The organism is Micromonospora humi, from assembly GCF_900090105.1.
GTDB classification, from domain to species: domain Bacteria; phylum Actinomycetota; class Actinomycetes; order Mycobacteriales; family Micromonosporaceae; genus Micromonospora; species Micromonospora humi.
The window spans coordinates 1-90,709 of record NZ_FMDM01000022.1 but is presented as its reverse complement, the minus strand read 5'-3'; the positions used below and the strand labels follow the sequence as shown (position 1 = coordinate 90,709).

Annotated in this window: 75 protein-coding genes and 1 pseudogene; 32 read left to right on the top strand and 44 right to left on the bottom strand. The window is 73.0% G+C overall.

The annotated features are described in order from the left end of the window. The first annotated feature begins 886 nt into the window (after window positions 1-886). Window positions 887-1,660 carry an alpha/beta fold hydrolase gene (locus GA0070213_RS29205; protein ID WP_139128747.1) on the top strand — a complete coding sequence of 258 codons (774 nt, stop codon included), beginning with the start codon at window positions 887-889 and terminating at the stop codon, window positions 1,658-1,660. 4 nt (window positions 1,661-1,664) lie between these two features. Here the strand turns inward: GA0070213_RS29205 and GA0070213_RS29200 are convergent, their stop codons facing one another. The 4 genes from GA0070213_RS29200 to GA0070213_RS29185 all read right to left on the bottom strand — a co-directional run bounded on the left by GA0070213_RS29200 (window position 1,665) and on the right by GA0070213_RS29185 (window position 6,704). Next, window positions 1,665-3,341 (bottom strand): CDP-glycerol glycerophosphotransferase family protein, encoded by a 1,677-nt coding sequence (locus GA0070213_RS29200; RefSeq protein WP_091071731.1) that lies wholly within the window; start codon window positions 3,339-3,341, stop codon window positions 1,665-1,667. Window positions 3,342-3,358: 17 nt separating this feature from the next. Next, complete coding sequence (locus GA0070213_RS29195) at window positions 3,359-4,867, bottom strand: bifunctional cytidylyltransferase/SDR family oxidoreductase (protein ID WP_091071728.1); 1,509 nt, start codon at window positions 4,865-4,867, stop codon at window positions 3,359-3,361. Between the two features lie 141 nt (window positions 4,868-5,008). Then, entirely contained in the window at window positions 5,009-5,809 is an 801-nt protein-coding gene (locus GA0070213_RS29190; protein ID WP_091071726.1) for an ABC transporter ATP-binding protein, read from the bottom strand. After that, window positions 5,802-6,704: an ABC transporter permease gene (locus GA0070213_RS29185; RefSeq protein WP_091071723.1), complete on the bottom strand. Its 903-nt coding sequence runs from the start codon at window positions 6,702-6,704 to the stop codon at window positions 5,802-5,804. Before GA0070213_RS29185 ends, GA0070213_RS29190 begins: the two co-directional genes overlap by 8 nt. 154 nt (window positions 6,705-6,858) lie before the next feature. Here GA0070213_RS29185 and GA0070213_RS29180 point away from each other — a divergent pair, with 154 nt between their 5' ends. From GA0070213_RS29180 to galE, 4 genes are all read left to right on the top strand, one after another. Further along, complete coding sequence (locus GA0070213_RS29180) at window positions 6,859-7,491, top strand: TetR/AcrR family transcriptional regulator (protein ID WP_091071721.1); 633 nt, start codon at window positions 6,859-6,861, stop codon at window positions 7,489-7,491. A 151-nt stretch (window positions 7,492-7,642) separates the two neighbouring features. Next, the gene (locus tag GA0070213_RS29175) at window positions 7,643-8,752 is read left to right on the top strand and encodes a DegT/DnrJ/EryC1/StrS family aminotransferase (protein WP_091071718.1); all 1,110 of its coding nucleotides are present in this window, start codon (window positions 7,643-7,645) and stop codon (window positions 8,750-8,752) included. Further along, the gene (locus GA0070213_RS29170) at window positions 8,749-9,759 is read left to right on the top strand and encodes a Gfo/Idh/MocA family protein (RefSeq protein WP_091071715.1); all 1,011 of its coding nucleotides are present in this window, start codon (window positions 8,749-8,751) and stop codon (window positions 9,757-9,759) included. The genes GA0070213_RS29175 and GA0070213_RS29170 overlap by 4 nt, the downstream gene beginning before the upstream one ends. A 2-nt stretch (window positions 9,760-9,761) precedes the next feature. After that, window positions 9,762-10,790, top strand: a complete 1,029-nt coding sequence (gene galE / locus GA0070213_RS29165; protein WP_091071713.1) for a UDP-glucose 4-epimerase GalE — start codon at window positions 9,762-9,764, stop codon at window positions 10,788-10,790. Between the two features lie 62 nt (window positions 10,791-10,852). On the opposite strand, the gene GA0070213_RS29160 is transcribed toward galE, so the two are convergent. Genes GA0070213_RS29160 through wecB form a run of 3 tightly spaced genes read right to left on the bottom strand, consistent with a single transcriptional unit; the run spans window position 10,853 to window position 15,572 of the window. Next, window positions 10,853-12,979, bottom strand: a complete 2,127-nt coding sequence (locus GA0070213_RS29160) for a glycosyltransferase (protein ID WP_091071710.1) — start codon at window positions 12,977-12,979, stop codon at window positions 10,853-10,855. Next, window positions 12,976-14,448 carry a glycosyltransferase gene (locus GA0070213_RS29155; protein WP_091071707.1) on the bottom strand — a complete coding sequence of 491 codons (1,473 nt, stop codon included), beginning with the start codon at window positions 14,446-14,448 and terminating at the stop codon, window positions 12,976-12,978. Before GA0070213_RS29155 ends, GA0070213_RS29160 begins: the two co-directional genes overlap by 4 nt. 41 nt (window positions 14,449-14,489) lie before the next feature. Further along, window positions 14,490-15,572 (bottom strand): non-hydrolyzing UDP-N-acetylglucosamine 2-epimerase, encoded by a 1,083-nt coding sequence (wecB, locus tag GA0070213_RS29150; RefSeq protein WP_091071704.1) that lies wholly within the window; start codon window positions 15,570-15,572, stop codon window positions 14,490-14,492. A gap of 218 nt (window positions 15,573-15,790) precedes the next feature. On the opposite strand from wecB, the gene GA0070213_RS29145 reads away from it, so the two are divergent. Continuing rightward, window positions 15,791-17,686 carry a DUF6311 domain-containing protein gene (locus GA0070213_RS29145; protein WP_091071702.1) on the top strand — a complete coding sequence of 632 codons (1,896 nt, stop codon included), beginning with the start codon at window positions 15,791-15,793 and terminating at the stop codon, window positions 17,684-17,686. Window positions 17,687-17,702: 16 nt separating this feature from the next. On the opposite strand, the gene GA0070213_RS29140 is transcribed toward GA0070213_RS29145, so the two are convergent. Continuing rightward, the gene (locus tag GA0070213_RS29140; protein WP_245716605.1) at window positions 17,703-18,905 is read right to left on the bottom strand and encodes a hypothetical protein; all 1,203 of its coding nucleotides are present in this window, start codon (window positions 18,903-18,905) and stop codon (window positions 17,703-17,705) included. Window positions 18,906-19,207: 302 nt separating this feature from the next. On the opposite strand from GA0070213_RS29140, the gene GA0070213_RS29135 reads away from it, so the two are divergent. The 3 genes from GA0070213_RS29135 to GA0070213_RS29125 all read left to right on the top strand — a co-directional run bounded on the left by GA0070213_RS29135 (window position 19,208) and on the right by GA0070213_RS29125 (window position 24,003). Then, on the top strand, window positions 19,208-20,776 hold the full coding sequence (locus GA0070213_RS29135; protein WP_091071753.1) for a glycosyltransferase family 2 protein: 1,569 nt from the start codon (window positions 19,208-19,210) through the stop codon (window positions 20,774-20,776). 3 nt (window positions 20,777-20,779) lie between these two features. Then, on the top strand, window positions 20,780-22,063 hold the full coding sequence (locus tag GA0070213_RS29130; protein WP_091071699.1) for a nucleotide sugar dehydrogenase: 1,284 nt from the start codon (window positions 20,780-20,782) through the stop codon (window positions 22,061-22,063). A 191-nt stretch (window positions 22,064-22,254) separates the two neighbouring features. Beyond that, complete coding sequence (locus GA0070213_RS29125) at window positions 22,255-24,003, top strand: CDP-glycerol glycerophosphotransferase family protein (RefSeq protein ID WP_091071752.1); 1,749 nt, start codon at window positions 22,255-22,257, stop codon at window positions 24,001-24,003. 58 nt (window positions 24,004-24,061) lie between these two features. On the opposite strand, the gene GA0070213_RS29120 is transcribed toward GA0070213_RS29125, so the two are convergent. Together GA0070213_RS29120 and GA0070213_RS29115 are read right to left on the bottom strand one after the other, a co-directional pair. Continuing rightward, window positions 24,062-24,604, bottom strand: coding sequence for an acyltransferase (locus tag GA0070213_RS29120; RefSeq protein WP_091071697.1), 543 nt, complete (start codon window positions 24,602-24,604; stop codon window positions 24,062-24,064). 67 nt (window positions 24,605-24,671) lie between these two features. Next, window positions 24,672-25,010, bottom strand: coding sequence for a DUF952 domain-containing protein (locus GA0070213_RS29115; RefSeq protein WP_091071750.1), 339 nt, complete (start codon window positions 25,008-25,010; stop codon window positions 24,672-24,674). Window positions 25,011-25,094: 84 nt separating this feature from the next. Here GA0070213_RS29115 and GA0070213_RS29110 point away from each other — a divergent pair, with 84 nt between their 5' ends. Both GA0070213_RS29110 and GA0070213_RS29105 read left to right on the top strand, forming a co-directional pair. Next, entirely contained in the window at window positions 25,095-25,751 is a 657-nt protein-coding gene (locus GA0070213_RS29110; RefSeq protein WP_091071695.1) for a response regulator transcription factor, read from the top strand. Between the two features lie 10 nt (window positions 25,752-25,761). Next, window positions 25,762-27,198, top strand: a complete 1,437-nt coding sequence (locus tag GA0070213_RS29105) for a sensor histidine kinase (RefSeq protein ID WP_091071692.1) — start codon at window positions 25,762-25,764, stop codon at window positions 27,196-27,198. A gap of 6 nt (window positions 27,199-27,204) precedes the next feature. On the opposite strand, the gene GA0070213_RS29100 is transcribed toward GA0070213_RS29105, so the two are convergent. The 4 genes from GA0070213_RS29100 to GA0070213_RS29085 form a co-directional block, all read right to left on the bottom strand. Then, a complete protein-coding gene (locus GA0070213_RS29100; RefSeq protein WP_091071690.1) occupies window positions 27,205-28,158 on the bottom strand; it encodes a TAXI family TRAP transporter solute-binding subunit in 954 nt (317 codons plus the stop codon). A gap of 58 nt (window positions 28,159-28,216) precedes the next feature. Further along, window positions 28,217-28,870, bottom strand: a complete 654-nt coding sequence (locus tag GA0070213_RS29095) for a hypothetical protein (RefSeq protein ID WP_091071748.1) — start codon at window positions 28,868-28,870, stop codon at window positions 28,217-28,219. A 97-nt stretch (window positions 28,871-28,967) separates the two neighbouring features. Next, complete coding sequence (gene yaaA, locus GA0070213_RS29090; protein WP_091071687.1) at window positions 28,968-29,771, bottom strand: peroxide stress protein YaaA; 804 nt, start codon at window positions 29,769-29,771, stop codon at window positions 28,968-28,970. A gap of 16 nt (window positions 29,772-29,787) precedes the next feature. After that, window positions 29,788-31,377, bottom strand: coding sequence for a hypothetical protein (locus GA0070213_RS29085; RefSeq protein WP_091071683.1), 1,590 nt, complete (start codon window positions 31,375-31,377; stop codon window positions 29,788-29,790). 85 nt (window positions 31,378-31,462) lie between these two features. Between GA0070213_RS29085 and GA0070213_RS29080 the strand changes: the two genes are divergently transcribed. Beyond that, window positions 31,463-32,536, top strand: a complete 1,074-nt coding sequence (locus GA0070213_RS29080) for an App1 family protein phosphatidate phosphatase (RefSeq protein ID WP_091071680.1) — start codon at window positions 31,463-31,465, stop codon at window positions 32,534-32,536. A gap of 133 nt (window positions 32,537-32,669) precedes the next feature. Here GA0070213_RS29080 and GA0070213_RS31765 read toward each other — a convergent pair whose 3' ends face one another. The 4 genes from GA0070213_RS31765 to GA0070213_RS29060 form a co-directional block, all read right to left on the bottom strand. Beyond that, complete coding sequence (locus GA0070213_RS31765; RefSeq protein WP_091071678.1) at window positions 32,670-34,076, bottom strand: hypothetical protein; 1,407 nt, start codon at window positions 34,074-34,076, stop codon at window positions 32,670-32,672. A gap of 288 nt (window positions 34,077-34,364) precedes the next feature. Next, window positions 34,365-36,467 (bottom strand): 1,4-alpha-glucan branching protein GlgB, encoded by a 2,103-nt coding sequence (gene glgB / locus GA0070213_RS29070; protein ID WP_091071675.1) that lies wholly within the window; start codon window positions 36,465-36,467, stop codon window positions 34,365-34,367. Beyond that, a complete protein-coding gene (locus GA0070213_RS29065; protein ID WP_091071673.1) occupies window positions 36,455-38,551 on the bottom strand; it encodes an alpha-1,4-glucan--maltose-1-phosphate maltosyltransferase in 2,097 nt (698 codons plus the stop codon). Before GA0070213_RS29065 ends, glgB begins: the two co-directional genes overlap by 13 nt. A gap of 54 nt (window positions 38,552-38,605) precedes the next feature. Continuing rightward, window positions 38,606-38,983 carry a winged helix-turn-helix transcriptional regulator gene (locus tag GA0070213_RS29060; protein ID WP_091071670.1) on the bottom strand — a complete coding sequence of 126 codons (378 nt, stop codon included), beginning with the start codon at window positions 38,981-38,983 and terminating at the stop codon, window positions 38,606-38,608. 108 nt (window positions 38,984-39,091) lie between these two features. Here GA0070213_RS29060 and GA0070213_RS29055 point away from each other — a divergent pair, with 108 nt between their 5' ends. Then, the gene (locus tag GA0070213_RS29055) at window positions 39,092-39,481 is read left to right on the top strand and encodes a VOC family protein (protein ID WP_091071667.1); all 390 of its coding nucleotides are present in this window, start codon (window positions 39,092-39,094) and stop codon (window positions 39,479-39,481) included. A gap of 33 nt (window positions 39,482-39,514) precedes the next feature. Here GA0070213_RS29055 and GA0070213_RS29050 read toward each other — a convergent pair whose 3' ends face one another. Next, window positions 39,515-40,261, bottom strand: a complete 747-nt coding sequence (locus GA0070213_RS29050; protein ID WP_091071664.1) for a class I SAM-dependent methyltransferase — start codon at window positions 40,259-40,261, stop codon at window positions 39,515-39,517. Window positions 40,262-40,331: 70 nt separating this feature from the next. Continuing rightward, window positions 40,332-41,537: a glycogen synthase gene (gene glgA / locus GA0070213_RS29045; protein ID WP_091071662.1), complete on the bottom strand. Its 1,206-nt coding sequence runs from the start codon at window positions 41,535-41,537 to the stop codon at window positions 40,332-40,334. 93 nt (window positions 41,538-41,630) lie between these two features. On the opposite strand from glgA, the gene glgC reads away from it, so the two are divergent. Together glgC and pgm are read left to right on the top strand one after the other, a co-directional pair. After that, on the top strand, window positions 41,631-42,863 hold the full coding sequence (gene glgC, locus GA0070213_RS29040; RefSeq protein ID WP_091071659.1) for a glucose-1-phosphate adenylyltransferase: 1,233 nt from the start codon (window positions 41,631-41,633) through the stop codon (window positions 42,861-42,863). A gap of 35 nt (window positions 42,864-42,898) precedes the next feature. After that, window positions 42,899-44,539: a phosphoglucomutase (alpha-D-glucose-1,6-bisphosphate-dependent) gene (pgm, locus tag GA0070213_RS29035; protein WP_091071656.1), complete on the top strand. Its 1,641-nt coding sequence runs from the start codon at window positions 42,899-42,901 to the stop codon at window positions 44,537-44,539. 3 nt (window positions 44,540-44,542) lie between these two features. Here pgm and GA0070213_RS29030 read toward each other — a convergent pair whose 3' ends face one another. Together GA0070213_RS29030 and GA0070213_RS29025 are read right to left on the bottom strand one after the other, a co-directional pair. Continuing rightward, window positions 44,543-45,472 carry an NAD(+)/NADH kinase gene (locus tag GA0070213_RS29030; RefSeq protein ID WP_091071654.1) on the bottom strand — a complete coding sequence of 310 codons (930 nt, stop codon included), beginning with the start codon at window positions 45,470-45,472 and terminating at the stop codon, window positions 44,543-44,545. Window positions 45,473-45,536: 64 nt separating this feature from the next. Beyond that, window positions 45,537-46,262: a class I SAM-dependent methyltransferase gene (locus GA0070213_RS29025; protein ID WP_091071652.1), complete on the bottom strand. Its 726-nt coding sequence runs from the start codon at window positions 46,260-46,262 to the stop codon at window positions 45,537-45,539. A gap of 239 nt (window positions 46,263-46,501) precedes the next feature. Between GA0070213_RS29025 and GA0070213_RS29020 the strand changes: the two genes are divergently transcribed. From GA0070213_RS29020 to GA0070213_RS29005, 4 genes are read left to right on the top strand one after another with little or no spacing between them, the layout of a single operon-like run. After that, window positions 46,502-47,458 (top strand): NAD-dependent epimerase/dehydratase family protein, encoded by a 957-nt coding sequence (locus GA0070213_RS29020; protein ID WP_091071649.1) that lies wholly within the window; start codon window positions 46,502-46,504, stop codon window positions 47,456-47,458. Between the two features lie 40 nt (window positions 47,459-47,498). After that, window positions 47,499-48,227, top strand: a complete 729-nt coding sequence (locus GA0070213_RS29015) for a sugar phosphate nucleotidyltransferase (RefSeq protein WP_091071647.1) — start codon at window positions 47,499-47,501, stop codon at window positions 48,225-48,227. Then, on the top strand, window positions 48,227-49,135 hold the full coding sequence (locus tag GA0070213_RS29010) for an NAD-dependent epimerase/dehydratase family protein (protein WP_091071645.1): 909 nt from the start codon (window positions 48,227-48,229) through the stop codon (window positions 49,133-49,135). The genes GA0070213_RS29015 and GA0070213_RS29010 overlap by 1 nt, the downstream gene beginning before the upstream one ends. A gap of 36 nt (window positions 49,136-49,171) precedes the next feature. Further along, window positions 49,172-50,179 carry an SDR family NAD(P)-dependent oxidoreductase gene (locus GA0070213_RS29005; RefSeq protein WP_091071643.1) on the top strand — a complete coding sequence of 336 codons (1,008 nt, stop codon included), beginning with the start codon at window positions 49,172-49,174 and terminating at the stop codon, window positions 50,177-50,179. Between the two features lie 118 nt (window positions 50,180-50,297). Here GA0070213_RS29005 and GA0070213_RS29000 read toward each other — a convergent pair whose 3' ends face one another. From GA0070213_RS29000 to GA0070213_RS28970, 7 genes are all read right to left on the bottom strand, one after another. Next, a complete protein-coding gene (locus tag GA0070213_RS29000; RefSeq protein ID WP_091071641.1) occupies window positions 50,298-51,797 on the bottom strand; it encodes a hypothetical protein in 1,500 nt (499 codons plus the stop codon). A 50-nt stretch (window positions 51,798-51,847) separates the two neighbouring features. Then, entirely contained in the window at window positions 51,848-53,239 is a 1,392-nt protein-coding gene (locus GA0070213_RS28995; RefSeq protein WP_091071638.1) for an oligosaccharide flippase family protein, read from the bottom strand. After that, the gene (locus tag GA0070213_RS28990; RefSeq protein ID WP_091071635.1) at window positions 53,140-54,339 is read right to left on the bottom strand and encodes a glycosyltransferase; all 1,200 of its coding nucleotides are present in this window, start codon (window positions 54,337-54,339) and stop codon (window positions 53,140-53,142) included. Before GA0070213_RS28990 ends, GA0070213_RS28995 begins: the two co-directional genes overlap by 100 nt. Before the next feature lie 76 nt (window positions 54,340-54,415). Beyond that, window positions 54,416-55,615, bottom strand: coding sequence for a glycosyltransferase (locus tag GA0070213_RS28985; protein WP_091071633.1), 1,200 nt, complete (start codon window positions 55,613-55,615; stop codon window positions 54,416-54,418). Between the two features lie 40 nt (window positions 55,616-55,655). Then, window positions 55,656-56,324, bottom strand: coding sequence for a sugar transferase (locus tag GA0070213_RS28980; RefSeq protein ID WP_281182338.1), 669 nt, complete (start codon window positions 56,322-56,324; stop codon window positions 55,656-55,658). Beyond that, window positions 56,321-57,451, bottom strand: coding sequence for a DegT/DnrJ/EryC1/StrS family aminotransferase (locus GA0070213_RS28975; protein ID WP_091071630.1), 1,131 nt, complete (start codon window positions 57,449-57,451; stop codon window positions 56,321-56,323). Before GA0070213_RS28975 ends, GA0070213_RS28980 begins: the two co-directional genes overlap by 4 nt. Further along, window positions 57,448-58,671 carry a glycosyltransferase gene (locus tag GA0070213_RS28970; RefSeq protein WP_245716603.1) on the bottom strand — a complete coding sequence of 408 codons (1,224 nt, stop codon included), beginning with the start codon at window positions 58,669-58,671 and terminating at the stop codon, window positions 57,448-57,450. Before GA0070213_RS28970 ends, GA0070213_RS28975 begins: the two co-directional genes overlap by 4 nt. A gap of 237 nt (window positions 58,672-58,908) precedes the next feature. Here GA0070213_RS28970 and GA0070213_RS28965 point away from each other — a divergent pair, with 237 nt between their 5' ends. Continuing rightward, window positions 58,909-59,904 (top strand): DUF389 domain-containing protein, encoded by a 996-nt coding sequence (locus GA0070213_RS28965; RefSeq protein WP_245716602.1) that lies wholly within the window; start codon window positions 58,909-58,911, stop codon window positions 59,902-59,904. On the opposite strand, the gene GA0070213_RS28960 is transcribed toward GA0070213_RS28965, so the two are convergent. The 3 genes from GA0070213_RS28960 to GA0070213_RS28950 all read right to left on the bottom strand — a co-directional run bounded on the left by GA0070213_RS28960 (window position 59,867) and on the right by GA0070213_RS28950 (window position 64,378). After that, window positions 59,867-60,301: a hypothetical protein gene (locus GA0070213_RS28960; RefSeq protein WP_091071743.1), complete on the bottom strand. Its 435-nt coding sequence runs from the start codon at window positions 60,299-60,301 to the stop codon at window positions 59,867-59,869. The two genes, GA0070213_RS28965 and GA0070213_RS28960, sit on opposite strands and share 38 nt — an antisense overlap. Before the next feature lie 76 nt (window positions 60,302-60,377). Beyond that, window positions 60,378-61,451 (bottom strand): glycosyltransferase family 4 protein, encoded by a 1,074-nt coding sequence (locus tag GA0070213_RS28955; RefSeq protein WP_091071619.1) that lies wholly within the window; start codon window positions 61,449-61,451, stop codon window positions 60,378-60,380. Between the two features lie 497 nt (window positions 61,452-61,948). Further along, complete coding sequence (locus GA0070213_RS28950) at window positions 61,949-64,378, bottom strand: Tex family protein (RefSeq protein ID WP_175441546.1); 2,430 nt, start codon at window positions 64,376-64,378, stop codon at window positions 61,949-61,951. A gap of 154 nt (window positions 64,379-64,532) precedes the next feature. Between GA0070213_RS28950 and GA0070213_RS28945 the strand changes: the two genes are divergently transcribed. Then, on the top strand, window positions 64,533-65,810 hold the full coding sequence (locus GA0070213_RS28945; RefSeq protein ID WP_425412874.1) for a nucleotide sugar dehydrogenase: 1,278 nt from the start codon (window positions 64,533-64,535) through the stop codon (window positions 65,808-65,810). A gap of 46 nt (window positions 65,811-65,856) precedes the next feature. Next, window positions 65,857-67,368: a deoxyguanosinetriphosphate triphosphohydrolase family protein gene (locus GA0070213_RS28940; protein WP_091071740.1), complete on the top strand. Its 1,512-nt coding sequence runs from the start codon at window positions 65,857-65,859 to the stop codon at window positions 67,366-67,368. A 7-nt stretch (window positions 67,369-67,375) separates the two neighbouring features. Here GA0070213_RS28940 and GA0070213_RS28935 read toward each other — a convergent pair whose 3' ends face one another. The 8 genes from GA0070213_RS28935 to GA0070213_RS28900 all read right to left on the bottom strand — a co-directional run bounded on the left by GA0070213_RS28935 (window position 67,376) and on the right by GA0070213_RS28900 (window position 76,248). Then, entirely contained in the window at window positions 67,376-68,020 is a 645-nt protein-coding gene (locus GA0070213_RS28935; RefSeq protein ID WP_091071611.1) for a NeuD/PglB/VioB family sugar acetyltransferase, read from the bottom strand. Beyond that, window positions 68,017-68,694, bottom strand: coding sequence for a sugar transferase (locus GA0070213_RS28930; protein ID WP_245716601.1), 678 nt, complete (start codon window positions 68,692-68,694; stop codon window positions 68,017-68,019). The genes GA0070213_RS28935 and GA0070213_RS28930 overlap by 4 nt, the downstream gene beginning before the upstream one ends. 109 nt (window positions 68,695-68,803) lie before the next feature. Next, the gene (locus GA0070213_RS28925; protein WP_091071606.1) at window positions 68,804-69,949 is read right to left on the bottom strand and encodes an MBL fold metallo-hydrolase; all 1,146 of its coding nucleotides are present in this window, start codon (window positions 69,947-69,949) and stop codon (window positions 68,804-68,806) included. Between the two features lie 111 nt (window positions 69,950-70,060). Beyond that, window positions 70,061-71,038, bottom strand: coding sequence for an SDR family NAD(P)-dependent oxidoreductase (locus tag GA0070213_RS28920; protein WP_091071604.1), 978 nt, complete (start codon window positions 71,036-71,038; stop codon window positions 70,061-70,063). Then, window positions 71,035-72,219, bottom strand: a complete 1,185-nt coding sequence (locus GA0070213_RS28915; protein WP_091071601.1) for a zinc-dependent alcohol dehydrogenase — start codon at window positions 72,217-72,219, stop codon at window positions 71,035-71,037. Before GA0070213_RS28915 ends, GA0070213_RS28920 begins: the two co-directional genes overlap by 4 nt. A 600-nt stretch (window positions 72,220-72,819) precedes the next feature. Continuing rightward, entirely contained in the window at window positions 72,820-73,581 is a 762-nt protein-coding gene (locus tag GA0070213_RS28910) for a succinate dehydrogenase/fumarate reductase iron-sulfur subunit (protein ID WP_091071598.1), read from the bottom strand. Further along, entirely contained in the window at window positions 73,578-75,515 is a 1,938-nt protein-coding gene (locus GA0070213_RS28905) for a fumarate reductase/succinate dehydrogenase flavoprotein subunit (protein ID WP_091071595.1), read from the bottom strand. The genes GA0070213_RS28910 and GA0070213_RS28905 overlap by 4 nt, the downstream gene beginning before the upstream one ends. Before the next feature lies 1 nt (window position 75,516). Next, window positions 75,517-76,248: a succinate dehydrogenase cytochrome b subunit gene (locus tag GA0070213_RS28900; protein WP_091071593.1), complete on the bottom strand. Its 732-nt coding sequence runs from the start codon at window positions 76,246-76,248 to the stop codon at window positions 75,517-75,519. Window positions 76,249-76,277: 29 nt separating this feature from the next. On the opposite strand from GA0070213_RS28900, the gene GA0070213_RS28895 reads away from it, so the two are divergent. Further along, on the top strand, window positions 76,278-77,216 hold the full coding sequence (locus tag GA0070213_RS28895) for a LysR family transcriptional regulator (protein ID WP_175441549.1): 939 nt from the start codon (window positions 76,278-76,280) through the stop codon (window positions 77,214-77,216). Here GA0070213_RS28895 and GA0070213_RS28890 read toward each other — a convergent pair. Then, complete coding sequence (locus GA0070213_RS28890) at window positions 77,213-77,791, bottom strand: TetR/AcrR family transcriptional regulator (RefSeq protein ID WP_091071588.1); 579 nt, start codon at window positions 77,789-77,791, stop codon at window positions 77,213-77,215. The genes GA0070213_RS28895 and GA0070213_RS28890 overlap by 4 nt on opposite strands. Before the next feature lie 67 nt (window positions 77,792-77,858). On the opposite strand from GA0070213_RS28890, the gene GA0070213_RS28885 reads away from it, so the two are divergent. Beyond that, window positions 77,859-78,350 (top strand): FBP domain-containing protein, encoded by a 492-nt coding sequence (locus GA0070213_RS28885; protein ID WP_091071585.1) that lies wholly within the window; start codon window positions 77,859-77,861, stop codon window positions 78,348-78,350. Window positions 78,351-78,371: 21 nt separating this feature from the next. Here GA0070213_RS28885 and hrpA read toward each other — a convergent pair whose 3' ends face one another. Further along, window positions 78,372-82,376 (bottom strand): ATP-dependent RNA helicase HrpA, encoded by a 4,005-nt coding sequence (gene hrpA, locus GA0070213_RS28880; protein ID WP_091071583.1) that lies wholly within the window; start codon window positions 82,374-82,376, stop codon window positions 78,372-78,374. 126 nt (window positions 82,377-82,502) lie between these two features. Here hrpA and GA0070213_RS28875 point away from each other — a divergent pair, with 126 nt between their 5' ends. Both GA0070213_RS28875 and GA0070213_RS28870 read left to right on the top strand, forming a co-directional pair. Further along, on the top strand, window positions 82,503-82,976 hold the full coding sequence (locus GA0070213_RS28875; protein ID WP_091071581.1) for a cytidine deaminase family protein: 474 nt from the start codon (window positions 82,503-82,505) through the stop codon (window positions 82,974-82,976). Between the two features lie 62 nt (window positions 82,977-83,038). Then, entirely contained in the window at window positions 83,039-83,872 is an 834-nt protein-coding gene (locus tag GA0070213_RS28870; RefSeq protein WP_091071580.1) for a phytanoyl-CoA dioxygenase family protein, read from the top strand. Between the two features lie 9 nt (window positions 83,873-83,881). Here the strand turns inward: GA0070213_RS28870 and GA0070213_RS28865 are convergent, their stop codons facing one another. Next, complete coding sequence (locus GA0070213_RS28865) at window positions 83,882-84,811, bottom strand: MerR family transcriptional regulator (RefSeq protein ID WP_091071579.1); 930 nt, start codon at window positions 84,809-84,811, stop codon at window positions 83,882-83,884. 118 nt (window positions 84,812-84,929) lie between these two features. On the opposite strand from GA0070213_RS28865, the gene GA0070213_RS28860 reads away from it, so the two are divergent. The 4 genes from GA0070213_RS28860 to GA0070213_RS28845 all read left to right on the top strand — a co-directional run bounded on the left by GA0070213_RS28860 (window position 84,930) and on the right by GA0070213_RS28845 (window position 88,988). Further along, complete coding sequence (locus tag GA0070213_RS28860; protein ID WP_091071576.1) at window positions 84,930-85,976, top strand: FecCD family ABC transporter permease; 1,047 nt, start codon at window positions 84,930-84,932, stop codon at window positions 85,974-85,976. 92 nt (window positions 85,977-86,068) lie between these two features. Continuing rightward, window positions 86,069-87,130 (top strand): FecCD family ABC transporter permease, encoded by a 1,062-nt coding sequence (locus GA0070213_RS28855; protein WP_245716599.1) that lies wholly within the window; start codon window positions 86,069-86,071, stop codon window positions 87,128-87,130. Continuing rightward, the gene (locus GA0070213_RS28850; protein ID WP_091071573.1) at window positions 87,127-87,999 is read left to right on the top strand and encodes an ABC transporter ATP-binding protein; all 873 of its coding nucleotides are present in this window, start codon (window positions 87,127-87,129) and stop codon (window positions 87,997-87,999) included. The genes GA0070213_RS28855 and GA0070213_RS28850 overlap by 4 nt, the downstream gene beginning before the upstream one ends. Before the next feature lie 38 nt (window positions 88,000-88,037). Continuing rightward, window positions 88,038-88,988, top strand: a complete 951-nt coding sequence (locus tag GA0070213_RS28845; protein ID WP_091071570.1) for an ABC transporter substrate-binding protein — start codon at window positions 88,038-88,040, stop codon at window positions 88,986-88,988. Window positions 88,989-89,073: 85 nt separating this feature from the next. On the opposite strand, the gene GA0070213_RS28840 is transcribed toward GA0070213_RS28845, so the two are convergent. After that, entirely contained in the window at window positions 89,074-89,721 is a 648-nt protein-coding gene (locus tag GA0070213_RS28840) for a hypothetical protein (RefSeq protein ID WP_091071735.1), read from the bottom strand. A gap of 210 nt (window positions 89,722-89,931) precedes the next feature. Between GA0070213_RS28840 and GA0070213_RS28835 the strand changes: the two genes are divergently transcribed. Continuing rightward, window positions 89,932-90,174 carry an ABC transporter permease gene (locus GA0070213_RS28835; RefSeq protein ID WP_091071733.1) on the top strand — a complete coding sequence of 81 codons (243 nt, stop codon included), beginning with the start codon at window positions 89,932-89,934 and terminating at the stop codon, window positions 90,172-90,174. A gap of 7 nt (window positions 90,175-90,181) precedes the next feature. Then, window positions 90,182-90,709 (top strand): annotated as a pseudogene (locus GA0070213_RS28830) (VCBS repeat-containing protein); the annotation flags it as partial.

Below are 90,709 nucleotides of genomic sequence, written 5' to 3'. Positions count from 1 at the left end.
TCGGCGTGCGCGGCGATCGGACCGGCGAACACACCACCGGTAAAGGCCAGGCCAGCAACACCGAGGATGCTCTTACGCAGGATCGTGTTCATGGTGGGGGCTCCATTCGGGGGTCGACGCACCCCGTGGGGGGACCGGGGGTGCGGGGGCACCGTCAGGCGCTCGGAAGACTGGGGGATCCGGCATGCTCGCGGGGCAGGACGCTGCCTCGTCGCGGTGCCGGGAGTGTGTGCAACGACCGGGCGGCCACCGTCATTCCCGGGGTGGGGGGGCGGTGGTGCGCTCGCCTTCCTCGGTCGTTCACCCGTCTACAACGCCCCGCACCCCGCGACGATTCCGTCGCCGGGGTGCCGCCCACCACCGCCGAACCGGACACCCACCCCATCCGGAACACCCGGCGGCACGCCACCGGGCACCCGCCAGCCACCCGCACCACCCCACAGGCTCCACCACCCCCAACCGGAACGGGCCCCCGCCACATCCCGCCCCGCACACACCCGTGGTGTTCCACCCGGGCCCCGCCCGCGCGCCCGGCGGGTGGAGCACCATGGGTGCCACAAGGCCCCGCAGACACCCACAGCGTTCCGCCCGCGTCCCGCGGGGCACGTGAGTGAACGCAATGGCGGTCACGCGGCACGTTCCGCTCGACCTGGGACTCGGCCTACGGGGGGTCCGGCCCCTTGCGGGCCGGTGCGGAGGTGACGGATCCGCCTGTGCAGGCTGTGCGGGTCGGCGGACGCCGTCGACCCCGGTCGACGGCCACCGTCCGGGAACCTCGCCACGCCCGTCCGCCGCCGGCCTGGCCGGGCCACCAGCGCAAGGTCGACCGGGGTGGGTGCGGGTTCGGTCTCGCGTGGCGTGTCCGTCCGGTGGCAGACTGCGCCGTATGGGCGATACGGCGGCGACGGCGACCCGTCACCTGGTGCTCCTGCACGGCATGGGCGCTACCGGCGAGGTGTGGTTGCCGTGGGCGCCGCTGCTGGAGCGTCGCTGGCCCGGCCGTTGGCTCGCCCCCGACCTGGCCGGCCACGGTTGGTCCCCGCCGCTGACCGAGTATTCCTTCGCGGCCCTGGCGCAGCGTGCGGCGGACGGCCTCGGGTCGGTCCGGCTCGGCCCGAACGATCGGCTCGTGCTGCTCGGGCACTCGCTCGGAGGGGTGGTGGCCCTGGCGCTGGCCGCCCGGCAGCGCGGGCTGCCGGTCGACGCCGTGGTGGGGCTCGGCATCAAGGTGGCGTGGTCAGCGGCCGAGCTGGCCAAGGCCGAGGAGTTGGCCGCCCGGCCGGTGACCTGGTTCGCGACGCGGGACGAGGCGGCCCGTCGCTATCTGCGGGTCTCCGGGCTGGCCGGGCTGTTCGCCCCCGACCATCCGGTGGTCGACGCGGGGCTGCGTCGGGAGGACGGCCACGCCCAGCGCGGTGACGGCCGCTGGCGGCTGGCCATGGATCCGGCCGCGTTCGCGGTGGGGGAGCCCCGGCTGCCCGCCCTGCTGTCCGCCGTCGACGTGCCGGTGCTGCTGGCCCGGGGCGAGCTGGATCCGATGGTGACCGACGCGCAGCTCAAGGAGTTGGGTGTGCCGGTGGCCACGCTGCCGGGGCTGGGCCACAACGCGCACGTCGAGGACCCGGCGGCGGTGCTCGCGCTGCTCGACGCGTACCTCTGAGGGGTCAGACGGCCGCGCGCGGCGACGGGACGGCGAAGTCCGGTTCCAGCTCGTGGCGGGCGGCGGCGAGGAACGCCTCGGCGTAGCGGTCGGCGGGGAAGTCGCCGAGGTAGCGGCTGCGGGCCGCCCAGCGCTCCGCGACCTTCGGGTCGGTGTCGAGCAGCGCGGCGAGCACCTCGTCCACGTTGGACATGTCGCGGCGCAGCACGTAGCCGCAGGCCGCGAGCGGGAACCGGGCGACGAAGTGCTCGCCGTCCGCGCCGGTGTCGGTGACCGCGTACGGCTTGCCGGAGTAGAGCCAGTCGGAGATGACGCCGGAGACGTCGGAGACCAGCGCGTCGGCGCGGTTGACGCATTCGGTGAGCGTCAGCTCCCGGGCCGCCGCCGCGCCCCACAGGTGCGGGCGGCCGGTCTTCGCCCGGTCGGCGGCGAGCAGCTCGGTGAGCCGGGCGAGTTGCCGGGCCGAGGCCGGGTTCCGGTCGGTGTAGGGGTGGGCGCGCAGGATCACCGCCGCCCCGCGGTCGATCAGCCGGCGGATCAGCGTCTCCGCCACCGGAAGCGAGCAGTAGTTGGCGTCGGCGTGGTGCCCGGTCCAGGTCGGCGTGTAGAGAACCGTCGGGTGCGCCGACGTGGGTGCCGGCTCCCGGCGTACCTCGATGGCCTCGACCTGGGGGCGGCCGACCACGACGAACTTCTCGGCGGGGATCTCCACGCCGGCCCGGGCGTACCTGTCGATCGCCGCCGGTCCGGCCACGAAGATCTTGTCGAAGATCGCCGACACCGGGTTGGCGCTGGGCGCCTTGTCGCTGTCGCCGTGGTGCAGCTGCACGTGGGTGAGCTGGTGGAACCGGATGCAGTGGGCGTTCTTCGCGCCGTGGTTGACGTAGAACGCGACCCGCAGGCTGGGCACCAGGGCGTCGTCCAGGGACTTGGGCGTCGGGCAGAGGACCACCGGGGCGCGGGTCGCGGCGGCCACCGTGGCGAGGAACTCCGGTTCGCGCAGCACCACCAGGAACGGCCGGCCGATCCGCTCCAGGTAGGGCAGCCACATGGTGACCTGGTATTCCGAGCCGGGTGGGGCGGAGAAGTGCAGCACGAACTCGGGCTGGTGCCGGCGCAGTGCCCGGCCGATCGGGCCGCCCCCGGCCGGCGGGCGGAACCGGCGCCGGGCGAGGTCGAGCGCCACCGCGGCGCACCCGGCGCCGACCAGTAGCGTGGCGGCCAGCGGCAACCAGGCCGGCAGGACGAGCGCGGCGGCGAGCGCGACCAGGGCGAGCAGCACCAGCAGGGCGTCGCCGAGCCGGGCGGCGACCGGCGGGGCCCAGGCGCGGACCGGCAGGTTGGCCGCGCGGATCTCCAGCGCGCCGGCCTGGCGCAGCGGGCCGACCAGCAGGACCAGGCCGAGCAGGACGAGCGCGGTGGCGGCCAGCGCCGGGTCGAAGCCGTCGTCGGCCCGGCGGGCGTAGCCGACCAGGATGCCGGCGGCCACCAGCACCGTCTCGACGAGACCGTCGGCGCTGGGCCGGACCCGGCGTTCCCAGGCGGTGGCGGCCAGCGCGGCGACCGCGACGGCGAGACCGGCGCCGGTGGCGCCGGTGAACGCCACGACGAGGAACGCCAGCACCGCCAGCCCGCTGGTCAGCACCCGGGCGGTCAGCTTCCGGACCAGGTCACCACGCATCCGGCTCGTCCCGTCGCTCAGGCGTTCACATCGGTGGGCAGCTGCTCCACGGCGTGCGCGCCGGGCTGGGCGGGCACCGCCGCCACCGGTTCCCCGGGCGCCCGGCGGACGTCGACCACCTGGCCGGTCAGCTCGGAGATGAGCACGTCCAGGGAGGCCTGGGCGACCGCCTCGGAGGCGAGCAGCGTGTGCTCCGGCTCCTCGCCGAACGCCTTGGTGCGCATCGGGGTGGCGGTGCGCTCCGGGTTGACGCAGTTGACCCGTACGCCGAACTCCGCCCACTCGTCGGCGAGCGCCTGGGTCAGGTTGACCAGCGCGGCCTTGGTGGCCGAGTAGAGCGCGTAGCGCGCCCGGCCCCGGGTGTAGGAGCTGGACGTGTAGAGCAGCAGCTGGCCCTTGGTCTGCTGGAGGTAGGGCAGCGACTGCCGGGCGATGGTGACCGGGCCGACGAAGTTGACGTGCAGGAGGCGGTCCATCGTCTCGTCGTCCATCTCGGCGAGCGCGCCCTTCTCCAGGATCCCGGCGGTGACCACGACGTGGTCGATCCGGCCGGTCGCCTCGAACGCGGTCTTCAGCGCGGCGGCCACGTCCTCGGCGCGCTCGACGTGGGTGCCGGTGGTGGAGCGGCTGAACGGGAAGACCTGGGCGCCGTAGCGGCGGGCCAGCTCGGTGAGGTCGTGGCCGATGCCGTAGCTGCCGCCGAACACCACGATGGTCCGGCCGGTCAGTTCCTCGGCGTAGCCGCGGTGGGTCAGCCGGGGCGCCTGGGCGGCGGCGAGCTGGAAGAGCTTGTCGGCCAGGTGCACGTCGACCGGGTGGGTGACCTTGATGTTCTCGTCCGAGCCGTCGATCACCTTGATCGGCGTGCCGGGCAGGTAGCGCAGCACCACGCCGCAGTCGTCGGTGGCGGCGAAGTCGCTGTCGCCCTCGGCCCGCCGGTAGGCCTCCCGGATGGTGCCGGAGCGGAACGCCTGCGGGGTCTGGCCGCGGCGCAGGCGGGACCGGACCGGGATGTCGGTGATGCACTCGTCCGCGTCGACCTGGATGATCGTGTCGGCCGAGGGGATGGCGACGTCGACCGCCGAGTAGCTCCAGAGCGCGTTCACGCACTCGCGCACGATCCGGGCGCTGACCAGCGGACGGACGGCGTCGTGGAAGAGGATGTTGACGTCACCCTCGCCGACCGCGTCGAGCGCGATGCGGGTGGTGTCGTTGCGGGTGTCGCCGCCCTCGATCACCTTGGTGACCTTGCGGAAGCCGGCGCCGGCGACGATCCGCTCGGCGTCCGGCACGTGGCCGGTGGCCATCAGCACGATGATCTCGTCGATCTCCGGCGCGGCCTCGAAGACGGCCAGCGTGTGCTCGATGATCGGCTTGCCGGCGATCTTCAGCAGCTGCTTCGGGATGCCCAGGCCGAGGCGGGTCCCGGTCCCTCCGGCGAGGATCACGGCCACCGTGCGCGTCGGTCGCCAGGGTGCCGGGCTCGCCGGCGCGGCGTCCGGTGCGGTGGTGTGGTCCTGCGTCATTGCCGTTCCTCACTCTGGGTGGAAGGGGATCGGTGCGTCGGTGACCGGTTGGTGAACTTTGACCGACGGACCAGAGAACCTTAACGCGGACGGCGGAGCGCACCGCTTCGGGCGGGAGCCCGGGCGGTGCGCTCCGCCGGGCTACTTCTGGTTCTCGTACGCGTCGCAGACCTCGGCGGTCGGGCCGTCCATCTTCAGCACGCCGCTCTCCAGCCAGATGGTCCGCTCGCAGGTGTCCCGGATCGTGCCGATCCCGTGGCTGACCAGGAAGACCGTGCCGGCGCTGGCGCGCAGTTCGCGGACCCGCTCCTCGCTGCGGGCCCGGAACTTGCGGTCACCGGTGGCCAGCGCCTCGTCGATGAGCAGGACGTCGTGCTTCTTCGCGGCGGCGATGGCGAACCGCAGCCGGGCCCCCATACCGGACGAGTAGGTGCGCATCGGCAGCGAGGCGAAGTCGCCGCGCTCGTTGATGCCGGAGAAGTCGATGATCTCCGGGGCGAGCCGCTTGACCTCCTCCGGGTGCATGCCCATGGCCAGGCAGCCGAGCACCACGTTGCGCTCGCCGGAGAGGTCGTTGAGCAGCGCGGCGTTCACCCCGAGCAGGGACGGCTGGCCCTGGGTGTAGACCGCGCCGCGGGCCGGCGGGAGCAGCCCGGCGATGGCCCGCAGCAGGGTCGACTTGCCCGAGCCGTTGCTGCCGATCAGGCCGATCGCCTCGCCCTGGTAGGCGGTGAAGCTCACGCCCTTGACGGCGTGCACCTCGCGGATGTTCGGCGCCTTGGTCCGGGAGGTGATCCGCTTGAGCGCGGAGACCGGGCTGGTGCCGCCGGTCGCGCCCTTGTGGATCCGGTAGATCACGTGCACGTCGTCCACCACCACGGTGGGGACGCGGCCCGAGTCGATCACCGGGCCGGCGTTCACCGGCAGGGTCTGCTCAGCCACGGCCGTACTCCTTCTCTCCGCGCCAGAAGTAGACGAACCCGCCGATGCCCATCACCACGGCCCAGCCCACCGCGAGCAGCCAGAGCTTGGTGGGGGAGGAGACCAGGTTCTGCTGGTTGGACTCCAGCAACGCGTGCCGGGCCAGCTCGATGAAGACCAGCGGGGGGTTGCACTCCAGCAGGTTCGCCGCCCAGCCGGGCAGGTGCTGGCGGAACAGCGTGACCGGGTAGAGCACGCCGGAGGCGTACAGCCAGGTCCGCATCACGAACGGCATGATCTGTCGCAGGTCGGTGACCTTCGAGCCGATCCGGGCCATCACCATCGACAACCCGATGTTGAAGATCGTCTGGAGCACCAGCATCGGCAGGATGAGGAACCACCGGAAGGTGAGCGGCTCGCCGGTGAGCAGCACGATGGCGGCCAGCACGATCATGGACATGAGCAGCTGCTGGAGCTGGACCAGGGTGACCGTGATCGGCAGTGCCGCGCGGGGGAACTGGAGCGCCCGGATGAGGCCCAGGTTGCTGGTGATCGCGCTGGTGCCGTTCTGCACGGCGGTCTGGGTGAACATGAAGATGAACACGCCGGTACAGAGGTACGCGATGAAGTTCGACACGTTCCGGTGCTGGGACAGGATCACGCCGAAGATCAGGTAGTAGACCGCCGCGTTGGTCAGCGGGGTCAGCACCTGCCAGAGCTGGCCGAGCTGGGTGTTGCTCAGCGAGGAGGCGACCTTCGCCCGCGAGTACGCGGTCATGAAGTGTCGGTAGGCCCACAACCGGCGGGCGTACTCGGCCAGTGGTGGGCGCTCGCCGGCGACCCGAAGCCCGTACCGCTGGGCCAGTTGGGCCCGGGTCAGTCCGGATTCGGGATCGGCCACCGCGGTGTTGGCCATGATCAGGCGCTCCGATCTTTCGTGCTGATGGGGAGCAGTGCGGTGAAGACATCCAGCGTGGCCGGGCGGGGAGGAGCCGCCTCGCTGCTGCATGGAAGGTAGTCCACCGAACGTCGGGACGCAACCGTACCGTCGTTGCGCTACATTGTTCCACGTGACGACCGAGAAGAGGCGCGCCCCGGCCGGTGCGGCGGTGCTGCGCGGCGAGATCACCACCGCCATCCGCGCCGCCGTGATGCAGGAGCTGGCCGAGGTCGGCTACGGACGGCTGTCGATCGAGGCGGTGGCCCGGCGGGCCGGGGTGAGCAAGACCGCCATCTACCGCCGCTGGCGTTCCAAGCTCGACCTGGTCCTGGACATGGTCTCCGCGGTGGCCGGGCGCAACCTGCCCCTGCTGGACACCGGTAGCCTGCTCGGCGACCTGGAGATCCTGCTGCACGTGATGGCGCGTGCGTTGCGTCACCGGCTGGCCGCGCAGATCATCCCGGACCTGCTCGCCGAGGCGGCCCGCAACCCGCAGATCGGGGAGAAGCTCCAGGCCGCGCTGGACGACTACCAGCAGGCCGTCGGCCGGATCCTGATCGGCCGGGCGGTCGAGCGCGGCGAGCTGTCGCCGGACACCGACCGGCGGGCGGCGGTCGACCTGATCGTCGGGCCGATCTACTGGCGGATGGCCATCTCCCGGGCCCCGCTGAAGACCGCGGAGGTGCCCCGGATGGCCGCCGCGATCGTCGCGGCGCTCCGGGTAGCATGCGTGGAGCCCGTCCGCGACGAGGTGGAAGTGTGAGGCACGACGAGGCCACCGGCGCCCGGGCGCCGATCATGAACAGTGCGCGACATCGGGTCGGACACTGAGCGCGAAGTCAGCGCCTGTCTCCCAGACCGTTACCATCCCCCCGAAACATCCCCCCACAGTCACGTCGACAGGAGGACGCCCCATGGTCGGGCCGCATCCAGAGTTCATTCCCCCAGCACGACCGATCATCGGCGAGGCCGAGATCGAGGCGGCTGTCCGGGTGCTGCGGAGCGGCCGGGTCGTGCAGGGCCCCGAGGTCGCGGCGTTCGAGGAGGAGTTCGGTGACCTGGTCGCCGGGCGGCACTGCGTCGCCGTCAACTCCGGCACCTCGGCGCTCCAGCTCACCCTGATGGCGCTCGGGTTCGGCCCGGGCGACGAGGTCATCGTCCCGTCGTTCTCGTTCGCGGCCAGCGGCAACGCGGTCCGGCTGGTCGGCGCCGAGCCGGTCTTCGTGGACATCGAGCCGGGGAGCTTCTGCGTCGACCCGGAGGCGGTCGCCGCCGCGATCACGCCGAAGACCGTGGGCATCATGCCGGTGCACCTCTACGGCCACCCCGCCGCGATGGACCGGATCATGGAGATCGCGCAGCAGCACGGCCTGGCCGTCGTCGAGGACGCCGCGCAGGCCCACGGCGCCGAGCTGAACGGCACCCCGGTGGGCGCCTTCGGCACCGCCGGCTGCTTCAGCTTCTATCCCACCAAGAACATGCACTCCCTCGAGGGCGGCATGATCACCACCGCCGACGCCGAGCTGGCGCGCACCCTGCGGCTGCTGCGCAACCAGGGCATGGAGCAGCGGTACGCCAACGAGATCGTCGGCGCCAACATGCGGATGACCGACGTCGCCGCCGCGATCGGCCGGGTGCAGCTCACCCAGCTCGCCGACTGGACCGAGCAGCGCCGCGCCAACGCCAAGTTCCTCGACTCCGCCATCACCGGCCTGGTCACCCCGCCGGTCGCCGACGGTGCCAAGCACGTCTACCACCAGTACACGGTGCGGGTGCGGGGCGACCGCGACGCCGCCCAGGCCCGCCTCACCGAGCTGGGCATCGGCAACGCGGTCTACTACCCGACCCCGATCCACCGGCTCAAGCCCTACCTGACCCAGGACGGCACGCCCGGCCCGTGGGACCTGCCGGAGACCGAGCGGGCCGCCGCCGAGGTGGTCTCGCTGCCGGTGCACCCGTCGCTGACCCAGCCCGAGCTGGAGCGCATCGCCGAGGGCGCGAACCTGGCCGGGGGTGCCCGATGAGCGAGGGACGCAAGCTCCGGGCCGGCCTGATCGGCCTCGGCGCCATGGGGCGCAACCACGCCCGGGTGCTGTCGAACCTGGACGGTGTCGAGCTGGTCGGCGTGGTCGACCCGGCCGGCGACGTGACCGGCACGCTGCGCGCGCCGGTGGTTCCCGAGGTGAGCGACCTCATCGCCCTGGGCGTCGACTACGCGGTGGTCGCCTGCCCGACCGCGCTGCACGAGAAGGTCGGCCTGGAACTGGCCGCCAACGGCGTCTGCGCGCTGATCGAGAAGCCGCTGGCCCAGTCCGTCGAGGCCGCCACGAAGCTGGTCGAGGCGTTCGAGACCGCCGGCCTGGTGGCCGGGGTGGGGCACATCGAGCGCTACAACCCGGCCCTGCAGAGCCTGCGGACCCGGCTGGAGGCCGGCGAGCTGGGCGAGGTGTTCCAGGTGGTCACCCGCCGCCAGGGCCCGTTCCCGCACCGGATCGCCGACGTCGGCGTGGTGATGGACCTGGCCACCCACGACATCGACCTGACCGCCTGGGTCACCGGCCGGGAATACACGTCCGTGTCCGCGCACACCGTCTCGCGCAGCGGTCGGCTGCACGAGGACATGGTGGCCGTGGTCGGCCAGCTCAGCGACGGCACGATGGTCAACCACCTGGTCAACTGGCTGAGCCCGCTCAAGGAGCGGTCCACTGTGGTCACCGGTGACAAGGGCTGCTTCGTCGCCGACACGCTCACCGCGGACCTCACCTTCTATGCCAACGCCGCGATCGACACCGAGTGGGAGGCGCTGCGCGCGTTCCGGGGTGTCGCCGAGGGCGACATGGTCCGCTTCGCCATCCCCAAGCGGGAGCCGCTGCTGGTGGAGCACGAGCGGTTCCGCGACGCGGTCGAGGGCAAGGACAGCGACATCGTCACCCTCCGCCAGGGCCTGCGGACCGTCGACGTGGCCGGCGCGGTGCTGCGTTCCGCGACCGAGCGCGCCACGGTGGCCATCCCGCCGGCGGCGCGGAGCTGACCGTGAAGGTTCTGATCGCTGGCGGCGCCGGCTTCATCGGCAGCACCATCGCCTCGGCCTGCCTGGATGCCGGCATCACCCCGGTGATCCTGGACAATCTCAGCACCGGGCGGGCGGAGTTCGTCGAGAACCGCATCTTCTACCACGGTGACATCGCCGACTCGGCGCTGGTCGACCGGATCTTCGCCGAGCATCCGGACATCGAGGCGGCGGTGCACTGCGCCGCGCTCATCGTCGTCCCGGACTCGGTCGAGCACCCGTTGCGCTACTACCGGGAGAACGTCGGCAAGACCGTCGAGTTCCTCGACGCGCTGGTGGCCAACGGGTGCGGCCGGTTCCTGTTCAGCTCCTCGGCGGCGATCTACCAGCCGGGGGACGACTTCGCGGTCGACGAGACCTCCCCGGTCGCGGCCACCAGCCCGTACGGGGAGAGTAAGGCGATGGTCGAGCGGGTGCTGGCGGACAGCGTCCGCGCGTACCCCCTGCGGGTGATCTCGCTGCGCTACTTCAACCCGGTCGGCGCCGACCCGAAGATGCGCACCGGCCTGCAGTTGCCGCGCCCGTCGCACGTGCTCGGCAAGATGATCGAGTCGGCCCGCACCGGGGCCACGTTCCAGGTCACCGGCGCCGACTGGCCGACCCGGGACGGCTCCGGCATCCGCGACTACGTGCACGTGTGGGACCTCGCGCAGGCCCACGTCGAGGCGCTGCGCCGGTTCGACACGGTGCTCGCCGGCGACCGCCGGTACGAGGTGTTCAACCTCGGCACCGGTGACGGCACGACGGTGCGCGAGTTGCTGGACGCCTTCAACACCGTGCTCGGCCGGCCCATCCCCACCGTGGTGGCGCCGCGCCGGCCGGGTGACTCGGCCGGCACCTACACCCGCAGCGACCGGGCCCGCCGCCATCTCGGCTGGGCGCCGACGCTCTCCCTGGCCGAGGGCATCCAGCACTCGCTCCAGTGGGCCGAGCTGCGCGACGAGTTGCTCGGTCCGGCGGACGACGCGGCGCGGGTGCCCGCCCAACGCTGAGCCGTACGAGACAGGGGCCCCACCGGTACGTACCGGTGGGGCCCCTGTCGTTCGTCGTCCGGTCAGGACTCCAGCAGCAGCCGGTCGAAGTGGTGCTGCACCACCGACCAGTCCCACTCGCGCAGCGCGTACGCCGATGCGTCGCGACCGGCGGCCCGCCAGGCCTCCTCGGTGGCGGTGGTCGCCAGGATCCGCTCCACCGCCTCCTCCGGACTGCCGATGACCCAGCCGTCCGGGTAGAGCGTGCGGGCGCTGTTCGGCCGCCCGGCGAAGAACGGCCAGTCGCGCACCACCGGGACGGCGCCGCTCGCCGCGCCCTCCATCAGGCCGCAGTGGCAGCCCTCGCGCACCGACGAGCTGATGATGACGCCGATGTCGCTCAGCATCTTCGGCACCTCGTTGGTCGGCCCGAGCCGGCGCACCGCGCCGTCCGCCTCGAACTCCCGCACGTCGCGGTTGAATGCCTCCAGGTATTCCCGGCTGGCCACGCTCACGTTGGGGTTCATGTCGCCGCCCACCAGCAGCAGCCGGTACCGCTCGTCGTGCTTGCGCAGCAGACGCAGCACCTCGATCGCCCAGCGCGGGTCCTTGGCGACCTGGCTGATGCCCACCATGCCGAGCTGGAAGCGGGCCTCCGCCGGCTTGTCGATCTGGAACCCGCGCAGGTCCATCGCGTTGTCCAGCACGTGCATGCGCGGCCCGTCCGGACCCTTGAGGTAGGGCACCAGGGTGGTGGTGAGGTCCCGGATGTGGTCGGCCACGAAGACCAGGTCGTCGATCCGGGAGAAGTCCACCATGTAGGGCCAGCGCGACAAGGCCTCGTAGCTGTGCAGGCGGACGATGATCCGGGTGGTGCCCGGGTCCACCATGGTGAACAGCGCCGCCGGCGCCACACACCAGTCCACGAAGACGGTGTCCGCCCAGTCGAGGTAGGGCCGCAGCCGCTCCTCGGCCTTGTCGCCGTAGGCCGTGGAGTCGGCCGACAGGCGGTGCTCCAGCATCGGCTTCGACGCCCAGGTCACGCTCTTGAGCGCGGCGTTCGCCGCCAGGTCGACGAAGCGGACCTCCACCCCCGGGTGGGCGTCGTAGTAGGACCGGATCAGCTTCAGGAAGTTGTCGTTGGCGCTGGTGGCGATCAGCAGCCGCAGCGGCCGGTCGGTCGGCGGCGGTGCCGCCGGCTGGAGCCGGCCCCGCGGACTCGCCACCGTGGTCGCCGCCAGCGAGCGGCGGAACGGCGCGATGAAGCCCTCCGGGTCCTCGGCCAGGGGCGAGGTGAGCTGGTCGATGTGCAGCACCCGGTCGAAGGCCAGCGTCATGGCCCGGTTCAGCAGGTCCGCGGCGGCGACGTTCTCGTCCGCGCGGTGCCGCTGGTCGGCCACCTTCAGCAGGGCCTCGACCGCGCCGTCCAGGTCACGCGGCGGCACGCCGGCCTTGAGCTCCCGGCTCGCCGCCTCGCCGAGCATCCGGGCCCGCGCGGCCGGCTTGCGGAGCTTGCTCGCCGTGGCGGTGAGGACCATGGCCTCACCGTCGGGCCGGTCCGCCCAGGCCATGCCCTTGGCGACCTGCCGAGCGACCTTGGTGCGCACCGAGTCCGGCATCTTCGGCGCCTTCAGGGCGGTCAGCCAGAGCTGGGTGCCGGCCTTGCTGCGCATGATCGGCCGGGCGGTGACCGCGTTCACCGCGGCCCGTGGCGCGCCGCTGATCAGCCGGTTGACGCTCTGCCGCACCAGCGCGGTGGAGGGGATGCCGTTGGCCAGGCGCTGGAGCGGGCCGGCGCCGTGGCGGGCCTTGCGGTCGGTCAGCGCCTGCACCGCGGCCTGGATGCCGTAGCGGGCGTCGGCGGACCGGTTGCGCTGGGCGAACCGCCACACCGTGTAGACCGCGTGCGCGTCGAGGGCGACCAGGACGTCAGCCGTGCGGGCCTGCTCCCGGGCCCAGGGCTCGCGCCGGATCCGGCTCCACACCCGTTCCCCGGGGACCTGCCGGGCCAGGGCGCGCGTCGGGGAGTCCTTCGCGATGTCCGTCGGCAGCGCGCACACCCCGTCGAGGCGGAGGTCCTCCGCCATCTCGTCCTGGTTGAGCGCGCCGACCAGGTAGACCTGTGCGCCGGTCTCGCGCAGCCGCTGCACCGCCGTGCTGAGAATTCCCGCCTGCGGGGACACCCCCGTCACCAGCAACACGTTGCTCATGCGCGCACCCCACCGGATCGTTCGTCCTGCTCCATCGTCGAGCTTGCCGCCGAGGGCTGCACCACCGCGCCGTTGACCGGCAGGTCGTGCGGTTCCGCCAGGGCGTGCGCCGCCAACTGCGCGACCGCGTTCCGCATCAGGATCTCCCGGGTGAACGGGTCGGCGTGGTGCCGGACCCCGTCGCGCTGCTCCTCGGTGGCCTCCACGACCATCCGGGCGGCCGCCCGGAAGCTCTCCACCAGGCGCAGCTCGTCCAGGCCGCAGGCGCCGGTCCACAGCGGGTGGCCGTCGAGAACGCGGGAGGCGTCGTGGTCGACCTCGTGCACCGAGACGATCGGCAGGCCGGTCGCCATGTACTCGTACACCTTGCCGGAGGTGACGTACCGGCCGCCGATGAGGATCAGCACGAGGGCGTCCCAGCCGCCGTACGTCTCGGCGACCTCCGCCTTGCGCACCGGGCCGCCGAAGGAGACGCCGTCGGCCGCCGCCTCGCGGATCAGCTCGGTCAGCCCGTTCGCCTCCCGGTTCGCGCCGGCGCCGATGTGCCCGCGGATCTCGAACCGGGCGTTGCGCAGCAGCGGCTCCTGCTTGCGCGCCTCGCGCCACGCGTCGAGCACCACGCCGAGCTGGTGGGTGGTGTAGTTGACGGTGCCCAGGTAGCCGAAGGTCAGGCCGGCCTCCGGATCGGGCTGGCGCGGACGGATCGCCGGGACACTGTCCCGGTCGTAGCCGTTGCGGACCACGTGCACCCGGTCCGCCACGTGCGGGTAACGCGCCCGGTAGTGGTCGGCGATCGGGTCGTTGACCACCCAGAGCGACTGGCAGTGGTCGAGGATCCGGCGCTCCCAGAGCCCCGCCTCGGAGTCGGGGGTGAAGGCCTGACCGCCGTTGACCACGTCGATCGACCAGCCGTCGCGGAAGTCCACCGCGTACGGCACGCCGTGCAGCTCCCACAGCTTCCAGGCCGCGGCCAGGTTCACGTAGGGCACGCAGCTGGCCAGCAGCAGGTCGGCCGGGTGCTGGCGGTGCACGTCGAGGACCGCCCGCTCCAACGCGCCGCGCCAGCTGCCGAAGACCGGCTCCGGGAAGATCCGCTTCTCCCGCTTGCGCAGGTTGGTCAGCCACTTGGCCGGGCGCAGCGCGCGCTCCTCGCTGAACTGGCGGATGTCCGTCTCGAGGTCTTCGCGGGCCAGCGGCAGCTCGACCACCTTGATCTCGGGGTCGACCTGGTCCAGGAGGCTGTAGTCGAGGCCGGAGTCCCGCTCCCAGGAGGCGGCCGTGATCGTCACCACGGTGACGTCCCAGCCGATCCGGCGGAACTGGTTGGCCGTCTCGCGCATCCGGTAGGCGCAGCTCTTGGCCGCCGGCGGGAACCCGATGGCCAGGTAGATGAGGTGCGGACGACGACCGCGGCCGGCCGCGGGGCGGCCGTTCGCGGCGGAGTGCGACGTGTCGAGGGATGGCGTCATGGTCGGGCGAACACCCCGGGTCTCTCGGTCGGCGGGCAGGGTCACTTCGCGGCGAGGGTCTCGACGACCCGCTGGGCCGCCCGGCCGTCGCCGTACGGCGTGCCCTGGGCGGCGGTGGGCGCCGGTCGGGTGGCGATGTCGATCCATTCGGCGCGGGAGTGGGCGGACGGGTCCGGCACCAGGCGGTTCCAGTCGTCGGCCAGGGTCTCGACCCACTCGGTCTCCGGCCGCAGCGTGGTGCACGGCCGGGAGAGGAGGTAGGCCTCCTTCTGCAGACCGCCGGAGTCGGTCACCACACCGGCCGAGCCGAGCACCGCGGCGACCATGCCGGCGTAGGGCAGTGGGCGGCCGACGTGCACGGCGCCGCGGCCCAGCTTCAGCCCGTGCTCCTCGGCCTTGGCGACCAGCCGCGGGTGCGCCAGCAGCGCCACCGGCACGGGCAGGTCGGCCAGGCCGTCGAGCAGGGCGGCCAGCCGCGCGCGGGAGTCGGTGTTCTCCGCCCGGTGCAGCGTCGCCAGCAGGTAGGGCTCGTCGGCGCGGATCCCCTCGGGCAGCGCCGGCGCGGGGTGCCGGCCGGCCAGGACGGCGTCCCGGACACCGAGGCACACGTCGACCATCACGTCGCCGACCATCACGGACCGGGCGGCGAGCCCCTCGGCGGACAGGTGTCGCATCGCCTCGTCGGAGGGCGCGAGCAGCAGGTCCGCCGCGTGGTCGGTGAGGATGCGGTTGTGCTCCTCCGGCATCATCCGGTTGAACGAGCGCAGGCCCGCCTCCAGGTGGGCGACCGGCAGGTGCAGCTTGACCGCGGAGACCGCGCCGGCGAGCGTCGAGTTGGTGTCGCCGTAGACCAGCACCCAGTCGGGCTTCTCGGCCTCGAAGACCGGGTCCAGCGCGGCGAGGGCCTTGCCCGTCTGCACGCCGTGCGAGCCGGAGCCGATACCGAGGTGGATGTCCGGGTCGGGGATGCCGAGACCGGAGAAGAACACGTCGGAGAGGTCCGCGTCGTAGTGCTGGCCGGTGTGCACGATCCGGTGCTCGTGCTCGGTGGCGGCGAACGCGGCGGCGATGGGAGCGAGCTTGATCAGCTGAGGGCGTGCCCCGACGACGCTGATGACCTTCACCTGTAGAACTCCTCGTGTGATCTCGTGAAAGGCAGCTGCGCGTCGGCAGGCGCTGTCCCTTGAGTCAGAGACGAATTCTGCCTCAGCCGGACGTGACCGCCAAATTCCCGCACCGTGCGCGAGGCAAGCGTCAACCACATGTCGCCTGGCCGTCACCTTCGCGCCGTCCGCCCGGTGTGGCGCCGTCCGCCGCCGGTCGACCCGTAGGATTCGCCGGTGTGACGACGGCGCATCCCACCGGCAAGCCCACGAGCAGCCCGCCCGCCGACCCGCCGGAGGCCGTGGTCGGGAGCGAGGCCGCATCGAGCGTACCGCCGGCCCCGCAGGTCCCGCCGACCCCGGCGGTCACCGCGGCCCCGCGGACCACCGCCGCCCCGGGCCGTCGGTGGTCCGGGCGCCGCCTGGTCGACCTGGTCGTCGGCGTGGCGTTCCTGGCGGGCGCCCTCTGGGTCACCGGGCGGGGCTGGCTCGACGTCGACGGGCGGCTGGTCGGCAGCCGGCCGGACGACCAGGGGTTCAACGAGTGGATGCTGGCGTACGCCGCGCACGCGGTGACCAACCTGGAGAACCCGTTCCTCACCACGCTGCAGAACGCGCCGGACGGCGTGAACCTCATGTCGAACGTGGGCATGCAGCTGCCGGGCATCCTGTTGACGCCGGTCACCCTGCTCGGCGGCGCGCCGCTGTCCTACCTCCTGCTGATCACGCTGAACCTGGCCGGCACCGCCTTCGCCTGGTACTGGGTGCTCGACCGGCACCTGACCGGCAACCGGGCCGCCGCCGTGGTCGGTGGGCTGTTCTGCGGGTTCGCCCCGGCGATGGTGACCCACTCCAACGGGCATCCGCACATCACCGCGCAGTGGCTGGTGCCGTTCCTGGTGTGGCGGATCGTCCGGATGACCCGGTCGGTCGCGCCGGTGCGGGACGGCCTGATCCTGGGGGCGCTGGTCGCGGCCCAGTTCTTCATCTCCGTCGAGATCCTCTTCCTGGTCGCCCTCGGCGCGCTGATGGCCACGGTGGCGCACCTGGCGCTGCGGCCCCGGGAGACCGTCCGGCTGGCCCCGCGGGCGCTCGGCGCGCTGGCGGTCGCCGGTGGGCTGGTGCTGCTGGTCACCGCCTACCCGCTGTGGATGCAGTTCGCCGGCCCGCAGCACCGGATCGGGCACCCGGGTGACCCGGACGTCTACACGCTGCGGGTGCGCTCGTTCGTGGCCTACGCCACGGAGTCGATCGGCGGGGGCCCGGAGAGCGCGCAGGGACTGGCGCCGAACACCACCGAGCAGGCCAGCTTCTTCGGCTGGCCGGTGGTCGTGCTGGTGGCGGCGGCGGTCCTCGGGCTCCGCCGGGAGCTGGCCGTCCGGGTGCTGGCCCTGGTGGCGCTGGTCTCCGGCGTGTTCTCGCTCGGCTCGACGCTGAGCTGGGGGCCGGAGAAGAGCGGTGTGCCCGCGCCGTTCGCGCTCCTGCACGACCTGCCGATCGTGGACGCCATGGTGATCGCCCGGTTCGCGCTGATCACCACCGTCGCGTTCGGGTTGCTGCTGGCCCTCGCCGTGGCTCGGCTCGACGGCCTGGCGGCGCGGACCCCGCGGGTGGCCGCGCCGCTGCGGTTGCTGACCGCGGCGGCGCTCGTCGGCGCGTTGCTGCCGATGCTGCCGACGCCGTTGCCGGCGAAGGGCCGGGTGCCGGTGCCCGCGTTCGTCACGTCCGGCGAGTGGCGTGGGTACGTCGCCGACGGGCGGACGCTGGTCCCCGTGCCGGTGCACAACATGACCTCGATCAACTGGGGCGCCGCGGCGCTGACCGGCTTCGCCGTGCCGCAGGGCTACTTCCTCGGCCCGACCTCGCCGACCGACGACACCGGTCGCTGGGGCACCCCGCCCCGCCCGACCGCGCTGCTGCTCACCGCGGTCGGCGCGGGCACCCGGCCGCCGACGGTCAGCGCGGCGGAGCGCGACCAGGCGCTGGCGGACGTGCGGTGGTGGCGGGCGGACGCGGTGGTGCTGCCCCGGCACGCGCACGAGGCCGAGCTGAAGGCGTTCCTGGACGCCTGCTTCGGGCCGGGGCGGCGGGTGCGCGACGTGTGGCTGTGGGACGTGCGGCCGGTCACCCGCTGACCGGTGGCGCCGCCGGTCAGGGCGAGGACGGCCAGACCAGCAGCAGGTAGCCACCGAGGTAGGCGGAGGCGGTGGTCATCCCGACCAGGATGATCACCGCGCGCGCGGTGCGGGCGGTGGCGAGCCCCCGGGCCACCGGGAGCAGCAGCGCGAACGCCGGCACCAGGAAACGCGCCTTGGAGTTGAAGTAGCCGGAGGCGCCGATGGTGGTGGCCAGCAACAGCGCGCTGTAGGCCAGCAGCGGCCACGGCTGCCGGTCGACGACGCTCAGCGCCAGCAGGACCAGGCTGGTCGCCAGCACCGCGACGATCAGGTAGAACTGGAGCTTGGCCGGCTGGTCCAGCGTCGTCCCGACGAACGTGAGGGTCCCCGCGCCGCCGTCGAAGGTCGAGTGCCAGCCCTCGGTCTGGATCTGGAACCAGCCGTCCACCCGCCCGGTGCGCCGGCCCACCCAGCCGACGTAGCCGAGCCAGCCCAGCGGCGCCAGCAGCAGGGCGACCGCCGGGCGCCACGTGCCCTGCCGCCGCACCAGCGCGATCAGCCCGGCCAGCATCACCACCGGGATGAGCGCGGTCGCGGTCGGCCGGGTGGCGCCGGCGATCAGGCAGAGCACCCCGGCGGTGAGCCACCGGCCGGTCAGCACGGCGTACAGCGACCAGGCGGCCAGCGCCGTGAAGAGCGCCTCGGTGTACGCCATCGACTCGACGATCGCGTGCGGCAGCAGGCCCCAGACCACCGCGAGCAGCACCCCGGTGCGCCGGTCGTGCAGGTGGTTGCCGACCGCGAACAGCCCCCAGGCGGCAGCCAGCGAGGCCAGCCAGGCCAGCGCGATCGCCGTGCCGCGGAACTGGAACGGCGACAGCGGTTCGGCGAACCGGATCAGCAGCGGATAGAACGGGAAGAACGCCAGGTTGCTCTGGAGGGTCTCGGCCCGGTCGTACCCGTGCTCGGCGATGGCGAGGTACCAGCTGGCATCGGCCCGGTTGCCGATCTGCTTGGGGAACGACGCGTCCCGGGCGTGTCCCCAGATCGCCAGCGTGACCAGCCCGACGGCGCGGACGGCGGCGTAGCCCACGAGGGCCGGCCAGGCGGCGAGCAGCGCGCGCCTGAGCCGTCGCGCCCGGGTGCCGCCGCCCGGCGACCCGGTCGCCCGCGCGTCGTGCCCCTCGGATCCGGCCCCGTCGGTGGCCCCGTCCCTACCGATTGCCGATTCCGTCACCAACGTGCGCCCCTCGCAGGTGTTCCAGCCCCGGGTGACACTAGCAAGCAGGCCGGTCGGGCCCGCGTCCACGCGCCCGCGCCGACCGGCCACGTCCGGCTCGCCGGGGCGCCCGCCGGATGACCCCGGGCGTCCACCGTCGTGCCGTACACTCGCGGAGGTTCCGTCCGGTGCCGCGGCCGTGCGGCGCGGACGGCGCAGGCGAGGTCGCTCTCAGCGCGTCGAGGATCGTCGACGCGTGCGCCCGTTGCCGGCGGCGGATCCCCGCCCCCACAGCGAACACGGCGATGGAGAAGGATCAGATGAGCACGCCGGACGTCAGCGTCATCGTCGCCGTCTACAACACGATGCCCTACCTGACCGCCTGCCTGGACTCGCTGGTCGGTCAGAGCATCGGCCGGGACCGGCTGGAGGTGGTCGCCGTCGACGACGGCTCCACCGACGGCAGCGGCGCGGAGCTGGACCGCTACGCCGAGCGCTACCCGGGCACCGTCCGGGTGCTGCACCAGGCCAACTCCGGCGGCCCCGCCGCGCCGAGCAACGTGGCGCTGGACCACGCCCGCGGCCGCTACGTCTTCTTCGTCGGCTCGGACGACCACCTCGGGCCGGAGGCCCTGGCACGCCTGGTCGACGCGGCCGACCGGTGGGACTCCGACGTGGTGCTCGGCCGGATGGTCGGCACCAACAAGCGGTACGTGCACCAGGCCGCCTACGCCAGCACCCAGGAGCGGCTCGACCTGTTCGACAGCGCGCTGCCGTGGTCGCTGTCGAACACCAAGCTGTTCCGGCGGGACCTGATCGAGCGGCACGGCCTGCGCTTCCGCACCGACATGCCGATGGGCAGCGACCAGCCGTTCACGCTGGAGGCCTGCTTCCGGGCGAAGAAGGTCTCGGTCCTCGGCGACTACGACTACTACTTCGCGGTCAAGCGGGAGAACGCCCAGAACATCACCTACGCCAGCCGCTTCGAGGAGCGGCTGCGCTGCGCCGAGGAGCTCGTCGGGTTCGTCGCCGGCCTGATCGAGCCGGGGCCCCGCCGGGACGCGGTGCTGGTCCGCCACTTCACCTGGGAGGTGGCGAAGCTGCTCCGGGCGGAGTTCCTCGCCCTCGCGCCCGACGTGCAGCAGCACGTCCACGACCGGGTCCGCAAGCTGGCGGAGGCCTACCTCACCGAGGGCGTGCTCACCCGGATGCCGCCCGCGGAGCGGCTGCGGCTGGCGGTGGCGCGCGACGGTGGGCTCGACGCGGTGCGCGAGCTGATCGCGCAGCAGGCGGACAGGACGCTGCCCGAGGTCACGATCGCCGACGGCCGCTGGTACGCCCAGCACGTCGGCTTCCGCGATCCCGCCTTCGGCTACCCGGACGACTGGTACGACGTCACCGAGCGCGCCGCCGCCCTGCTGGCCAAGCTGACCGCGACCGGGCTGGCCTGGGGACGGGACGACGCCGGCGCCCGCGCCCTGGTGATCACCGCGCAGAGCCGCCGGGCCGAGCTGGCCGAGCTGAGCGCCGAGGCGCTGCGGGTCAGCGTGGGCGACCTGACGGGAGTCACGTCGGTGACGCCGGGCGGTGCCGGTACCGTCGTACGAACGGACTTCGCGGTGGACCGGCTGCTGGCGGTCGTGGCGCCGAACGGGGAGCGGCGCACCGTGCGTGCCGAGGTGTCGACCCTGGGCGGGATCGGTTCGGCGCCGTTGCGCACCGACCGTCCCGTCGCCGCGCCCCGGCGGCTGGCCCGGCGCGGCGTCCGGCTGCACCTCGTCACGCCCACCACGAACCACAAGGGCCAGGTGATCGTCGCGATCACGCCGGTGACCCCCGGTCGGTTCCTTGCCCGCCTGCGCCGAATCTGGCCCTCTGGAGGAAAGTAGTTCATGAACATCTGCGTCGTCGCGCTCGGAAAGATCGGCCTGCCGCTCGCCGTGCAGTTCGCCTCGAAGGGGCACCGGGTGCTCGGTGCCGACGTCTCCGAGCGGGTCGTCCAGCTGGTCAACGACGGTGCCGTGCCCTTTCCGGGCGAGGCCGACCTGGACGTCAAGCTGAAGGAGGCGGTGGCTGCCGGTCTGCTGTCGGCCACCACCGACACCGCCGCCGCGGTGGCCGAGTCGGAGGCCGTCGTCGTCGTCGTGCCGCTGTTCGTGGACGCCGAGGGCGTGCCGGACTTCGGCTGGATGGACGACGCCACCCGGGCCATCGCCCGTGGCCTCAAGCCGGGCACCCTGGTCAGCTACGAGACCACGCTGCCGGTCGGCACCACCCGCAGCCGCTGGGCGTCGATGCTGTCCGAGGGCTCCGGTCTCACCGCGGGCACCGACTTCCACCTGGTGTTCAGCCCCGAGCGGGTGCTCACCGGCCGGGTCTTCGCCGACCTGCGCCGCTACCCGAAGCTGGTCGGTGGCATCGACGAGGCGTCCGCCGCGCACGGCGTGCGGTTCTACGAGGCGGTGCTCGACTTCGACGAGCGGCCCGACCTGGACCGGCCCAACGGCGTGTGGGACCTCGGCTCGGCGGAGGCGTCCGAGCTGGCCAAGCTCGCCGAGACGACCTACCGGGACGTCAACATCGGCCTGGCGAACCAGTTCGCCCGCTTCGCCGACACCGTCGGCGTCGACGTCACCAAGGTCATCGAGGCGTGCAACACCCAGCCGTACAGCCACATCCACTCGCCGGGCATCGCGGTCGGCGGGCACTGCATCCCGATCTACCCGCGGATGTACCTGTGGAACGACCCGGCGGCCACCGTGGTCCGCTCGGCCCGCGAGGCCAACGCGGCGATGCCGGACTACGCGGTCGACCTGCTCGCCGCCGCGTACGGCGACCTGACCGGCGTGGGTGTGCTGGTGCTGGGCGCCGCCTACCGGGGCGGGGTCAAGGAGACCGCCTTCTCGGGTGTCTTCCCGACCGTCGAGGCGCTGCGCCGGCGCGGCGCCACGCCGTACGTCTCCGACCCGATGTACTCCAACGAGGAACTGGCCGCGCACGGCCTGCCCGGCTACGACGGCGAGCCGCTCGGCGCCGCGGTGATCCAGGCCGACCACGCGGAATACCGCAACCTGACCCCGGCTGACCTGCCGGGTGTGACGGTGCTGGTCGACGGCCGGCGGGTCACCGACCCGGCCCGCTGGGCGGGTGTCCGCCGGGTGGTCATCGGCGGCTGATTCCGGTACGCCCGGTGGGCCTCGGCCGTCTCGGCCGGGGCCCGCCGCGCGTCGTGCCGGCGGACGAAGGCCGTCGTCTGTTGTTCACCCACCGGACACCCCGGTAATACTTGCGTCACTTGGCCCGTTTAGGGTCGCAGCCGTCCGGATCGGGCCTCTCCGACACCGGCGGGCAGACAGGGAGCGTGTCGTTGTTCAGCAGAGTACGCAGCCAGCAGGGCCTCGCCGCGGTCGCCGCGATGTTCCTCGGGTACGGCGTCATGATCCTTGCCGGGGCCCTCGGCCTGGTGATCCCGTACGCGATCGCCGCGGTGGTCGTCCTCGGCGGTGAGCTGGCACTGGCCACCCGGTACGCCGACACCGCCCAGCTCGTCGCCAAGGCCGGTGTCGGCCTGACGTTCCGGCGGCTGGTCCGGGACCTGTCGGTGGTGCTGCTGGTGATCGCCGCGGTCCGTCCCGGCGTGCTCGGCACGGTCGCGGTGCTGCTGCTGCCCGCCGCGCTCTGGACCGTGGCCGTCGGCACCACCGCGGTCACCAAGTCGATCGAGGGACGGGTCGACCCGCCGGCGTACACCCGCAACATCGACCTCGGCGCGCTGCGCCGGGTCCCGGCCCCGCCGGTGTGGGCGCGGCGGCTGGCCGGTCTGCGGCTGCCGCTGCTCAACGTGCTGCTGGTGCCGGCGGCCGTGGTGGCCGCCGCGGTGGACCGGGTGGCCCCGGTGGTGGTCACCGGCGCGGTGACCCTGGTCGCCGGCCTGGTCACCGCCGCGGTGCTGGCCCTGGCCCTGCTGCGCGGCCGGGGGGCGACCCCCGGGGTGCTGCCCGCCGTGCACGACTGGCTGGCCCGGGAGAAGCCCGAGGTGGCCCTCTACTTCGCCGGCCCGGCCAAGGACGTCTACCAGGCCAACATGTGGCTGGCGCCGATGGAGGCGACCGGCCGCCGCGCGGTGGTGCTGGTGCGGGCCGCGGACGCGTTCCACCAGCTGGCCGACACCCGGCTGCCGGTGATCTGCGTGCCGGCCGGGGTCGACTTCATGAACCTCGATCTCCGCTCGCTCCGGGTCGCCCTCTACGCGGCGAACGTCGGCGCCAACATCCACCTGCTGCGCGAGCCGGGCGTGAAGCACGTCTTCGTCGGGCACGGCGACAGCGACAAGGCCGCCAGCGTCAACCCTTACAGCAAGGTGTACGACGAGGTGTGGGTGGCCGGCCCGGCCGGCCGGGAGCGGTACGCCCGGGCCGGGGTCGGGGTGCTGGACCGGGACATCGTCGAGGTCGGGCGTCCGCAGCTCGCCGGCGTGCACACGTTCGGCTCGGGTGCCGCCGACCACCTGTTCACCGTGCTCTACGCCCCCACCTGGGAGGGCTGGCTGGACGACGACCCGTACCACACCTCGCTGGTGGTGATGGGGGAGCGGATCGTGTCCGGGCTGCTGGCCGCCGGGAACCTGCGGGTGATCTACAAGCCGCACCCGCTGACCGGCACCCGCTCGCCGAAGGCCAGGGCGGCCCACGAGCGCGTCGTGGCCCGGATCCGCGCGGCCGGCGGCGAGACCGACCCCACGTCGCTCGACGGCGCCGCGCACCTGGTGGTGACCGGGCGCACGCCGTCGCTGTTCGACTGCTTCAACGTCACCGACCTGCTGGTCAGCGACGTGTCCAGCGTGGTCTCCGACTTCGTGCAGAGCGAGCGCCCGTACGTGGTGGCCAACCCGGCCGGGCTGCCCGAGGACGAGTTCCGCAGGCAGTTCCCGACCGCGCGGGCGGCGTACCTGCTCTCGGCCGACGGCGGTGAACTGGCCAAGATCCTCGCGGTGACCCGGGCCGGGGACGACCCGATGGCCGAGGCGCGGCGGGAGCTGAAGGAATACCTGCTCGGCCCGGCCGGGTCCAACCCGATGGACCGGTTCCGCGACGAGATCGGCCGGCTCTGCGGCTGACCGGCACGCCGACGCGCGGGGGCGACGACCGGTCCGGTCGTCGCCCCCTGGCGTGTGCTCAGCCCTGGTGCGGCGGGTTGTCGACGTCGCGGGAGACGACCTCGCCCTTCTCGTCGACCCAGCCCTTCGGCCGGGCCGGGTTGCCGGCCACCAGCTGGTAGGGCTTGACGTCCCGGGTCACCACCGAGCCGGCGGCGATCATCGCGTACTCGCCGACCTCGATGCCGCAGACCAGCGTGGCGTTGGCGCCGATCGAGGCGCCCCGGCGGACCAGGGTCGGGGTGATCGTCCAGTCCGGATTCTGCGCGCGCGGCCGGAAGTCGTTGGTGAACACCGCGCACGGGCCGACGAAGACCTCGTCCTCGATGGTCACGCCCTGGTAGACCGAGACGTTGTTCTGGATCTTCACGCGGTCGCCCACGGTGACGCCGGCGTCGACGTAGACGTTGCGGCCGATCACGCAGCCGGCGCCGACCTGCGCGCTCGACCGGATGTGCGCCAGGTGCCAGACCTTGGTGCCGTCGCCGACCTGGGCGCCGGACTCCACGTCGGCCGTCGGGTGGACGAAGACGGAGGCGGACCGGTCGTTGCTGTCAGTCATCTCAACTCGCATCGTGGCGGGGCGCGTCGCGCCGTCGGGCGGGGCTCGACGCAGCATAACGAGCACCTCAGGTGAGCAGTTCGGCCACCGCGTCGGCGGCCGGCCGGTCCGCCGGCAGCGGATGCGCCGCGACCACCGCGTGGACGGGCAGCGCGTCGTACAGGTGCGGGAAGAGCGCCCCGCCACGGGACTCCTCCCAGCGCAGCGCGTCGCCGAGGCGCGTCTCGTCCACGGCGAGCAGGGTCAGGCCGGTGACCCCGGCGAAGTGCCGGCGCGCGGTCTCCACCACCTGGTCGGCGGCGGAGAGGTGCAGGTAGCCGTCCTGACGGTCCAGCGCGGAGCCGGCGAACCGCCCGTTCGCCCGTGCCTGCCGCCACTCGTCGTCGGCCAGAATCTTGTAGATCACCATGGCAGCGTAGAGCGGCCTCGCGTCCCGGCGGCGCGTCTGCCACCATTCCCACTGCAACACCTCGAGCGGACGGAGGCACGGGTGCGGATCCTCCTGGTCGAGGACGACCGTCGGGTCGCCGCGGCGCTGTCGTCCGCGTTGACCCGTCGCGGCTACGAGGTGGAGCACGCCGCCACCGTCGCGGCCGCGCTCTCCGCCGCCCCCTGCGACCTGGTGCTGCTCGACCTGACCCTGCCCGACGGCGACGGCACCGACCTGTGCCGGGAGCTGCGCCGCCGCAGCAGCCAGCTCGGCATCATCGCGGTGACCGCCCGGGGCGAGGAGCGCGACCGGGTCCTCGGCCTGCGGCTGGGCGCCGACGACTACGTGGTCAAGCCGTTCTCGATGGTGGAGTTGCAGGCCCGCATCGAGGCGGTGCTGCGCCGGGCGTCGCACACCGTCCCGGAGCGCCACCTGATCGAGACGGGCCCGGTCCGCATCGACGTGGGGGGCCGGACGGTCAGCGTGGCCGGCCGGGCGGTGACGCTGACCCGCAAGGAGTTCGACATCCTGCTCTCCCTGGCCCGCCAACCGGGGGTGGCGGTGCCGCGGGACCGGATCCTGCTCGACGTCTGGGGCACCGTCTGGGCCGACCGGCACACCGTCGAGGTGCACGTCGGTTCGCTGCGCGGCAAGCTCGGCGACCCGACGCTGGTGGAGACCGTACGCGGGGTCGGCTACCGGCTCCGCGGCGCGTGAGGAGGCCCGGGTGCGCCGCCGGCTGGTGATCAGCTACCTGCTGTTGATGGTGCTGGTGCTGTTCGCGCTGGAGACGCCGCTGGCGGTCACGCTTGCCTCCCGGGAGACCGACCGGGTCCGCGCCGACCGGCTCGCCGACGCCACCCGCTTCGCCTCACTGGCCGGCCCGGCGCTGCGCGGCGGCAGCCCCGGCCCGCTGGGCGGGGAGCTGGCCGCCTATGACGACCTCTACCGCATCGGCGCGGCCGTGGTGGACCGCGACCGCCGCACGGTGGCCGCCTCGGCCCGGTGGGACGCGGGCGGTGGCACCGGGCCGGCGGTCGAGACCGCGCTCTCCGGGCAGCAGTTCAGCGGCCCGGAGTCGGTCTGGCCCTGGGCGGACGGGCCGCTGGTGACCGCGGTGCCGATCAACGACGGCGGCGAGGTGCTCGGCGCGGTGGTCACCACCACGCCGGCCGGCCCGGTGCGCCGCACCGTCACCCTGTGGTGGCTGATGCTGGCCGGCATCGGCCTGCTCGCGGTGCTGGCCTGCGTCTCCACCGCGTTCGGGCTGGCCGGCTGGGTGCTGCGCCCGGTCACCGAGCTGGACGCGGCGACCCACGAGATCGCCGAGGGGCGCCGCACCGCCCGGGTCCGGCCCCGGCTCGGCCCGCCGGAGCTGCGCCGGCTGGCGACCAGCTTCAACGACATGGTCGACGCGGTCTCCGACGTGATGGACCGGCAGCGGGCCTTCGTCGCGCACGCCAGTCACCAGCTCCGCAACCCGTTGACCGCGCTGCGGCTGCGGGTGGAGGAGCTGGGGCCCAGCCTCACCGACCCGGACGGCCGGGCCGAGCACCGGCTGGCGCTGGAGGAGACCGACCGGCTGGCCCTCGTGCTCGACGCGCTGCTCACCCTGGCCCGGGCCGAACGGGAGGAGAACCAGCGGGTCACCGTGGACGCGGGCGCGGCAGCCGCGTCCCGGGTCGCGGCCTGGCTGCCGCTGGCCCGGCACCGGGCGGTCACACTCCGGCTCGACGCGGGCGACGCGCCGGCGTACGCGCGGACCGTGCCCACCGCCATCGACCAGGCGCTCGACGCCCTGATCGACAACGCGGTCAAGTTCAGCGGCGCCGGGGGAGAGGTGACGGTGACCGTACGCCCCGACGACGGCGGGACGGAACTGACCGTGCGGGACACCGGCCCCGGCATGACGGCCAGCCAGCTCGACCAGGCCACCGAGCGGTTCTGGCGGGCCCCGGACGCGCAGAACGTGGACGGCGCGGGGCTGGGGCTGACCATCGCCGCGGTGCTCGTCGACGCCTCCGACGGCCGGCTCACCATGCGCCAGGGCGAGCCGCGCGGGCTGGTCGCCGAGCTGTGGTTCCCGGCGCCGGCCGAGGAACCGGCCGATCCGGGCGACCGCCCGGCCACGCCGGAGTGCCACGACGAGCCGGTCGGCCGCTGACCCCGCTCAGGGCTTGGTGTCGCGGTACCACTGCGCCGCGCCCGGATGCAGCGGCAGCGGGGTGGTCACGATCGCCGACCGGGGGCTCATCCGGCCGGCCGCCGGATGCGCCGCGGCCAGCTCCTCCCGCCGGTCCATCAGCAGCCGGGTCACGTCCCGCACCAGTGCGGTGGGCAGGTCGGCGTTGACGATCAGGTAGTTCGGGTTCGCCACCGTGCTCACCGGATCCGCCCGGTAGACCGAACGGGGAATGTCGCGGGTCACGTAGACCTGCCCGTACGCGCGCCGCAGCGGCTCGGTCCAGTCGCCCAGCTCGACCATCCGCACGGAGGTCCGCTGGGCCAGGTCGGCGACGCCACGCACCGGCAGGCCACCGGAGAAGAAGAACGCGTCGATCCGGCCCTCCCGCAGGGCGGTCACCGAGTCGTCCAACCCCAGGTGCACCTGGCGGACCCGATCGCCGCCGAGCTGCGCCACCGCGAGCAGACGGGTGGCGGTGACCTCGGTGCCGGAGCCGTCGGCGCCCACCGAGACCCGCCGGCCCCGCAGGTCGGCGAGCGTGCGCACCGGGCCGCCGGCGGTGGTCACCAGGTGCAGCAGGTCGTCGTAGACGCGGGCCACGGCGAGCACCCTCGGGTGCTCCGGCTCGCGGGGCGGAAGCACGTCGGCCTGGGTGAACCCCAGCTCCGCGTCCCCGGCGCCGACCAGCCGGACGTTCTGCGCGGAGGCCGCGGTGACCAGCACCTCGGCCCGCACCCCGGGCAGCTCCCGGTTGAGCAGCGCGGCCAGCGACTGGCCGAAGGCGTGGTAGACGGCGGTCGGGCTGCCGGTGGCGATCCGGATCCGCACCGGCTCGGTGGGCTCGTCCCGGCAGCCGGCCACGCCGGTGACGAGCAGCAGCAGCAACGCCAGCGGGGCCGCGGTCCGGCGCCGGCGGGGTGCAGACCAGGGTCGGCTCACGGGCTGCACTCTGCGCCGTGCACCGGCCGTCGCGCAAGCCCGCCCGCCGGGGCGGCGGTCAGCCCAGCCGGGCGCTCTCGGTGATCCGGGCCCGGTGCTCCCCGTTGGGGACGCTCACCAGGAAGCAGCCCGACCCCGGCCGCAGCACCGCCGGCACCTCCAGCAGCGCCGCGCCGCGCACCAGCACCGCCGCCAGGTCGCGGTCGGCCAACCGGATGCCGAGGCAGTGCCGGCGTACGTGCCGACCGCCGGCGAGCAGCGCCGCCCGCCAGGCCGAGGCCGCCAGCCGGGGACGCCACAGCCGGCGGGCCGTCGAGGCGCCCGGCACCGGCCCACCGAGCAACTCCCGGCGGCCCTGCCGCCAACCGGCAGCCAGCAGATTCGCGTACGCGGAGCGGTGTTCCCGGGGCACCGAAAGCCGGTGCAGCTCGTAGCGGCGGCGCAGGCCACCCATGGTCAGCTCGTGCTCCACCGGCACGTCGAGCCGGCGCAGCAGCTGCCGCATCCGGTGCGCCGCGTCCTCCCGGTTGAACTCGGCGATCCCGCCCCGGTACGGACCCACGTCCAGCCGGCGGACGTCGGCGGCCGGCGGCGGCGTGCACCGCACCAGGCAGGCGACCTCGAACGCGTCGGCCAGGGTCAGCCAGTCCAGCGGTGGAGGCGGCGACAGCGGGCGGGGCCGGTCGAGCAGCGTGGTGGGCTCGGAGAGCATCGGCACAGCTCCTAGGTCGGCGTGGTGGTGCCTCTACCGTGGCCTGCCACGCCGGGCCGGGGAACCGCTGCGCCCGAGCCTTGAGCAAAACTTGCGCTCAGAGGTCGGCGACCACCACGTCGACCTGCCGGGGCCGGCCCGCCGCCCGGGGCGCCTCCTCGACCGTGTACGTCAACTCGCGCAGCGCCCCCACCAGGGCGTCGGCGGTGCGCGGCCGGGCGCCGGCGAGGAGCAGGTCGCGCACCAGCCGGCCCTTGGTCGCCTTGTTGAAGTGGCTCACCACCGACCGCACCGGCGCCCCGTCGACCGTCCGCTCGTGCAGCACCCGCACCGTCACCGTGCGTTCGGCGACCGCCCCGCGCGGCGCCCAGGTGGCCGCGTACGCGCCGGAGCGCAGGTCCAGCACCGGCCCGCTGCCCGCGGCCCCGGTCATCGCCGGCCCCAGCGCCGCGCGCCAGTACGCCGACAGCGCCCCGACGCCCGGCAGCCGCGCCCCGACCGGGCAGCGGTACGGCGGGACCCGGTCGGTGAGCCGCACCGCGCCCCACAGGCCGGAGCTGATCAGCACCGACCGCCGGGCGGCCCGCTCCGCCGCGGCCGGCAGGGTGGCCAGGTCGAGCGCCTCGTAGAGCACGCCGGTGTAGAGCCGCCCGGCGGGCGCGGTGGCCGCCGCCCGCAGCCGCGCGTTGCGCCGCAGCTCGCCGCGCTGCCCCTCGCTCAAGCCGAGCGCCTCGCGGGCCGCCGCCTCGTCCGGACCGACGCAGAGGTCCACGAGCGCGGCCAGCACCGCCTCCCGGGCCGGGGTCAGCTCCGACAGCGACAGCCGGGACAGGTCCAGGCGTCGACCGGTGCCGGCCTCGGCCTTGCCCTCGGACGGGGGCAGCAGGATGAGCACCGGCACAGCGTACGGGCCGGGTTCAGCGCCACGGCCGGACGGCACGCTCCGGGTGGTACACGCGACTCCCGCCGACCTGGGCGACCACCGCCGCGTCGGCCCGGTCGCCGAGCAGCCGGCGCAGCACCCGTTCCGCCGGTGACCCGACCGCCACCACGTAGCCGGGCCGCACCGCCCGCCCCACCCGCCGCCAGTACGCCGGGTAGCGGTTCTGCCCCGGCGTGAGGTTGCCGTCCAGCACCCCGCAGGCCACCGCCTCACCGGTGTTGAAGATCAGTCGGTTGCAGGTCCAGTAGTCCCCGTACACCTCGTGCAGGCCGGCCTTCCGCACCGCGTCGGCGAGCCGGCGGGCGGACCGCTCCTCGGCGCGTATCCCCGGCACGCCGACCAGGAACGCCAGCGTGCCGGCCAGTGCGGCGGCGGTGAGCCCGGCGAGCACCGTGCCGGCCGCGACGCCGCCCAGCCGGGCCGCCCGGGACGCGGTCGCCCGCAGCCCGGCGGTGACGGCCAGCCAGAGCGGCCAGAGCACCGCCGGGAGCGAGATCTGCAACACCGACAGGTAACGGGCATTGCCCAGCGGGTCGGTCGCGGCGAGCGGGCTGCGCACGTACGCCAGCAGTGTCACCGCGGCGCCGGCGACCAGGGCGAGGATCGCCACGGCCCGGACCCGCGCCGACGGGTCCACGGCCCGGCGGTACGCGACCACGCCGAGCCCGGCGGCGGCCACCAGCAGCACCGGGTAGAGCGCGCCGAACCACCGCGCCCAGCCCGCGCAGCCGTCCATCGGGCACAGCCCGGAGGCCAGCGGCACCCCCTCCAGCAGCCCGCCGTGCAGCCGCTCGGCCACCGACGGGGCCACCCCGTCCTTCGTGCTGATCTCCCGGAACACCGACAGCGAGTCCTGCCCGGGCGGCGCCACGACGTTGTCCTTCACGACCGGTGCGATCCCGACCGCGAAACCGGCGACCAGCAGCACGCCCGGCCAGCCGACCAGGTCCCGCGGGGCGGCCAGCACCAGCGCCACGACGGCCACCAGCAGGTAGGGCGCGATCAGCCAGTCCGACCAGAGCGCCAGGCCGGCGAGCAGCCCGAACGCGCCGGTGGCGAGCCAGCGGTGCCGCACCCGGCCCGCACCGAGCGCGACCGCGATCAGCAGCAGGGCCAGCACCGCGGGCTTGACCTCGGGCCGCCCGCCGACCACGGTGAGCTGGTCGCGGACCACCCGCTCCGAGCCCAGCGCCAGCAGGCCCACCACGACCACGGCCAGCCATCCGGAGAAGAGCCGCCGGGTCAGCCGGTACGCCAGCCACAGGAAGATCGCGTACAACGCGAGCAGCGGCAGCCGCAGCAGCGGCCAGCTCGCCCCGCCCCAGCCCACCAGCGGCGCGGCCAGGTAGGACTCCAGCACGCCCATGTAGCGCTGCCCGTAGAGGAAGACCGGCCGCTCGTGGCCGCCGGCGATGTGCAGGGCGGCCAGGCCGAACGTGGCCTCGTCACTGTTCGAGGCGGGCACCGTGAGCAGGGTCAGCACCAGCCGGTAGCCGACCCCGGCCGCGCCCAGCAGCAGCGCCACCAGCGCCGGGCGGTCCGGGATGCGCCTCGCTGTCGACACGAACCCCCGCCCCCGTCGTCCCCTGCGAACGCAGTGTGACACGACCGTCACCGGCCCCCGGGGCGGATCGGTCCAGATCACTCGCGTGGCCGGGTCCTCCAGGTTGTGGCAGTGTTGCTACGTGCCACCCACACCACCGGACCAGCTCGCCGTGCCCCAACTGCACCGGGCCGCGCGCATCGAGGACGCACTGCACGGCCTGGTGGAACGCCGGCTGCGGCGCACCGGATGGCAGCCCAACATCATCGCGTACGCCGGGTACGGCGCACCCGGCTGGGCGCGGGTGCTCTGCCGGGTGTTGCTGGGCCGCCCCGACACCCGTCGCGGCCGGCTGGAGAAGGTCCGCGGCTGGCGCAGCTTCGCCACCCTCCCGGCCAAGCACGCCCAGGTCACCATCGAGGTCAACGGCGTGCGCCAGGAGGTGACCGCGGACCGCAGCGGCTTCGTGGACACCGTCGTCAAGGGCGACTTCACCCCCGGCTGGGGCTGCGTACGCCTCGCCGTCGCCGACGCCGAACCGGTGGAGGCGCTGGTCCGCATCCTCGACCCGACCGTGCGGTTCGGCGTCCTCTCCGACATCGACGACACGGTCATGGTGACCGCGCTGCCCCGACCGATGCTCGCCGCGTGGAACACCTTCGTGCTCGACGAGCACGCCCGCACCGCGGTGCCCGGCATGGCGGTGCTCTACGAGCGCCTGGTCACCGCCCACCCGGGCGCGCCGGTCTTCTACCTCTCCACCGGCGCCTGGAACGTCGCGCCGACGCTGACCCGGTTCCTCTCCCGCCACCTCTACCCGGCCGGGCCGCTGCTGCTCACCGACTGGGGGCCGACCGCCGACCGCTGGTTCCGCAGCGGCCGCGAGCACAAGCGGGCCACGCTGGCCCGTCTGTCGCGGGAGTTCCCCGAGGTGCGCTGGCTGCTCATCGGCGACGACGGGCAGCACGACCCGGAGATCTACCGGGAGTTCGCCGCCGCCCACCCGGACAACGTGGCAGGCGTGGCGATCCGGCGGCTGTCGCCGACCCAGTCGGTGCTGGCCGGCAGCCTGCCCGCGCCGGCGGAGCGTTCCTCGTCCGGCCCGGTGGGGCAGAAGTGGCTGAGCGCCCCCGACGGCGCCGGCCTCTGGAAGCTCCTCCGCGAAGCCGACCTGGTCTGACCGGTCCCTGCCGCCGTCCCGTCCCTCAGGGGTGAGACGCCCGATGGATCATGAAGTTGACTGCCTTGTGGATCTCCACGGGGGCGGTCAACCTCATGATCGATGCCGGCTGGCCGGCTGGCCGGGGTTGGGGTCAGCGGGGGGTGGGGGGCGGTGTCGGGCTGGCGGTGCCGGAGTCGGGTGCGCAACCGGGGATCCGGGGGTCGGCCACCTGGTACACCTGAGCCTTGCCGCCCTGAGCCGCCCCTCGGCCCGGCCCGGCGCTCTGGCCCTGACCCGGGATCAGACCCGCGTCCGCGCCCGGTTGCCCGCCCGCGGCGTTCTCGTCCGCTTCGTCGGCTCCGCCTGTCGCGGCACCCCGATTCCGGTCGGCTGCCTGGCCCGCGCCCTGCTCCTGGCCCGCGCCCTGCTCCTGGCCCGCGCCCTGCTCCTGGCCCGCGCCCTGCTCCTGGCCCGCGCCCTGCTCCTGGCCCGCGCCCTGGTCTGCCTGGCGGGCTGCGCGAATCTGCTGGATGAGGGCCCGGAGCTGCTGGATCCGTGCCCGGATCTGCCGGATCCGCTGCGCCACCCGGTTCCCGGCGTCACCGGCCTGCTCACCGGCACCCGCCTCGCCCTGCTGGCCGTCGCTGGCCTGATCGCCCGAGCTGGCCCGGTTCCCGCCGTCGGCCCGGCCCCCGGAGCCCGTCTGCTCGTCACCACCGGCCGGGTCGCCGGGGCCGGTCCGGTCGCCGGTCTCGGCCTGGTCGCCCGTGCCGGGCTGCGGGTCGTTCTGGTCCGTACCGGCCTGCGGGTCTGCGTTCTGCTGGTTCGCGTCGCCCGGCTGGGCAGCCTCTCCGCCGCCCGCCTGTTGGTCGTTCCGACCGGCAGCGGCCTGCTGCCTCGCCTGCCGCGCCGCCTGCACGATCGCGGCGATCTGCCCGATCAGGCCTCCGACCGCGTTGATGATGCCCGCAGCCCGCCCCGCGGCCCCGGTTCCGCCGTCCGCGGCCCCGGTTCCGCCGCCCGCAGGTCCGGTTCCGCCGCCGGTGGCGCCGGTCCCGCCGCCGGTGGCGCCGGTTCCGCCGCCGGCCTGGGCCCGCTGGGCGCCCTGTGCGATGCCGCGGATGCCGCCGACGATGCCGCCCAGCCGCTGTACGCGGGCCTCGGTCAACCGCGGGTCGACCAACTGGCCGGAGCGTTCACCGGCCATCTGTTCGGTGACCGCCCACGCGCGGTCCAGTTCGACCGCCATCGCCTGGTCCCACGGCACGCCCGGGCAGGCGGCGCGGGCGACCTCGACCGTGCCCGCGCAGCCGGCGGCGGACCGGTGCTGCCGAATCTGGTCGACCACCGCCCTCCGGTCGGCGATCCGGTCGGCCGACCCGGCGTCCGGGTTGCGGCGCTGCTCCGCCAGCACGGTCAGGTTGGCCCGCAACGCGTCGTCCAGGCCGGCGCAGTTCTCCGCCGCCTGACCGGTGCCGGTGGCCACCGCGAACGCCGCCCCCGCGGTGACCGCCAGCGCCACCCCGCCCGCGATCTTCCGGTTCCGGGAGTGGGCCACCGCCCCGCGTCTCCTGGTCGTGCTCCTGCTCCACCCCATCGAAGCTCCTCCGCCTCGTCGTGACACGGCTGCCCGGCATCCACCCAGGGGTACGGTGGGCCGCCCGCCGCCGGTTCATGAGGACGGTCGGCGCTGGCAGAGAGTGATCGGAAGGGGTGACTGGCGTCACGCTCGGTGACACGGCGAGAAAGATGATGACCGTCGGGCGGTATACCTGTCAGTCATATTTATGCCTCACAGGTATGCCGCTCTCCTGCGAGTGGCCCGGAGCCGCGACTACGGAGCGTGTCAGTCCTGGCGGAGCCAGAGCACGCCCAGCGGCGGCACCCGCAGCGCCACCGACGCCGGCATCCCGTGCCACGGCACGTTCTCCGCGTGCACCGCACCGAGGTTGCCCACCCCCGACCCGCCGTAGTGGTGGGCGTCGGTGTTCAGCGCCTCGGTCCACGTCCCGCCGGCCGGCAGGCCGATCCGGTAGTCCTCCAGCGGCCCCGCGGAGAAGTTCGCCACGCAGACGAGCGTCCGGCCGTCGGGGGCGATCCTGATGAACGACACCGTGTTGTGGGCGACGTCGTCGCCGGCGATCCAGCGGAAGCCGGCCGGGTCGGTGTCCTGCGCCCACAGCGCCGGCGTGTCCCGGTAGACGCGGTTCAGGTCGGCGACCAGGCGTTGCACGCCGGCGCGGGCCGGGTCGTGGGTGAGGTACCAGTCGAGGCCGCGTTCCTCGCTCCACTCGCGGTCGTCGGCCAGCTCGCAGCCCATGAAGAGCAACTGCTTGCCCGGGTGCGCCCACATGTACGCCAGCAGCGCCCGCACGGTCGCCAGCCGCTGCCAGGTGTCGCCGGGCATCTTGCCGGCGAGGGACCCCTTGCCGTGCACCACCTCGTCGTGGCTGATCGGCAGCACGTAGTTCTCGCTCCACGCGTACGCCAGGGAGAACGTGAGCTGATGGTGGTGGTGCTGGCGGTAGATCGGGTCCTTCGAGGTGTAGAGCAGGGTGTCGTGCATCCAGCCCATGTTCCACTTGAAACCGAAGCCGAGCCCGCCGTCGGACGTCGGGCGGGTGACCCCCGGCCAGGCGGTGGACTCCTCGGCGACCATCACCACGCCCGGATGGTGCCGGTAGGCGGTGGCGTTGACCTCCTGGAGCAGCGCGAGGGCCTCCAGGTTCTCCCGGCCGCCGTGCACGTTCGGGGCCCACTGCCCGTCCGAGCGGGAGTAGTCGAGGTAGAGCATCGAGGCGACCGCGTCGACCCGCAGCCCGTCGACGTGGAACTCGTCGAGCCAGTAGAGCGCGTTCGCGACCAGGAAGTTGCGCACCTCGTTGCGACCGAAGTCGAAGACGTACGTGCCCCAGTCGGGGTGCTCGCCGCGACGCGGGTCGGGGTGCTCGTAGAGCGGGGTGCCGTCGAAGCGGGCGAGCGCCCACTCGTCCTTCGGGAAGTGCGCCGGCACCCAGTCGAGGATCACGCCGATGCCGGCGGCGTGCAGTCGGTCGACCAGGTGGCGGAAGTCGTCCGGGTCGCCGAAGCGGGCGGTGGGCGCGTAGTAGCCGGTGACCTGGTAGCCCCACGAGCCGCCGAACGGGTGCTCCATCACCGGCAGGAACTCCACGTGGGTGAAGCCCATCTCGGTGACGTACGCGGTCAACTGCTCGGCCAGCTCGCGGTAGCCGAGGCCGGGACGCCACGAGCCTAGGTGCACCTCGTAGACGCTCATCGGCTCCTCGTGCGGCCGCCGCGCCGCCCGGCGCGCCAGCCAGTCCGCGTCGCCCCACTCGTACCGGGAGTCGTGCACCACCGACGCGGTGGCCGGCGGCACCTCGGTGCGGGTGGCCATCGGGTCGGCCTTGTCCCGCCACTGCCCGTCGGCGCCGAGGATGCGGTACTTGTAGCGGCTGCCGGCCGGCACGCCGGGCACGAAGATCTCCCACACCCCGCTGGAGCCGAGCGAGCGCATCGGCCAGCCGTCGTCCGGCCCCCAGCCGGTGGCGTCGCCGACCACCCGGACGCCGCGCGCGTTGGGCGCCCACACGGTGAACGCCACGCCCTCGTCGAAGACCCGGGCGCCGAGCGCCGCCCAGAGCCGCTCGTGCCGCCCCTCGCCGATCAGGTGCAGGTCCAGTTCGCCGAGCGTGGGCGGATAACGGTACGGGTCGTCGAGCGTCGCGCCGTCCACCTCGACCCGGTAGTCGTGTACCTCGCCGGGGAGCACCGCCTCGAACACACCGGCGTCGTGCACCCGCTTCGTCGGGTGCCGCTCGCCGTCGACCAGCAGCGTCACCTCGCCCGCGCCCCGGCGCAGCGTGCGGATCGTGGTGCTCCCGTCGGCCGGGTGCGCGCCGAGCACGGCGTGCGGGTCGTACGCCTCACCGGCGATCAGCTGGTCCATCGTGCGTCGTCCTTCTCGGCCGGTGCGGTCGGTGCGGTGCCGCCGGACAGCTCGGCGGGTACGTCCTCGACGGTCAGGTCGGGCGCGGCCGGGTGCGCCGGCTCGTCGGCGGCCGGCGGCGCTGGGCGGCGCACCGTGAGCACGTGCGCCGGTTGCAGGTACGGGTCGAGGCGCACCGCGTTGCGCTGCCCCCAGTCGTACTCGGCGCCGGTCAGCTCGTCGCGCACGGTGAACCGCTCGTGCCAGTCGAAGCCGAGCGCCGGCATGTCCAGCGTGGTGTTGCCCCACTGCACGGCGCGGGAGTCGAACGAGCAGACCACGAGCACCGTGTTGCCGGTCTGCGGGTCGTGCTTCGACCAGCACAGCAGCGCCGGGTTGTCGATGTCGTGGAAGCGCAGGTTGCGCAGCTGGTGCAGGGCCGGGTTCTCGTTGCGGACCCGGTTGAGGGTGGTGATGAACGGCGCCAGGGACCGGCCGCGGGCCAGCGCGCCGTCGAAGTCCCGGGGGCGCAGCTCGTACTTCTCGTTGTCCAGGTATTCCTCCGCGCCGGGGCGGGCGACGTGCTCGAACAGCTCGAAGCCCGCGTACATGCCCCAGGAGGGGGAGAGCAGCGACGCCAGCACCGCCCGGATCTTGAACATCGGCGGCCCGCCGTGCTGCAACGAGGAGTGCAGGATGTCGGGTGTGTTGGGCCAGAAGTTCGGGCGCATCCAGTCGGCCGAGGCGACCAGTTCCTCGCAGTACCGGCGCATCTCGGCCGCCGTCGTGCGCCAGGTGAAATAGGTGTACGACTGGGTGAAGCCGATCTTGCCGAGCCCGTGCATGATCGCCGGGCGGGTGAACGCCTCGGCGAGGAACAGCACGTCCGGATCGACGCCCTTCACCTCGGCGATCAGCCAGTGCCAGAAGTCGAACGGCTTGGTGTGCGGGTTGTCGACCCGGAAGATCTTCACGCCCTCGCCGACCCAGTGCAGGACCACCCGCAGCACCTCGGCCCGGATGCCCTCCGGATCGTTGTCGAAGTTCAGCGGGTAGATGTCCTGGTATTTCTTCGGCGGGTTCTCCGCGTACGCGATGCTGCCGTCGGCCCGGGTGGTGAACCACTCCGGATGCTCGGTCACCCACGGGTGGTCCGGCGCGCACTGCAACGCCAGGTCCATCGCCACCTCCAGGCCCTGCTCGGCGGCGGCGGCGACGAAGTCGCGGAAGTCCGCCGGCGTACCCAGGTCGGGGTGGATGGCGTCGTGGCCGCCCTCGTCCGCGCCGATCGCCCACGGCGAGCCGACGTCGTCCGGCCCGGCGGTGAGCGCGTTGTTGCGGCCCTTGCGGTTGACCCGGCCGATCGGGTGGATCGGCGGCAGGTAGAGCACGTCGAAGCCCATCGCGGCGACGCCGGGCAGGCGGTCCAGCGCGGTGGTGAACGTGCCGGAGCGGGCCGGCGCGTCGACGGTGGCCGGGATCGCGCCCTCGGAGCGGGGGAAGAACTCGTACCAGGCGGAGAAGAGCGCGCGCGGCCGGTCCACCCACAGGACGCGCTCGTCGCCGGTGGTGACCAGCTCGCGCACCGGGTGCTCCCAGAGCAGGTCGGCCAGGTCGAGCGCGGCGCTGACCCGGCGCGGCAGGCTCTCGGCGTCGTCGGTCAGCGCCCGCGCGGCCGCGCGTACCCGATCGCGGTCGGCTCTCGGCACCAGGTCGAGCGCGGCGGTCAGCACCCGCGCGCCCTCGGCCAGGTCGTTCGCCAGCTCGGCCGGGCCCTGGCCGGCGGCGAGCTTCTTGGTCACCGCGTTCTGCCAGGTCAGGTAGGGGTCTTGGAACGCCTCGACGGTGAACCGCCACTCGCCGACCGCGTCCGGGGTGATGGTGGCGTGCCAGCGGTCCTGGCCCGGCTCGCCGGGGCTCATCCGGGTGAACGGGCGGGCCGCGCCGTCCGGGCCGAGCCAGACCACGTTGCAGCCGAGCGCGTCGTGGCCCTCGCGGTAGGCCCGGGCCGACACCGGTACGACCTCGCCGACCACCGCCTTGGCCGGATAGCGACCGCAGGCGACGACGGGGGAGACGTCTTCGATCGGGAACCGTCCAGTCACCCGCCCAACCTACTGCGCGAGATCCTCTCGCGCTCGGCGGCAACCCGAACGCGCTCAGGCTCGATCGAACCGTCGGCGCGCGGCCAACACCTCGTCCAGGTGACGCCGGCTCCACCGACAGAAGCCGTTGATCGTGTCGTGCACGTCCCGCCCGGCGGTGGTGAGCCGGTACTCGGTCCGAGGCGGCAGGGTCGGGTGAGCCGTCCGGTGGACCAGCCCCTGCCGTTCCAACTGCCGCAGCGTCACGGTGAGCAACCGGTGGCTGATGCCGGTCACCTGTCGGTGCAACTCGCCGAAGCGGGGCGCGTCCGCGCCGATGGCCTCGATCACCGGCAGTGCCCACTTGGTGCCCACCACGGCGAACACCTCCCGGGCGACCGCCTCCACCCGCGCCAGATGGGTGGCCGCCGGCAGGCCTTCGACCTCATCCACTCGGTGAACCCCGCTCACGTGAACCGCCTCTTACCAAAAAGTGCGTACTTTACCTGGTCGGACCCGTCGTCCTACGGTCTGGCCGGAACCTTGACGAGGGAGAGAAGCGTGACCGTGCTGAAAACGTACGCCCGGCTGTGGGTGGACGACCTGGACACCTCGCTGCCGTTGCTGCGGACCCTGGCCGGAGCGGAACCGGATCTCCGGTTCGGGTTCGGCGCGATCGAACTGGCCGCGATCGGTGACTTCCTGGTCATCGCCGGTCCAGCCGCGGAGCGGGCCAACTACGCGCACGCCTCGGCCACCGTGATCGTCGACGACCTGGACACCGTCGTCGCGGAACTGGACGCCGCGGGTGGTGAGGTCACCACACCGGAGGCGGCCAGCCCGACCGGTCGTTACCTGTACGCCCGGCACGCGGGCGGCGCCGAGATCGAGTACGTCGAATGGGTACCCGACCTGGTGGACCGGATCGTCAACCACGTCCCGCCGCGTTGATCCTCCACCGCGCGGAGCGGCCGGCCGCCGCGCCTAGCTCGTCCGCCGCGCGACGAACACGAACTCCCGGTCGGGGCGGTCGGGCGCCTGGCGCACGTCGAGCACCCGGTAGCCGTTGCTGATCAGGCTCGACTCGATCTCGTCGCGGTCGCGGAACCGCAGTGTCGAGTCGGACGTGATGACCGCCCCGTCGGCGAGGAACCGGTAGGTGAAGCGGAAGGAGACCAGCGGCAGGTCGATCGCGGTGACCTGGGACCGCCGTTCCACCGGACCGACGCCCGAGACGTCCCGGACGACCGGGCCGGTGTCCGCGATCCACTCCTCCCAGGCGCGATGCTCCGGCCGCCGGGTCTCGAAGACGAGGTACCCGCGCGGGCGGAGGGCGGCGTGGATGCCCCGCAGTGTCCGAGCCCAGTCGCTGTCGGTCAGGAAGACCTGCGCCACGTTCCCGGTCATCGCGGCCAGGTCGGCGTCGAGCGTCGGCAGCGCCGTGGCGTCGCCGTGGATCCAGCGGACCCGGCCGGCCTCGTCCGTGGTCCGCGCCGCGTCCTTGGCCCGCGCGACGGCGAGGGACGCCTCGGCCGGGTCGACGCCGACGACGGTGTGACCGTGCCGGGCGAGCAGGACCGCCAGCGATCCGGTCCCGCAGCCCACGTCGAGCACCGTGCGCGCGCCCAGCTCACCGGCGATCGCGAGATAGGCGGCCAGGTCGTCGCGATCGTCGTCGAAGGCGTCGTAGATCGGCGCGAGGCGCGGATGGGCGAAGATCGCATCGGGCATCCGGCGACCCTAACCACCGCGTCGGGCGCGCGACACCTGTTAAAAGGGGGCCCCGCCTCTGCCGGAAGCGTTAAGCGGGGGCCCCTCCTTGCACCGAGTCGTAGACGGCGAGCGTCTGCTCGGCGATGGCGGGCCAGGAGAAGTGCTCCACCGCGCGCCGGCGGCCCGCCGCGCCGAACGCGGCGATCCGCGCCGGGTCGGCCAGCAGCTCGTTCATCCGCGCCGCCAGGTCGGCCACGAAACGCTCCGGGTCCAGCGGGGTGCCGGAGCCGTCGCCGGCCTGCTCGATCGGCACCAGCAGGCCGGTCTCGCCGTCCGCGACCACCTCGGGGATGCCGCCGGTGGCGGTGGCGACCACCGCCGTCTCGCAGGCCATCGCCTCCAGGTTGACGATGCCCATCGGCTCGTAGACGGACGGGCAGACGAAGATCGTGGCGTGCGTGAGCACCTGGATCACCTCGTGCTTGGGCAGCATCGCCGCCACCCAGACCACCCCGGAGCGCGTCGCCCGCAGCTCGGCGGCCAACTCCTCCACCTCGGCGCCGATCTCCGGGGTGTCCGGCGCGCCGGCCAGCAGCACCAGCTGGGTGTCGGCGGGCAGCTCGCGGGCCGCCCGCAGCAGGTAGGGCAGCCCCTTCTGCCGGGTGATCCGCCCGACGTAGACCACACTGGGTCGGGTCGGGTCGATGCCGAGCCGGTCGAGCACGTCGGTGCCGTGGTCCGGGGCGTACTGCGCGGTGTCGATGCCGTTGTAGACCACCCGGACCCGGTCCGGGTTCACCTGCGGGTAGGCGGTGAGCACGTCGCGGCGCATGCCCGCGCTCACCGCGATGATCGCGTCGGCGGCCTCGAACGCGGTCCGCTCGCACCAGGAGGAGAGCGCGTAGCCGCCGCCGAGCTGCTCGGCCTTCCACGGGCGCAGCGGCTCCAGGCTGTGCGCGCTCACCACGTGCGGCACCCCGTGCAGCAGCTTCGCGGTGTGCCCGGCCAGGTTCGCGTACCAGGTGTGGCTGTGCACCAGGTCGGTGCCGGCGGTGCCGGCGGCCATCTCCAGGTCGACGCCCATCACCCGCAGCGCGGCGTTCGCGCCGGCCAGCCCGGCCGGCTCGGCGTACGCGGTCACGCCCGGCTCGTCGCGCGGCGCGCCGAAGCAGTGCACCCGCACCTCGGCGAGCCGGCGCAGCTCCCGGGCCAGGTATTCCACGTGCACCCCGGCGCCGCCGTAGACCTCCGGCGGGTATTCACGGGTGAGCAGGTCGACGCGCAACGGTGCCATGCCCGCACCCTAGTGCAGCGCGCCGGATCGCACCGGGTGCGCAAGTGCGCCGTCCGAGTGGTGAAGTCGCTTCGGGGTGGATAGCGTCTGACCATGGCTGCCAAGGTGCTCGCGATCGTCCTGGCCGGCGGGGAGGGCAAGCGCCTCATGCCCCTGACCACCGACCGGGCGAAGCCGGCCGTCCCCTTCGGCGGGATGTACCGCATGGTCGACTTCGTCCTCTCCAACCTGGCGAACGCCGGCTTTCTCAAGATCGTCGTGCTGACCCAGTACAAGTCCCACTCTCTGGACCGTCACATCACCAAGACCTGGCGGATGTCGACGCTCCTCGGCAACTACGTCACGCCGGTGCCGGCGCAGCAGCGCCGCGGCCCGTGGTGGTTCGCCGGCTCGGCCGACGCGATCTACCAGAGCTTCAACCTGATCAACGACGAGCAGCCCGACCACGTGATCGTGTTCGGCGCGGACCACATCTACCGGATGGACCCCCGGCAGATGGTGGAGGACCACATCGCCTCCGGCGCCGGGGTGACGGTGGCCGGCATCCGCCAGCCGCTGTCGATGGCCGACCAGTTCGGCGTGATCGAGGTCGGTGAGGACGGCAAGCGGATCCGGGCGTTCCGGGAGAAGCCCACCGACGCGGTGGGGCTGCCCGACTCGCCCGGCGAGATCTACGCCTCGATGGGCAACTACGTCTTCAGCACCCGGGCGCTCTGCGAGGCGGTGGAACGCGACGCGGCGGACAAGAGCAGCAAGCACGACATGGGCGGCAGCATCATCCCGATGCTCGTCGAGCGCGGCGAGGCCAACGTCTACGACTTCAAGGACAACGAGGTGCCGGGCAGCACCGACCGCGACCGCGGCTACTGGCGCGACGTGGGGACGCTCGACTCGTTCTACGACGCGCACATGGATCTGATCAACGTGCACCCGGTGTTCAACCTCTACAACTTCGACTGGCCGATCTACACCGAGCAGCCGCCGTACCCCCCGGCCAAGTTCGTGCACGCCTGGGGCGAGCGGGTCGGCCGGGCGGTCAGCTCGATGGTCTCGCCCGGCTCGGTGATCTCCGGCTCGCTGGTGGAGAACTCGATCGTCTCGCCCAAGGTCAAGGTGCACTCCTGGGCGCATGTCGACGGCGCCGTGCTGATGGAAGGTGTCGAGATCGGCCGGCACGCGGTCGTCCGGCGGGCGATCCTGGACAAGAACGTCTACGTTCCGGAAGGCGCCGAGATCGGCGTCGACCTGGAGAAGGACCGCCAGCGCTACACCGTCTCCGACAACGGCATCGTCGTCATCGGCAAGGGCCAGCGCGTCGAGCCCTGACCGGCCCCACCCCATCTCCCGAGGAGGATCCCGCAGTGGCCCACCCCCGTGCCGGGCAGCCCGCCGAGCCCGCCGACCTGGTCGACGTGCCCCGGCTGGTCACCGCCTACTACGCCGAGCACCCGGACCCGAGCGACCCGGCGCAGCAGGTCTCCTTCGGCACCTCCGGGCACCGCGGGTCGAGCCTGCGCAACGCGTTCAACTCCGACCACATCCTCGCGGTGACCCAGGCGCTCTGCGACTACCGGCGGGAGCAGGGCCTGGACGGGCCGCTGTTCCTCGCCCGGGACACCCACGCGCTCTCCGCGCCGGCCGAGGCCGACGCGCTGGAGGTGCTCGCCGCCAACGACGTCACCGTGCTGCGGGACAGCCGCGACGGCTACACCCCCACCCCGGCGTTGTCGCACGCGATCCTCACCCACAACCGGGGTCGCACCTCCGGCCTCGCCGACGGCGTCGTGATCACCCCGTCGCACAACCCGCCGTCCGACGGCGGGTTCAAGTACAACCCCACCAACGGCGGCCCCGCCGACACCGACGTCACGAAGTGGATCCAGGACCGCGCGAACGCCATCCTCGCCGCCGGGCTCAAGGAGGTGAAGCGCATCCCGTACGCGCGGGCGCGCGCCGCGGACACCACCGGGGAGTACGACTTCCTCGCCCACTACGTCGACGACCTGCCCGCCGCGCTGGACATCGACGCGATCCGGGACGCCGGGGTGCGCATCGGCGCCGACCCGATGGGCGGGGCGAGCGTGGCCTACTGGGGGGAGATCGCCGAGCGGCACCGCCTCGACCTCACGGTGATCAACCCCGAGGTGGACCCCACCTGGCGGTTCATGACCCTCGACGGCGACGGCAAGATCCGGATGGACTGCTCCTCGCCGAACGCGATGGCCTCGCTGATCGCCGCCCGCGACAGGTTCCAGGTCTCCACCGGCAACGACGCCGACGCCGACCGGCACGGCATCGTCACGCCGGACGGCGGCCTGATGAACCCCAACCACTACCTGGCGGTGGCGATCGGCCACCTGTTCCGTACCCGGGAGCGGTGGAGCCCGGCCGCGGCGGTGGGCAAGACGCTCGTCTCCTCCTCGATGATCGACCGGGTCGCGGCCGACCTGGGCCGCACGCTGCTGGAGGTGCCGGTCGGGTTCAAGTGGTTCGTGCCCGGCCTGCTCGACGGCTCGGTGGGCTTCGGCGGCGAGGAGAGCGCCGGCGCGTCCTTCCTGCGCCGCGACGGCAGCACCTGGACCACCGACAAGGACGGCATCCTGCTCTGCCTGCTCGCCGCCGAGATCATCGCCACCACCGGACGGACGCCGAGCGAGCACTGGGCCGAGCTGGCCGAGAAGTTCGGCGCGCCGGCCTACGCCCGGATCGACGCCCCGGCCGGGCGGGAGGAGAAGGCGGTCCTGGCGAAGCTGTCGCCGGAGCAGGTGAGCGCGACCGAACTGGCCGGCGAGCCGATCACCGCGGTGCTGACCAGCGCGCCGGGCAACGGCGCCGCGATCGGCGGGCTCAAGGTGACCACCGAGTCGGGCTGGTTCGCCGCCCGCCCGTCCGGCACCGAGGACGTCTACAAGATCTACGCCGAGTCGTTCCAGGGCCCGGAGCACCTGGCCCGGATCCAGGAGGAGGCCAAGTCGCTGGTCGACGGCGTGCTCGGCGCCTGAGCGTCACCGGGGCGGGGGCAGCTCACGGCGGTTGAGCTGCTCCCGCAACCCGTCCGGCAGCAGCTCGCGGAGCTGGTCGGGCAGCAGCGGCAGGTCCAGCAGGCTCAGCTTGAGCTGGTTGCGTTCCTGGTAGCGGCGCGGGTCGAGGCGGACCACCTGACCGGCGTCGCGGACGTAGCGCACGTGCACCGAGCCGCCGGTCGCCGCCTCCCGGATCAACAGCCCGTCCATCTCCACCGCCACCGGCGCCGAGTCCGGGCGCAGCTCCAGGTGCACGCTCTCGTGCGGGGAGAGCAGCACCGAGCGGGAGATCCCGGCCATCGGGGCCGACGGCGTCACCACCAGCGCCTCCGTCGCCGGCGAGATCAGCGGCCCGCCGGCGGCGTAGCTGTACGCGGTGGAGCCGGTCGGCGTGCTCACCACCAGCGCGTCACAGCGGTAGTAGCCGTACTGCTGGCCGTCCACCGCCAGGGTGGCGGTGACGAAGCCGGCTCCGGGCTGGCGGACCAGCGCGATGTCGTTGAACGCCACCACGTCGTCCCCGCACACGTCGCAGGCCAGGCAGGCGTGCGACTCGACGGTGAAGTCGTGCGCCACCAGCCGTTCCAGCGCCCGGGGCAGGTCCGGCGGCTGCACCTCGACCAGGAAACCCACCCGGCCCAGGTGCACCCCGAGCACCGGTTTCGGGTCCCGCACGGCCATCCGCAGCGCGCCGAGCATGGTGCCGTCACCGCCGATGCTGATCAGCGCGTCGCAGCGGGCGGCCAGCTCGGCGGCGGCCACGGCCTCCACCGACGACGGCACCCGGTGCCGGTCCTCGACCCGGACGGCCAGGGTCTTGCCGTGCCGGGCGGCCCAGCTCGCGATCATCTCCACCACCTCGGAGACGTCCCGGGTCGGATGCAGCACCAGCCCGAACACATAGCCCGCCACCGGTACAGCTCACCACAGCGGCGGGTGGGACCGCCGCGTATCCGGGAGGTGGGGCGGCGGCGGGTCAGACCGGGGTCACGAAGACGAGTTGCTCGCCCGCCCACGGCTCGGTGATGCCCCGACGGCGCAGGAGCGTGAGCCCGCGGGACTCGACTGCCTTGACCAGGTCGTCGATCCTGTTCCAGGCGGTGGCCGCCCAGGCGTCGAAGGCCACGTCGGCGGTGCCCTGCTGCGCTTCGACGACGAGTCGTCCACCGGGCTTCAGGACCCGTCGGATCTCGTCAACCGTGCGGTCCAGGTCGAGGGCGTGGTCCAGGGCGTTGCAGTAGGCCGCGTCGACGCAGCGGTCCGGGAAGACCAGGCGGTGGAAGTCGCCGGGCAGCACCCAGGGGTTCTCGTCACCGGGGTTCAGGTCGATTCCGACAGCGAAGGCGCCGACGTCGTGGAACGCCTTGACCTCGGTGCCGAGGCGGGCGGCGAGACACAGCACCGAGAGGCCGGACCAGCTCTCCTCCGCCAGCCGGTCGGCGAGCGCGACGCGGAACGTGCGGTCGTACTCGGACAGGTCCAGCAGCGCCAACTTGCTGCGCTGGTGCGCGACGTACGCGTCGTAGGAGCGGTAGCTGCGGCTGGTGATGGGTCGTTCGTCGTCGGCCGACTGCCGGGAACGGCCGTCCCGGAGGAACCAGGCGATGCCCGCCCAGCTCCGGCGGTCGAGCAGCATCTGGGTGGTCCGCGCGGGTCGACGGACCGCGTTGTGGACGGCGCGGGCGAGAGTGCGCGGGCTCATCGAGCTCCTTCCGGCGATCCCCGTGCTGTGGATCACCCTTCCGTGGCGGCGGGTCAGTCTCGGCCCCGCTCTCCTGTCGCCCTGCTCAACGGCCCGGTGGGCACCTCGGCAATGGGTCCTCCCACGGTCTGGCCGCTTTTGCGTCACTTGGGCACTTGTGTCTCGTTGCACCGAGGTCAGGTGCCGTACCCCGCGGACGCCGGCGGAAGCGGTGATCGCAACGTCGAAAGGGCGGCAGGATGAAGGTCGTGGTCACGGGTGGTGCCGGATTCATCGGCTCCAACCTCGTCTCCGTGCTGTCCCGTGGCACCACGGTCCGTGAGATCGTCGTGGTGGATGATCTCTCCACCGGGTCACCGGACAACCTGGCCGCGACGCCGGTCGACCTCCGCGTGGGTTCCATCCTCGATCGGGGCCTGCTCGAGCGGGCGGTGGCGGGTGCGGACGCGGTCGTGCACCTCGCCGCGCTGGGCTCGGTGCCCAGGTCGATCGACGACCCGCTGCGCAGCCACCACGTCAACGCCACCGGCACGCTCACCGTGCTGGACGTGGCGCGTCGCCAAGGTGTCGGCCAGGTCGTCGTCGCGTCGTCCTCGTCGGTCTACGGCGGCAACCCGGTCCTGCCCCGCACCGAGGCGTTGCGGCCGATGCCGGTGAGCCCGTACGCGGTCTCCAAGCTCGCCACCGAGGCGTACGCCACCGCCTTCGCCGCCTGCTACGGCCTGCGCGTGCTGCCGTTGCGCTTCTTCAACGTCTACGGCCCGCGGCAGGCGGCCAACCACGTCTACGCGGCGGTGGTTCCCCGCTTCGTGTCGGCCGCGCTCGCCGGCCGGCCGTTGCACGTGCACGGCGACGGCCGCCAGACGAGGGACTTCACGTACGTGGGGGGCGTCGTCTCGGTGATCGTCGACGCGTTGTCGCGCGCCGTCCACACCCCGGACGCGGTCAACGTGGCCTTCGGGGCGCGCATCTCGTTGCTGGAGCTGATCGCCGAACTCGAAGCCGTGCTCGGTCGCCGCCTGGCCGTCGTGCACGAACCGCCCCGCGCCGGCGACGCCCGCCACTCGCAGGCCGACTGCACCCGGCTGCGGGAACTGTTCCCGCAGGCCGGGGCGATGCCGATCAGCGAGGGCTTACGACGCACCGTCGAGTGGTACGCGACGCGGAGCACGCACCAGGTTGTTCCGGTGGGCTGACGTGCCGCCGTTCGTTGGGAAGCATCACGGGGGAGAGGTCATGCACGTAGTCATCATGGCGGGCGGCAAGGGCGTACGGCTTCGGCCCTACACGTCCGTGCTGCCCAAGCCGTTGGTGCCGATCGGCGACAACTACGCGATTCTCGAGATCGTCCTGTTGCAACTGGCGGCTCGCGGTTTTCGTCGGGTCACACTCGCCATCAACCACCTCGGCTCGCTGATCCGCGCGTTCGTGGGTGACGGCTCCCGGTTCGGGCTGGAGGTCGACTACCTCGAGGAGCGGACGCCGCTGTCGACGATCGGGCCGCTGTTCAGCATGCGCGCCAGGCTGCCGGAGCACTTCCTGGTGATGAACGGCGACGTGCTGACCGACCTGGACTACGCCGACCTGTTGGACACGCACGTCCGCGCCGGAGCGCCGCTCACCGTGGCCACCTACCAGCGCAGCGTGAAGATCGACTTCGGCGTCCTCGAAGCCCAGGGCGGAAAGGTCACGAGTTTCACCGAGAAGCCCGTACTCCACTACCGGGTCAGCATGGGCGTGTACGGGGTGTCCGCCCGTGCGGTGGCCGACTATCCGGTCGGTCAACCGTTCGGCTTCGACGAGTTGGTGCTCGACCTGCTGCGCAAGGGCGAGCCGCCGGCCAGCTACGACTTCGACGGATACTGGCTGGACATCGGTCGTCCGGAGGACTACGACGAGGCGAACCGGCGCTTCCACGAGATCGAGTCCCGGCTCCTGCCCGCCGAGACGGCCGTCCGTTCGTGATGCGTACCCTCCTGATCGGCGCGTCCGGCTTCATCGGCCGTCAGGTTCGCCTGGTCCTGGAGCCTCTCGGGCAGGTGATCTGCCCGCCGCGAGGGCAGTTCGATCTCCGGTGCGGCACGGTCGACGAGGTGTGCGAGCTGGTCCGGGCGACCCGGCCGACCGCCGTGGTGAACTGCGCCGGGGCGACCACCGGATCCTCAGAGCACCTGCTGTCGGTCAACGCCGTGGCCACGGCGAAGCTGATCGAGGGCCTCGTCCGCTCGGGTGTGGAGGCCAGGCTGGTGCGGCTCGGTTCGGCCGCCGAGTACGGGCCGATCAACCACGGAAGCGCGGCCGACGAGGGCTTCCCGGCACGGCCGGCCTCGCCGTACGGCGTGAGTCACCTCGCCGCGACGGCGCTCGTCGAGCAGGCGACCCGGGACGGCGGGCTCGACGGCGTCGTCCTGCGGGTCTTCAACCCGGTGGGACCCGGCATGCCGAGTGGAAACCTGTTCGGGCGGGTGGCCGACCAGATGCGCCGCCACGGCACGTCGGGCCTCCTGCGGACCGGGCCGTTGACGGCGTACCGCGACCTCGTCGACGTCCGCGACGTCGCGGAGGCGGTGCGCGCCGCCGTCTGCGCCGACCGGCTCCGACGGTGCGTCGTCAACGTCGGCAGTGGCCGTCCCGTGCTGATGCGCGACGCCGTCCGCCAGCTCATCCGGATCGCCGGTTTCACCGGGACCCTGGTGGAGGACGGCGAGCCCCCGGCCCGTTCCTCCGCCACGAATTGGACCTGCGCCGACATCAGGTTGGCGAAGGAGCATCTCGGTTGGTCGCCCCGGCGCGACCTGACCGAGTCGCTCGACGGTGTCTGGTCGGCCGCCACGGCGCCCGACGACGCCGAGCCGCTACCGAGCCTGGCCTAGCGGCGAGACCCACTCATCCGACGAGGAGCAGTCACTATGCACACAACGGCGGGCCGAGGGCTCGTAGCGGTCACCGGCGCGGGAGGGTTCATCGGCTCACACCTGGTCGAGGCACTCGTCTCCCGGGGTCACCGGGTCCGCGCCTTCGTCCACTACAACGGGTCCGGCTCCCACGGCTGGCTCGACACGCTCGCGGCGGACCAGCTTGCCCAGGTGGAGGTCGTGGCCGGAGACATCCGGGACCGCGGCATGGTGCAGCGGTTCGCGGACGGCGCCGAGGTGATCTACCACCTGGCCGCACTCGGCGGCATCCCGTACTCCTACCTCGCGCCCCAGTCGTACGTCGAGACGAACGTGACGGGCACGCTCAACGTGCTGGAGGCGGTCCGGTCCGGCGGCTGCGGACGTGTCGTGGTGACCTCCACGAGCGAGGTGTACGGCACCGCGACGAGCGTGCCGATGGACGAGTCCCACCGGCTCCGTGGCCAGTCGCCCTACGCAGCCTCGAAGATCGGCGCGGACAAGATCGCGGAGAGCTACCACCTCAGTTTCGGCACCCCGGTGGTGACCCTGCGCCCGTTCAACACCTACGGTCCACGTCAGTCGACCCGAGCCGTGATCCCCACCATCATCAGCCAGTTGGCGACCGGCGCCGGCCGGGTCGAGCTGGGCGCCCTCGACACCACCCGCGACCTGCTGTACGTCGGGGACACCGTCGCCGCCTTCATCGCCGCGGGTGAGGCTCCTGCGGACGCGGTCCTGGGCGGCGTCTTCCAGGCCTGCACCGGGCGCGAGACGTCGGTGGGGGACCTCGTCTCCAAGATCGCCGCCATCTTCGGCGTCACGCCGGTCGTCGAGGTGTCCGACGCGCGCCTGCGTCCCACCACGTCAGAGGTCGAGCGGCTCCTCGGCGACAACCGGCTGATCCGGGCACGCACGGGTTGGCAGCCGACCACGAGCATCGAGGACGGGCTGAAGACGACGGTCGAGTGGTTCGCCGATCCGGCGAACCTGCGCCTCTACCGCGCCGACCGCGCTGTCTGACAGCACGCCCCGTCGGAACTCGGCGGCGGCCGGTCGCGAACCGGCGGGTGTGCGACCCGCTCGGGCGACCGGTCGCCGCCTCGTCGTGTCCCGACGTCGCGCGGTGCCGGTACCCCGCTCAGCGCACGCCCAGCCGATCGGGTGGCGGGAGCGGGGTCAGGGCCGGAGCCTGGGGCCGGGTCCGCAGCGCCAGCCAGAGCACGAGCATCAGTGGCAGCACCTGTTTGGCGAGGTACCAGGTGACGTTGTCCAGGTCGCTGCCGTGGAACAGGATCAGCCCGACACAGAGCGCCGGGGTCACCAGCTTCGGGAGGAGGTCCTGGTTCTGCTGGGCACGCCGATAACAGCGCCGCATCCATCGCACCGCCAGCCCCAGCACCAGGAACGACGCGATGCCGCCGAGGTAGCCGAAGTTGAGGATCGCCTCGCCGGTCAGGCCGAAGATGCGTGACGACCGCTGCCCGCTGGCCCACGCCCCCGAGCCGTACAGCATGTCGGTCCCGACGACCGACTTGGACGGAGGGCGAGCCTCGGCCGGCAGGATGCGCGGCGGTACGAGGAACGCCACGTCGCCGAGGTAGGTGATGCCGTTGCCGGAGGGCGCGTACCCCTCCCGCTGGCGATGAAGTGCCAGTGCCTGGACGTCGGACCGGCCCAGGTCCGCCAGCACCATCGTCGGCAGGTCCCGCCCGGTCTCGTCCTCGAGATCCTGGGTGGTCCGCTGCCCCTTGAACAGGCCGAGCATGTCGGCCCCGGCGTCCTTGTACAGTCCACCGACGTACATGAAGAGGCCGAACACCAGCAGGCAGGTCAGCAGCGCCCGACGGGAGACCCGTACGACGACCAGGTGCAGCATGATCAGCCCGAGCAACACCGGCCAGATGGTGTTGCTGCGGGCACCACGGGCGCCGCCGGCGGCCACCTGCATGACGACGAGCACGGTCAACAGCAGGTACGCCCAGCGTGGGTGGGCGGCGAGCCACTCACGCCACCGGACCACCACCACCGCGAAGATCAGCGGCGGGAAGGACTCGCCGATGATGACGAGCCAGCCCAGGCCGCGTGTGCGGTCGGTCAGGTTGTAGCGGTCCGCCATGGTGGCGAGATAGCCCGAGAAACCACCGAACTTGGCGAGGATGAGGGCGAAGGCGCCGAGACTGATCATGATCGCCACGGAACCCACCAGGACGAACAGCGAGCGGTCGACCTGACGCTGCCGCGCCGACCAGGGAGTGACCCTGGTCGGCTGGTGCAGCACCACCCGGTAGATCATCAGGCCGACGGTGTTGAGGACCGCCATGATCCCGAGCGCCGCTCGCCAGTCCGGTGGGGGCGCCACGTACGGGGCCCAGTAGTCCCAGACGACGTGGAGAAGCGGTGCGGCGTAGAAGAAGTGCACCCCGAAGAAGCCGACCAGCGCCTGCGGGTCGAACTTGTCCGTCTCGCCGCGCAGGCACCGCACGGCGTCGACGCCCACCAGGATCCCGGACGCAGTCACCGGTACGACGTACCAGTGCCGGAGCCGAGGATCGAACGAGACCAGCATGGTGGTCAGCACCACCAGGGGCACGGCGGTGAAGGCCCAGGCGGTGAGGCCGTCCCGGCTCCGGGTCGACACGGGCGCTGGGCTACCGAGTGCGGGTCGGGCGGCAGGTGGGCTGAGAGTCGTCATTCGAGGTCCGTTCGTTTGCTGACAGCGGCCGTGACGAGCACGGGCGCCTCTTCGACCGTCGCGAGCCGTGGACGTTGGAGCAGCCTGCGCCGGTATGTCCGCCAGGCGACGAGCGACATTCCGGCGTAGGCGATCAGGCACGACAGGGCGGCTCCCCAGACGCCCCAGACCGGGATGGAGAAGAGGAACAGGGCGACCGCCGCGAGTCCCCCCGCCAGCCCGATGGATCCGCCGACACGGGCCCACCCACCGCCCAGCATGCCGCGACTGGCCACCGTGAAGGGGGCGAACGAGACTTCCGCGACCAGCAGTACCAGGAGGACACCGTGCGCCCGCGCGAAGTCCGGCCCGAACATCGGACCGAGCAACAACCAACTCCCGCCGGCGATCACCAGCGCGGCCACGACGGCGCAGGCGACGCCGATGGCGGTCATCCGTCTGGCGCGGCCGATCCCGGCGCCGATGGCGGTGTCCCGCATCAGCATCTGGCCGATCGCGGCCGGGACCAGCCGCGGCAGTTCGCTCAGGGTCGAGATCAGGGAGTAGACGCCCACCGCGGCCGGCCCGACGACTGCGCCGAGGATGTAGCGGTCGGCCTTCAGCGTGATCGCCAGCCCGACCGTCAGTCCGAGTGACGGGCTTCCGGACCGCAGCAGGTCGACCACTGTGCGTCGGTCCGGACGGTCGAAGCGGAGCAGGCCTCGACGGCGCAGCAGGTAAGCCTGCGCCAGTGCGGCGAGCGACATCCCGCTGCCCTGCCCGATCACCAGGGCGGTGGCGCTGCGGCTCACCGTCGCCGCCACCAGCAGCGCGACCAGTCCGGTGGCCGCGACCACGGTCGCCCAGACGCTGCCGGCGCGAAACTCGCCGGCGGCGTACCAGGGTTCGGTGAACTGGCTGAAGGCCACGTAGCCGAACGTCACCGCGACCATGCCGAGGAGAAACGCGGGACGACCGAGTTCGGTCGCGATGAACCGGGACGAGATCACGGAGAGCGCGACCGCGATCAGCGCCGACGCGATCGAGCCCACCACTGTGGTCCAGCTGAACGAGGCGAGCAGTCGGACCCGGTCGGCCCCCCGGGCCGTGGGGAGTCGGGCCCGGAGATGGATCCCGCTCCCCATGCCCGCGAGGAGCGCCACCGTGCTGCCGAGCGCGGTGCCGACCACCATCACGCCGCGGCCGTGCGCACCCAGCAGACGGGTCGCCACCACCGAGGCGGCCGCGAAGATGGCCGCCTGGGCGATGCTGGAGCCCGTCATCACTCCGACCGAGGCGCGCAGCTGGGTCACCGCGCGGCCCCGCGGGCGAGGCCCCTGCTCGTGGCCTGACGGACCGCCTGGTAGAAGGTTTCCCGCCGGGGTTCGAGCGACCGGGCGGAATAGCATCTGGCCCGTGTCACGTTGCGCGCGGAACTGAGCGCCATCCGGGCGGGGTCGGACACCATCCGGCGGATCGCCTCGGCCAGGCGCGGCGGGTCGTTCGGCGGCACCAGGTCGTCCGCGGGTAACAGCTCCGGAATGCCGCCGACCGCGCTGGCGATCGCGGGCAGGCCACGGGCCATCGCCTCCAGCAGCGCGCGGGGTAACCCCTCGGTGCGGGACGGCATGACGAAGAGGTCCGCCGCGTCGAGTCTGGCCTGCAGGCCCTCGGTCGTCGGCACCCAACCGGCGAACGTGAACCGGTCGATGATCCCGCGGCGGACGGCCAGGTGCTCCAGGTGGGCGCGATAACGGCCGGTGCCCACGTGCACCACGCGCACCGGAAAGCCGGCACGCGTGAGCAGGCCGACGGCGTCGATGAGAGTGTCCACCCCCTTGTAGAGCCGCTCGAGCGTGCCGATGGAGACCAGGGTGGGCGGGGTGGCGAAATCCGACTCGTGCCGGGGCGCGGTGAACGCCGACCCCGGAAGGTCCACCGAGGAGACGGCCAGCGACGGAGCGTCCGGACCGGCCGGATAGCGGTTCTGCAGCGCCCGCTCGGTCTCGTAGGCCACGGCGACGGCCGAGCGGCAGTGCCGGCGCAGCGAGTGGGCGAAGTGGTGACGAAGCAGGGGGCGCAACGGGTGACGGTCGACACCGGGGGCGAAGACGTCGTACGGGTCCCCGATCACCTCGACCGCGTACGGCAGGCGGTGGCGCGTGCGGGCGCTCGCGACCAACGCGCCGATCGGCGACGGCATGCGGAGGATGACCGCATCCGTCGTCGTCGCGGTGGCCTGGAGAGACTGGGTGATCGCCATCCGATGGCGGACGTACTCCAGCGGGCCGACGTAGTGCGGCACCGCGCACACCTCGACGCCCTCGCCGTTGACCGGGGCCGCGCCGCCCGGAGCGACCGGCTGGTCCAGCACCCGGGCGACCACCCGGACCCGGTCGAAGACGGCGAGATACCGCTGCCACGTCCCGTACGTGGGGGCGAACTGGGTCCAGACCATCCCGTCCGGGGTCCTGATCAGCCTGGACTCGACAGTTACGGTGACATTCACCTCGTGCTCCTCTTACGCGGATGGCGGCTGTCCGGCCTGCCCTTCGGACCGGTCAACCCGGTCGGGACACCGGCGCTCATGCCGTGGTGGTGCGGGTCTTCTCGGCGACCGAGGACCGGAACGTCCGGTAGAACTCGTCCCGACGGGGGGTCAGGATGTCGGTGGCGAAGTCACGGGCCCGTGTGAGGTTCCGCGCCGAGGCTGCCGCCATCCCGGTCGGATCGTTCAGCATGCTGCGGATCCGTCCGGCGAGCGCCGCCGGATCGTCCGGGGGCACCAGGTCCTCCGGCTCCAGCAGCTCCGGTATGCCGCCGACCCGTGACGCCACGGCCGGTAGCGCACGAGCCATCGCCTCGATCAACGCGCGGGGCAGGCCCTCGGTGCGGGACGGCAGGACGAAGAGGTCGGCGGCGTCGAGCTGCCGGCGGACCGGCAGCCCGCTCGGTGACGCACCGGGAAAGTGGACATGGTCCGAGACGCCCAGCCGTTGCGCCAGGTGCTGCAACCGGGGGCGGAGGGGCCCGTCGCCGAGGTGTGTCACCTCGACCTCGGTGCCGTCCCGAGCGAGCAGGGCCACCGCGTGCAGGAGGACGTCGATCCCCTTGTAGGGACGGGACAGGGCGCCGACCGAGACGAGCGCCGGCCGCGACGCCGGCGGTCGGGCCGGACGGGCGTGCGACACGTAGGCCTCGGACGGCAGGTAGATGCTGGAGTACGCCGACACCGGCGTGCCCGGCCGCGTCGGGTAGCGGTCCTGGAGGGCCCGCTCGGTGACGTACGAGACAGCGCTCGCCTGCCGGCACTGGTGCTGCATCCGGCTCGTGTACCAGTGCCGTAGCAGGGGGCGGAGGGGATGCCGCACCACTCCGGGGGCGAACACCGCCGCCGGGTCACCGACCACCTCCAGCGCGTACGGCAGCGCCCGCTGCTCGCGCTGTCTGGCGAGCAGGGTCCCGATGAGCGACGGCACCCGCAGGATGACCGCGTCCGATGGACCGGCGGCGTCGACCATGCTGCGCACGGCGGCCCGGCGCACCGTCAGGTACTCCCGCAGTCCGACGTAGTACGGAACCTGCCAGACCTCGACCTGCGGGCCGTCGACCCTGCTCGCGCCGGCACCCGCACCGTCCACGTCCTGGACCCGGGCCACCAGCCTCACCTCGTCGAAGGCGGAGAGATATCTCGTCCAGAACCCGTACGCCGGCCCGTCGACCGTCCAGACCGATCCGTCGGGTGTGCGGGAGTAGCGGGCCTCCGCGGTGACCACGACCCTCATCGCGCCGGCCCCCCTCGCGCCCGGGTGGTGACCTCGGCGCTCACCGTGGCAGTCCTCGCACGGCCGCCGCCCGGCGTGACCCGGCGCTGACGGGCGTGCCCCGGAACTCCTCCACCGTGACGCTGCCCGGACCGCTGATCCCTTCCCGCCGCAGGACCGTCACCACCGTCTGGGCCAGGATGCGCAGGTCCAGTGCCAGGTTCCGGTTGTCCACATACCAGACGTCGAACCTGAATCTCTCGTCCCAACTCATCGCGTTGCGACCGTTGACCTGCTGCCAACCCGTGACTCCCGGCCGCACGTCGTGGCGGCGGAACTGCTCCGGCGTGTAGCGGTCGAGGTAGGCCGGCAGGAGGGGACGCGGGCCCACCAGGCTCATGTCTCCCCGGAGCACGTTCCACAGGCTCGGCAGTTCGTCGAGGCTCGTCGACCGCAGCCATCGGCCGAACCCGGTGAGTCGGGCCGCGTCTCCGGCCGGGCCGGCGTCCCCGCCGGCGACCCGCATCGACCGGAACTTGACCAGCTCGAAGGGGGTGCCGCCGCGACCTGGCCGGACCTGGCGGAACAGGACGGGTCGCCCCATCGTCGCCAGCACCGCGAGTGCCACGAGCGCGGACACGGGTGCCGACACGACGAGCGCGATCCCGGCGAGGCACACGTCCAACAGTCGCTTCAGAGCATCCCGCCGTGGGGCGTCGGGGTTGGTCACCGCGCCTCCAGGAAGGACTCGACGGCGGCGAACAACCGGTCGGCCTGCGCCTCGGACAGGGCCGAGCCGCTGGGCAGGGTGATTCCCGAGGCGAAGAGTCCGTCGGCCGCGCCGGTGACCACGGCGCGGCAGGACGCGTACGCCGGCTGCCGGTGCAGCGGCTTCCACAGCGGCCGGGTCTCGATGTTCTGCGCGGCGAGGTGGACGCCGAGTGCGGTGGCCGTCCAGCCGGCCGCCTCCTCGTCGACCACCAGCGAGGTCAGCCAGCAGTTCGACTCGGCGTCCTGCTCACCCAGAACGCGGGTGCCGGGAACGGCTGCGAAGAGTTTGGCGTAGGACTCCCGCAGGGCCCGGCGTCGCTCGATCATCCGGTCCAGCCGGCGGAGCTGGGCCCGACCGAGCGCGGCCAGGAGGTTGCTCAGCCGGTAGTTGTAGCCGACGTCCCGGTGCTCGTAGTGGACGACGGGCTCACGTGCCTGGGTGGACAGGTGGCGGCACCGGTCGACCAGCGCGCCGTCGTCCGAGACGACCATGCCGCCGGAGGACGTGGTCAGCACCTTGTTGCCGTTGAAGGAGAACGTGCCGAGCAGGCCGAACGTTCCGGCCGGCCGGCCTCGATAGGTCGACCCGAGCGCCTGCGCGGCGTCCTCGACCAGCGGCACTCCGGCGGACCGGCAGATCGGGAGGAGGTCGGCGTACTCGGCGCACGAGCCGTTGATGTCCACGGCGATGACGGCGGCCACGCGGCGGCCGTCGGAGCGCAGGTCGTCGATGACGGCGGCGAGCAGTGACGGGTCGATGTTCCCGGTGGCGGGGTCGCAGTCGACGAAGACCGGAGCGGCGCCGACGTAGACAGTGGCGTTGGCGGTGGCGGCGAACGTGAAGGTGGGGACGACCACAGCGTCTCCCGGTCGCACGCCCGCCGCGATCAGGGCGAGGTGCAGCGCGGCGGTGCCGGAACTGACGGCGAGGGCGTGACCGGTGTTCAACCGTTCGGTCATCTCCCGTTCGAACGCGTCGAGGTCGGGCCCGGTCGGGGCGACCCAACCCGAGCGCAGGGCGCGCGTCAGGTACTGCTCTTCGAGGGGGCCGGTGTGCGGCGGCGATAGATAGATCCGGTCGGTCATCGTGCCCTCTCCAGATGCTGGTGACGTCCTACTTTTGGGGTCTTTCGCGCCGGCCGCCGGCCGGCCGCCTCCTGCACGAGATCGGCCACGACGGCCGCCGCCGCACGCTCGTCGAACTCGCGGTGGGCGCGGTCGCGTGCCCGGGCCCCCCGCTCGCTGAGGCGCCGGGTCGTGAACTCCCGATGAGCAGCCGTCAGGGCCTCGGCGAGCGCGCCGGCGTCCCCGCGCGGAACGATCCATCCGGTCGACGCGTCCACTGCCTCGGGAAGTCCCCCCGCGTCGCTGACGATGCTGGGCAGGCCCATGGCCGACGCCTCACGCACCACACCGTTGCTTCCCTCGGTCAGCGAGGGTGTCACGTTGAGGTTCGCCGCGGTGTAGTACGGGCGCAGATCCGGCACGCGGTCCAGCCAGGTGACACTCGCGTCCTCGGCCACCCGGAACCGGTCCATGAGGCGCTGCCGGTAGTCGGCGCCGGCACGGTCGAAGCCGGCGCCGACGATGAGCAGGCGCGCGTCGGGGTGCTGCGACCTGAAGCGCGCCCAGGCACTGAGTAGCGTGTCGTGGCCCTTGATGCCACGGCCCCGGTACGCGAGCCGTTTGGGCGGATACACGTAGCCGACCATGAGCACCACGAAGGCGTCCTCCGGTAGCCCCAGCTCCGCCCGAGCCTTGGCGGGGGCGTTGACCTCGCCCGTCGGCTTGAAGTGACCGATGTCGATGCCATACTGCGCAACCGGACGCCGCGACGGCGGGCAGCCCAGCTCGCCGTACAGCTGCGAGACGTGTTGCGTGCAGCAGATGACCAGGTCATCCAGGGTCCACAGCAGTCGTTCGACCGGTCGGATGGCCGGCGACTCCAGGAACAGCGGCCCGGGGACCATGTGCACCCGGGTCGGGGTCGTCCCGAGTGCGGCCAGCCGGACGGCGAGTGCCGAGGCGTACAGGTGATAGTGCAGGACGTCGGGCCGCAGCTGGCGAAGCAGGCGCCGCAGCCGCCAGAGACCGATCGCCGTGGCCGGTCCGGGGCGGAAGCGGAAGTCGAAGGGTGACTCGACCACGGCGACGTCCCGGTCTCGCAGCTCGCTTGTCAGTCGGCCCGGGCCGGGCGGGAGAACGACGGTGACGTGGTGCCCCCGACGGCGGAACTCCTCGACCTGAGGAACGATCCACAGCCCGCCCTGATTGGTCTTCAGCAGCACACAGACACGAAGGGCCACGCTCTCCTGCTCTCCTTCGACGGACGACTCGCGAAAGGCGAATGAAGTACGTTCATTTCCTATTCGGCACATATTGACGCTACTGACCGCAGTGCGGCTTTGTGGGGCATTCCTCTCTTTGGCTAACGCAATCCGTGCGCCCACGTGACGGACGGACGTGAGTCGATCGCGGGTAGGGTGCTGCCGTCCGTTCCCACCCGGCAGAGAACCGCGAGGCAACCTGTGCTGCACCTGAGGGTGATCGCGCCGACAGACCAGTCGTCAGCCGTCGTCGATCTGCTGACGGCCGACCCGGGAGTGACCCACCTGGTGGTGCTGTCCGGCGCCGCCCGCCAGCCCGCTGGCGACTACATCACCTGCGACGTGGTCCGCGAGAGCGCCGACGCCGTGTTGCGCCGGCTCCAGGACCTGGGCATCGAGGCGAACGGTGCGATCGCCGCGGACGACGTGGAGCTGACCGTGTCCGCGGCGGCGGATCGGGCCGCCGCCGACGCCCCGGGGTACGGCGAGGACGCCGTGGTCTGGGACGAGATCGCCGCGAAGACCGGCGAGCAGACGGTGCTCACCGGCACGTTCCTCGCCCTGATCGTGGTCGCCACCATGATCGCCGGCATCGGCGTGCTCCTGGACCAGCCCATCCTGATCGTCGGCGCGATGGTGGTCGGCCCCGAGTTCGGGCCGCTCGCCGCGCTCAGCGTGGCGCTGCTGCGGCGGCAGCCACCGGTCGTCGGCCGGTCGATGCAGGCCCTGACGGTCGGCTTCCTCGCCGCCATGGTGGCCACCGTGCTGAGCACCTGGGGGCTCACCGCGGCCGGTCTGGTCGGCCGGGACATGCTGCTGGCCGAGCGACCGCTCACCGACTTCATCTGGCGCCCGGACGCGCTCTCCTGGGTGGTCGGGCTGCTCGCCGGCATCGCCGGCATGCTCTCGCTGACCTCGAAGAAGTCCGGCTCGCTGGTCGGTGTGCTGATCTCGGTGACCACCGTGCCGGCGGCCGCGAACGTGGCCGTCGCGGCCGCGTACGGGGTGTGGCACGAGGCGGCCGGCTCGGCCCTGCAACTGGTGATCAACCTGGCCGCCATCGTGCTCGCCGGCTTGCTCACGCTCGTCGTTCAGCGGTGCTGGTGGCAGCAGGTGGCGCGGCGGGCCGGCCGCGCGGTGCCGCGCCAGCGGGACGACACCGGCCCGGCGCCGGTCAGCGCCAGTCGTCGCCCGCCTCGAGACGCCGGCTGAGCAGCGTCGCCAGCGGCACCGACTCGCCGTCCCGCCCGCCCCGCCCGACGACCAGCGGCGGTGCGCTGGGTGGTGGATCCGCCCCGAATAGCCGGGACCGCAGGCTCGGCGGCACCGTGAGCAGGTAGAACCGCCCCTCGGTGTCCACCGCCCGGCTACGCGCCCGGTCCACGTACCAGCCGGTGAGCCGGGTCCGGTAGCGCCCGCGCCCGTCGTGGCCGATCGCGGTCAGCCGGTCGGCGCGCAGTCCGCTCCGTGCCGCCTCGGCGGCGAACCGGGCCACCAGATCCGCGGCCTCCGCCTGCTCCGCGGCGCGTTCGCGGGCGTCGGCCGCGGCGTGCGCGCGCACCGCGCGGCGCTGCCGCTCCCGCCACTCCGAGCCGTCGTCCGCACCCACGACGCCGAGGGTACGCCCGCACTGCCGGCCGTCCGGACCCGGCGCGGGCCACCCGAGCCGTCGGTGGCCGGCCCCGTCAGTGCGGGCCGGCATGGCGGGGCGCCTCCGTCTCGGCGTCGTCGGACGAAGTGGCCGCTCCGGCGCCACGGCGCGGCTGATGCCGCGGGCCGCCGACGGTGGCGTCGAGGTCGCCGGGCCGCTGTCGCGGAGGATCGATGCGCCCCTCCGGAAGCGCCGCCCGCAGCAGCACCTCCTCGAACCGCTGGAACAGCATCTCGCGGTCGAACTCGGAGATCGCCAACGCGCGTGCCGCCGCCCCGGCGGAAGCCCGACGGATCGGGTCGGACACGAACGACGCGACGAGTGCCGCCGCACCCGCCGGGTCGCCGGCCGGCAGCACCAGGCCGGCGCCGCTGTGACGCAGCATGTCGGCGAGCCAGCCCTCGTGGTTGATCGCGACCGGCCGCCCGGCGGCCAGCGCGTCGAACACCTTGTTCGCCGAGTTGGCGTGGAGTGCAGGCTCGTCGCGGACGGTCGAGACCGCGAGGTCGCAGGCCCCGAAGTACGACACGATGTCGTTCTTCGGCATCGGGTCCAGCATGAACAGGTTGCCGTCGAGTACGCCGCATGCGGCTGCCTCCGTACGGAGGCGCGGCACCTCGGCGCCCTGCCCGATGATCGCGATCCTGATGTCCGGGTGAGTGTGGCGCAGGGTGCGGGCCATCTGGATCAGGTAGCCGACGTCGTTGACGAAGCCGACGGTTCCGGCGTAGAGGATCAGCGGCTGATCGCCCAGCCACGGCGTCCGGTCACGGAGCAGTTTTCCGGCGGCGGCGGCGTCGGCGAAGAGTTCGATGTCGCATCCGTTCGGTATGACGGTCACCCGCGCGTCCGGCCGCCGAGCCCGCACCCCCTCCGCCATGCCGACCGACAGCGCGATCACTTCCGTCGACTTCCGGTAGGCCCACGCCTCCAGTGCCAGTGCCGAGCGCCGGGACAGCGGTGAACGCAGCGCGCCGAGGGCGATCGGCACCTCCGGCCACAGGTCCCGCACCTCGAGCACCATCGGCACGTGTCGGCGCCACGCGGCGAAGACGGCCGGGACGGCGATGGTCAGCGGCGTGCTGGTGGCGATGAGGTGGGCGCTCATCTTTGCGAATCGCGTGTCTCGCTGGGCGCGATGATGGTGCTGGGTCTGCTGTTCGTTCTACAGGGCGATGCGGTGCGATCCAATCGGCTCTTCCGCGCGGTGCTCGTCGTGGCGGTCGGGGTCGCCCTCTTCGCCTGGATGCCCGGATCCGCCGACAATCGGATGGCGGCCGCCGGTGTGGTATTCCAGCCTGAACCTGCGAACCGGCGGCATCTGGGTGTCCTTCTTCGAACTCGCCGGGCATCGTCGGCCGCCGGCCGCCGGCCGCCGGCCGCCCGCCGCCCGCCGCCCGCCGCCCGCCCGCCTGATCTCCTCGGTCGGCCGAACGCCCGGCGCGCGGGCGCGCCCTCGGCCACCACCCCGCCCGGGACGGGGCGGGCCCCGTCGGCACCGCCGCCAACGGTGTTCTTCCCGTCCGGGGCACCGTCCCGGAGCGTGGCTGCCGTGGTGCCCACCGACACTTTCTCCGCGAGAGGGCAGTGACCGACCGGACGGGATCAGGTCAGCCCTGCGCGACGAAGCGCGTCCGCCATCGCGCTGTTCTCGGGCTGTGGTCCTGGGCGGCGCCCCGGCCGGGGCTGCCCGCCGGACCCGCCACGGCTGCTTTGGTCGCCGCGCCCGCCACGACCGCCCGTTTCCTCGCGTCCGCCCATACCGCTCCGGCTGCTGTCCGCCCCAGCCCTGCTGTCGCGATGTCCGCCCCGACCCGGACGGCTGCGGCCTGCGTCGTTGCGGCCCGCTTCGGCCTCGCCGTCCAGCCGGAGCGTCAACGAGATCCGCTTGCGTGGCACGTCCACGTCGAGCACCCGGACCTTGACCACGTCGCCGGACTTCACCACGTCGCGCGGGTCCTTCACGAAGGTGTGCGACATCGCCGAGACGTGCACCAGCCCGTCCTGGTGCACGCCGACGTCGACGAACGCGCCGAACGCGGCCACGTTGGTGACCACGCCCTCCAGCACCATCCCCGGCGTCAGGTCACCGATCTTCTCGACGCCCTCGACGAACGTCGCGGTGCGGAACTCCGGCCGCGGGTCACGGCCCGGCTTCTCCAGCTCGGCCAGGATGTCGGTGACGGTGGGCAGGCCGAACCTGTCGTCGACGAAGTCGGTGGCCCGCAGGCCGCGCAGGATCGCCGACCGGCCGATCACCGCGCGCAGGTCCTGCCCGGTGGTGGCGAGGATGCGGCGCACTACCGGGTACGCCTCGGGGTGCACGCTGGACGAGTCGAGCGGGTCGTCGCCGCCGGGGATGCGCAGGAAGCCGGCGCACTGCTCGAACGCCTTCGGCCCGAGCCGGGCGACCTTCTTCAACTCGCCCCGGCTGCGGAACGGCCCGTTGGCGTCGCGGTGCAGCACGATGTTCTCGGCCAGGCCGGCGCCGATGCCGGAGACCCGGGTGAGCAGCGGCGCGGAGGCGGTGTTGACGTCCACGCCGACCGCGTTCACGCAGTCCTCGACCACGGCGTCGAGGGAGCGGGACAGCTTCACCTCGGACAGGTCGTGCTGGTACTGCCCGACGCCGATGGACCGCGGGTCGATCTTCACCAGCTCGGCGAGCGGGTCCTGGAGGCGGCGGGCGATGGAGACCGCCCCGCGCAGCGACACGTCGAGGCCGGGCAGCTCCTGCGAGGCGTACGCGGACGCGGAGTAGACCGACGCGCCGGCCTCGGAGACCACCACCTTGGTCAGCTTCAGCTCGGGGTGCTGCTTCATCAGGTCACCGGCCAGCTTGTCGGTCTCCCGGCTGGCGGTGCCGTTGCCGATCGCGACCAGCTCGACGCCGTGCGCCGCGGCCAGCGTGGCGAGGGTGTGCAGCGACGCGTCCCACTGCCGGCGGGGCTCGTGCGGATAGATGGTGTCGGTGGCGACCACCTTGCCGGTGGCGTCGACCACCGCCACCTTGACGCCGGTGCGCAGGCCGGGGTCGAGACCCATGGTGGGCCGCGCGCCGGCGGGCGCGGCGAGCAGCAGGTCGCGCAGGTTCGTGGCGAAGACCCGCACCGCCTCCTCCTCGGCCGCCTGCCAGAGCCGCATCCGCAGGTCCGCGCCGAGGTGGATGAGGATCCGGGTACGCCAGGCCCAGCGCACCGTGTCGGCCAGCCACCGGTCGGCGGGCCGCCCCCGGTCGGCGATGCCGAACCGGCCGGCCACGGCGGCCTCGTAGCGGCTGGGCCCGGTGGCCGCGTCGGCGTCACCCTCGGCCTCCGGGTCCATGGTCAGCTCCAGCACACCCTCCTTCTCGCCCCGGAGCATGGCGAGGATCCGGTGCGAGGGGAGCTTCGGGTACGGCTCGGCGAAGTCGAAGTAGTCGGCGAACTTGGCGCCGGCGGCCTCCTGGCCGTCGCGTACCCGGGAGACCAGCCGGCCCCGCGACCACATCTGCTCGCGCAGCGTGCCGATCAGGTCGGCGTCCTCGGCGAAGCGCTCGATCAGGACGGCCCGCGCGCCGTCGAGCGCGGCGGCGGCGTCGGCCACGCCCTTCTCCGCGTCGACGAAGCCGGCGGCGGTGGCGCGCGGGTCTTGCGCGGGGTCGGCGAGCAGCGTGTCGGCGAGCGGCTCCAGGCCGGCCTCGCGGGCGATCTGCGCGCGGGTCCGCCGCTTGGGCTTGTAGGGCAGGTAGATGTCCTCCAGGCGGGACTTCGAGTCGGCGGCGAGGATCTGTGCCTCCAGCGCCTCGTCGAGCTTGCCCTGGCCCCGGATCGACTCCAGCACCGCGGCGCGCCGCTCGTCCAGCTCCCGCAGGTAGCGCAGCCGTTCCTCGAGCGTGCGCAGCTGCGCGTCGTCGAGGGTGCCGGTGGCCTCCTTGCGGTAGCGGGCGATGAACGGCACGGTCGCGCCGCCGTCGAGCAGCTCCACGGCCGCGCGGACCTGACGCTCGGCGACGCCGAGCTCCTCGGCGATCCGCTGGTGCACAGACTGGGTCACGATCTGCTCCGCCTCTTCGGGTGGGTTCCGTCGTGCATTCTGCCCGTTCGCGTCGGGGGCGTCACACGGGCTGCGACGGCGACCGGATCGATATTCCGAAAACGGACTTCAACTCCTAGAAACACCTCTAACCTCCAATCAGGTGATTTTCTACGTGTCTGGAGCCCGGGTGAGCGCTGAGAAGGTAGTCGTCATCGGTCAGGGGTACGTCGGTCTCCCGCTGGCCATGCGGGCCGTCGAAGCAGGCTTCGAAGTGGTGGGCCTGGACGTCGACACCGACCGGATCAAGCGGCTCGCCTCCGGCGAGTCGTTCGTGGAGGACATTCCGGCCCACCGGCTCGGTCGGGCACTCGGCAGCGGCCGTTACCTGCCGAGCACCGAGTACGCCGACGCCGAGGGGTTCGACGTCTGCGTCATCACGGTGCCGACCCCGCTGCGCGACGGCACCCCGGACCTCAGCTTCGTGGAGCAGGCCGGGCGGGGCATCGGCCCGCACGTGCGGCCCGGCTGCACGGTGGTGCTCGAATCGACCACCTACCCGGGCACCACCGAGGAACTGCTGCGTCCGCTGCTCGAGTCGTCGAGTGGTCTGCAGGCGCCGGGCGACTTCCACCTCGGCTACAGCCCGGAGCGCATCGACCCGGGCAATCCGACCTGGCGGCTGGAGAACACCCCCAAGGTAGTCTCCGGCGTCGACGAGCCCTCGCTGGAGCGGGTGGACGGGTTCTACCGCCGGATCGTGGACCGGACCGTGCCGGTCTCCTCCACCCGGGTTGCCGAGCTGACCAAGCTGATCGAGAACACGTTCCGTCAGGTGAACCTGGGCCTGATCAACGAACTCACCATGCTCTCCCACCACCTGGGCATCGACGTCTGGCAGGCGATCGACGCCGCCGAGACGAAGCCGTTCGGGTTCATGCCGTTCCGGCCCGGCCCCGGTGTCGGCGGGCACTGTCTCCCGATCGACCCCTGTTACCTGTCCTGGCAGGTCAAGCGCCGGCTGGGCCGCCAGTTCCGATTCATCGAGCTGGCGAACGACGTCAACCACGAGATGCCCGAGCACGTCGCGCAACGGGTCATGGCCGGGCTGAACCGTGCCGGTCGTGCGGTCAACGGCGCCCGGTTGCTGATGCTCGGCCTCGCGTACAAGAAGAACACCGGCGACATGCGGGACTCGCCGGCGGTGGACGTCGCCCGGCGGCTGCGCGACCTCGGCGCGGACGTCCGGGCCGCCGAGCCGTACGCCGAGCCGCACCACATCCCGGGCGGCGTGCTGGTCGTGCCGCTCACCGAGCAGGAGGTCGACGCCGCCGACGCGGTCATCGTCACGACCGACCACGACGTCTTCGACTACGAGATGGTCGCCCGCCGGGCCTGCTACGTGTTCGACGCCCGGAACCGGTGCTCCGGACCTGTGGTGGAGCGGCTCTAGGAGCACCCCTGCTCCGACGGCCGCGGCCTGCGCTAGCGTGGCGATCATGGAGGTACCAGCGGATCCGCGGGCGCGGCGGCTCTTCGGGGGCAGCGCCCGGGCGCTCGGCGACCTGGCCGCCGGCCCGTTCCGGGCCGACCGGGACCGGATCGTCTCGTCGCCGTTCTTCGCCCGGCTGAACGGCGTCACCCAGGTGATCAGCCCGGGTGGCTCGGGGCTGCTGGTGCACAACCGGCTCACCCACAGCCTGAAGGTGGCCCAGGTGGCCCGCGCGATCGCCGAGCGGCTGACCGCCGACCCGGCCCACCGGGACCTGCTGGAGAAGCTGGGCGGCTGCGACCCGGACGTGGTGGAGGCCGCCGCGCTCGCCCACGACCTCGGGCATCCGCCCTTCGGGCACCTGGGGGAGCGGGTTCTCGACCGGCTGGCCCGGCAGCGGCTCGGGCTGCCGGACGGCTTCGAGGGCAACGCGCAGTCGTACCGGATCGTCACCAGCACCGAGATCCGCGGCGCGGCGACCACCGGCCTCGACCTGACCGCCGCGGTCCGGGCGGCCATGCTGAAGTACCCGTGGACCCGGCTGGACCACCCCGACCCGCACCCGCGGCATCTCGACCCGGCGCCGCGGGGCGCGGCGGCGCCGCCGGACGACCCGGAGAGCGGGTCGGTGAAGTTCGGCGCCTACCGGACCGAGGTGGACGACCTGCGGCAGGCCCGGGAGCCGTTCGCCGGGCGCATCCCGGACTGGCAGCAGACGCCGGAGGCGTCCGTGATGGACACCGCCGACGACATCGCGTACGCCATCCACGACGTGGAGGACTTCTATCGCGTCGGGGTGCTCCAGCAGGGCGCGGTGGCGGCCGAGCTGATGGCCTGGCAGCGCGAGAGCGGCCACCTGCGGTCGATCACCGCCTCGGCGCTGGACACGGCGGGTCGGCGCCCCGGTGCGGCGATCGAGCGGCTGCGCCGCCAACTGCACCGCAAGGACGGCTGGATCGCCGACGACGAGGCGTTCGCCGCGGCGGTCGAGCACGTCCGCGAGGAATTGGTGGAGGGGTTGCTGGCGCTGCCCTTCGACGGCTCGATCGAGGCGGAGCAGTACGTCGCCCGGTTCTCCGCCCGCTGGTCCACCCGCTTCGTGGACGCCATCACAGTGACCCCGGAGCCGGACGTGCGCTCCGGGTACGTGCTGCTCGGCAAGGCGCAGTGGCACGAGGTGCAGGTGCTCAAGTTCGTCCACCACCGGTTCGTGCTGGCCCGCCCCGACCTGGCCCTGCACCAGCGCGGCCAGGCCCGGCTGCTGGACACGCTGGTCGAGGCGCTCTGGGAGTGGCTGCTGGACCCGGAGGAGGAGTCCCGGCTGCCCCGGCGGCTGCACGACCTGGTCGAGCTGGCCGAGGCGGAGCTGCACCCGCGTACCCCGGACCGGATCGGCCGGGCCCGTGGACGGGCGATCGTCGACTTCGTCGCGCAGCTCACCGACGGCCAGGCGGTGGCGATGCTGGACGCCCTTTCCGGCCGGTCCGGCGCCCTGTGGACGGACGCCTTCGTGCTCTGAGGTCCGCTCAGCGGGCGGGTACGCCCTTGACTACGAGGTCAGGCGGCACGTCGCGCACCACACAGGCGCCGGCACCGACCGTCGCGCCGGCCCCCACCCGGCGGCCCGGCAGCACCACGGCACCCGCGCCGATCAGCGCGGCGGTGTCGAGGCGGCAGTCGCCCGACACGGCCGCGAGTGGGTGCAGAGAGACGTAGTCGCCGACCACGCAGTCGTGCGCGAGGGTGGCGTTCTGGTTGACGTGCAGGTGCCGGCCGGCGGTGACGTTGGTGGTGATCCGGCCGCCGGCGAACACCACGAGGCCCTCGGCCGACACCAGGTCCGGACCGACCGTCGCGTCCGGGTGGACCAGGCTCGCCACCGGCTTGCCGTACGTCTCGACTCGCGCGCCGACGATCCGCCGTACCCGTGGGTCGCCGAGGCCGAGGACGACGTGGGTCTCGGGCGGCAGGTGCCCGAGCGCCGCGACCGTCCCGAGGTATCCGACGCCGGTCGACTCCGCGCGCTTGCGGTTCCGCTCCGACGGGTTGTCGTCGACGAAGCCGACCAGCCGCCAGGGGGGCCGGGTGGAGGCGTCGTTGACCGCCGCGACGACCTGGGCGATCTCCCGGCCGTGGCCACCGCAGCCGACGATGACGAGGTTGAGCCTCACCGGATCCCGCGCCCTGCGGTCGCCGGCTCGGGCCGCTCCGGGGCGGTGCCGCGGAACTCGTGCGCGGTGGCGGCGCCCGGCGCGCTGATGCCTTGGCGGCGTAGAACGGCCACCGCGGTCCGCACCAGGATGCGGGCATCGAGGCGGAGGCTCCAGGTGTCCACGTAGCGGAGGTCGTGGGCGAACCGCTCCGCCCAGTCGAGTTCGTTGCGGCCGTTGACCTGCGCGAGTCCGGTGAGGCCCGGACGGACGTCGTGCCGGCGAAACTGCTCGGGGGTGTAGCGGTTGCGGTAGCTGGTCGGGAACGGGCGCGGTCCCACCAGGCTCATGTCGCCCCGCAAGATGTTCCAGAGGCTGGGCAGCTCGTCCAGGCTGGTGGCCCGCAACCACCGCCCCAGCGGGGTCAGCCGCGCCTGGTCGTCACCGGGCGAGAAGGCGTCGCCGTCGCCCGTCATGGAGCGGAACTTCAGGATGGTGAACTCCTGGCCGTACCGGCCGATCCGCCGCTGTCGGAAGAGCACCGGACGACCCAGGCCGATCAGCACCGCGACCGCGACCGCGGCCAGGACCGGCGCCGTCACCAGCAGGGCCGTCAGTGCGACGACGACGTCGACGCCGCGTTTGACGGCCGCGTTGCCGTCCGTTCGTGAGCGGGGTGTCGAGAGATGCTCCACGCCTGGGGAGAGGCGAACCTGCATGTTGTCCTCCGGCCGCTGACTCGTCAGCGAACAGAGTACGCAAATATGCGTAGAAGGATGCCTTGTCCGGTTTTTTCGGTGCGGTTCAGGCGATCGCCTGCCACCAGCCGTCCACCGCCGGCGGCTCGTCGACCACCACCCGCTCCCCGGGCCGGGGCACGGCCAGCCGGACGTCGCGGGCCTTGGCCTCGGTCCAGAGCCGGTCCACCGGCTCGGACCAGTCGTGCAGGGCCAGGTTGAAGGTGCCCCAGTGCACCGGCACCAGCAGCTCACCGCGGACGTCGAGGTGGGCGGCGACCGCCTCCTCCGGGAACATGTGGATGTTCGGCCAGGCCCGGTCGTACGCGCCGATCTGCATGAGCGTGACGTCGAACGGGCCGTGCTCGGCGCCGATGCCGGCGTAGCCGTCGAAGTAGCCGGAGTCGCCGGTGTAGAAGACCTTGCGCGTCGCGCCGGCCACCACCCAGGAACTCCAGAGCGTGCCGTCGCGGCGCAGCCCGCGCCCGGAGAAGTGCTGCGCGGCGGTGGCGGTGAGGGTCAACCCGCCGACCCGGTGGCTCTCCGACCAGTCCAGCTCCACGATGCGGTCCGCCGGGACCCCCCACCGTTCGAGGTGGGCGCCGACGCCGAGCGGCACCACGAACGGGGCGGACTGGTGCGTGCGGAGCCCCTGGATCGTCGCCATGTCCAGGTGGTCGTAGTGGTCGTGTGAGATGAGGACGGCGTCCAGCCGGGGCAGTTCGTCCAGGCGGACCGGCGGCTCGTGGATGCGGCGCGGGCCGACCAGCGCCGACGGCGAGCACCTGTCGCTCCACACCGGGTCGAGCAGCACCCGGTGCCCCTCGATCTCCACCAGCGTGGAGGCGTGGCCGTACCAGATCACGTTCAGCTCGCGGGCCGGGTCGGCCGGCGCGGCGTCGGCCGGGCACAGCAGCGGCACCGCGCTGCCCGGTCGCCGCTTCTGCTTGCCGAAGATCAGCTCCCGGACCAGGTTGCGGCCCGGGTCGGCGACCATCGTCGCGTTCCTGCCGGTCGGGTTGTGGAACGTGCCGTCACGGAACCGTGGCGACCGGGCGGCCCGTTCCGCCCGCGCGCCGGTGAGCCGCCCGCCGAGCTGCGCCGGCACGTCCCGCGCCGCCCACGCCAGCCCGGCCACGGCGGCCAGCCCGGCGATCCGCCACCCCCGCCCGCCGCCCGCCCGTTCGACGTCCCGCTCCACCGGTTCCCGCATCGCTTCCGCCCTCCGCCGTGTCCCGCGCTCTACACGGTAGTCACGCATCCGATCGCCCGCCCACGCGAATCCCGCCGTCGCCGCTCGTCGGGAGTCGCGTGGGCGGGAAGGTCACTCCCCGGCCGACCCGGGTCGGGCCGCCGGGGGCGATCGTCGTAGCCCGCGTCGCAGGGTCGAGCCCGCCGAGTCGCCGATCGACCGGGCCAGCCCGACCAGGTCGGGCAGCCACCCGCCCCGCACCGCCTCGCCGGCCGGGTTCGGCGCGAACACGACCCCCGGGTTCGGCGGCGTGGGCCGATTCGTCAACCCGCCGGCCCGCATCAGCGGTCCCACGAGCACGTCGTAGACCGCCGGCAACGCGCTGAACCCGAACCGCATGACCAGGTTGACGCGGCCCACCGAGATCTCCCGGCGGGGCTTGTCGGCGCAGTGCGCGATGGCCCGTGCCACCCGCTCCGGGGTGGTGATCGGCAGCGGCGGCCGGCCGATCCGCCCGAGGTAGTTCGCCGCCTGCTGGTAGACCGGGGTGTCCACGCTGCCGGGCGTGACCAGGCAGACGTGCACCCCGCGCAGGTCCCGCGACTCCTGCTGCAACGCCCGCGCCAGGCCGTGCAGCCCCCACTTGCTGGTCACGTATCCGCTCATGTAGGGCGCGGTGACGTGGCCCAGCACCGATCCGGTGAGGATCAGCGTGCCGCCACCGGCCGCCCGGAAGTGCCGCAGCGCCACCCGGGCGACTCCGGCGGCGGCCAGCAGGTCGGTGCGGACCACCTGGTCGAAGACCTCCGCCGGGATCTCCTCGAAGCGTCCGTACGCCATCACCGCCGCGGTGTGCACCCAGACGTCGAGCCCGCCGAACTCGGCGACCGCGACGGCCGCCAGCGCGTCCAGGGCGTCCGGCGCGGTGACGTCGGTGGGCACGGTGCGGACGTCCGCCGCGCCCGCGTCGGCGCACTCCCGGCGCACCTGGGCCAGCGTCTCGGGGGAGCGGGCCGCGAGGACCAGCCGGTCCCCGCGGCCCGCGAACTCCCGGGCCGCCGCCCGGCCGATCCCGCTGGTCGCGCCGGTGACGACCACCGTCCGGGTCACGGTGCGAGCACGACCTTGACGCAGCCGTCCTCCTTCTTCTGGAACATCTCGTACGCCTGCGGCGCCTGGGCCAGCGGCAGCCGGTGGGTCCGCAGGTCCTCGACGCCCAGCGGGTCGTCGTCGCCCTCCAGCAGCGGGATGATGTCGTCGACCCACCGCCGCACGTGGCACTGCCCCATCCGCAGCTGGATGCCCCGGTCGAACATCTCCATCAGCGGCATCGGGTCCTGCTCGCCGCCGTACACCCCGGAGATCGACACGGTGCCGCCGCGCCGGACCGCCTTGAGCGCGGCGTGCAGCACCACCAGCCGGTCCACGCCGGCCGCGTCGATCATCGGCTGGGCCAACTTGTCCGGGAGCAGACCCGCGGCGGCCTGGGCGATCTTGCCGACCGGCGCGCCGTGCGCCTCCATGCCGACCGCGTCGATCACGGCGTCCGGGCCGCGCCCGTCCACCAGGTCGATGAGCGCGCCGGGCACGTCGTCGAGCTGGCTCACGTCGAGCACCTCGATGCCGTGCCGGCGGGCCATCTCCAGCCGCTCCGGCACCAGGTCCAGGCCGATCACCCGGCCGGCGCCGAGGTGCCGGCCGATCCGGGCGGAGAACTGCCCGACCGGGCCGAGCCCGAACACGGCGAGCGTGCCGCCGGGCGGGGTGTCCGCGTACTTCACGGCCTGCCAGGCGGTGGGCAGGATGTCGGAGAGGTAGAGCCAGCGCTCGTCCGCCCCGGTCTGCGGGATCTTGATCGGCCCGAACTGGGCCTGCGGGACGCGCAGGTACTCGGCCTGGCCGCCCGGGACCGAGCCGTAGAGCGAGGTGTAGCCGAACAACGACGCGCCCTTGCCCTCGGCGGTGACCTGCGTGGTCTCGCACTGCGCGTAGAGCTGCCGCTCGCACATCCAGCAGTGCCCGCAGGAGATGTTGAACGGGACGACCACGCGGTCGCCCTTCTTGAGCCGGGTCACCCCCGACCCGACCTCCTCGACGATGCCCATCGGCTCGTGCCCGAGCACGTCGCCGGGCTTCAGGTACGGCCCGAGCACCTCGTACAGGTGCAGGTCGGAACCACAGATGGCGGTCGAGGTGATCCGGACGATCGCGTCGGTCGGCTCCTCGATCCGGGGATCCGGGACGTCCTCGACCCGGACGTCACGCTTGCCTTGCCAGGTCAGTGCCTTCATGCCTGAATGTCCCTCCTCGGTGCCGTCCATGGGACTGCTACCCCCGGGGAGTGACTTGAACCGGCGGTTCCCGCCGCCGCTTGGCGCCGCCGCCGCGCAGCCGTTCCGCTCGGCCCCCCGGCATGCTGGTGTGGCCGGCTCGCGGGCACCCCGAGAGTGCCTAGGAACTTGATGACGCAGGTGATTCAGCCCGCCGGCCCACTCGTGCGCCAGGCGGGCTGGCGAGTCGCTTCGTGATGCGCAGGCGGTGTCCCGTCGCGCTGTGCCTGCCGCGTCGCGCTGCCGCCGCCGTGCCGCCGCTGCCGCCGGTGCGGTGGAACCGTCCGCGCCGTGTTGCGTCGGCGGCGCAACCGGTCCGAGGGCCTGATCCGTTCTCGCCATCAAGTTCGTAGCGGTCGAGGATGGCTCCCCCGACCTCGATTACGAGATCGATCTTCCGCATCGTGGAAAGAGCGGAGATCTTGGTACGAAACGACCCATCCAGGGGCCAATCCGTACCAAGATTCCCGGGAGCCGGGAGGGCTGCGTACCCGGAAATGGGCCGACCGCCGCGCCCCTGGCGGCGGGGCGCGGCGGTCGGGTGGTTCCGACGGCGACGGGTCAGGAGCCGGGGGTGCCGGCGCGCTTCGTCGTCGCCTTGAGGTAGTCCCGGTTGAGCCGGCCGATGGTGTTCAGCGGGATGCCCTTCGGGCAGGCCGACGAGCACTCGCCGATGTTGGTGCAGCCGCCGAAGCCGGCCTCGTCGTGCGCGTCCACCATGCCGATCACCCGGGTGTAGCGCTCGGGCTGACCCTGGGGGAGCAGCGAGAGCTGGGTGACCTTGGCGGCGGTGAACAGCATGCCGGAGCCGTTCGGGCACGCCGCCACGCAGGCGCCGCACCCGATGCAGGCGGCCGCGGAGAAGGCGGCGTCCGCGTCCTCCTTGGCCACCGGGGTGGAGTGCGCCTCCGGGGCGCTGCCGGTCGGCGCGGTGACGTAGCCGCCGGCGGCGATGATCTTGTCGAAGGCGTTCCGGTTCACCACCAGGTCCTTGACGACCGGGAAGGCGCGGGCCCGCCAGGGCTCGATGTCGATCGTCTCGCCGTCGGAGAACTGCCGCATGTGCAGCTGGCAGGCGGTGGTGCCGCGCTGCGGACCGTGCGCCTCACCGTTGATCATGAGGCTGCACGCGCCGCAGATGCCCTCGCGGCAGTCGTGGTCGAAGGCGACCGGCTCCTCGCCGTCGAGGATCAGCCGCTCGTTGAGCACGTCGAGCATCTCCAGGAAGGACATGTCCGGGGACACGTCCGGCACCGGGTAGGTCACCATCCGACCCTTGTCCTCGGGGCCGGTCTGGCGCCAGATGCGCAGGGTCAGGTTCACTTGTAGCTCCGCTGCGAGGGGTGGACGTATTCGAAAACCAGGTCTTCCTTGTGCAGCACCGGGGTGCCGGCGTCGGCGGCGTACTCCCACGCGGCGACGTAGGCGAACCGGTCGTCGTCGCGCTCCGCCTCGCCGTCCGGGGTCTGGTGCTCGGCCCGGAAGTGGCCGCCGCAGGACTCCTCGCGGTGCAGCGCGTCGATGCACATGAGCTCGGCCAGCTCGAAGAAGTCGGCCACCCGGCCGGCCTTCTCCAGCGACTGGTTGAGCCCTTCGCCGTCACCGGGGACGCGGGCCCGCTGCCAGAACTGCTCCCGCAGGGCGCGGATCTCGTCGATCGCCTTGCGCAGCCCGGCCTCGGAGCGCTCCATGCCGCAGTGCTCCCACATGATCTGGCCCAGCTCCCGGTGGAACGAGTCCACCGTGCGGTCACCGTTGATCGCGAGCAGCCGGCGCAACCGCTCCTCGACCTCGGTACGCGCCGCGACCGCCTCGGGGTGGCTGGCCTCGACCTTCTCCATCGGGTTGGCGGCCAGGTAGTTCGCCAGCGTGCTCGGCAGCACGAAGTAGCCGTCGGCCAGGCCCTGCATCAGCGCCGAGGCGCCGAGCCGGTTCGCGCCGTGGTCGGAGAAGTTGGCCTCACCGATCACGAACAGGCCGGGGATGGTCGACTGGAGGTCGTAGTCGACCCAGAGGCCACCCATCGTGTAGTGCACGGCGGGGTAGATGCGCATCGGCACCTCGTACGGGTCCTCGCCGGTGATCCGCTCGTACATCTCGAAGAGGTTGCCGTACTTGGCCTCGATGGCCTTGCGGCCGAGCCGGCCGATGGCGTCGGCGAAGTCCAGGTAGACGCCGAGGCCGGTCGGGCCGACGCCGCGCCCCTCGTCGCACACGTTCTTCGCGGCGCGGGAGGCGATGTCGCGCGGGACCAGGTTGCCGAAGGAGGGGTAGATCCGCTCCAGGTAGTAGTCCCGCTCGTCCTCGGGGATGTCGCGCGGGCTGCGGTCGTCGCCCTTGACCTTCGGCACCCACACCCGGCCGTCGTTGCGCAGCGACTCGCTCATCAGGGTCAGCTTCGACTGGTGGTCGCCGGAGACCGGGATGCAGGTCGGGTGGATCTGGGTGTAGCAGGGGTTGGCGAAGTACGCGCCCTTGCGGTGCGCCCGCCAGGACGCGGTGACGTTGCAGCCCTTGGCGTTGGTGGAGAGGTAGAAGACGTTGCCGTAGCCGCCGGAGGCGAGCACGACCGCGTCGGCCATCTCGGTGCTGATCTCGCCGGTGACCATGTCGCGGACCACGATGCCGCGGGCCCGGCCGTCGACGACCACCAGTTCCAGCATCTCGTGGCGGGCGTTCATCTCCACGTTGCCCAGGCCGATCTGCCGCTCCAGCGCCTGGTACGCGCCGAGCAGCAGCTGCTGACCCGTCTGGCCCCGGGCGTAGAAGGTGCGCTGCACCTGGGCGCCGCCGAAGGAGCGGGTGTCGAGCAGGCCGCCGTACTCGCGGGCGAACGGGACGCCCTGGGCGACGCACTGGTCGATGATGTTGACCGAGACCTCGGCCAGCCGGTGCACGTTCGACTCCCGGGACCGGAAGTCACCGCCCTTGACCGTGTCGTAGAAGAGCCGGTGCACCGAGTCGCCGTCGTTGCGGTAGTTCTTGGCGGCGTTGATGCCGCCCTGCGCGGCGATCGAGTGGGCCCGGCGCGGGCTGTCCTGGTAGCAGTAGGACTTCACGTGGTAGCCCTGCTCGCCCAGCGTCGCCGCGGCGGAGCCGCCGGCCAGGCCGGTGCCGACCACGATCACCGTCAGCTTCCGGCGGTTGGCCGGGTTGACCAGCTTCATGTCGAAGCGGTGGCGGTCCCATCGGGTCTCGACGGGGCCGTCCGGGGCCCTGGTGTCGGCGATCGGGTTGCCCTCGGTGTACAGATCCATGTCAGGCCACCAATCCGGTGAGTACGGCGAACGGGACCACCAGGTAGCCGGCGCAGAGCACGACGGCGAAGACGAGCGCGGCGGCGCGGGCCCGGCGCTCACCCTTCGGCGTCTGCTGGCCGAGGCTGCGGAACGCGCTGAAGGCGCCGTGCCGCAGGTGGAAGCCGAGGGTCACGATGGCGAGCGTGTAGAAGAGGGTGACGTACCAGCGCTCCGGGGCGAAGTCGGCGACCACGTTGCCGTACGGGTTGGCCGCGTCGCCCTGCGGGTTGAGGTGACCGGTGGTCAGGTCCAGGATGTGGTAGATCACGAACAGCAGGATGATCACACCACCCCAGCGCATGGTGCGGGCCGCGTAGTTCACGTGGATCTTCCGGCGGTGCGCGTACGCCACCGGGCGGGCGGCCCGGGCGCGCACGGCCAGCACGGTGGCCGCGCCGATGTGGGCCAGCACCGCCACGGTGAGCACGGCTCGCTGGATCCACAGGTACCAGGTGGTCGGCAGCAGTGGCGTGCCGAGGTCCCGGAGCCAGTGCGCGTAATGGTCGAACGAGGTCTCGCCCGTGAAGATCTTCAGGTTCCCGAGCATGTGCACGATCAGGAACAGCACCAGGAGGATGCCCGTCACCGCCATGACGGCCTTGAGGCCGACGTTGGAGCGGATGGGCGACCGAGTTTTCGTGATTACCACATGACCGACGCTAGGAGCACTTCGATCAGGCGTCCAATGCATCGAAATCACAGTCTTGATAGCCGTAGGCTATAGAGATGCAGCTCCATCAGCTCCGGTACTTCGTCGCGGTCGCAGAAGTACGACATTTCACCCAGGCGGCCGATGTCGTCGGCATAACCCAGCCCTCGTTGAGTAAGCAAATTCACGCGCTGGAGGCCGACCTCGGGGCCCCGCTCTTCGAGCGGGTAAGGGGCAACATCGCACTCACCGCGGCCGGCGAGGTGCTGCTGCCGCTGGCCAAACGGATCCTCGCCGACGTGGACACCGCGACCCGCGAGGTGCAGGAGCTGGTCGGGCTGCGCCGTGGGCGGGTCCGGCTCGGGGCCACGCCCAGCCTGGCCACCTCGCTCGCACCTCCGGTCCTGCGCCGGTTCCGCGACGCGCACCCGACCGTCGACCTTCGGGTCGAGGAGGGCGGCTCCCAGGACCTGGTCCGCGACCTGCTGCGCGGCGACCTCGACCTGGCGCTGGTCATCATGCCGTCCGGGGGCGCCGACCCCGGGCTGCGCGTCGACCCGATCCTGCGCGAGAGCCTGGTGGTCGCCTCGGTGGAGCCGCTGCCGGGTGCCTCCGCCGCCGGCGAGCTGCGCATCACCGACCTGCGCGACCAGCCGCTGGTGATGTTCCGGGAGGGCTACGACCTGCGCGACGCCACCCTCCAGGCGTGCCGGGCGGCCGGCTTCGAGCCGAGCCTGTCGGTGGACGGCGGGGAGATGGACGCCGTGCTCAGCTTCGTCGAGGCCGGTCTCGGCGTCGCGCTGGTGCCCGGCATCGTGGTGGCTCGCCGCCCGGGCATCCGGGTCACCCGCCTGGTCCCGCCCGGCGTGCGCCGGACCATCGCGGTGGCCCGCCGCCGGGACGTGGTCCCCACCCACGCCGGCCGGGAGCTACGCCGCATCCTCCTGGAGTACGTGCACGACGCCACCGCCGCCGACCAGCTCCCGGCCGGCGTGGAGCCGCTGGCCTAGGCCGCGCCGGCCGTGGGCCAGTTGCGCAGCAGGGCGTCGACGGCGTCCAGGACCCGCTCCCAGCTCTCCGGCGGCGCCGGCGGGCTGTGGTCGAAGCCGCCTCCCAGCTCCAGACCGACGAAACCCTGGAAGACGCTGCCGAGCAGGCGGACGGCGTGCGTCTGGTCCGGCTCGGGCAGGTGGTAGCCGCGCAGGATCGCCCGCATCATCGCCGAGTGTCGGAAGCCGGCGCTGCCGGCGGCGGTCCGCGGATCGAGCCGCAGCTGGGCGGCGGTCCAGCGGCCCGGGTGCCGGTGGGCGTAGTCGCGGTAGACGTTGGCGAAGGCGGTCAACGCCTCCTTGCCGGCCCGTCCGGCGAGCGCGTCGGCGGCCCGGTCGGCGAGTTCGCCGAGCGCGAGCAGCGCGATCCCGGTCCGCAGATCCTGGGAGTTGCGCACGTGGGAGTAGAGGCTGGCGACCGTGACGCCGAACCGCCTGGCCAGCGCCGAGACCGTCACCTGGTCGAAGCCGACCTCGTCGGCCAGCTCCGCCCCGGCCTGGATCAGGCGTTCCCGGTTGAGTCCCGCACGGGCCATGAGTCTCCTCTCACCAAACCCCATTATGCCTTTGCCTAATACCTTTAGGAAAATTACCCTCGGCATCATGACCCCGTTGACCGAACCCGAGATCCGTGCCGCGTTCGTGAACTGCACCAAGGGCGAGGCGAAGCGCATGCACGTCCCGCGCGACCTCGCTGCCCGCCCCTGGGACGACCTCGACTACCTCGGCTGGCGAGATCCGCAGGCGCCCGACCGCGCCTACCTCGTCGCCGTCCTCAGCGGCCGCCCGACCGGCCTCGCGCTACGCCGCCCCAGCCCCGGGCCCGGTCAGCAACGCCGCAACATGTGCTCGGTGTGCCTGACCAACCCGGCCGGCGGCGTCAGCCTGATGGTCGCGCGCAAGGCGGGCAAGGCCGGGCAGCAGGGCAACTCGGTCGGCATCTACCTCTGCGACGACCTCGCCTGCTCCCTCTACGTGCGGGGCCGCAAGGACGCCGGCCCCGGCGCGCGCCTCCCCGAGTCCCTGACCCTGGACGAGAAGATCGACCGCACCGTGTCGCACCTCACCGCCTTCATCACCCGGGTGACCGCCTGACAGCGTCGCCGGACGACCCGGTCAGCGGCCCTCGGCATCGTCCATGGCTCGGTAGATGCGCTGTTCGGAGACCGGGTAGGGGGTGCCGAGGGCCTGGGCGAAGACGTTCACCCGCAGCTCCTCGATCATCCAGCGGATCTGTCGGGCCGCCGGCGACGCGCGCCGGGCCGGGGGCAGCGCGGCCAGCATGTCCTGGTATTCCTTCTGCACCACGGCGATCCGGTCCTGCTGGGACTTGTCGCGCTGCGGGTTGCCGGGCAGCCGGTCCAGCCGGCGCTCGATCGCGGTCAGGTAGCGCAGCAGGTCGGGCAGGCGGGCGTAGCCGGCCTCGGTGACGAAGCCGGCGTGCACGAGGCCACCGAGCTGGGCCCGGACGTCGGCCAGGGCGGCCACCACGGCCAGGTCGCGGGTCGCGCCGAGTCGCTGCTCCACCGCGTACGCGGCGGCCAGCACCTGCCGGACCCGGCCCATCACCTCGACCACGGTGTCGACCAGGTCGGCGCGGACCCGCTCGCGCAGTGCCGCGAAACCGTCGGCGTCCCAGGCCGGGCCGCCCGCGTCCGCCATCAGTTTGTCGATGGCGGCGCCGGTGGCGTCCTCGATCAGCGCCGGCACCCCGCCGTGCGGGTTGCGCGACAACGCCAGCTTCGCCTCGTTGCTCAGCCGGCCCTGGAGGAACTTCGCCGGTGACGGCAGGGTCAGCCGGAGCAGCCGGCGGGTGCCCGCCCAGTGTGCGGCCTCCTGCTCCCCGGCGGAGTCGAACACCTTCACCCCGACGGTGGCGCCCTCGTCCACCAGCGCCGGGTGGGCGGTCACCGCGAAACCGGCCCGGACCTGCTCGATGGTGCGCGGCAGTGTGCCGATCGACCATCCGGTCAGCCCGCTGCGGGCCACGTCCGGCGCGGCGGCGGCGACGACCTGGCGTACCTCCTGGCGCAGCTCGCGTTGCAGCGCCGGCAGGTCCTTGCCCTCGGCGACCGGCTTGTCGTCGTCGCCGAGGACCCGGAAGGTGACCCGCAGGTGCGGCGGCAGCTTGCCCGGCTCCCACGCGTCCGGCGGCACGGTCACGCCTGTCATCCGGCGCAGCTGCCGGGTCAGCGCGGCCAGCAGCGGCTCCTCGCCCGGCGTGATCGCGGCCAGCGCCGCGCGGGCGTAGTCGGGCACCGGGACGAAGTTGCGCCGGACCGGTTTGGGCAGCGACCGGATCAGCGCGATGACCAACTCCTCGCGCAGCCCCGGCACCTGCCAGTCGAAGCTCTCCGCCGGCACCTGGTTGAGCAGTGGCAGCGGGATGTCCACGGTGACGCCGTCGGTGGGCGCGGTGGGGTCGAACGTGTAGGTCAGCGGGAGCGTGACGCCGTCGGCCCGCCACTCGTCCGGGTAGTCCTCCTCGGTCACGCCGCCGCGGCCGGCGTTGACCAGCAGCTCGCGGGTGAAGGTGAGCAGGTCCGGCTGCTCCCGGCGGGTCTTCTTCCACCAGGTGTCGAAGTGCCGGCCGGAGACCACGTCGGCGGGGATCCGCTGGTCGTAGAAGGCGAAGATGGTCTCGTCGTCGACCAGGATGTCGCGCCGCCGGACGCGGTTCTCCAGCTCCTCGACCTCGGTCAGGAGCTTCTGGTTGTCGCGCCAGAACTGGTGGTGGGTCTGCCAGTCGCCCTCCACCAGGGCGTGCCTGACGAAGAGCTCCCGGCTCAGCGCCGGGTCGATCCGCCCGAAGTTGACCTTGCGGGACGTGACCAGCGGGATGCCGTAGAGCGTCACCTTCTCGAAGGCCATCACCGCGGCCTGCTTCTTCTCCCAGTGCGGCTCGCTGTAGCTGCGCTTGACCAGGTGCTGGGCCAGCGGCTCGACCCACTCCGGCTCGACCCGCCCGGCGACCCGGCCGAACAGCCGGGACGTCTCCACCAGCTCGGCGGCCATCACCCAGCGCGGCGGCTTCCGGAACAGCGCCGAGCCGGGGAAGATCACGAACTTGGCGCCCCGGGCGCCCAGGTACTCGTGTTTCTGCGCGTCCTTGAGGCCGAGGTGCGACAGCAGGCCGGGCAGCAGTGACTGGTGCACCTTCGGGGTGTCGATCTCCTCCGGCAGGTCGGCGCCGGCGCCGCGCCGGCCCTCGCCCTTCTCGCCGGCTCGCAACACCTGCCGGAGCTGGCTGACGATGTCCTGCCACTCGCGTACCCGGAGGTAGTTGAGGTGTTCGGCCCTGCACAGCCGCCGGAACGCGCTGGACGACAGCTCGCGCTGCTTCTCCCGCAGGTAGCGCCAGAGATTGAGGAACGCGACGAAGTCCGACTCCTTGTCGGCGAACCGGGCGTGCGCCTGGTCGGCCTGCGCCTGCCTGTCGGCCGGGCGTTCGCGCGGGTCCTGGATGGAGAGCGCGGCGGCGATCACCACCACCTCGGTGGCGCAGCCGTTGCGCTCACCTTCGAGCACCATCCGGGCCAGCCGGGGGTCGACCGGGAGCTGGGCCAGCCGCCGGCCCAGCGCGGTGAGCCGCTTCGCCGGGTCGGCCTCGGCCGGGTCCAGCGCGCCCAGTTCGTGCAGCAGGTTGACGCCGTCGGTGACGTTGCGCCGGTCCGGCGGGTCGATGAACGGGAACGCGGCGACGTCACCGAGCCCGATCGAGGTCATCTGGAGGATGACCGAGGCCAGGTTGGTGCGCAGGATCTCCGGGTCGGTGAACTCCGGCCGCGAGTCGAAGTCCGCCTCGTCGTAGAGCCGGACGCAGATGCCGTCCGAGGTGCGTCCGCAGCGGCCCTTGCGCTGGTTGGCGCTGGCCTGCGAGACCGGCTCGATCGGCAGCCGCTGCACCTTGAGCCGGCTGGAGTAGCGGGAGATCCGGGCGGTGCCCGGGTCCACCACGTACTTGATGCCGGGCACGGTCAGCGAGGTCTCCGCGACGTTGGTGGCGAGCACCACCCGGCGGTTGCTGTGCGCGGCGAAGACCCGGTGCTGCTCGGCGCTGGAGAGCCGGGCGTAGAGCGGCAGGATCTCGGTGCCGAGCAGGGACCGTTTGTTCTGCACCAGCTTGCCGAGCGCGTCGGCGGTGTCCCGGATCTCCCGCTCGCCGCTGAGGAAGACCAGGATGTCGCCGGGGCCCTCGGCGGCCAGTTCCTCGACCGCGTCGCCGATCGCCTGGATCTGGTCCCGGACGTTCTCCTCGTCGGTCTCGTCCTCCGCCTCGCCCTCGGTGACCTCGACCAACGGCCGGTAGCGGACCTCCACCGGGTAGGTGCGGCCGGAGACCTCGACCACCGGGGCCGGGTTGCCCTCGGCGTCGGCGAAGTGCTTCGCGAACCGGTCGGTCTCGATGGTCGCCGAGGTGATGACCACCTTGAGGTCGGGCCGTCGGGGGAGCAGCTGTCGCAGGTAGCCGAGGATGAAGTCGATGTTGAGGCTGCGCTCGTGCGCCTCGTCGATGATCAACGTGTCGTACTGCCGCAGCATCCGGTCGGTCTGCAGCTCGGCCAGCAGGATGCCGTCGGTCATCAGCTTGACCAGGCTGGTGTCGCCCACCTGGTCGCTGAAGCGCACCTTGTAGCCGACCACGCCGCCCAGCTCGGTGCCGAGTTCCTCGGCGATCCGGTCGGCGACCGTGCGGGCGGCGAGCCGCCGGGGCTGGGTGTGACCGATCAGACCGGTGACGCCGCGGCCCAGTTCCAGACAGATCTTGGGTAGCTGGGTGGTCTTGCCGGAGCCGGTCTCGCCGGCCACGATCACCACCTGGTGGTCGCGGATCGCGGCGGCGATGTCGTCCTTGCGCTCGCTGACCGGCAGCTGCGCCGGATAGGTGACGGTCGGCACCGCGGCCCGCCGGGCCGCCAAACGCGCCTCGGCGCGAGCCACGTCGGTCGCGATCTCGGCCAGCGCCGCGTCCCGCCGTTGCGGGTCCCGCAGCCTCCGCACGCCGTCGAGCCGCCGCTGCAGGCGGCGCTGGTCGCGGAACATCAGGGCGTCGAGGCGGCGGTGCAGGTCGCGGACGTTCTCGGGTGCGGCGGGTGCGGCGGGTGCGGCTGGATTCTGCATGTCGTCGCCAAGGATAGGCAGCCGCGCGGCGGACCGCCCCCGGGTTACCGACCGTTGGCGTGCCCTCCCCGGCCGGAGCGTCCGGCCCGGATAAAGTTGCCGCCGACGAGGTCGACGAGGACGGGGATGATCATGCGGGACACCGACCGGGCGCTCGTGCAGGCCGCCACCGCCGTCGCCAAGCTCCGCTGCCGCAGTGAGAACCACACCGTGGCCGCGGCCGTGCGCAGCACCGACGGCCGGGTGTTCAGCGGGGTGAACGTCTACCACTTCACCGGTGGCCCGTGTGCCGAGGTGGTGGCGCTCGGCGCGGCCGCCACGCAGGGCGCCGGCGAGTTGGAGGCGATCGTCGCGGTGGGCGACCGGGGTCGCGGTGTCCTCCCGCCCTGCGGGCGCTGCCGGCAGGTGCTGCTCGACTACTTCCCGTCGATCCGGGTGATCGTCGGGCCGCCGGACGGGCTGCGCGCGGTGTCGGTGGCCGACCTGCTGCCCGAGACGTACGTCTGGTCGGACCACCAGGTCGAGGTGCCGGCCGGCCCGCGGACCGGGGTGTGGCCGCTGCCGGTGGTGCCCGGGAGCCGCCAGTCCGCGGAGGACTGACGCCGGGCCTTGCGGCCGCTTTCCAACGTTGTAATACTCGGGTCCCGTACTCAGGAGGCCCGATGACCCCCTACCCCGCGCCGGACGACGAGACCCCGGTCGAGGCCCTCGGTGACCTCTACCGTGACGGCATCACCGCCTGCCGGGCCGCCTTCGACGTGGACTGGGTCGCGCGGGTCGGCGAGGACGTCGACGCGGCGTTCCGGGAGGCCCGCTCCCGCCCCGACGGGGCGGTCGGCCGCGGACCCGAGCGGTGGTATGTCGAGATCCATCCCGAGCAGCTGCGCGGCTTCGTCGACCTGGTCACCCACCCCTGGGTGGTGTCGGTGTGCCGGGCCGTGCTCGGCCCCGACTACGAGATCGTCGAGCTGGGCTTCGACATCCCGTTCCCGGGCGCGGCCATGCAGCCCTGGCACCGGGACTTCCCGATGCCCGAGGAGACCCGGCTGCGACGCCGGCTCACCTCGCTGGCGTTCAACCTCACCACCGTCGACACGGTCGAGGAGATGGGCCCGTTCGAGATCGCCCCGGGCACCCAGTGGGACGACGGGCGCGGCTTCGACCACGAGATGTTCCCGCCCACGGACCGGTACCCCCGCTACCAGGACCGCGCCGTGCGCACGTATCCGAAGCGCGGGGACATCTCGGCGCGTTCCGCGCTCACCGTCCACCGGGGCACCCCGAACGTCAGCGACCAGGCCCGGCCGGTGCTGGTGCTCGGCGTGGACGCGCCGGGCGCGGGCAACGCGGCGCACCACGACCTGGCGGTGACCCGCCCCTACCGGGACACCCTGCCGCACCTGGTCCGCGACCACCTGCGCTGCCCGGTGGTGGACACGCTGGTGCCGATCCGGCAGAAGCACACCATCGAGGGCCTGGTGATGGGCGCGGAGTGACCCGCCGCGTCAGCCGGCCGGTCGGATGCGCAACGCGCGGATCGCCCAGTCCAGCACCGGCGCGAGGCTCTCGACCGGCGGCCACCCGTTCACCACGGCGAGCAGGTTCTCGTACCGCTCCCGCCGGGGATCGTGCGCGGCCGTCAGCCGGTCGAGCAGACGTCCACGAAGGGCGGCGTCGTCCGGTCGGCCGCACAGGGCGGCGTAGCGGGCCGCGGCCCGGGCCAGGACCGGATCGGCGCGGGGCGAGACCGGGTCGACGCCGGCGGCCAGCGCCGGGGTCACCTCCTCCCGGACCACGGCGACCGCGTCCCGGCGTACGCCCTCGACGCCCGCCCGGTCGGCCGCGTGCAGCTCGGCGAGCCGGCGCAGGCCGGCCCGGAAGCCCGGGTCCAGGGTCAGCTCGGCCAGCTCCACCCACGCCTCGACCTGCTGGTCGTCGGCGTCGTCGGGCAGCTCCGGGGTGAGCGACCGGCGGATGCCCGGGAACCCTTGGCCGGTCAGGCCGGTGAAGGCCTCGTCGAGGAACGCGTCGACCAGTCGCCGGCGCTCCCGCGCGGCCAGTCCGGCCAGCCGGTGCAGCAGCTCGGCCTCGGCCGGGCCGGACCGACGCCGGGCGATCACGGTCAGCACCGCGCGGCGCGCGCGCAGCACCCGGATCTGGGCGGCCAACGCGTCCGCGTGCGCGGCGGCGACCTCCGGCAGCGTGACCTCCCGCGCCAGCACCCGGCGCACCGTCGCCAGGTCCACCCCCAGCTCGCGCAGCGTCCGCACCAGGTCGACGCGGGCCACCGCGTCCGGGGCCCAGCGACGGTGGCCGCTCGGGCCCCGGTCGGTCGGCGGCACGATGCCCCGGTCGGACCAGAACCGGATGGTCTTCACCGGCACGCCGGTCCGCCGGGCCAGCTCACCGATCTCGTAGCGCTCCGCACCGTCCATGCGGCCACCCTCCCGCCTCCCCCCGGTGGAGGCGCAAGCGCATCGACATCGCCGAGTTAGGCGTGCCTTACCTGTTCAGCTAAGGTAAGGCGTACCTAATCGGAAGGCGAACACCCCCGTGACCACCGTCGCCGTCCGGCCCGCCCGGGCCGACGCCCCCGCCCGCCGCGGCGCCCCCCGCCGGGTGGCGGTCACCGCGGCGGCGGCGCTCCTGCTCGTGCTGGCGTTGCTCGCCAGCCTCGCGTTGGGCAGCCGCCACCTCCCGGTCGACCAGGTCTGGCACGCCCTCGTCGCGCCGGACGCCGGCGACGCCACCACCGTGGTCCGCGAGCTGCGGGTGCCGCGTACCGCCCTCGGGCTGGTCGTCGGTCTCGCGCTCGCGCTGGCCGGGGTGCTGTTCCAGGCGGTCACCCGCAACCCGCTGGCCGAGCCGCGCATCCTCGGCGTCAGCGCCGGCGCGTCGTTCGGCGTGGTGCTGGCCATCGCCGTCTTCGGCGTGAGCACGCTCGCCGGGTACGTCTGGTTCGGCATCGCCGGTGCGCTGTTCGCCGGAATGCTGGCGTTCGCCGTGGCCAACCGCACCCGCGAGGGCGCCAGCCCGGTCACCCTCGCGCTGGTCGGCGCCGCCCTCGACGCCGGTCTCGGCGCGATCGTGTACGCGCTGCTCAGCATCGACGCCCGCACGTTCGAGGAGTACCGCTTCTGGGTGGTCGGCGGGCTCACCGGCCGGGACGTGGGCGTGGCCGGGCAGGTGCTCCCGTTCGTGCTGGCCGGGGTGCTGCTGGCCGCGCTCGCCGCCCGGGGGCTGGACGCGCTCGCCCTCGGCGACGACGTCGCCCGCGGCCTGGGGCACCGGATCGCCCTGGTCCGGCTGGCCGCCGGCGGCGGGGGAGTGCTGTTGACCGGGGCCGCGGTGGCCGCCGCCGGCCCGATCGCGTTCGTCGGGCTTGCCGTGCCGCACCTGGCGCGGGCGCTGGTCGGCGCCGATCACCGGTGGACGCTGCTGGTTGCCGCGCTGCTCGGCCCCACCCTGGTGCTCGCCGCCGATGTCGCCGGCCGCCTGGTCGCCCCGCCCGGCGAGATCCCCGCCGGCATCGTCACCGCCCTGCTCGGCGCCCCCCTGCTCGCCCTCCTGGTCCGCCGAGCCAAGGTCGTCACCGCATGACCACCCCCACCCCCACCCCCACCCCCAGCGCCCGCGATCTTGCAGTTGCTGCCCCGGCGAACCGGGCAAATGCCCCGTTCGAGGGGCCACAAGTGCAAGATCGCCGCAGCGGGGGGCGGGGCGGAGCGCTCGCCGGGAAGGCGCTGCTGCGGGTGGGGCCGGTGGCGGTGCCGTTCCGGTGGCGGGCGGTGGTGGTCGCCGTGGTGCTGCTGGTGCTGCTGCTCGCGGCGGTGGTGGTCAGCCTGTCGCTGGGGACGCCGTACGTGGCGCCGGTCGACGTGCTGCGGTCGCTCTCCGGGGCCGGCACCCCGTACGACCTGGTGGTGCGCGACCTGCGGCTGCCGCGCGCGGTCCTGGCGGCGCTGGCCGGCGCGGCGTTCGGCGTGGCCGGCACGCTGATCCAGAGCGTGGCCCGCAACCCGCTGGCCAGTCCCGACGTCATCGGGGTCACCCAGGGCGCCGGGCTGGCCGCCACCATCGCGTTGACCAGCGGCGCGGCGGCCGTGCTGGTGGCACCGGCGGCGCTGCTCGGCGGCCTGGCCGCGGCCGTCCTGGTGTTCGCACTCGGCGCCCGGCACGGGCTGGCCGCGCAGCGGTTCGTGCTGGCCGGCGTGGCGGTGGCGTTCGCGTTCCGGGCGCTGATCGAGGTGGTCATGCTCACCGCCGACCCGATCGACGGCCTGCGCGCCCAGCTCTGGCTGATCGGCACGCTCGCCGGCAAGGGGTGGACCGAGGCGGCCTGGATCGCCGGCACGCTCGCCGTGCTGCTGCCGGTGCTGCTCTGGGCCGGGTGGGCGCTGCGCGGCTCCGCCCTGGACGACGACACCGCGCGTGGGATCGGGCTGCGCCCGGTGGCCCGGCGGATCGGGCTGGCCGGCACCGGCGTGCTGGCCGCCGCCGCGGTCACCGCCCAGGTCGGCGCCGTGGACTTCGTGGCGCTGGTCGCCCCGCAGGTGGCCCGTCGGCTGGTCCGCGCCGAGCGTCCGCCGATGCTCTGCGCCGCGCTGCTGGGCGCGCTGCTGCTGGTGCTCGCCGACCTGGCCGGCCGCCGGCTGTTCGCGCCCACCCAGCTGCCGGCCGGCGTGCTGACCGCGGCCATCGGTGGCCCGTACCTGATCTTCGTGCTGCTGCGTACCCGAGGGAGGCGGTCGTGACCGCGCTGCTGTCCACCCGCGACCTGGTCGTCGGCTACGAGGGCCGGACCGTGCTGGACGGGCTGGAACTCGACCTGCCGGCCGACGCGTTCACCGTGGTCGTCGGCCCGAACGCGTGCGGCAAGTCGACAGTGCTGCGCACCATGGCGCGGCTGCTCACCCCGCGCCGCGGCGCGGTGCTGCTCGACGGCGCGCAGATCCGTGACCTGCCCACCCGCGACGTGGCCCGGCGGCTCGGCGTGCTGCCGCAGAGCCCGCTGGTGCCCGAGGGGATCACCGTGGCCGACCTGGTCGGGCGCGGCCGGCAGCCCTACCAGCGGTGGTGGCGGCAGTGGTCGGCCGAGGACGGTCGGGCCGTCGACGAGGCGATGCGGCTGGCCGACGTGACCGCGCTGGCCGACCGCGCGGTGGACACGCTCTCCGGCGGCCAGCGCCAGCGGGTGTGGATCGCCATGACCCTCGCCCAGGACACCGACGCGCTGCTGCTCGACGAGCCGACCACCTTCCTCGACCTGGCCCACCAGGTGGAGGTGCTGGACCTGCTGCACCGGCTGCGCGTCGAGCGGGGCCGGACCGTGGTGGCCGTGCTGCACGACCTCAACCAGGCCGCCCGGTACGCGGACCACCTGGTCGCCATGCGCGACGGCGCGGTGGTCGCGGCCGGTCCGCCGCGCGAGATCCTCGACGCCGGCCTGGTCCGCGACGTCTTCGGGCTCGACTGCGTGGTCGTGCCCTGCCCGGTCACCGGCGCACCGCTGGTGGTGCCCGCCCGCACCCAGACCTCGGCCGCTCCGCCCGCCCGCACCCACTCCTCGGCCGCTCCGGCCGGCACGCCGGCCCCGGCCGGCGCCCCCGTCGGCGACGCCTGAGCGCGCCGGCTGACACCCGCACCACGGAAAGGAACCTGATGCGTCGCCTCGCCGCCGTACTCACCACCGCCCTCGCCCTCGCCCTCGGCGTCGGCCTCACCGCCTGCGGGGAGAGCGACCCGGTCGCCGACGCCGGCGCCGGGGACACCCGGGAGATCACCCACGCCATGGGCGCCACCAAGGTGCCCGCCGAGCCGAAGCGCGTGGTGGTGCTCGACACCGACAAGATCGACACCGCGTTGTCGCTGGGCGTCACCCCGGTCGGCGCGGCCACCGCCGGCGAGGCGAAGAGCTGGCCCACCTACTTCGGTGCGGACAAGCTCACCGGCATCACCGAGGTCGGCGTGCTCACCGAGCCCGACCTGGAGGCGATCAACGCGCTCAAGCCGGACCTGATCCTCGGCAGCAAGTTCCGCCAGGAGAAGTTCTACGACGAGCTGTCGGCCATCGCGCCGACCGTGTTCACCGAGAAGGTCGGCGTCACCTGGAAGGAGAACTTCCTCCTCGACGGCGCGGCGCTCGGCAAGGAGCAGCAGGCCAAGGACCTGCTGGCCGCGTACGAGAAGCGGGCGAAGGACTTCGGCGCGAAGCTCGGCGACGCGGACGCCCGGAAGATCTCCATCGTGCGCTTCATCCCGGGCAACATCCGGGTGTACGGCCCGGACTCGTTCTCCGGCATCGTGGTCGGCGACACCGGCCTGGGCCGCCCGGAGCGGCAGCGCCTGGAGGGCAAGGAGGACAAGCGCTTCGACCTGGTCAGCGCCGAGCGGGTCAACGAGGTCGACGGCGACGTGGTGTTCGTGACCGCGTACGGCGAGAAGGCCGCCGCCGAGCAGGCGAAGGTCACCACCGGCAGTCTGTGGAAGGGCCTGTCCGCGGTCAAGGCGGGCAAGGCGCACGTGGTCTCCGACGAGGTGTGGATGACCGGCATCGGCGTCGGCGCCGCCAACAAGATCCTCGACGACCTGGCGACGTACCTGGCCGCCTGAGTCGTCGCGCCCGCCCGGTCGCACCGTCGGCCACGGCCGAACGGCCGCCCCCGGCTATCGGGGGCGGCCGTTCGGGTCGGTCGGGTCAGGCGGCCGTGGACCAGATGGCGCGGAACGCTGCTGCCTCGCCGGCCAGCCACTGCTCGATCTGCTCGGGCTTGGCGTCGGCCGGCATCCGGTGCGCCTCGCCGCGCCGCACGTCGACGAGCACCGGCTCGGCGTGCGGCAGCACCGCGTCCATGTGCCGGGCCATCAGGTGCAGCGTGGCCAGGGTGGCCTCCTCGCTCGGCGGCGCCTCGTCGAAGTGCAGCCGGATCGCCTCGGCCCGGCCGTCGGCGTAGCGCACGCCGAACTGCGGGTTGATCTTCACAGGCAGGTCGCCCAGCATCGCCAGGGCGTCGCGGGCCTGCGCCAGGTCGACGCCGGCCGGCTCACCGAGCGAGTGCAGCCAGCGGGTCGCGCCGGGCACCAGCGCCTCGTAGAGCGGGCGCCAGCGCGGCTTGACCACGTCGACCACCTGGGTCAGGTGGGTGCCGCCGGTGTGGAACGCGACGTCGGCCTTGAGTGCCTTGACGAACTGACCGTGCGGGTTGAAGCCGTGCCGGCTCGCCCGCTGCCGGCGGAGGCCGCCGACGAACGTGGCCTTCGTGGGGCCGGTGCGGTCCACGTAGCGGGTGAAGCCGAGAAGCGTGGCGTAGGGGGTGACAGGGGCGGCGGAGGTGGGCGCAGTCACGAGCATCCTCCCAGGTCAACAGCTCGTTTAGTACATACATTCTAATCGACGGGTCTGACATCGCCCAGGGTTGTGAGGCGGTTCCGGCGTGCGGATGGCGCACGTTCCCGGACGCTGTCGTCCAGCCGACGGCACCGGGCCCGACGCGGGCCTACGCTGAGCGCCGTCACCCCCCGGTTGACCTGGCCGGACGACGTCGAGGAGCACCCCGTGAAGACTCCGCACCGCAGGTTCCGGACCCGGTTCCGGGTCGAGGTCGTCTCCGCGTCGCTCTTCGGCGCGCTGTTCGTGCTGACGCTGTTCCGGCGGGACTGGCTCGAGGCGTTCGGCATCGAGCCCGACCACCACGACGGCACGGTGGAGTGGCTGCTGGTCGCCGGCCTGTTCGTGCTCTTCGCCCTGTGTGCCGTCTCCGCCCGGCTGGAGTGGCGCCGGACGGCGCCGGCCCGGTGAGGTCGTCATGACCACGATCGACGACGTCAGCCCCACCCGCGCCAACACGCCGCACCGCAAGTCCGGGCAGTTCACCACCGGGCGGATGCTCTCGCTCGACAGCTCCGACGACGGGCGGCTGGTCTTCGCCGGGTCCTTCTCCAGCAACCTCTGGGCCTCCGAGGACGGCGGTGAGTCGTGGTCGCAGGTCGCGCGGCCCGAACCGGCCGCCGACCAGTTCGGCGTGCCGGGCGCGATCGGCGGCTACTGCGTCACCTCGATCGCCGTCGCGCCGGACGTGGCGCGGTGGTCCGTCGCGCGCAACCCCCGCCTGCTGGGCCGGATCTCCGCCGCCCCCGGTGCCGGCATCGTCGGCTTCGGCGACACCGGCGTGTGGACGGCGACGACCGGATCCGACGGTACGTTCGCCGCGCCCCGGCTGCTGTCGGCGGACTTCGGGACGCAGGCCGGTGGCTGGCGGGTGGACCGGCACCCCCGGTTCCTGGCGGACGTGACCGGGGACGGTCGGGCGGACATCGTCGGGTTCGGTGACGAC

Coding starts and splice junctions, on each gene's coding strand:
- GA0070213_RS29205 (WP_139128747.1), top strand. CDS start 887: ATGGGCGATACGGCGGCGACGGCGACCCGTCACCTGGTGCTCCTGCAC.
- GA0070213_RS29200 (WP_091071731.1), bottom strand. CDS start 3,341: ATGCGTGGTGACCTGGTCCGGAAGCTGACCGCCCGGGTGCTGACCAGC.
- GA0070213_RS29195 (WP_091071728.1), bottom strand. CDS start 4,867: ATGACGCAGGACCACACCACCGCACCGGACGCCGCGCCGGCGAGCCCG.
- GA0070213_RS29185 (WP_091071723.1), bottom strand. CDS start 6,704: ATGGCCAACACCGCGGTGGCCGATCCCGAATCCGGACTGACCCGGGCC.
- GA0070213_RS29175 (WP_091071718.1), top strand. CDS start 7,643: ATGGTCGGGCCGCATCCAGAGTTCATTCCCCCAGCACGACCGATCATC.
- GA0070213_RS29170 (WP_091071715.1), top strand. CDS start 8,749: ATGAGCGAGGGACGCAAGCTCCGGGCCGGCCTGATCGGCCTCGGCGCC.
- GA0070213_RS29160 (WP_091071710.1), bottom strand. CDS start 12,979: ATGAGCAACGTGTTGCTGGTGACGGGGGTGTCCCCGCAGGCGGGAATT.
- GA0070213_RS29155 (WP_091071707.1), bottom strand. CDS start 14,448: ATGACGCCATCCCTCGACACGTCGCACTCCGCCGCGAACGGCCGCCCC.
- GA0070213_RS29135 (WP_091071753.1), top strand. CDS start 19,208: ATGAGCACGCCGGACGTCAGCGTCATCGTCGCCGTCTACAACACGATG.
- GA0070213_RS29130 (WP_091071699.1), top strand. CDS start 20,780: ATGAACATCTGCGTCGTCGCGCTCGGAAAGATCGGCCTGCCGCTCGCC.
- GA0070213_RS29120 (WP_091071697.1), bottom strand. CDS start 24,604: ATGACTGACAGCAACGACCGGTCCGCCTCCGTCTTCGTCCACCCGACG.
- GA0070213_RS29095 (WP_091071748.1), bottom strand. CDS start 28,870: ATGCTCTCCGAGCCCACCACGCTGCTCGACCGGCCCCGCCCGCTGTCG.
- glgB (WP_091071675.1), bottom strand. CDS start 36,467: ATGGACCAGCTGATCGCCGGTGAGGCGTACGACCCGCACGCCGTGCTC.
- GA0070213_RS29050 (WP_091071664.1), bottom strand. CDS start 40,261: ATGCCCGATGCGATCTTCGCCCATCCGCGCCTCGCGCCGATCTACGAC.
- glgA (WP_091071662.1), bottom strand. CDS start 41,537: ATGGCACCGTTGCGCGTCGACCTGCTCACCCGTGAATACCCGCCGGAG.
- glgC (WP_091071659.1), top strand. CDS start 41,631: ATGGCTGCCAAGGTGCTCGCGATCGTCCTGGCCGGCGGGGAGGGCAAG.
- GA0070213_RS29025 (WP_091071652.1), bottom strand. CDS start 46,262: ATGAGCCCGCGCACTCTCGCCCGCGCCGTCCACAACGCGGTCCGTCGA.
- GA0070213_RS29020 (WP_091071649.1), top strand. CDS start 46,502: ATGAAGGTCGTGGTCACGGGTGGTGCCGGATTCATCGGCTCCAACCTC.
- GA0070213_RS29015 (WP_091071647.1), top strand. CDS start 47,499: ATGCACGTAGTCATCATGGCGGGCGGCAAGGGCGTACGGCTTCGGCCC.
- GA0070213_RS29010 (WP_091071645.1), top strand. CDS start 48,227: ATGCGTACCCTCCTGATCGGCGCGTCCGGCTTCATCGGCCGTCAGGTT.
- GA0070213_RS29005 (WP_091071643.1), top strand. CDS start 49,172: ATGCACACAACGGCGGGCCGAGGGCTCGTAGCGGTCACCGGCGCGGGA.
- GA0070213_RS28995 (WP_091071638.1), bottom strand. CDS start 53,239: ATGCTATTCCGCCCGGTCGCTCGAACCCCGGCGGGAAACCTTCTACCA.
- GA0070213_RS28985 (WP_091071633.1), bottom strand. CDS start 55,615: ATGAGGGTCGTGGTCACCGCGGAGGCCCGCTACTCCCGCACACCCGAC.
- GA0070213_RS28975 (WP_091071630.1), bottom strand. CDS start 57,451: ATGACCGACCGGATCTATCTATCGCCGCCGCACACCGGCCCCCTCGAA.
- GA0070213_RS28955 (WP_091071619.1), bottom strand. CDS start 61,451: ATGAGCGCCCACCTCATCGCCACCAGCACGCCGCTGACCATCGCCGTC.
- GA0070213_RS28940 (WP_091071740.1), top strand. CDS start 65,857: ATGGAGGTACCAGCGGATCCGCGGGCGCGGCGGCTCTTCGGGGGCAGC.
- GA0070213_RS28925 (WP_091071606.1), bottom strand. CDS start 69,949: ATGCGGGAACCGGTGGAGCGGGACGTCGAACGGGCGGGCGGCGGGCGG.
- GA0070213_RS28915 (WP_091071601.1), bottom strand. CDS start 72,219: ATGAAGGCACTGACCTGGCAAGGCAAGCGTGACGTCCGGGTCGAGGAC.
- GA0070213_RS28905 (WP_091071595.1), bottom strand. CDS start 75,515: ATGGATCTGTACACCGAGGGCAACCCGATCGCCGACACCAGGGCCCCG.
- GA0070213_RS28900 (WP_091071593.1), bottom strand. CDS start 76,248: ATGCATTGGACGCCTGATCGAAGTGCTCCTAGCGTCGGTCATGTGGTA.
- GA0070213_RS28890 (WP_091071588.1), bottom strand. CDS start 77,791: ATGGCCCGTGCGGGACTCAACCGGGAACGCCTGATCCAGGCCGGGGCG.
- GA0070213_RS28885 (WP_091071585.1), top strand. CDS start 77,859: ATGACCCCGTTGACCGAACCCGAGATCCGTGCCGCGTTCGTGAACTGC.
- hrpA (WP_091071583.1), bottom strand. CDS start 82,376: ATGCAGAATCCAGCCGCACCCGCCGCACCCGCCGCACCCGAGAACGTC.
- GA0070213_RS28875 (WP_091071581.1), top strand. CDS start 82,503: ATGATCATGCGGGACACCGACCGGGCGCTCGTGCAGGCCGCCACCGCC.
- GA0070213_RS28870 (WP_091071580.1), top strand. CDS start 83,039: ATGACCCCCTACCCCGCGCCGGACGACGAGACCCCGGTCGAGGCCCTC.
- GA0070213_RS28865 (WP_091071579.1), bottom strand. CDS start 84,811: ATGGACGGTGCGGAGCGCTACGAGATCGGTGAGCTGGCCCGGCGGACC.
- GA0070213_RS28845 (WP_091071570.1), top strand. CDS start 88,038: ATGCGTCGCCTCGCCGCCGTACTCACCACCGCCCTCGCCCTCGCCCTC.